The 101,061-nt window shown below is 34.1% G+C and carries 65 protein-coding genes and 1 tRNA gene; 23 read left to right on the forward strand and 43 right to left on the reverse strand.

Going from position 1 to position 101,061, the window contains the following annotated elements; all coding sequences use genetic code 11:
* Positions 1-3,527: choice-of-anchor L domain-containing protein (locus HNS38_RS02470; RefSeq protein WP_172345930.1), on the reverse strand; the 3,527-nt coding region annotated here is incomplete at its 3' end.
* 447 nt (positions 3,528-3,974) lie between these two features.
* Here HNS38_RS02470 and HNS38_RS02475 point away from each other — a divergent pair.
* Positions 3,975-4,056, forward strand: a tRNA-Leu gene (locus HNS38_RS02475).
* Positions 4,057-4,746: 690 nt separating this feature from the next.
* Here HNS38_RS02475 and HNS38_RS02480 read toward each other — a convergent pair.
* Positions 4,747-5,637, reverse strand: a complete 891-nt coding sequence (locus tag HNS38_RS02480) for a hypothetical protein (RefSeq protein ID WP_172283671.1) — start codon at positions 5,635-5,637, stop codon at positions 4,747-4,749.
* Positions 5,638-5,816: 179 nt separating this feature from the next.
* Here HNS38_RS02480 and HNS38_RS02485 point away from each other — a divergent pair, with 179 nt between their 5' ends.
* Positions 5,817-7,001 carry a glycosyltransferase family 4 protein gene (locus HNS38_RS02485; RefSeq protein ID WP_172283669.1) on the forward strand — a complete coding sequence of 395 codons (1,185 nt, stop codon included), beginning with the start codon at positions 5,817-5,819 and terminating at the stop codon, positions 6,999-7,001.
* Positions 7,002-7,023: 22 nt separating this feature from the next.
* On the opposite strand, the gene HNS38_RS02490 is transcribed toward HNS38_RS02485, so the two are convergent.
* From HNS38_RS02490 to HNS38_RS02515, 6 genes are all read right to left on the reverse strand, one after another.
* Positions 7,024-7,662, reverse strand: coding sequence for a hypothetical protein (locus tag HNS38_RS02490; protein ID WP_216663618.1), 639 nt, complete (start codon positions 7,660-7,662; stop codon positions 7,024-7,026).
* A gap of 241 nt (positions 7,663-7,903) precedes the next feature.
* Positions 7,904-9,007 carry a DUF5050 domain-containing protein gene (locus tag HNS38_RS02495; RefSeq protein ID WP_172283667.1) on the reverse strand — a complete coding sequence of 368 codons (1,104 nt, stop codon included), beginning with the start codon at positions 9,005-9,007 and terminating at the stop codon, positions 7,904-7,906.
* Between the two features lie 77 nt (positions 9,008-9,084).
* Positions 9,085-12,015, reverse strand: a complete 2,931-nt coding sequence (locus HNS38_RS02500) for an FAD-binding and (Fe-S)-binding domain-containing protein (protein ID WP_172283665.1) — start codon at positions 12,013-12,015, stop codon at positions 9,085-9,087.
* Positions 12,016-12,146: 131 nt separating this feature from the next.
* Positions 12,147-13,691, reverse strand: coding sequence for a ribonuclease Y (gene rny / locus HNS38_RS02505; protein WP_172283663.1), 1,545 nt, complete (start codon positions 13,689-13,691; stop codon positions 12,147-12,149).
* A gap of 263 nt (positions 13,692-13,954) precedes the next feature.
* Complete coding sequence (locus tag HNS38_RS02510; RefSeq protein ID WP_172283661.1) at positions 13,955-14,245, reverse strand: cell division protein ZapA; 291 nt, start codon at positions 14,243-14,245, stop codon at positions 13,955-13,957.
* A gap of 4 nt (positions 14,246-14,249) precedes the next feature.
* A complete protein-coding gene (locus tag HNS38_RS02515) occupies positions 14,250-14,537 on the reverse strand; it encodes a hypothetical protein (RefSeq protein ID WP_172283659.1) in 288 nt (95 codons plus the stop codon).
* A gap of 461 nt (positions 14,538-14,998) precedes the next feature.
* On the opposite strand from HNS38_RS02515, the gene HNS38_RS02520 reads away from it, so the two are divergent.
* Positions 14,999-17,086 carry an Omp28-related outer membrane protein gene (locus HNS38_RS02520; RefSeq protein ID WP_216663619.1) on the forward strand — a complete coding sequence of 696 codons (2,088 nt, stop codon included), beginning with the start codon at positions 14,999-15,001 and terminating at the stop codon, positions 17,084-17,086.
* Positions 17,087-17,197: 111 nt separating this feature from the next.
* Here the strand turns inward: HNS38_RS02520 and HNS38_RS02525 are convergent, their stop codons facing one another.
* Both HNS38_RS02525 and glpT read right to left on the reverse strand, forming a co-directional pair.
* Positions 17,198-18,460 carry a glycerophosphodiester phosphodiesterase family protein gene (locus HNS38_RS02525; protein WP_172283657.1) on the reverse strand — a complete coding sequence of 421 codons (1,263 nt, stop codon included), beginning with the start codon at positions 18,458-18,460 and terminating at the stop codon, positions 17,198-17,200.
* Positions 18,460-19,776, reverse strand: a complete 1,317-nt coding sequence (gene glpT, locus HNS38_RS02530; protein ID WP_172283655.1) for a glycerol-3-phosphate transporter — start codon at positions 19,774-19,776, stop codon at positions 18,460-18,462. The genes HNS38_RS02525 and glpT overlap by 1 nt, the downstream gene beginning before the upstream one ends.
* A gap of 188 nt (positions 19,777-19,964) precedes the next feature.
* On the opposite strand from glpT, the gene HNS38_RS02535 reads away from it, so the two are divergent.
* Both HNS38_RS02535 and HNS38_RS02540 read left to right on the forward strand, forming a co-directional pair.
* Complete coding sequence (locus tag HNS38_RS02535) at positions 19,965-21,464, forward strand: T9SS type A sorting domain-containing protein (RefSeq protein WP_172283653.1); 1,500 nt, start codon at positions 19,965-19,967, stop codon at positions 21,462-21,464.
* Between the two features lie 152 nt (positions 21,465-21,616).
* Positions 21,617-23,113 (forward strand): T9SS type A sorting domain-containing protein, encoded by a 1,497-nt coding sequence (locus tag HNS38_RS02540; protein ID WP_172345931.1) that lies wholly within the window; start codon positions 21,617-21,619, stop codon positions 23,111-23,113.
* 8 nt (positions 23,114-23,121) lie between these two features.
* Here the strand turns inward: HNS38_RS02540 and HNS38_RS02545 are convergent, their stop codons facing one another.
* The 3 genes from HNS38_RS02545 to HNS38_RS02555 form a co-directional block, all read right to left on the reverse strand.
* On the reverse strand, positions 23,122-24,513 hold the full coding sequence (locus tag HNS38_RS02545) for an alpha/beta hydrolase-fold protein (RefSeq protein WP_172279554.1): 1,392 nt from the start codon (positions 24,511-24,513) through the stop codon (positions 23,122-23,124).
* 35 nt (positions 24,514-24,548) lie between these two features.
* The gene (locus tag HNS38_RS02550) at positions 24,549-25,334 is read right to left on the reverse strand and encodes a hypothetical protein (RefSeq protein ID WP_172279556.1); all 786 of its coding nucleotides are present in this window, start codon (positions 25,332-25,334) and stop codon (positions 24,549-24,551) included.
* A 233-nt stretch (positions 25,335-25,567) separates the two neighbouring features.
* Positions 25,568-26,521, reverse strand: coding sequence for a UbiA family prenyltransferase (locus HNS38_RS02555; protein ID WP_172345932.1), 954 nt, complete (start codon positions 26,519-26,521; stop codon positions 25,568-25,570).
* 153 nt (positions 26,522-26,674) lie between these two features.
* Between HNS38_RS02555 and HNS38_RS02560 the strand changes: the two genes are divergently transcribed.
* Positions 26,675-27,544, forward strand: a complete 870-nt coding sequence (locus HNS38_RS02560; protein WP_172279560.1) for a 3-keto-5-aminohexanoate cleavage protein — start codon at positions 26,675-26,677, stop codon at positions 27,542-27,544.
* Positions 27,545-27,565: 21 nt separating this feature from the next.
* A complete protein-coding gene (locus tag HNS38_RS02565) occupies positions 27,566-28,063 on the forward strand; it encodes an acyltransferase (RefSeq protein WP_172279562.1) in 498 nt (165 codons plus the stop codon).
* Positions 28,064-28,087: 24 nt separating this feature from the next.
* Here HNS38_RS02565 and HNS38_RS02570 read toward each other — a convergent pair whose 3' ends face one another.
* Entirely contained in the window at positions 28,088-29,338 is a 1,251-nt protein-coding gene (locus HNS38_RS02570) for a glycosyltransferase family 4 protein (protein ID WP_172279564.1), read from the reverse strand.
* A 339-nt stretch (positions 29,339-29,677) separates the two neighbouring features.
* Between HNS38_RS02570 and HNS38_RS02575 the strand changes: the two genes are divergently transcribed.
* From HNS38_RS02575 to HNS38_RS02585, 3 genes are read left to right on the forward strand one after another with little or no spacing between them, the layout of a single operon-like run.
* Positions 29,678-31,726 carry a tetratricopeptide repeat protein gene (locus HNS38_RS02575; RefSeq protein ID WP_172279566.1) on the forward strand — a complete coding sequence of 683 codons (2,049 nt, stop codon included), beginning with the start codon at positions 29,678-29,680 and terminating at the stop codon, positions 31,724-31,726.
* Between the two features lie 32 nt (positions 31,727-31,758).
* Complete coding sequence (locus HNS38_RS02580; protein ID WP_172279568.1) at positions 31,759-32,484, forward strand: glycosyltransferase family 2 protein; 726 nt, start codon at positions 31,759-31,761, stop codon at positions 32,482-32,484.
* Between the two features lie 10 nt (positions 32,485-32,494).
* The gene (locus HNS38_RS02585) at positions 32,495-32,884 is read left to right on the forward strand and encodes a DUF2304 domain-containing protein (protein ID WP_172279570.1); all 390 of its coding nucleotides are present in this window, start codon (positions 32,495-32,497) and stop codon (positions 32,882-32,884) included.
* A 5-nt stretch (positions 32,885-32,889) separates the two neighbouring features.
* On the opposite strand, the gene HNS38_RS02590 is transcribed toward HNS38_RS02585, so the two are convergent.
* The 4 genes from HNS38_RS02590 to HNS38_RS02605 are packed head-to-tail and all read right to left on the reverse strand — an operon-like array spanning position 32,890 to position 37,976.
* Complete coding sequence (locus HNS38_RS02590) at positions 32,890-33,972, reverse strand: glycosyltransferase family 4 protein (RefSeq protein WP_172279573.1); 1,083 nt, start codon at positions 33,970-33,972, stop codon at positions 32,890-32,892.
* On the reverse strand, positions 33,969-35,084 hold the full coding sequence (locus tag HNS38_RS02595) for a glycosyltransferase family 1 protein (protein WP_172279575.1): 1,116 nt from the start codon (positions 35,082-35,084) through the stop codon (positions 33,969-33,971). The genes HNS38_RS02590 and HNS38_RS02595 overlap by 4 nt, the downstream gene beginning before the upstream one ends.
* A 5-nt stretch (positions 35,085-35,089) precedes the next feature.
* Positions 35,090-36,121, reverse strand: a complete 1,032-nt coding sequence (locus HNS38_RS02600) for a glycosyltransferase (RefSeq protein WP_172279577.1) — start codon at positions 36,119-36,121, stop codon at positions 35,090-35,092.
* Positions 36,122-36,128: 7 nt separating this feature from the next.
* On the reverse strand, positions 36,129-37,976 hold the full coding sequence (locus HNS38_RS02605) for a glycosyltransferase (RefSeq protein ID WP_216663620.1): 1,848 nt from the start codon (positions 37,974-37,976) through the stop codon (positions 36,129-36,131).
* A gap of 280 nt (positions 37,977-38,256) precedes the next feature.
* Between HNS38_RS02605 and HNS38_RS02610 the strand changes: the two genes are divergently transcribed.
* The 4 genes from HNS38_RS02610 to HNS38_RS02625 all read left to right on the forward strand — a co-directional run bounded on the left by HNS38_RS02610 (position 38,257) and on the right by HNS38_RS02625 (position 43,218).
* The gene (locus tag HNS38_RS02610; RefSeq protein WP_172279579.1) at positions 38,257-39,663 is read left to right on the forward strand and encodes a DUF2142 domain-containing protein; all 1,407 of its coding nucleotides are present in this window, start codon (positions 38,257-38,259) and stop codon (positions 39,661-39,663) included.
* Between the two features lie 84 nt (positions 39,664-39,747).
* The gene (gene gmd, locus HNS38_RS02615; protein ID WP_172279581.1) at positions 39,748-40,767 is read left to right on the forward strand and encodes a GDP-mannose 4,6-dehydratase; all 1,020 of its coding nucleotides are present in this window, start codon (positions 39,748-39,750) and stop codon (positions 40,765-40,767) included.
* A 6-nt stretch (positions 40,768-40,773) separates the two neighbouring features.
* Positions 40,774-42,366, forward strand: coding sequence for a glycosyltransferase (locus HNS38_RS02620; RefSeq protein ID WP_172279583.1), 1,593 nt, complete (start codon positions 40,774-40,776; stop codon positions 42,364-42,366).
* A gap of 87 nt (positions 42,367-42,453) precedes the next feature.
* A complete protein-coding gene (locus HNS38_RS02625) occupies positions 42,454-43,218 on the forward strand; it encodes a bifunctional 2-polyprenyl-6-hydroxyphenol methylase/3-demethylubiquinol 3-O-methyltransferase UbiG (RefSeq protein WP_172279585.1) in 765 nt (254 codons plus the stop codon).
* Positions 43,219-43,231: 13 nt separating this feature from the next.
* Here HNS38_RS02625 and HNS38_RS02630 read toward each other — a convergent pair whose 3' ends face one another.
* The 12 genes from HNS38_RS02630 to HNS38_RS02685 are packed head-to-tail and all read right to left on the reverse strand — an operon-like array spanning position 43,232 to position 61,848.
* Positions 43,232-44,185, reverse strand: coding sequence for a glycosyltransferase family 2 protein (locus tag HNS38_RS02630; protein WP_172279587.1), 954 nt, complete (start codon positions 44,183-44,185; stop codon positions 43,232-43,234).
* An 18-nt stretch (positions 44,186-44,203) separates the two neighbouring features.
* On the reverse strand, positions 44,204-45,916 hold the full coding sequence (locus tag HNS38_RS02635) for a hypothetical protein (RefSeq protein ID WP_172279589.1): 1,713 nt from the start codon (positions 45,914-45,916) through the stop codon (positions 44,204-44,206).
* A gap of 5 nt (positions 45,917-45,921) precedes the next feature.
* Positions 45,922-48,168: a hypothetical protein gene (locus HNS38_RS02640; RefSeq protein WP_172279591.1), complete on the reverse strand. Its 2,247-nt coding sequence runs from the start codon at positions 48,166-48,168 to the stop codon at positions 45,922-45,924.
* Positions 48,169-48,171: 3 nt separating this feature from the next.
* Positions 48,172-49,620 (reverse strand): MBOAT family protein, encoded by a 1,449-nt coding sequence (locus HNS38_RS02645; protein WP_172345934.1) that lies wholly within the window; start codon positions 49,618-49,620, stop codon positions 48,172-48,174.
* A 3-nt stretch (positions 49,621-49,623) separates the two neighbouring features.
* Complete coding sequence (locus HNS38_RS02650) at positions 49,624-50,673, reverse strand: hypothetical protein (RefSeq protein WP_172279595.1); 1,050 nt, start codon at positions 50,671-50,673, stop codon at positions 49,624-49,626.
* Positions 50,674-50,727: 54 nt separating this feature from the next.
* On the reverse strand, positions 50,728-56,016 hold the full coding sequence (locus HNS38_RS02655) for a rhamnan synthesis F family protein (protein WP_172345935.1): 5,289 nt from the start codon (positions 56,014-56,016) through the stop codon (positions 50,728-50,730).
* A 31-nt stretch (positions 56,017-56,047) separates the two neighbouring features.
* Positions 56,048-56,896, reverse strand: a complete 849-nt coding sequence (locus HNS38_RS02660) for a sulfotransferase (RefSeq protein WP_172279599.1) — start codon at positions 56,894-56,896, stop codon at positions 56,048-56,050.
* Positions 56,897-56,930: 34 nt separating this feature from the next.
* Positions 56,931-57,752, reverse strand: a complete 822-nt coding sequence (locus HNS38_RS02665) for a TylF/MycF/NovP-related O-methyltransferase (protein WP_216663621.1) — start codon at positions 57,750-57,752, stop codon at positions 56,931-56,933.
* 22 nt (positions 57,753-57,774) lie between these two features.
* Positions 57,775-58,779: a GNAT family N-acetyltransferase gene (locus HNS38_RS02670; protein ID WP_172345936.1), complete on the reverse strand. Its 1,005-nt coding sequence runs from the start codon at positions 58,777-58,779 to the stop codon at positions 57,775-57,777.
* Positions 58,764-59,816 (reverse strand): glycosyltransferase family 2 protein, encoded by a 1,053-nt coding sequence (locus tag HNS38_RS02675; RefSeq protein ID WP_172279605.1) that lies wholly within the window; start codon positions 59,814-59,816, stop codon positions 58,764-58,766. The genes HNS38_RS02670 and HNS38_RS02675 overlap by 16 nt, the downstream gene beginning before the upstream one ends.
* Positions 59,813-60,961 (reverse strand): bifunctional 2-polyprenyl-6-hydroxyphenol methylase/3-demethylubiquinol 3-O-methyltransferase UbiG, encoded by a 1,149-nt coding sequence (locus tag HNS38_RS02680; RefSeq protein ID WP_172345937.1) that lies wholly within the window; start codon positions 60,959-60,961, stop codon positions 59,813-59,815. The genes HNS38_RS02675 and HNS38_RS02680 overlap by 4 nt, the downstream gene beginning before the upstream one ends.
* Before the next feature lie 53 nt (positions 60,962-61,014).
* Entirely contained in the window at positions 61,015-61,848 is an 834-nt protein-coding gene (locus HNS38_RS02685; RefSeq protein ID WP_172279609.1) for a bifunctional 2-polyprenyl-6-hydroxyphenol methylase/3-demethylubiquinol 3-O-methyltransferase UbiG, read from the reverse strand.
* 141 nt (positions 61,849-61,989) lie between these two features.
* Here HNS38_RS02685 and HNS38_RS02690 point away from each other — a divergent pair, with 141 nt between their 5' ends.
* On the forward strand, positions 61,990-62,619 hold the full coding sequence (locus HNS38_RS02690; protein ID WP_172279611.1) for a hypothetical protein: 630 nt from the start codon (positions 61,990-61,992) through the stop codon (positions 62,617-62,619).
* Between the two features lie 7 nt (positions 62,620-62,626).
* On the opposite strand, the gene HNS38_RS02695 is transcribed toward HNS38_RS02690, so the two are convergent.
* From HNS38_RS02695 to HNS38_RS02710, 4 genes are all read right to left on the reverse strand, one after another.
* The gene (locus HNS38_RS02695; protein ID WP_172279613.1) at positions 62,627-63,364 is read right to left on the reverse strand and encodes an ABC transporter ATP-binding protein; all 738 of its coding nucleotides are present in this window, start codon (positions 63,362-63,364) and stop codon (positions 62,627-62,629) included.
* A 1-nt stretch (position 63,365) separates the two neighbouring features.
* Positions 63,366-64,160, reverse strand: a complete 795-nt coding sequence (locus HNS38_RS02700; RefSeq protein ID WP_172279615.1) for an ABC transporter permease — start codon at positions 64,158-64,160, stop codon at positions 63,366-63,368.
* A gap of 113 nt (positions 64,161-64,273) precedes the next feature.
* Positions 64,274-66,628 (reverse strand): PAS domain S-box protein, encoded by a 2,355-nt coding sequence (locus HNS38_RS02705; protein ID WP_172279617.1) that lies wholly within the window; start codon positions 66,626-66,628, stop codon positions 64,274-64,276.
* 123 nt (positions 66,629-66,751) lie between these two features.
* Positions 66,752-69,118: an ATP-binding protein gene (locus HNS38_RS02710; protein WP_172279619.1), complete on the reverse strand. Its 2,367-nt coding sequence runs from the start codon at positions 69,116-69,118 to the stop codon at positions 66,752-66,754.
* Between the two features lie 291 nt (positions 69,119-69,409).
* Between HNS38_RS02710 and HNS38_RS02715 the strand changes: the two genes are divergently transcribed.
* On the forward strand, positions 69,410-70,483 hold the full coding sequence (locus HNS38_RS02715) for a 3-oxoacyl-ACP synthase III family protein (RefSeq protein ID WP_172279621.1): 1,074 nt from the start codon (positions 69,410-69,412) through the stop codon (positions 70,481-70,483).
* Between the two features lie 125 nt (positions 70,484-70,608).
* On the opposite strand, the gene HNS38_RS02720 is transcribed toward HNS38_RS02715, so the two are convergent.
* Entirely contained in the window at positions 70,609-71,223 is a 615-nt protein-coding gene (locus tag HNS38_RS02720; RefSeq protein WP_172279623.1) for an L-threonylcarbamoyladenylate synthase, read from the reverse strand.
* A gap of 137 nt (positions 71,224-71,360) precedes the next feature.
* On the opposite strand from HNS38_RS02720, the gene HNS38_RS02725 reads away from it, so the two are divergent.
* From HNS38_RS02725 to HNS38_RS02735, 3 genes are read left to right on the forward strand one after another with little or no spacing between them, the layout of a single operon-like run.
* Entirely contained in the window at positions 71,361-71,759 is a 399-nt protein-coding gene (locus tag HNS38_RS02725) for a hypothetical protein (protein WP_172279625.1), read from the forward strand.
* 15 nt (positions 71,760-71,774) lie between these two features.
* Positions 71,775-73,193 carry an MFS transporter gene (locus tag HNS38_RS02730; protein ID WP_172345938.1) on the forward strand — a complete coding sequence of 473 codons (1,419 nt, stop codon included), beginning with the start codon at positions 71,775-71,777 and terminating at the stop codon, positions 73,191-73,193.
* Positions 73,194-73,197: 4 nt separating this feature from the next.
* Positions 73,198-74,736 (forward strand): TlpA disulfide reductase family protein, encoded by a 1,539-nt coding sequence (locus HNS38_RS02735; RefSeq protein ID WP_172345939.1) that lies wholly within the window; start codon positions 73,198-73,200, stop codon positions 74,734-74,736.
* Here the strand turns inward: HNS38_RS02735 and HNS38_RS02740 are convergent, their stop codons facing one another.
* The 4 genes from HNS38_RS02740 to HNS38_RS02755 form a co-directional block, all read right to left on the reverse strand.
* Complete coding sequence (locus tag HNS38_RS02740; RefSeq protein ID WP_172279631.1) at positions 74,737-75,462, reverse strand: rhomboid family intramembrane serine protease; 726 nt, start codon at positions 75,460-75,462, stop codon at positions 74,737-74,739.
* A gap of 90 nt (positions 75,463-75,552) precedes the next feature.
* Positions 75,553-76,419 carry an RNA polymerase sigma factor RpoD/SigA gene (locus HNS38_RS02745; RefSeq protein ID WP_172279633.1) on the reverse strand — a complete coding sequence of 289 codons (867 nt, stop codon included), beginning with the start codon at positions 76,417-76,419 and terminating at the stop codon, positions 75,553-75,555.
* Between the two features lie 305 nt (positions 76,420-76,724).
* Positions 76,725-77,807, reverse strand: a complete 1,083-nt coding sequence (locus HNS38_RS02750; RefSeq protein ID WP_172345940.1) for a S9 family peptidase — start codon at positions 77,805-77,807, stop codon at positions 76,725-76,727.
* A gap of 81 nt (positions 77,808-77,888) precedes the next feature.
* The gene (locus tag HNS38_RS02755; RefSeq protein ID WP_172345941.1) at positions 77,889-79,085 is read right to left on the reverse strand and encodes an ATP-binding protein; all 1,197 of its coding nucleotides are present in this window, start codon (positions 79,083-79,085) and stop codon (positions 77,889-77,891) included.
* Between the two features lie 353 nt (positions 79,086-79,438).
* Here HNS38_RS02755 and HNS38_RS02760 point away from each other — a divergent pair, with 353 nt between their 5' ends.
* The 4 genes from HNS38_RS02760 to HNS38_RS02775 all read left to right on the forward strand — a co-directional run bounded on the left by HNS38_RS02760 (position 79,439) and on the right by HNS38_RS02775 (position 85,348).
* A complete protein-coding gene (locus HNS38_RS02760; RefSeq protein ID WP_172345942.1) occupies positions 79,439-80,224 on the forward strand; it encodes an enoyl-CoA hydratase/isomerase family protein in 786 nt (261 codons plus the stop codon).
* Positions 80,225-80,274: 50 nt separating this feature from the next.
* Positions 80,275-81,612 (forward strand): 3-hydroxyacyl-CoA dehydrogenase family protein, encoded by a 1,338-nt coding sequence (locus tag HNS38_RS02765; protein WP_172345943.1) that lies wholly within the window; start codon positions 80,275-80,277, stop codon positions 81,610-81,612.
* A gap of 12 nt (positions 81,613-81,624) precedes the next feature.
* Positions 81,625-82,863 carry a hypothetical protein gene (locus HNS38_RS02770; RefSeq protein ID WP_216663622.1) on the forward strand — a complete coding sequence of 413 codons (1,239 nt, stop codon included), beginning with the start codon at positions 81,625-81,627 and terminating at the stop codon, positions 82,861-82,863.
* 166 nt (positions 82,864-83,029) lie between these two features.
* Positions 83,030-85,348, forward strand: coding sequence for a transglycosylase domain-containing protein (locus HNS38_RS02775; protein ID WP_172345945.1), 2,319 nt, complete (start codon positions 83,030-83,032; stop codon positions 85,346-85,348).
* Between the two features lie 348 nt (positions 85,349-85,696).
* On the opposite strand, the gene HNS38_RS02780 is transcribed toward HNS38_RS02775, so the two are convergent.
* The 4 genes from HNS38_RS02780 to HNS38_RS02795 form a co-directional block, all read right to left on the reverse strand.
* Entirely contained in the window at positions 85,697-89,353 is a 3,657-nt protein-coding gene (locus HNS38_RS02780) for a PQQ-like beta-propeller repeat protein (protein ID WP_172345946.1), read from the reverse strand.
* Positions 89,354-89,904: 551 nt separating this feature from the next.
* Positions 89,905-90,354 carry a hypothetical protein gene (locus tag HNS38_RS02785; protein ID WP_172279649.1) on the reverse strand — a complete coding sequence of 150 codons (450 nt, stop codon included), beginning with the start codon at positions 90,352-90,354 and terminating at the stop codon, positions 89,905-89,907.
* A gap of 2 nt (positions 90,355-90,356) precedes the next feature.
* A complete protein-coding gene (locus HNS38_RS02790; protein WP_172279651.1) occupies positions 90,357-91,340 on the reverse strand; it encodes a PKD domain-containing protein in 984 nt (327 codons plus the stop codon).
* 236 nt (positions 91,341-91,576) lie between these two features.
* Positions 91,577-101,008: an HYR domain-containing protein gene (locus tag HNS38_RS02795; protein WP_216663623.1), complete on the reverse strand. Its 9,432-nt coding sequence runs from the start codon at positions 101,006-101,008 to the stop codon at positions 91,577-91,579.
* Between the last annotated feature and the right edge of the window lie 53 nt (positions 101,009-101,061).

A 101,061-nucleotide genomic window follows, 5' to 3' on the forward strand; every position in this document is an offset into this window, starting at 1 on the left:
GCCACCTGTCCGTCAGCAAAGGTACCTCCAGGTAAAATCCAATCATACTCTAAAGGAAGATTTGATGGAATGGCAACACCATTAAAGTTTCCTTCTTCGCCAATGCAAAATTCATCATTGGTAATATCCACATCAAAATCTGGGTTTACAATAACATTATCATGGAAAAAGGTGTGAGAGCAGCCTTGTCCATTAGTAACAGTAAGATTTATTTGATAAAACCCATTGGAAGGATAAATATAGGTAAGTTCTTCTTCATCAGAATTATCTCCATTATCAAATTCCCAAAGATAGGAAACTATAGGATCATCAACAGAAGAGGCAGTAGAGGTATTGGTCAGTTCTACCACATTGGAAAGACAAGGGTTAATATAAGTAAAAGAAGATTCTGGAGAAGGAGAAATGGTGATTTCAAGATCCTGATTGTCATCACATCCAAACTCTGTTATGAGTTCTAGATTCACCGTATATGTACCAGCATTAGGGAAGGTATAACTTAGATCCTCAGTATTAAAGACATTCCCATCAATAGTCCAATTATAAGAAGTGATATCACTAATGGGTGCATTTGAATTATTAGTAAAAACAGTTTCAAGACCCAAACAATTATCATCTGCAGAAAAATCAGCCACTGGATTATCATAGACATTAAGCTCATGATTTTGAATACTAGAACAATTATCATCTGTGGTAACTGTAAGAATAACATTTTTGGTACCATAACTGGTGTAGGTATGGCTAGGATTCACCTCATTTGAAGTTCCTCCATCGCCAAATGACCATTCCCATTGACTAATACTTCCATTTATGGACTGATCGGTAAAATCTACTTGCTCTCCATCACAAATATTATACAAGCTAAATTCAGCTGTTGGGCTTTCAAATACCTCTACCGTAATACTCAAAGCATTTGACTCTCCACAACCAGGCGATTCACTACGTACAAAATACTCGGTGGTCACTAATGGAGGATCTATTAAAATTGATTTTCCAAGGGCAATTGATGTTCCATTTAAATCGTTAGCATACCAAGTATAAGAAAGGTCTGAACCTTCACAACTTAAGGTAATCTTATTTGGTATCTCTGCAGTACAAAACGACAGATAATCAGAAGAGATAGATGTGGGTGGACTAGGTGTAGTTTGAACAGAGATTTGTTGGTCGGCAGAACCATCACAACCTTCAGGGGTAGTGTAAAAATATTGAAGTTCATAGGTTCCATCACCACCGACCGCAGCAGGGTCAAAAACTCCGGCAGCATTAACTCCAGGCCCTGAATACTCACCTCCAGCAGGAGAGCCCTGAGTTAAAGTAATACTACCTAAACCTGCACAAACCAATGGGATTTCACCAAAAGTAACCTCTGGCATAGCCGCAACAGTAAAGTCCTCTATACTAGAGTTTTCACATCCCGCACCATCGGTATAATGGTATTCTAAATAATAGGTTCCTGGTCCTGTTTCTGGGGAATTCGGATCAAACATAGTACCATTTGAAATCACACCAGGGCCAGAATAATATCCGCCTGATGGTGAACCTCCATATAACATTTTGTGACCTTCGTTTACACAAAACACATTATTATTAGTGGAAAAAGTCACTATTGGAAGACCTGTTACAGTAATATCACTGGTTTCTGTATCTATGCATCCATTGTCACCAGAAACAGTGTAAGAGATTTCATGTATAGAGTTTACTGCAAATAGACTTGGATTGAAATAATAATTCCCTCCACTTTCGGTAACTCCAGGTCCGCTATATACACCTCCACTAGGGATGCCATGGTTTAGCAAAATGGAAGAAAGAGTAACACAGGCATTGGGAAAATCTGTTAGGGTAATACTAGGTAAAGGAAGCACTGGAACCGTAACTTCTGCTAAAGCTTGACATCCATCAGAACTTGTTACCAAACAGGTATATGTTGTTGTTACCGAAGGTGTAACCTCAAGAGTTTGTGCAGTGGAGTTATCGCCCCATAGATAGGCAGTACCTTCTGAAGCTTGCAGCTCAATTGTTTCGAGAGAACATATTTCTTGCTCGCCTGTGATGAAAGCTTCGGGTTGAATGACTTCAACATCAAAAGTATATTCATTATTATAACCACATTCATCGTTAACGCTTATGGTATAGCTTGTGTTAGCTGTTGGTGATACATCAATAGAGCTTACATTTCCGAAGCCACTTTCAGACCATGAGTATGTATAATCGGGATAACCATCGGATACCACAACGGAAAGCTCAGTACTTTCACCACAGGCAATTTCTAAATCCCCAAGCGCCTGGATAGCAACTGGTTCATGGTCTTCAATCTGAACAGTAACAGTATCTGTTGAGCTTCCTTCACAACCCAAGTAATGGGTATACTCTACCTGAAACAATTCAGGAGCCTCAGCAATCCCATCATCAATAGGAAGCACTTTCAATGTTTTAGAAGTTTCTCCGGCAGCATAGGTAAAACTCCCAATTGGGAAATTAGGAAGAGGAGGAACTGTAGTATAATCAATACCATATTGAGCTTGTCCACTTCCTTGTAAAACAGTAAAATCTACTGTTGTAGCTTCAGTTCTGGCATCGATACCAAATTTTAGAGTTACATCGTTACAACCTTCTACCGAGTTAGATATACTGGCATGGGCATATTCTGGTATAATTTCTACTTGTGCCGCAGTGAAACTATTTGATCTAAGAAATACTCCTGAATCAAATTGACCATCTTGAGCATCTGCAATAACAATTTTAATATGATATTCTGTACAAGGAACAACAGCAGCCCAAGCCGTTAACTCAACTGTAAAACCATCATATTCAACAGTTCCTTGTTGCTGAAAATTATTATTCACATAATACTGATTATTATCTTCAGAATTAACATTCATAATTGAAATAGCATCATCAGTATTAGGTATTAGAGCAATATTCTTTTTTACATAAACCCCTCCTGTAGGATCATCTCCAGATAAGAAAAAAGCAAACACATCATTAAAAGGTCCATTATTATATTCAGGATACTCATCTGATCCAAAAACATATTGGAATTTAATAGTATCTGTTTCTGGTATAAAATCGAACTCTATCCCAGATGCATCTTTAGTTTGTACTCCAGCAATAGCAGTTAAATCAGTATCTCCACTAGTTCCATTAATTACAGTAATACCCTGTGAACTATTGAACCCTTCGGCATCTTTTGCATCACCAGAGGTTAGAACTATTCCTGAGGGCATTCCAATATTAGAGGCGTATCCCACAAAAAAACCATTGGCGTTTGATGGGCCAATTAAATTTGCATTAAAAACATTAGTCCCATAAAAAAAACCTTCTCCTAATAACTCCTCAACTATTTGAATAGCCGTTTTATTTGGTGTTACATTCAAACCAAATTTTGAATTTTCATCTTTTGGAATGGAATTACTAGCTATTTTTTCTCTATCAATAAACTTCTGTTCATTAGAAGTACCTTGAGCATAGGATATACTAAATATAGAAATAGCCAGAAGTGTATATAATAGACGAATGTAAAATTTCCCCATGTTGGTAATTGTTGGTGTAGTTTGTGTGCACACAAAAATAACAAAATAATATCTTAATCTTAAAACCTGGTAGGGATATAAAATCTCTCCTCAGCTTTATACAATCTTCAGCATATATAATTGATAAATAGTATAACAAACTTGCGAAGATTGATTAAAAATTGTATAAATCCCAAGGAAAAACCATAAACGCATAAACTATGCATCTGAAATATCTTAAAATAGCTCGCTATTATTGCGATATTCCAAAAACAAATCTTACACATTTCTGATTTTCTGAGAATAACATTTTAAATCTTACTCAGGTTTAAACAAAATGAAAGACCCTAATTAATTGATTATGGTTGCCTAAGCAGCAAAGGAATGAAATAAAGAGCTAGAAGAATCAAAAAATATTTAAAATGATAATTGTATATTAAAAAATAATACTATTTTTGCACTCGAATTGCGGATGTGGCGTAATTGGTAGCCGCGCTAGACTTAGGATCTAGTGTCGAGAGACGTGGGGGTTCGAGTCCCTTCATCCGCACGAAACCAGAGTTTTTACTCTGGTTTTTTTGTATATAATAATTCCTGAATCGGAGATTCACATACTATTCAGAACATCTCGATAAATACAAACTAATTTTTCTTTCTGTCTCTTACCCTTTTTTTGAAAAAGGGTAGCAAAAACAACCGCTGTATCAAAAAGCCTACCCCACAAATAGCTTTCCGGAAAAACAATAAATGTTGACGATTGCATGTCAGCATAAACTCCTCCTTATAGCGACATTCTGCGAATTGTCACTAACGAGCGTCAAACAGTATTGTTTTTATTTCCTTCAAGCTATTTGCTCCGCTTAACGTCTTTCTGATAAGGCGGTCGTAAACTTCTTGCAGAAGTTTTTGTAAACTTTGCGTGGGTTTGTTTTTAGAATTTCTGATTTTAAACTTAATTCAATTCAATCAAAGCTAGCTTGCTATTTTGTCGGGCCACAACTATTCTTCCAGATGTTGATACTCTTCTTATTGTTAATGCTTTTCTCTGATTAAAAAGCTTAGAACTAAAAACTGCAGTATAGCACAATATTTTTAGCCCAGCGTGAAGAGCTGGGAAATAAGTTTAATATTTGTTTTATGCCACCAGATGAGAATTAGGAATATATTTACACTTCGGCAACATTATATAAGCTTGGAATTGAAATGGGGATATATTATTCCTTTTGATAGCAAAAACTTTCTATTCGGGCATATCAGAATAACGGTACCAAGTGTGACCTTTTATATTATTAATGATAGGTTTTAGATCGTCGTTATCTTCTAACATCTCTAGAAATATAGGCATCACTTCGTCGATATTATGATCTTGAAGCCATGGTTTCATATGCTTATCGCGTGCGGAAAATATGGGAAAAACTTCTACTTTCGATTTTCCATCAATAATAGCTTCTATACGACTAGATTTGTATTTCGCTATATTCTTGGTGTCTTTTCTATAATAGTGAACATGGATGGTATTTAGATATTGAATGAGTTTCTGCATTTCATCTTTAGTTACATTTCCCACATAAGATTCCAGCTTGATGTCAAATTCACTAGCGACCGTTCTAAGTACCTTTAGCTGCTCCATATAAAAATAAAAGGCTGCTGCCCTGCCACATGGATAACCTCGTTTTTCCAAATAAGTCTTACAATAATAACCCTCTGGCTTGGTCAACTTTGAATTCCAATACTCAAATTCTAAATTAAAACCATCCACCAATTCATTTTCATTATCGATATGATTTAAATTATACTGCAAAATGGGATCAAAAGATGTAGCCTGCTCCCCTACTACCGAAATCCTCTTTATACCATATTGTGTTTTTGCTTTGCTGATAAAATTTGCAAAAGGATCGTCAGTCATTTTGTTATTTAATGGAAATCGATTTCGATGAATCTTAGTGATATTATAGATAATTAAATAATTAAATCCATGACTTTGAGCATATTCTAAAAGCTTATTCTCTGACTTGGGGATATCGATGATGTCGGCAAAATCATTTACATAAAGGGCTTTTAGGGAATCCGTTTGAGAGGATGCCATGCCGATATAGGCAAAGCTAAGGATTAAGAATATGATGTTTTTCATAAGGTTTTCATTAGTCAATTAAGTTTCAAATGTACAAAAGCTTTTCTTATTATAAATACCTATTTATATGTAGAATTATCTTCAAAAAATCATTTTCCGAAAATTTTAAATATATTTCGATAAAGCTCTTAATTGATTTACTTTTGTACAATAATTAAGCCATTAAAATATTATTGAATATGAAAATAGGAATGATACTGGACAGCCATTTCCCACCCGACCCACGAGTGGAAAACGAAGCCTTATCTTTAATAGAAGCTGGACATGAGATTCATCTCTATTGTATTGATTATTCAAAAAAACAAAAAGCTGAAGAAAACATAAAAGGAATTCATGTTCACAGAGTATCTCCACCAACATTATTATATAAATTTTCGGCCCTAGCTTACGATCTTCCTATTTATCATTTATTCTTTAAACAAAGTTTGAAAAAGTTTATTGAGAATACTAAAATTGAAGCCATCCACATTCACGATCTCCCTATTGCTAAAAGCGTATTTGATATTAATAAGACTTTCAAGCTCCCCATCACTTTCGATTTACATGAGAACAGGCCTGAGATTATGAAATTTTATTCTCATACCCATTCCCTACTTGGTAAATTGTTAATCAGCCCTAAAAGGTGGAAGAGTGGCGAATATAAATATATAAAGAAAGCTGATAAAGTAATCGTAATAACCAACGCTGCTAAAGATTATTATTGTAAAGAAATGGATGTCGACCCCAGTAAATTTTATGTGGTTCCAAATTCTGTTCAATCGAGATTTTATACTGACTACACTATTGACGCAAATATTACCGAGAAATATAAAGGTCATTATACCTTATTATACTTAGGGGATACAGGATTAAGAAGAGGTCTGGAAACAGCCATAAAAGCCATGAATAATCTCATTTTAAAAATCCCCAATATTAAATTAGTCATTGTTGGAAAAAGCAGGACAGATCAGATTTTAAAGAATCTAATCAATGAGAACCACCTTGAGAATTATGTTGATTTTGTGGGTTGGCAAAATTTTGAATTATTCCCTTCTTATATTTTAGCAAGCAATATAGGAATATGTCCCCTCCATAGAAATATCCATCATGACACCACCTATGCCAATAAGATATTTCAATCTTTGTCTTTCGGAAAACCAATTATTGTGAGTGACTGTACTGCTCAAAAAGATATTGCAATAGATTATGAATGTGGCTTAGTATTTAAGGATAGAGATATTGACGATTATTCGGCTCAGGTTCTAAAATTATACGAGCAAAAAGACCTATATACAAAAATGTCGGAGAATGCCATGGTGGCCATAAAAGAACATCTAAATTGGGAGGTACTCTCTAGGGATCTAAAGAAAATATATCCAATATAATTGTAATTTCTGTCAAGAGAAATCAGTTCTTTTTAAATAGATGATGCTTTATATATTTAAACTCATGAATTAGTATCATCTTATATCTGGTTACGACTTCATTAAATCCACTTTGTTCGGTTGCATTATGCCGGGTTTTAATATCGATCATTGCTTTTTCAAAATCTCCCTCTGCTCCTATTTTATTCCAAAACACTTGAAAATCCTCTGCTAAGTTCTCGAGGCTCATTTCCATAGTTTTGGTTTTATTAGCCAAAAAAGCTTCTATGTTTATATTAACAGTATCAATATAATCGTAACAAGCCTGAAGTTTTTGAGCTTCATTAAGCTTAATGGTAGGAGTCAATCTTATTCCTTCACAAAAAGCCTCGATGATACTATATTTTTTATAAAATCTACTCATATGACTTTTAGCCACAGCATCACGATCTCTTTTTAAATGTACATAGAAAGCATTATCACCAAATAATAAATCCAATTGGCCTAGGTGCCAACTTAAACGATTATCAGACTCTATATGATTTTGGGGATATTGAAACCGTTCTTTGCCAAATTTCTTAGTCAAAGTCTCATGACCAGAACTGTAATTGGTAATATGGTGACAAGCTCTAGCGATGGTGGTAGAACCATTTCTACCTGTACTTAAAATAAAAACTCGCATTAAGGAATATGTTTTCTGTTTGTAATTCTTTTATGATGATATCCCAATCGAAAAACACCAACAAAAGGAAAACACAAATGTAAAAATTATTTTGTGCCTAGACCTATTAATAATTATAGCTTTAGAGTTCTCTCCAAAGCTATAATTATTTTTATTTATGAGAAAGTAGTATAGAAGCCCTCAAAGAATTGAGTATTTTTTTTTAGCCCCAATGTTTTCTTAGAACTTCTTAATAGAGCGGTTATTTCGCCAAAGGTCTAGCACATACTCTATCAGAAAAACTAGTCATTTGAAATAACTGAGTACCATCTAATGCCATTCGATATAAATGCCAAGGATTGCTATAATCTTGAGTTATTCCATTGACAAAGAAAACAGCTTTATTATCATCCGACAAACTAGCCCAAAGTGGATAATCATCAACTGGCAATCTTAATTCATGAATTATTCTTTTTCGCTTTATATCATAAAATACAATATAACCATTCCCATCAATATATTTGGGTGTGATTAAAAATTTTCCATCAGCACTTACATTAAAAGCATGTAGGTTAAATTCAGCATCTTCATAAACCACTTCCTCATTTGAACCATCATATTTTCTTCGATATATATCTTTTGTGCCATTTACTAGCTTACTAAAATAAATCCAATCATCAACTTTACTACAAGTTGGATTATCTTCATGAGCACCTGGAGGTGATAATTCTTTTACGGTCCCCAAATTATAGTTATAAGCCAATAATCTATATTTACCATTTTCTTTATATTGAAACAAAAAAGCACCTAAAACTTCATGATGTTTTAAAAAACTTACATTTCTATCAATTTCATAAACAAGCTCACCAGGGTCATTGTGGTTAATAGTACTTTTCTTGATCACCCCCGTCCTGTTATAATCAATATAATAGACATGCTCACCATCTTCTGACCATACTGGATAACAAACAATCCCCTGATCAATAACCTCATAGCCAATCTGATCACTGTTCATTTTACAAATCTCATAAGAAGACTTATTTGTGGGGAAGGTATAAAACAATACTTCATAAGTGTCCAACTCATAATGCTTAAAAAGGTATGCAAACTCATTGGTATCATTAATAATCACTGTGTCATGAATAATGATAGTATCTATTAATACGACGGTATCTTGAAAAATAATACTGTCGATTAAAAACAGAGTATCATTATTCGAAATAGTATCGTGCAAAAAAAGCGTGTCCTTTAAAAAAACAGTATCGTGAATAATTGTTTCTATGGTCTCTGTTTTCGTCTTTTCACATGATAAAAAACTGGTGGCAACCATCACAGATAACAAGATTAATGTAGGAATCTTTTTCATAATTATAAGTGGTAAAATTAATAATACCACAAACTTAGCAAAAATAACTATACAAACGTTATAGGGATAATATATTTTTATCTCACTAGTGCTGCATACAAAACTTCTACTGGATGCTCTGCTTCTTTTTGAGTTCCATCTTTTATCTGATGGCGGCAAGAGGTACCAGGAGCAGCGATAATTGTAGCCTGCTTGGCTTCTCTTACGGCTGGAAACAATACCAATTCTCCTACCTTCATAGATAAGTCATAATGCTCTTCTTCGTAGCCAAAACTACCTGCCATACCACAACAGCCACTAGGGATTTCTTCAGCAATATAATTCTCGGGAATACTCAACATGGTTTTTGTGGCACTCGTTCCACTCAACGCTTTTTGCTGGCAATGGCCATGAAACTTGATTTCTTTCGCATCTTTAGTAAACTGATTTTTACTAATTCTTCCTGCTCCAAACTCTTTTGTAATAAACTCCTCAATGGTAAAAGTAGACTTAGCTAATTTTTTGGCCTCCTCCATTAAAGATTCATCTACTAATTCAGGATATTCATCTCTAAAAGTTAATATGGTGGAAGGCTCCACACCTACTAAGGGAATCTGCTCTGTAATCACAGGAGATAGTAATTTTACATTTTTCTCTGCTATCTTTTTTGCCTTACGTATTAAACCCTTTGACAAAAATGTCCTTCCACTTTCATCATGCTTTGGAATAATGACCTGATAGCCCAATGAATTCAATAATAAAATGGTTTTTATTCCAATCTCCGTATCGTTAAATCTCGTAAACTCATCATTAAACAAATACACCTTCTTATCTAAATTAATATTAGAATTTCCATTCTTCTTAAACCACTTATCTAGGGTGGTTTTATATAATGATGGCAAGCTTCTTTTGGTAGAGAAACCCATTTTCTTCATAAAGAAGGCCGCAAGAGCAGATTTCATTAATGCATTATATAGAGATGGAAAAACAGAAACCAATTGATTTACAGTAGTGATATTGGCAATCATATTACTCCGTAATGGCACTCCATTGGCATCGTAATAATGCTGAAGGAATTCGGCTTTTAGTTTTGAAACATCCACATTTGAAGGACATTCCGACTTACAAGCCTTACAGCTTAAACACAAATCCATGATGTCATAAATCTCTTCATGATCGAAAGGATTTTTTTTATCAGAACGGCTTAAGAATTCTCTCAATACGTTGGCTCTTGCTCTTGTGGCATTTCTTTCATCACGAGTAGCCTGAAAACTGGGGCACATGGTTCCACCAATAGCAGCCGATTTTCTACAATCCCCTGAACCATTACAACGCTCGGCAGCTCTTAAAATTCCTGGGCCATTATCAAAACGGAAAATCGTCTCTATTTTTCTCTCCTGATTAATCCCCTCATAGCGCAAGGAGGTATTCATTGGAGGAGTCTTGATAATTTTATTTGGATTGAAAATGTGCTTCGGATCCCAAGTCTCTTTTAATTCCTCAAAAATTCTCATGAGCTTATCACCCATCATTAATGGAATAAAAGCTCCTCTCAATCTACCATCGCCATGCTCTCCTGATAAAGATCCTCTATATTTTTTTACAATTACTGCTGTATCATGAGCTATTTTATGAAAGAGGTCTACATCACCAGCATCCTTTAAATTTAATACCGGACGCAAATGCAATTCGCCAGTAGCAATGTGGGCATAATAAACACAGGACTTGCCATATTTCTCCAGCATCAAATTAATTTCAGCTATAAATTCTGGCAATACTTGAGGATTAACAGCAGTATCTTCAATTACTGGAGCTGGCTTACCATCACCCGGCATATTCGACAAAACACCTAATCCTGCTTTTCGGAGGTTCCACACTTTGGTCATGTCTTTACCAGTAACAATAGGAAAATGAAAACCATAATTAGCGGCCTTCATTTCTTTTTCCATATCAGCTGCTTTTTTGATAATCACATCCGGATTTTCATCGGCAAATTCCACAATGAGGATAGCACCGGGATCTCCCACCATAAAAAAGCGGTTTTTATCTTGCTCTTTATTGGTTTTAGTCATATCCATAATGGCCTTATCCATTAACTCTACAGAAAAAGGCTGATATTTCAGCGCTATCAAATTGGCTTTTAAAGACTCTTCCACACTATTCAAATGAACACAGACCAAAGCCTTATGTTTTGGAGGAAGAGGAACCACATTCAGTTTAATCTCTGTTGTAAAAGCTAAAGTCCCTTCAGAACCAGCGAGTAAACTGGAAAAATTAAAAGGTATTTGAGTATTTGAGTATTTTTGTGTTTCGAGTAATAAATCCAAAGCATATCCAGTATTCCTTCTTTCAATTTCAGGATCCGGATAATTGTCCTTTATTTCTTTTTGGTTTTCAGGGCTACTTAACACCTTGTGGACATTCTGATAAATTTTCGATTCTAAAGAATTACCTTTAAGTTTGTTAACAAATTCTTCATTGCTTAATTCCCCAAAAGCAACTTCGGACCCATCACTTAGAATCGTTTTTACTTCTAAGGTATGATCTCGAGTACTGCCATAAACCAAACTATGTGCACCACAGGCATTATTACCCAACATCCCTCCCATCATACAACGATTACTCGTACTCGTTTCTGGGCCAAAGAATAAGCCATAAGGTTCTAAAAACTGATTCAACTCATCCCGAACGACACCCGGCTGAACTCTCACCCACTTTTCTTTCTCGTTGAGCTCAATAATTTTAGTGAAGTATTTAGAAATATCGACTATAATCCCATTCCCAACTACTTGTCCAGCCAAACTCGTTCCAGCAGCTCTTGGAATCAATGAAAGCAGATTTTCATCAGCAAAACGAATTAGGAGTTTTAAATCCTCCTCTGTTTTTGGAATTGCAACAGCTAAAGGCTTTTCCCGGTAAGCAGAAGCATCAGTAGCATATAAAATCTTATAGGTTTCATCATAATGGAATTCACCAGAAAAATCCTTTTCTAGTTGCTTGAATAGTTGTATAAGGTGGGTTTCTTGCATTGAATTTTAATTAGATTGTAAAATTAGAAAAAATCGATGGCCCACTCTGGAATTAACGGACTTTTATGCAAATAAAAAAAGCCATTGATCTAAATGACCAATGGCTTCTATAAATTAAGGTAGAGATTTTTCTATTTTGCGTAACTAATCGCTCTAGTTTCTCTAATTACTGTAATTTTAATTTGTCCAGGATACTTCATTTCATCTTGGATTTTCTTAGAAAGGTCATAAGAAAGTTCAGCCGCTTTTGCATCGTCTATTTGCTCTGCACCTACTATTACTCTTAATTCACGACCAGCTTGAATAGCATAGGTTTTCACTACACCATCATACTCACGAGCCATGCTCTCTAATTTCTTCAATCGTTGAATATAAGCTTCTACTACTTCTCTACGCGCACCTGGGCGGGCTCCAGAAATAGCATCACAAACTTGAACTATTGGAGACAATAAACTTGTCATTTCAATTTCGTCGTGGTGAGCAGCAATAGCATTTACCACATCAGCACTTTCCTTGAATTTCTCAGCTAACTTACCACCTAATAATGCATGAGGTAATTCTGGCTCATTATCTGGCACTTTTCCAATATCGTGCAGTAAGCCAGCACGTTTTGCTTTCTTAGGATCTAAGCCAAGCTCACTAGCCATCGTTGCACAAAGATTGGCCACTTCGCGGCTATGTTGCAATAAATTCTGACCATAAGAAGAACGATATTTCATTCTACCCACCATACGCATCAATTCTGGATGCATATTATGAATACCAAGGTCGATTAGTGTACGCTTACCAGTTTCTAAAATATCTTTTTCAAGGTGCTTTTTGGTTTTATTTACTACCTCCTCAATACGAGCTGGGTGAATTCTACCATCAGTAACAAGTTTATGAAGAGCCAAGCGAGCCACTTCTCTTCTTACCGGATCGAAACCAGAAAGAATAATAGCATCTGGTGAATCATCGATGATGATTTCAATACCAGTTAAAGACTCTAATGCCCTAATATTTCTACCTTCTCGTCCAATGATTCGACCTTTCACCTCATCACTTTCCAATGGGAATACTGAAACACTATTTTCAATAGCATGTTCAGCAGCAGTACGCTGAATAGATTCTATTACAATTTTCTTGGCTTCAGCATCAGCAGAAAGCTTTGCTTCTTCAATGATATCATTAACATAAACCATGGCATTGGCCTTGGCTTCGTCCTTAACAGTTTCAATTAATATGTCTTTTGCTTCTTGTGCAGATAAACCAGAAAGTGCTTCCAATTGCTGAACCTGTTGGTTCACCATTTTATCTAGACTTTCTTCTTTATTCATTACAATTTCGAGCTGTTGACTTAAATTGGCACGAATGGCCTTTACTTCCGCATTTTTTTTATTTAAGTCTTCTAATTTTTGGTTTAGGGCGGTTTCTTTTTGTTTAATTCTAGATTCTGCTTTTCCGATAGCACTGTTTTTTCCTTGAATATACTTTTCGTGCTCAGATTTCAGTTGAAGAAATTTCTCTTTTGCTTGGAGCATTTTCTCCTTTTTGATTACTTCTCCTTTTTCTTCAGCTTCCGTAATTAGGTGAATGCTTTTCTTTTCAAGGGCTTTTCTAACTATAATAGTAGCTATAAAAAAGCCTAGACCAACACCTCCCAATAAGAAAACCGAGTAAAATATTATCTCAGTCATTTCAAATGTTTTAATAAGTTCAGAATATGCGTTGGGGAGAGGCAGAAAAAAAAACCGCACAATTCCCGGAGTTGTAAACCCCTTTATAGACACGTATAGGGCTGCCAAATTCCTCGAAAGTCCACTGACCGGTAAACCGATACCCGTGAGGGTTGAGGCCTTTTCTAAAAATTTATGAGCTTATCCCTAATTGTTGTAATGTTGAATTTACATACTGTTGAGAACTGCGCGGATTATATTTTCAAAGAACTATGTTTAAATATTTAGGAGACTTTTGAACTTAAAAATTCATCTATCTCTTGCAAATGACTAGTCATCTCATTATCTCTATAGTCGATTTGCTTTTGTAAAGATAAGGAATTATTTGCTAATTGTAAAGAAATCATGGCCAATAAATCTTGAAAATCATTATAATGGAAGGTTCCACTATAGTCATTTATCAGTTTTTCAATATGTTCTGCCGATTTCCTAATTATTTCTTCCTCTTCTTCAGATTGTATTTTTAGTCTGTAGGGGCGATTTGCTATATTCACTTTTATGGTATGATCGCTCATCAGACTATTTATTTAAAAGATTTAAACTATTATCAATTCTCCGCACCAACTCATCGATGACAATTTTTGTACTTTCCTTGTCATCTTCCGAACTCATGGTTTTAGTTATTTTTATCACATCTAAATCTTGCTGAAGCTTTACTAAATGCTCGTCTTGGCTAATTAGCTCGTCTTTCAGTTTAGAATTTTGATGCTTTAAACTCTCGATTTCTTCTGTCAATCGGGTATTTGATTCCACTAGCAATTTGATTTTGTAATAGATACCCGAAATCAATGTACTTGCGTCTTTCATATACTGTTTTTGACCAAATCTTCCCTGCAAATATAAATGACATTATTCATTAATGCAAGCCTATAATAAATGTTAAAAATCATCAAATTAAAAGAGTAAAATGTTTTATTCACTGTTAAAACTCTTTTCACTTTTATAATAATAAGCTCATTATTAAAGGGTATAAAACTCAATGGTAGAAACAATTGCACTGTAAAATCGATTACAACCTACAATGGTTCTATCAATAGTAAGATTAGGTTAATAATGTATCTAAAAACAAAAACGAAGATGCCTATGTCTATTTATTTCTAAAAAAAACCAATCTCAATGGGATTAATTATCACAAATAATAAATATTTTCTCCATCTTTTTTAATTCTGTAAATTTTTATGGAATCAAACACGACTTTGATAAATATTTATCTTAGTTTTACCTTTTGAAACAACACTCTATTTATTTAATACTAAAACATTCAAAACATGAGAAAATTTACTTTATTATTAGCTCTAAGTTTAATCACACTTGGAGGTATAATGGCGCAAACATTAGTCTCTACCAATGTGGAAACTAGAAATGCTATGCTAGAAGAATACACAGGAATCCATTGTGTTTATTGTCCTGAAGGTCATGCTATTGCCGCTCAGCTTCATCACGATTATCCTACTCAAATTTTTCCAATCGCTATTCACCAAGGAAGTTTTGCAAACCCAAGTGGTGGTGAACCAGATTTCAGAACAGAATTTGGTGACGCCTTAGCAAATCAAACTGGATTAACTGGATATCCATCTGGTACAGTAAACCGTCACGTTTTCACAGCGCCAAATACTGCTTTAGGTCGTTCTGGTTGGGCTCCTGCGGCTATGGAAATCATCGAGATGAATTCTGTTGTTAACGTTGGTGCCGAGACGAGCTATAATGAAGCTACTCGTGAATTAACAGTTAATGTAGAGTTATATTATACAGCAAATAGCCCAGAAGGAAGTAATTTCCTTAATGTAGCTATTTTACAAAATGAAATTCTAGGCCCTCAAACAGGTGGTGGAGCTGGTAATAATTACGAGCACAACCATATGCTTAGACATTTAATCACTGGTCAGTGGGGTGAAGAAATCACTACTACAACAGAAGGAACTTTTGTAGAGCGAACATACGTTTACACCATGCCTATGGATTATACAAGCATTCCTGTGATTGTAGAGAATTGTGATATAGCTGTTTTCGTTAGCGAGTCGCATCAAGAAATTTATTCTGGAGTTACTATTCCCGCCATTGATGGAACTACTCTAATAACAGCTTCTCTAACTGCTCCTAGCATCATAGTTGCTCAAGGAACTCCAAATACTACTACTTCTTTTACAATGGATTTCACTAATTTGCTTACTACTGATGAAGATTTTGAATTCACATTGACTAAAGAAAATGCTCCTGAAGCATGGACAAGCTCTTTCATTGTAAATGGAAACAATTACGAAACAACAGCTACAGAAACTATGACAGCAGGGACAGCTTCTACAATTAGCATTGATATAACTCCAGATTCTGAAACTGGATTTGCAAAATTCTTCTTAAGTATCCAGTCTGTTTCTCAACCTAATACTAATCCCATCACTCAAGAAGTATATGTGGTTTCAAATGTGGTTAACTTATTATTACACAACCAAGGAACATGGAATGGTGGAACTCCTGCCGATTTAGAGGAGGATTATTATGCAGCATTTGAAGTAGCTGGAGTTGAAAATTATACTTCTTGTTCTTATAAATCCTTCTTATTGGCTGCAAACGAGGCTGATGTGGTGAATAGCTTTTCAAATATCTTCTTTAATGTAGCATGGACTTTTCCTGGTCTTACTAATGGAAATGTTGAAATTTTAAGTGACTTTATCGACAATGGTGGTAACTTATTTATAGCTGGTCAAGATATGGGCTGGGACACATGGGAATCAGGTGGAAACGGAACCGACGAAACAAAAGCATTTTATACTAATTATTTGAATGCAGACTATAAAGGCGACGGAAGTACCTCTAATAATAGCATCAACCCTAATACTGAAGACGAATTCTTTGGTGACTTAGGCACTTCTTCTATCGTTGATATTTATGGTGGAAATATGTATCCAGATGAGATTGACCCCATTGGAACTGGTGAGCAAATCATCTATTATAACGGTGGAACAAGTAAAGGTGCTGGTGTAAGATCTATGACAGGCTCAGCAAAAGTGGTTTATTTAGGTTTTGACCCAAGCATGGTCACTGATGTTGATGTTAGAAACGATATCATTGTTAAAACTTTTGACTGGTTTATGAATGGTGTCGGATTTGAAGAAATGAATCAAACTGCTATCAATATTTATCCTAACCCATTCAAAGACCAATTGAATATCAATATGACTCTTGATGGAAAAACTCAAGTTGATTTGGTTAATGTATTAGGTGCTACTGTTTATTCTCAAGAATTCAATACCCCAAATATTAGCATGAATACTAAAAACTTAGAAAATGGTGTTTATATTCTAGTTGTTAAAAATGCTGGTCAACAATATACTCAACAAGTAATGATTCAGAGATAATACAGATGACTTATCAAAATGGCTTAAGGCACTTTTTGACTTACATTTGGTATCATTCTGAAAATATAGACTCTTAAGAGGAGGCCTAATTTGGAAACGCAGGGCAAGGAATTAATTTTTCTGCTTTGCGTTTTTTGTTTGCTCAAAATATTGGATAGTCAAATCGGTTCGATTGGTAAACATCCCATCTGAGTCAGCACCATACTGCAGCATTTGTAAACGAGTATCAAAAGAGTATGGGTGAATGAGAAAACCTTGACTTTTTATCCATTCTACATTTTGCTCGGTAAGCAAATCAGAATAATTATTTGGTGGACCTGCAATACTGGGCCCTATAATATGAGCTCCATTTTGCTTAGCAAAAGCCAAGTTTTCAAAATAGGTGATGCTATCATTTTTCATCATATTATCATCTCCTAGCCACAACAAGAAAGTCATTGGAACGCTTCCCTTAAATATATGATTCAGCTTCACCAAACTTTCTGGAGAAAAGGTTTGTAAGATGACTTTCGCACTCGTATTCCCCATATTTACTTTTCCTTCTCGACTAACTAAAGTATCAGAATCTGATTTCGTGCGCACATTCCAATTTAATCTAGACAGTTCTTGATATAAATCCTCCTCTATTCCCTGAAAAAGCTGGGGTTCTTTGATTTCTATATAAACCCCGGGTCTATGACCTGAATCTTCTTCATCCTTCACATAAAAGAAACGATAATGTATTACTCCTTCCTCTTCTATTATTTCATAGATTCTATTTCCCAATGAATCTTTAGCAATTCTATATCCTTCTGCAATTCTAATTGCATCCTCTAAAGTTGAAACTCCTTGACTTCCTCCAACATAAATGTTTTCACCTTCAAACAATACTTTCTCGCCTTCAGAATTGAAATAGAAAGCAGGTTTGTCCGTCTTCTTCAAATAAATCTCAGATGAATAATAATCTGTCCCTACTTGCGAAGCGCTCTCATAAAACCAAGCACCAGCATCCAAGCTCATCAATTCTTCAAAAGCGAAATATGAGGAGGGCCTTTCAGATAATTCTGGATAAATATTTTCAATATTGGTGGTTCGAGTTAGCAAGTCATCATGTAATGCAAGTAATACACCATCTTTTGTCCTTTGCACATCCACTTCTAAATAATCGGCCCCAATATCTCTAGCCCAGCGGTAAGCCATTTCTGTTTCTTCAGGGGCCCAATAGGTCGTTCCTCGGTGGGCAATCACTATATCTTTTGGAATAAATATTTTTTTCACTTCTTTCGAATCACTATTATATTTCTCTTCTACTAAACTTAAGACAAAGGACATAACGAATCCCACTATCAAAAACAATAGCAAAAGTGCAAGGTAAGAAAACCAATTTTTTCTCATTATTTCGATGGTTTTATGGTAAATAGTAAAAGAAAAATAGAAATGATGGCAGCAGCTATCAACACATAGAATCCACCGTCCCAACCATATAAATCAACAATATGACCCATGGCAATATTAGCAAATAGTGCACCACCTAAATATCCAAAAAGACCGGTAAATCCGGCGGCAGTTCCGGCGGCTTTTTTAGGCGCTAAATCTAAAGCATGAACTCCAATCAACATAACGGGGCCATAAACCAAAAATCCAATAGCGATTAAAGAAATATTGATAAGCATTAAGCTAGAAGAGAACCAATAAACGAAAACAAATATCAGCACAAAAAACATATAAATAATACTCACCTGAGCTCTTTGCCCTTTAAAAGCTTTATCACTTAACCAACCAGCTAACAATGTTCCTGGAATCCCTGCCCATTCGTATAAAAAATAAGCCCAACCACTTGTGGTGATATCCAAACCTTTGGTTTCCGAGAGGTAGGTTGGTGCCCAATCGAGCACGCCATAACGAATGAGATAAACAAAGGCATTAGCTATAGCGATAGCCCAAAGCATCCTGTTTTTTAAAACATAAGTGATAAAGATATCTTTGGCTTTTAATTCCTGCTCTGACTTCTCTTGATCATAATTTTCAGGATAATCATTTTTCCATTTCTCAATACTAGGCAAACCACAGCTTTGAGGGGTGTCTTCCATTAAATAGTAAACTAAAATCGCAATAACAAAAGCTATGATAGCCGGAAAATATAAAGCACTGTGCCAATCATTAAATATAGCCAAACCCAAAATAGCCAGAGGGCCAATGAGACCTCCACCCACATTATGAGCCACATTCCAAATAGACATTTTTGTTCCACGCTCTTTATTGGAAAACCAATGAACCATTATCCTTCCACAAGCCGGCCATCCCATTCCTTGAAACCATCCATTTAGAAATAGTAGAACAAACATAATAACAACTGAACTGGTAAAGAAAGGAATCAGCCCCATGACCATCATCGTCACAGCTGACAATATCAAACCTAAACTCAAAAATACTTTTGGATTACTCCTGTCACTCACACTTCCCATTACAAACTTACTGATTCCATAGGCAATACTAATAGCCGACAAGGCCCAACCCAATTGCGCTTTGGTATAGCCCTCCTCTATTAGATCGGGCATGATTAAAGAAAAGTTCTTTCTAACAAGATAATAGGCTGCATAGCCCAAGAATATTCCTAGAAATACTCGCAAGCGCATGATTTTATAATCTTCATCTGCTTGCTGGGCTTCTTTTAAAGGCTGGGCAGGTTTTGTCTTTAGAAATCCAATCATAATTATTATTTGATTTTTTCTAGCATGAATATCGATACGAATATTTAGTATCGCGAATTTAATTGAATTTCTAGAAATTAAAAGCAATGATATTCAACCAATATAGCATTAAAAACTTCCACATCAGATAACGTACATGTATATATTTATTTCACTACCTTAGCACATTATATCCTAAGCACATTATTATGAAAAAGTTATTCTTTTTATTTGGCATCCTATTTTTCTCTATTCCTTCATTCTCTCAAGATGCAGATTATACAATCATCAGAAGTGAGATGGAAAATTACTTTAGCGGAAACCTTAATAACAACAGCTATTACAGCCCTCGAAAAATGGAGATTGACCATGTGAAAAATCTTGAAGATGGTAAAATGATTTATTCTTATGCCTCGGCCTATCTATTTGATCAAGATGAATTTAATACCATATATCCCAATACTAATATTTTTGGGGATTCTGCTTTTGTTGATGCAGAAGGGAATACCACCTTTTATAATTGTAGAGACAAACAACTTACTTTCAACAAATATAATGGCGAAGCTGAAGAGTGGATAATCTATGAAGAAGATGGTATTAAATTAATGGGTAGCTACCAAAGTCCCTCCTATGAAGAAATCATGGAAGGCGTTTCTGATAGGGCAGCCATCATCCAGTTGCAGGTTATCGATAATGACGGATTAATAATAGACGACCATTATTATCATGGAAAAGAAGTAATCATCAGTAAAAATTATGGAATAGGTGATCATTTTCAAATCAATGAATTCGATGGCCTACTATCCTCTCATTACGCTTCTGATTTCCATTTGATAGGTATAGAGAAAGGTGATGAAATAATGGGAATGAATAATTATTATAGTGATTTAATTTCAGGCTTAGAGATTGGAAATGAAGTTCATTCTACCATTGAAAATTCTGACAACCAAATCATCAATAGAATTAAAAGAGTGATTCAGAAAGAAATAGGCTATTCCGATTTTATCTACACCTTCCAAATTTGTGATTATTATCCTCTTGAAGACACTATAATTTCCCATGAAACAACAGAAACCTATCTTTATCTGATGGATTTGAGAGAAAGTATTCCAGCACTAGATCCAGATGACAATAATTCCTATTGGGCCATTAATTATTTCTTCAAAAACAATTGGGAAAGTACCAATAATAGATATTTTGAATATCAAATTTGGGAAAGTGAAGAAACCGAAATGATAAACCAAAGAGTGGTCTGGTCTTTTGACACTTGGGGACCATTGGGCATGGGGGCTTTTGCAAAACATCAATTTATTGAGAATATTGGCAGCACTTGCTCCTACCAAGGTGAATATCTTATGGCGGATGAAATACAGTATTATAAAACCGAAACAGAAGAATGGGGAATACCATTCACCCTTGAATGCATCAATTCGACCGGTCTTATCGAAAATCAAGTGGAGCCAATTAATATCTACCCAAACCCAGCGGAGGATCGTATCGAAATTAATTGCGGCGAAACTCAAATTACTAAAGTCTCCCTATTTAATTTTCAAGGAAAAAAAGTAATGGAGCGAGTTATTAATAGTCAAGCTAGCGATTTGAGTTTTGATATTTCGAATCTAGAAAATGGCGTTTATTTAGTTGAGATAATGAGCCAAAATGGAACCATCAGTCAACATAAAATCATTAAAAGTAAACTATTCAAATAATTATTTACATTGAATCTACGAAATGAAAAATTACATCGAAAAACAATAAATGCTGTTTATTGACTAAGTAAATTAAAAATGTAATTACCAAAACTAACGTACAATATTATATTTTTAATTAATTTAGCATATAGTACCCTAAGCACATAATTATGAAAAAATTGGTTCTTCTAATCTTTATTATTGTAATCTCCTTACCGTCATTTTCACAAGTTTCAGACTATACCATCATCAGAAGTGATATAATAAGTTACTTTAGTGAATTTGTAATGGATTACAAAATCTACAACCCTAGAAAAATGGTCATTGAGAAGGAAAAAATGGTAGAGAACGGGAAAATGTTCTATTCTTATCCCTATGCATACCAATATGACCGAAATCCAAATATAACAATATACCCATATACTAATATTTTTGGAGATTCTGCATTCGTTGACTTGCAAGGTAATACTACTTTTTATAATTGTCGAGAAAAAGTAATTACACTAAACATGTATTCTCGTCAATCTGAAGAATGGATAATATATGAAAATGATGAGGATGAAGCTATACTAATCGGCAAATACCAAACTCCTATTTATATTGAAATTATGGATGGAGTTTGGGACAGTGTAGTTATTATCAGTTTAAAAGTAGAAGATTTCAATGGAAATATTCTAGAAGAGAGTTATTACCATAATAAAGAAATAATTATTAGTAAAAATTATGGCATTACTAAACACCTTCAGATTAATGAACTTGATGGTCTATCACAGCATGAAATCAATTACCCTTTTCATTTAATTGGAATTGAGAAAGGTGATGAAACTCATGGATTTTATAATTACTATAAAGATTTGATACGAGGATTAGAAATAGGAAATGAAGTACATTCCGAAATTGAAATCTCAAATAATAAAATTGTCAATAGAATAAAAAGGGTCATTCAAAAAGAAATAGGCTATTCTGACATTATCTACTCATTCCGAATATGTGACTATTATCCTGCTACAGACAGCAACATTCAATATGAAACAACAGAATCATATCCATATTTAATAGAATTACGAGAAAGCATCCCCACATTAAATCAAGATGAGACAAACTCTTATTGGGATTTTAATTATTTCTTTAAAATTGGTTGGAATCAAACAAATAAAAAGTATTTCCAGTATCAAATATGGGAAACTCAAAATGCAGATACCATTAGTGGACGAATAGTCTGGTTTTTCGAAACTATGGATAATTCAGGTTCAGCAACAACTCCTGCTGGCTATCATTTCATAGAGAATATAGGTAAGACATGTGTCTTTAAAGGAGGTTTTTTAATGGCTGATAAAATAAAATACTACAAAACTGAGACTGAAGAATGGGGAACACCATTCTCTCATGATTGCCTAAATGCATCTGGTGTTGATGATAAACAACTAAATCGAATTAATATCTACCCAAACCCCGCAGAGGATCGCATCGAAATTAGTTTTGGAGAAAGTCAAATGATTAGTGCTTCTATCATTAATATTCAAGGACAAAAAGTGGTAGAGCGAGTTTTTAATAGTCAAGCTAGCGATTTGAGTTTTGATATTTCGAATCTAGAAAATGGCGTTTATTTAGTTGAGATAATGAGCCAAAATGGAACCATCAGTCAACATAAAATCATTAAAAAATAGAGCTTAAACTATAGTTTGATAAACTTTTCTGAATAGATAAATTGATCAGAACTCAGCTTTATAAAATACAAGCCAATGGATAAATCGTGTATATCTATTCTACCATCTTCCATATCTTGAAATTCAAGAACCACTTCTCCTTTGATATTATAAATAGATATAGAATCGATTTGTTTGAGGTCGATAAATAGCAAATCTTTCGCTGGATTAGGAGATAGCAATAGTTTTTTTGAGGATGCTAATTCAGAAATATCATTTGCAAAATCGGAGAATAGCCAAAGGTAAGCCTCCTCAAATTCTGAGCGCCAAAAGGCCTCATTATGACCTTGATTTGACACCACTTTTGAGACTAATTTAGATTCACTAAAACCATAACTGATCAGATTATCGTGCATGGTCTCCATATCATTGACCATACTCGCTCCTTCTAACGCTCCAACCAATTGAAAAATCCTTTGGTTTTGAGGATTGGCATTTTCCGCAGTGAATGTCCAAACACTATCCGAATACCAATAGCTGGGACTAAACAAACCCGCTTTAGTGAAAACATCAGAATGCTCAAAAACTCCAAACTGAGAAATCAATCCTCCTAAGGAGCTTCCCATAATTCCTGTACTTTCTTTATTTGGTAGGGTCCGGTAATTTTCATCCACATAAGGCTTTAAGGTTTCTACAACGAACTCCATATATTCTCGTCCTTCCCCACCACCATATTGACTGTTTACCCAAGCAGAGTATTCATCTAATCGATGGCCTCCTCCATTATCTATTCCAATAACAATAGGCACTTGATAACCTTGACTCGCCAATTCATTTAAAGTCTCATCCACTTCCCATTCTCCGCTAAAAGAAGTAAAGCTATCGAATAGATTTTGTCCATCATGCATATATAATACTGGATATCTCATCTGACTTTCTTCATAACCTGGAGGAAGGTAAAGCCAAACTCTTCTGTTTCTATCTAGTTGGGGCATATAAAAATCCTCTGATAATATGCTTACATTTTCTGTAGCTGTAGAACCTCCTCCTCCACTTCCGCCATCGGCCCAAGTGGCAATTTGAAAGCTGATGGTTTCATTATTTCCATAGGTAAACTGACGATTTCCCATTTCTTGGCCATTTTCATCTTTCTCTACTGTTCCCCAATCGCCACGGGTAAATTTAAATTCTAGTAATGTTCCTTCTGATTGTTCTTCTAATATAATTTGAAATTTCCCATCAGCATTCTTCTCTAGTTTGAAGTTTTCATCTCCAGGGTTCCAGCCATTCATATTTCCAGCAATATAAATAAAATCCTGCTCTGGGGTATTATCAGGTATAGTCTCTATAACGAATGTGACTTGAGCTATGGAGACCAAGGAAATCCCAAGCAACCATAGAGTAAATATTTTTTTTTTCATACTTTAAGTCTATATTATATCAGTATTTAAAAAGCTTAATTAACATTATATTCATGATACAATCTCAACCACAAGGCATATGGTAAATCCCATGACCAAAATGTAGAATTCACTTCTGCAGTTATATCATTATGATGCATTAAGAGCGGGAACTCAGTAAAATATTTAAAATCTTCTTTAGCTAAAGCAATGAGCATTTCTAATGCCTTTTCTTTAGCCTTTTCGTTTTTTTCGTTTAAAGATAATTCCCGAATTAATTTTGCCATCTCAGAATAATAAACCTGAGATTTGATACTTTTGATTTTATCAGTAGATTTACTTTTAATCCCACAATCACAATTATCCATATCAATTTGTCCAATATAAAATAGCCATGGAGCCCTGTTGTTAAATACCCAATAATCAGAATTATTAACAATCTTATTCGATTTTATACTTAAACATAATTCTTTTGCCTCAGCAGGAGCAAATTTATATAAAAACAAATAAGCATGAATATTTGATATTAGATCCAACGGATTATTTTTCTCACCAACCTCTGGAAAGCCTTTTAGTCCATCTTTTCGAAACCAAGTATAATACAATCCATTCTCACTTTTATATTGTTTTAATGTGTCTAAGACTGATTGTATTAAAGAAGAATCGACATCAAAGCAAGTCCACCAAAACAAACTCGTAACATCCAAATCCTCAGGCAGATTCACATATCTTTTATAATACTTCAAAAGACCACTCTTACTATCCACCTGTGGCTTCACATATTGATACACATTTGAAATTAACGATGATACATCAAATTCATTAGAGAGAGGCTTAATCAAATTTGAAATTAGCATTCCAGTATATACCTCTAATTCATGACATAGGTTTCTGGGTATTGTATCAAAATTATAATCCTCCCTCCAGGTCCCGCATTTTAGCTGGCTTTATTGGAGTTTTTCAAATGCTTTATCGGCTAGATTTCCTAACTTATTTTGAGCATTCAATTTAGAACAGAATACAAATAACATACTAAATAGTAATGTTAAAAATGCGATTTTTCTTGCCAAATCTTTCATAATAAAGTTTTAAGTAATACTTCGAAAATCATATAAGAGCCGAAAATTAAATAAATGAATCGATATAAAGCTCTTAGTTTAGATACAACTTTAAAACCTAAATAATAACTCCTTATGTACACAATAATTGCAATAATAACAATTGCAGTGACTGTATTAGCCCAGATCAACATTGATAAATCAAGATTATCAATCAAGAAGTACAACATCGAATGTCCAAAGGTAAAAAATATTAATGCTGCATTTAAACTTGTTTTTTTTCCAAGTATTACAACATTAGTTCCAACACCGTTTATTCTATCTCCTTCATTATCCTGCAATTCCTGAATTAAATGCCCCCCTGCCAAAAAGAACCCTATGATAAACCCTATAAATATAGATAAACTTGAGATATCTCCAAAAATAGAAACGCCTAATTGAAAAGAAAACACACCTCCTAAAATATGTAGAAATGAAGAATATGTTGGTATTCCTTTTCCATGGTAACTCTGCCAAGAAGCAGAATATAAAAAACTTAATATTACCAAAACGATTCCAACAAACACAGAAGTGTAGGATAAGAAACTCAAAAAAACGAAAGCTCCAAAACCTGAAATGACGGATAATATCAATATGGCCTTTCGTGAAACCATATCAGCTCTAGACCTTTTGTTTTGATCTTTTAAATCTCTAGGATAATCAAACCAATCATTAATAGCGAACACGTGTACCGCAAGCAAGTATACGGCTACGATTGAAAACGCCAACTTAAATAGATTAACCTCCAAACCAACTTCTGATAAAAAAAACAATAAACCATCAATAGGAGAGGCTGCAAATACAGCGGAATCGATAAACCTTATTATTTTTATAACTTGAATAAACATAATTATCAAACATTCCTTATAAATTTGGTCAAGGGCCATCGATAGTTCATATGACTGTGTCAGCATTCCAGTTTTTCGAGCCACTCCAAAGTAAGCTTTCTAACCCAAATTCCAAACATTTTCAAGGGAATTTAATTGTTTATAATCACATACTAATGCTAAAAAATATTCTTTTTCCATTTACTATATCAAAAGCGTCAAACCTTTATTCATATATTTACCAAAATAATAATGCGAATGGACTATTTAGACCTCATCATAAATTTCACCCCCACTGGTATGATTCCTACCAAACAAAGCAATAGGAATGCCCCAATTTCAATTACGGAAATTATTGAAGATACACACCGAGCCTATGAGATTGGAATTAGCATGGTTCACATACATGCTCGCGAATACATATCAGGTGAACCTAGTTTTAAAAGTGAAATCTATGCTAAAATTATTGAAGGAATAAGAAAAATAAGTCCTGAACTAATTATATGCGCTTCTTTGAGTGGAAGAAATCATAAAGCTTTTGAACAAAGAGCTGAAGTTTTATCCTTAGATGGGAATTTAAAACCAGACATGGGAAGTTTAACATTAAGCTCCTTAAATTTTAGCCAAACAGAAAGCATGAATTCTCCGGAAATGATTCAAAATCTCGCGTTGGAAATGCAGAAAAAGAAAATACTTCCTGAACTTGAAGCCTTTGATTTGGGTATGGTTAACTACGCCAAATATTTAGAGCAAAAAGGACTTTTAGGGAATGCTCATTATTTTAATATCATATTAGGAAATATTGCAGGTGCGCAATCAGATTTATTGCATTCAGGCCTATTGATTAATAGCCTACCAAAGCATTCATTATGGAGTTTGGGAGGAATTGGGAATACACAATTACCCATGAATGCGCTTTCTATAGCTATGGGAGGAGGAGTTAGAGTTGGATTAGAGGATAACAATTGGTTTGATTGTGATAAGAAGACTTTAGCCACAAATATAGATTTATTGTCACGAATTCATTCTTTGGCAAAAATCCATCAAAGGAAGTTAATGACTTCTAAAAAACTTAGAGAATTATTAAATTTGGAAAGAGGATTTGGAGCTTACGGGCTTCAATCTTAAGAAAACAAAGAAGCAATGAGAATGATTAGAAATCTAATACTTAGGGCTAGACACAAAAAAGTCAAATTTTACAATATTAGTCTTACTGAAATACAAGATGATGTGGAGATTGGGGAAGGTAGTAGAATAGGATCCTTCACCTTAATTCAATCAGGGGCTAAAATTGGGAAAAACTGTACGATTGGTTCTTTTTGTAATATTTGTGGGGATGTGGAAATAGGTGATAATGTCTCTATTCAAACAGGATGCCATATTACTAGAGGAGTCAAAATAGATTCTGATACTTTCATAGGCCCTGGAGTGGTGACAATGAATGATAAGTATATGAATGATATTATTAGTCCACCAAGTATTGGTAGTCATACGAGAGTTGGAGGCGGAAGCTGTATCTTACCTGATTTACATATTGGAAAGAATGTTTTAATAGGCTCGGGATGTGTAGTTACCAAAAGCATTGCTGATGGTGAAAGAGTTTATGGCAATCCTGCTAAATCAGCCATTAAAAAAGCAAATAACTAGCACAAACAATACTGAAGTATTTTTTTACTTTACTTTCAGCAAATCATAAACAACACGAAACGGAAAAGTAAGGCCAAGCCCAATACGGTATGACCAGGATTTACTGATAGCCTCAATCCTGTCCTCTTTATTTTTTATTATTGCTAATCGATACTCCAGCAATTGGGCTTGTGTTCTAATTTCACTTCTAAGTTTCTTAAGTTCTGCGACCGAACTGATTCTTACTAATTCTTCTCTATGCAACTCCTTTAACTGATTAACCTTCTGTTCAAAAAGCGTAATTCTCAAACTTTTGTATTCTCTAATTACCCTAGCATCCTCCATTTTTTCAAAGTCAGATAGTGGTTCCGAAGATTCGATTACAGATTGATACATAGGAATCAAGGCATCCATAAACTGAGTAACTGATGCATCATTACGAATTTTCTCAGAAAGAACTTTATTCTCCTCTACATTATACTTTCTTATTTCCTCTCTAAGCAAATGAACATCATTCTGCTTCGTCATCGTTTTCATGCCAAAGTTCAGTCGCCTACATTGATCATAATTCTCACTAGTAACCATGCCGCCTAGTCCTCGGAAATCACTAATAATAACAGCAGCTCCACTTGACAAAGCTTCGATTGCTGCTTTTGCTTTTGCAAAAATAAGGTCATAATTATTCAATACCATCTCAGGATTAGAAAGAGATTCACCCAAGCCTGAGCCAATACCATCAAGCTCTATTCCTTCTGCTAAACATGCTTCTTGAATATTCCTGAAATGATTATCACTTGTAGCATAATTACTAAAAACCAGTGCTCTTAATGGTTTCTTCTTAAACTGGATCCTTCTTTTAAAACGATCAGTATCAACCCAATTATACAAAACTCCTGTCTTTTCCTTTTCAATTCTATTGTCAATCAATAGCCTATCTAGGCAATTATAATCTACGGCCATATATTTTCGTATTCCAAAATATCTAGGTGGGTGATCAACTAGGTGGATTCTATCGTGCTGGAAATAAACCACAGGAACATCTGGAAATCGACAAATGGCCTCCATTGTTGATATATAGTGATGAGCATGAATAAGATCTGGCTTAATCAACAATTTATCTATATCATCAACCACATTTATGCCCGCATTTCTAATGGCCTTAGACGTCTCACCTATAACTGGTGAAAAAACTTCAACATCAACCCCTCGATCCAATAAATTAATTGCTAAATCTCGAATATATACTTCTGTCCCAGTTAGATTTGCAAGCCAAATATTTACTAATAAGATATTCATATGCTGATTTTAAGGGAAATTTCCGATGTAAATACTGTATTGTGGATAATTAGGGTATGCAAAACTAAATCCAACACAAATTTACACTAATAAATCTAGGTAATTATAGAAGATTCATTTAAAAATTCTTGAAATAAATAGACTATAAGATTATCATTATTGAGTTTAGGCCGAACAGGTTTTTGTAAAATCTTTATTAAAAGGTATATTTTTATACAAATCTATAAAACAAAATAGTTATAGTATTTTTTCAAAAAAAGTATTAATATTGTTTATAAATAATGGAATACCATTCTATTTATACATAGCAAAAGAAACATGACTACCTAAACTCAATCAATGTCAAAAAGAAAAAAGCGAGCATCGAATATAGATTTTTTCAAAAAACACATTACACCATTAATGATTTCCATTATTGCTGTTTTAGGTTTTCTCATATATTCCAACACTTATCATGCTACGTTTCATTTCGACGACTTCTTTTTTATAAAAAATAATGATACCATTAAGAAACTATCTACCTTTTTAAGTTTAGATTATTGGTCAAACATCTATCAAAGGCCTCTTTCATCCTTTACTTTTGCCATAAATTATTGGCTCCATGACTTTTCCCTCTTTGGCTATCATTTCGTAAATATAGTAATGCATATATTAACTTCTATTTCAGTATATTTTCTTAGCATACTTCTTCTTCAAAATACAAAACAGTTTTCCAATCAAAACCAATCTATATCAAGGGCTATCGCTCTGTTTACCGCTCTTCTTTTCCTGAGCCATCCTATTCAAACACAGAGTGTCAATTACATTGTACAGAGAATGACTTTGATGGCTGGTCTGTTTTTCATTTTGGCATGCATCAGTTATTTCAAAGCCAGAATCCATTATTTCCACGGTGGAATTAAAAAGAGTTGGCCATACTATTTACTAACACTCATACTCTTTTATGCTTCTAGTTTTTCAAAGCAAAATGGTTTTGTTCTTCCTCTCTTATTATTATTAATGGAAATTGTTTTCATTAGAAAGCCCAACGGAGAGATGGCAAAAAAAACTATTTATAGTCTATCAGCACTCTATACCATTATTGGACTTGTAGTTTTAACTATAGATATTCTACCACAAGAAACCAATGATATTACAAGGTTTGAATATTTGGCCACACAAACCAAGGTGGTTTTTAATTACATCTACCTATTAATTCTACCTATCAATCAAAATTTCGACCCCTATATCATCGTTTCAAATAGTTTCTTGGGAACTTACGAATTAATTGCTACTATAGGACATTTAGGAATTATGACTTTAGGAATTCTTGTTTTCAAGAAAAACAAGCTCATCACTTTTGGTATATTTTGGTTTTACATTACACTTTTGGTGGAATCTTCTATTATTCCCATTAGGGATGTAATGTTTGAACACAGACTTTATCTACCTTCTTTTGGATATTATTTTATTTTCACCACCTTATTATTTCCATTATCTCTTCAGAAAACCTCTAAAACTAATACCATTTTAATATTTTCAACCATCATCTTAATCTTTAGTATGATGAGCTACAATAGGAACAAGGTTTGGCAAAACGAATTTTCTTTATGGTATGATGTCACAACCAATCCTCCCGTTAAGTCGAGGCCCTATAGATATTTGGGAGTAGAATACATTAGAATGCAAAAATATAATGAAGCTTTAAACGCACTTGATGAAGCTCTAAAAAGAGATCCAAGTCGTTGGCAAGAACACAATAATAAATCTACTATTTACCAAATCAAGAAAAACTACCCTGCTGCCATTAAGGAGTTGAATATTTGTATAGATATTGAACCCAATAAGGAAGAATTTTACATTGATCGTGCTTCATTATATCTTAAAATTAACAAATCAGACGAGTGTAAATCTGATTTACAGAGAGCAGTGTCAATCAACCCTAAAAATGTAAAAGCCCATTTTAATCTGGCCGTCTATTATCTGAATAAAGAAAAATACAGGAAAGCCTTTAAACATTTAAGTAAAGTGATAGCCCTTGACCCAAATCATATTGACGCTTATAACAATAGAGGAATCGCCATGCTAAATCTAGAAAAAAACACAAAAGCTATTTCTGATTTTTCAAAAGTAATTGAATTAGACCCTAGTAGAGTAAGTGCCTATAAAAACCGAGCAAAAGCTTACTTCATTCTTGAACAATATGGAAAAGCATCAAAGGATTACAGCAGTTTGATTTTCATTGACAGAAAAGATGGGAACGCATATATGAATAGAGCAACTTGTTATATTAAACTTAAAGACTTTAAATCGGCCTTTTTGGATCTTCAAAACGCAAAAAAACATGGTCAACAAATTTCGACAAAACTATATAACGAGGTAGAAGCATACAGTAAACAACAAAAATAATATATCGCAATCAAACAATAATCCATTCAATATTGAAGAATAAAAACAAGGTATTGATCATTATCCCAGCTTATAATGAAGCAGACAATATTGTTGGGGTTATCAATTCTATTTGGAATTTGGTTCCCGAATATGATATTGTGGTCATAGATGACGGCTCAAGTGATAATACTGCTTCTTTAGCTAAAGCTACTCAAAAAGCATTCGTAATATCTCTACCTTATAATATAGGAATTGGGGGGAGTGTACAAACAGGGTTTAAATTTGCTGAGAAACATGATTTTCAATATGCCATTCAATTCGATGGAGATGGACAACATCTAGTAGAAGAAATAGATAAAATACTGGATCCTGTAATAAATAGAGAATGCGACTGTGTCATTGGATCACGTTTTGTTCAAAACACCGAGAACTATAAGCCTGATTTTTTTCGAAAATTAGGAATATATATTTTGCGCTTTTTCAGTTATCTATATATGGGCCAAATAATTACCGATCAAACCTCAGGATTTAGAGCTTATAATGAAAAATGTATAGGATTATTAGCCGCCTATTATCCTAAAGATTATCCAGAACCTGAGCTTATTATTTTATTAGGAAGAAACAGATTAAAGATTAATGAAATACATACCCAAATGCGTGAACGACAAGGAGGAGTTTCCTCGATTCCAGTTTGGAAAGGCCCATATTATATCATTAAAGTTCTTGTGGCCATGTCGATGGCACGACTGAGAAAAAAAGAGATTGACCATAAGTAAAAACTAAGTCATGGATAAAATTCAAATCATTACAATAACAGGAAGTATTGCTTTAATTATTTTCATCATTTCGTTAATCAGAAATAGAAAACTCAAAGAAGAATATTCATTATTATGGTTGTTCTTTTCCTTTCTATTTTTAGCATTATCCATTTGGAAAGATGCATTGGATTGGTTTGCTGCAAAAATTGGAATATCTTATGCTCCTGCTGCACTATTCCTAATTTTGATCATGAGTATTTTTATTATGATGATAGAATTCTCTTTAATTATTTCGAAACAAAGCGAATGGATAAAGCAATCGGCACAAGATATTGGATTGATGAAGTCAGAAATTGAAAAACTGGAAGTAAAACAAAAAAAACTTGAAGAAGAGTTGAATAAAAAACCTAGAGCTTAATAACTCTACATTAATCTCTCATAAAACTCAAGATATTCTTGCACACTATTTTCCAATAAAAACAGACGTCGATCTTTATAAGTATATTTCTTCTGATAAGCTAGTTCTAAAGCCTCTAACAAACCTTGCTCGTTATGACTCCTCATCTCAATAAACCTTGTACTTACGGTCTCCTTTAAAGCTCCTTTTGCTGAAGTAATTACCGGTACATTAAGCATATTAGCCTCCACTGCAGCAAAACAAAAACCTTCACTATAGGAAGGAATCAATACACAACTGGAAGCAGAAACTTCCTTTTTAAGCTCCTCAAAACTTAAATGATGATATAGAGATAGCTGAGAACCTATATCTTTAAGCACATGGAGAATCTTAAGATAAAATGCTTTTGGTGTCTTAGGTATAATGAGTTTGAATTTAGCTTCTGGATGGTTATGAAGAAATTTCTGAGCTGATGGAATCATTAAATCTAATCCTTTAGATACGCCCAGTCGACCAAAGTAGGTAAAAGTAAAATCATTGGGTTCAATCTTCTCTTTCTGTTGATAATGTTCTGGACATATTCCATTATAAATCCTTATGATTTTTTCTGGAGATATATTTGCTTTGACCAATTCACCTTTTGTAAATTCAGAAACAGCAATATAATGATTGAATTTCAATTGCAGAATAAACCATTCATAAAAGGAAAAGAGTTTCTTTTGCAAAGCACTTAAGTAGGGTAATTCATTCCAAAGGTCTCCCCATACTTCATGAAAAGTAATAATGGACTTCTTTCTCTGGATTTTGGCTACCAACCAAGCTGGGAAAGCGGCATTATATGAAGTAGTATGAATGATATCATAGGACTTAGCAATGGCTAGAATTCTAAAAATACTAAAAAAAGTGAACAGGAAACGATTCGACAGGTTAAGCCTTGTGATCTTAACGCCATTTAGCATTTCGTCAATAGCAAGATTCTTATCAAATCGAGAGGTGACCACTTGAATATCATGACCCTCTTTGGCCAAGCTTTCACAAAGCTCCTTAAAAAGCTTTTCCACTCCACCAATATTGGGATAATAATACTCAAGGACAAATAGTATCTTCATGGATTCACTCCTTCTAATTTTTCTATGGCCAATAAAAAATCCTCAGCATACCTATCCCAAGAAAACTTCGCAGCCTGTATGATTCCCAATTGAATTAATTCTTCTCGCTTTGATTCATCATTATTTATCAAGCTCATTCTTTCTGCCAAGTCATTTGCATTTAAGCTGTTAAAATACAAAGCCCCTCTACCTCCCACTTCTGGTAAGCTGGAATTATTTGCTGCAATACATGCAGCTCCACATGACATAGCCTCTAATAATGGCAAACCAAAACCTTCATATAAGCTAGGATAAACAAATGCTCTGGATTGCGAATAAAGGGCAGGCATTTCTTCTCGTTCCACAAACCCTGTACAAATGATATCTCTTTTATTTGCGTGATTGGCTATAGCTTTGTCGAACTTTTCATTCATCCAACCTCCTCCGCCTATTATAACTAATTTATTATTAGAAGATTTGCTTTTCCTATATATGGCATAAGCTTCTAGTAAGGTCAACAAATTTTTTCGTGGCTCTAGAGTCCCAACATTTAGAATATAGGGAGCATCGATTTTGTACTTTTGTAAAACGTCTTGGTTTTGTGAAGGTTTGAAAAAAGTCTCTTTACCCAATAATATTGTCTTGGTTTTCCTTTTGCTATTCTCGCAATATCGGTTTACATCTCTAGTAGTATGCCTTGAATTGGTTATAATTAAATCTGCTCTTTTTAAAATACCTGGAAGAAATAATTTCTGGAGGAATCTGCTCAAGAAAGGGTGATAATGTGGAAATAGAATGGGTGTCAAATCATGAATAATTGTGATTCTTTTTATTCGTTTCTTTAGGTTAAACGGGCCAAAATGAGCTGGTTCAACAACCACATCAGGATTTAGCTTGTTTAAATATCGAGGTAAGGTGATAAACTGGCGAATGGGATCGTTGGACAAGAACCTAATGAAATTTGGGAAGGTAACTGCCGGAATATCTCCATCAATAAACTTAGAATGTATGGTTACAAAAGTAATCCTATATTTTGTATTGTGTTTATAAATATGACGTGCAACCTGCAGGGTATACTGAAATATTCCAGCAGTTTGCTTATCGATAGGATCACAAATAAATACAATATGCATAGGTTTTATTTTTCGAAATATGACTTTTGTCCCTTGATGATAAATTTATAAAAACTTTGAATATCTCGTTTTAAAAAGAATTCTTGTTTTCGTAGCAGTTTTCTCCAATTTATCCTCCTCAGCTTTTCCGATTCCTTTCTGGCCTTCATGACACGTTTCCAATCTTTAAATAAGATAATATATAGGGCATGATATTGAACTTTCAGATACTTAGGCCGCCAAAAAACAATATCAACAATAGTGATAAGAATAAACCTCAATATAAAAGGAAGGAAATATATAGCTATAATCTGCCAATGAACTAGTTTCAGATAAGTATAAAAAATATTGGTTTGTACTTTGAGGGTATAATTATAGTTAAATACTTTTTTTATGGATTGTCCCATTTTATGGAACACTATAAACTCTGGATTAAAAATACTTTTATAACCAGCAACAACTGCTCGTAATCCTAGTTCCGCATCCTCATAACCGGTCTCAAAATACTCATCAAAAACTCCAATATCTTGCAGCATTGTTACTGAATATAAAGTGGCACCAGCGCAAGCGCCCATATTTTCAAATAAACTTTCATAAGCTTCAATAGGTTCTTCATGACCGATTGGAATAATCTCTCCACTGGAGAGCATTTTATGTCCAGCATTGTCCATTTTTTCTCTATCCCAATAGCTCTGCATTTTAAATGCAATCATACCGACTTCAGTACCCAAATGATAATCCTTTACCTTTTCCAAACTATCTTTAGGTAAAAAAGTATCATTATTCAGAACAAAGATAAAAGGGTAACCTTCTGTTATCAGCTCTTTAAACATTCGATTATGGGCTCTTGCAAAACCAAGATTCTCCTCATAAAAAACACTTGTAATGATATTAATATTAGAAAACGCATTCTTCAACAGTGATAATTCCTCTTCTTTAGAATTATTATCCATCAAATAAATATGAAACCCACCATTATGATATGGTAAAATGGACTCAATACATTCTTTTGTATCTAAGAAACTATTCCAGTTTAATATGACGATAGGAATTTTCATTTACTTTTTATTCAGTATTAGGATTTTTTTGTTCTTGAATTTCCTCCAGCTCTTCTCTCCTTGAAGGCCAAACAATTGAGAAATCCTCAGAACCTAGAGTAAGGTTTGGTGAATATGCAGGATCTTTTTCAATCCAATTTCTCCATTTATTCTGCATATAAGCTATCTCCTTGTCAAAACGTTCTTTTCTCTCCCCTTCTAGATCTTCACCTCTCGATACACTTTCGTGATGATATAATTCAGCAAAAGGAGTCCAAACAATTCTATGACCCATTTCTCGTATTCTCAAGCACAAATCTACATCATTAAAAGCAACCACTAAGTCCTTCTCGTTAAATCCTCCAATTTCCTTAAAGAGCCTTTTAGACAAAAGCATGCAAGCCGCAGTAACAGCAGAAAACTCTTGCATTAAGGCAGCTCTGTTAAAATAGCCTCCATTGGCTCTATACACCCCTTTGTGGGAATGGACGGCTAAACCACCAGGACCCAAAATAACTCCCCCATGCTGAATAGTTTCATTAGAATAATAAAGTTTAGCACCAACAGCTCCTACTTTATCTTGAATGGCAATACTCAACATCTCGGCCAACCAATTTGAAGAAATAATCTCTGTATCATCATTAAGGAAACATATATAAGTTCCTCTACTCTGCACAACCGCTCTATTATTAATAGCGGAATAATTAAACTCACTATTATCTATTATAATTTTGATTTCCTTGTATTGTTTAATCTCTTCCAGATACTTAAGCGCATTAGTATCAGTAGAACCGTTGTCAACAATTAATATCTCAAAATCCACATGAGCTGTTTTTTCCAGAATACTGGGGATACATTTTCTCAAATACTTAAAATTATTCTTGGTTGGGATAATGATACTCACCAATATTGATGTTTCAGGCAAATGATATTTGACTCTATACATTTGGTTTTTGAGAATCTCTACCGAAGCATGCAACTTCATTCTTCCGATATGCTCCTCAAGAGCTGCTTTGGCTGAGGTAAGGGCATATGGTTTCTCATCAATTCCCGATGCAGTGCTGTCTTTATGAAGGCGCCAATGGTATAACACCCTTGGTATATGAGCAATTTGAGAAGCCTCAATTTTCTCAATAAATCGAAGCGCCAAATCATAATCCTGAGAACCTTCGAATCCCTTTCTGAAGCCTCCAATTTCTTTCATGATTCTAGTATCATATACACCTAAATGACTGACTAAATTTTGGGATAAGAATAGACTATAATTCCAATCACATTTAAAATATGGATCGGAATATTTGCTTTTTTCATCCATCTTGTCTTCATCAGAATAGATTATTTTAACACCAGGTTTATCATTTATTTCTTTTACCACCCAGAATAAAGCATCTGAAGCTAAAATATCATCATGGTCTAACAAAGCTACATATTCTCCCTTCACAATTTCTAAAGCACTATTCGAAGCTTCAGATATATGCCCATTTTCCTTACGAAAAACCACATTAATTTTCACATCCTCCTCTTGGTACTTTTTTAATAAGGAAATAATATTTTCATTAGTTGAAGCATCATCAGCTATACACAATTCCCAATTAGAATAGCTTTGATTTCTAATGGAATCAATGGCTTCAATCAACCATTCTTCTTTAGGATTATATGTGGGCATTAAAACAGAAATCAAAGGCTTATTGGAAAAACTATCAAGGTAGTTTTCCATAAGGTTCTTGCTAGTTTCAGTTTCTATATATTGCTTATAAATATAAGATGTAGCCTGTTTATGATTGGAATAAGCAATAGCACTCTCTTTCAAATGGAGTATTATAAATCTAGACTTGGACAATACTGCTTTTAAGCCGCCGACTTTATAGGTTTCCATAATACTTTTAAAAAACACCCGGGAACCAAAAGTATTACAAATAAAGGAGTAAATAAACCTATAGAATTTTATAATCATTGACCATTTTTAAGAAAATAAATTTGTTTATTGAGCCACTAAAGGAGGTAAAGGTAATATTTATATTTTTTTTCAAAGTAAAAAAAACATCAAAATATTATATTTTAAATTGAATACTACAAACTGCCAAATAACTACAAAGAACATTCGATTCTAATAAAAGAAAAATTATTTTTACCATTATTTATTAGCAAGCTCATTTATGACATTACAATCTCTACTAAATAACATATCAGCACAAAGGATATTTCTAATTGCTTCAATTATCTGGGGAAGTATCATGGTGTTTTTGCTCCCTCCATTTATGGTTCCTGATGAACCTGCACATTTCTACAGATCTTATCAAGTTTCAAATCTAGAGTTTGAAGCACAAGTAACTGACAACAGATTAGGAGGTGAAATACCCAAAGGTTTGATTGAATTTAGTCAATTAATACATGAAACATTATTAAATGGGCAAAAAGCTAATCAAGAATTTTATCAAAATGCATTAAATATACCTTTACAAAAAAATAAATTAGTATTCGTTTCTTTCCCAAACACCTCTCTTTATAGCCCTATTGCATATTTGCCACAAGTTATTGGGATTTCCATTGGCAAGATTTTCGATGCTTCTCCACTAGTTTTATTGTATTTAGGACGTATTTTCAATCTAACTTTCTGGATAGGGATTATTTATTTTGCTTTAAAAATTATCCCAATATATAGATGGCTATTTCTACTATTGGCTCTATTGCCTATGTCTGTTAACCAAGCAGCTTCACTGAGTGCTGATACTTTTGTGAATGGATTATCCTTTTTATTTATTGCCTATATTTTTCGATTAGCATTTGACTCTGAGAAATATTTTAAAAAAAAGGACTATTTTTCACTTTTAATCATCATTATACTCATAGCCTTTGCCAAAAATATATATTTTTTCTTGCTCCTTCTATTCTATATTATTCCCCGGGAGAGGTTCAATTCCAGAAGAGAACAAAACTTATTTTTCATTTACCTACTCATTCCGACGCTAATAACTCTAGCCGTCAATTCATTATGGGTCAACCATCTATTATCACTAATTCACCCTATTGAATCCTTCCATGGTTCTGCTCCTGAGTTTCCTCAAATAAATCCTGCTGAACAGACAAAAGGAATCCTTGCCAATATTCCAGGCTTTATACTTCTGGTTATCAAATCATTTTACCATTATTTCGACATGTGTTCAAAATCATATATTGGAATTTTAGGATGGATGAATATTTTGCTAATGAACCCATTTTATATATTCGCATATGTGTCGATAATTGTCTTGGCCATATTTGAATCATCAAAAGATGTAGTAATAAATATCCGACAGAAAACTATCATGTTCCTTACCTTCTTAGGAATCATATTCATCTTTTCATTTACCATGTATTTAAGCTGGTGTAATGTTGACGACCCTATGATAGGCAACCTTCAAGGCAGATATTTTATACCTATCATGCCATTGTTTTTCTTTTTGCTCTACAACAATAGAATTAGGATTAATCATGCAATAATCAAAATAGGTTCTATTTTTTTTATATGTGCCTCATTTACTGTTAGCTTTTTTGCTATCCTAAATTTTTACTATCAGTATTAAGCTCCATCAAACTTTATTATCAATAGTGAGATAAAAAGCTATCTTTGATTATCAAAATAGCAAAAACAACCCACAAGTAATTACATGAAGAAAAAAGCATTTATAACTGGAGTTACAGGTCAAGATGGTGCATATTTAGCCCAATTTCTATTAGAAAAGGGATATGATGTAGCTGGTGGATATAGAAGGCTGAGTAATATTAATTTTTCTCGACTCGATAAATTAAACATTACAAACGATATTAAACTAGTTGAGACCGACTTACAAGATACTAGCAATTTAGTAAGAGTTATTCAAGAAGAACAACCAGATGAGGTATATAATTTAGCAGCTCAAAGTTTTGTTGCGCATTCTTTTAAAAACCCTATTTTAACAGGAAATGTTACTGGAATAGGTGTTACAAATATTTTAGAAGCTATTAGAATTATCAATACTGATATAAAATTCTATCAAGCATCAACTTCTGAATTATTTGGGAATGCAAAAGAATCTCCACAAAATGAAAACACTCCATTTTTCCCCCGAAGCCCATATGGAGTATCAAAACAATATGGCCATTATGCCACTATAAACTACCGAGAATCATATGATATTTTTGCTGTGGCGGGAATATTATTCAATCATGAATCTCCTTTAAGAGGCTTAGAGTTTGTGACAAGAAAAATCACCAATGCTGTTGCTCGTATTCATTTGGGGAAACAAGACTATTTTGAAATTGGTAACCTTGATGTAAAAAGAGACTGGGGTTATGCCAAAGAATACGTGGAAGCTATGTGGCTAATGCTGCAAACAGAAAAACCCGAAAATTATGTATTGGCTACAGGAGAAAACCATTCTGTTAGAGAATGGATAATTAGGTGTTTTGAACTCTTAGGTAGAAAAATAGTTTGGCAAGGAGAAGGTGAAAACGAAGTGGGAAAGGATGCTAACACAGGGAAAATACTTGTAAAGGTAAACCCTGAATTTTATAGACCTGCTGAAATATACAATCTAGTTGGAGATTATTCTAAGGCAAAAAAAGAATTGGGTTGGGAGCCTGTAGTCAAGTATCAAAAACTGGTAGAAATAATGTTAAAAGCCGATATCGATAAAGAAAGTAAATAGACGAGCATGTCCATAATAACGTTTTTCAATAAGAAAATTCTTGCTCTAAAGCCAAATAAAGGAAATCCCTACAATTATCATTTAGATCGAGTTATTAGAACAAAATATCGGCACACAACCCATGATAGAATTTTAATAAATGGATGGTTTCATAATGGAGTATGTCCCAGTAAACCTTTCCTTGAATTATTCTATGATGAGAAACTTTCTGGTAAAATCCGACTGAATCAAGTCCGAATAGATGTTGAAGATATATTTGGCAAATGCAATTATGATACTGGCTTTTTAAGCATTTTTGATGTTCCTGCTGGAGCTAAAAATATTCAAATTATTGAGCCAAAATCTAAGCAAGTCTTATATGAGCAAAATATTGCAGATTTAATGCATGAAGAAATATCTGATTACGAGTATCGCAGTCAAAAAGCCATACAAGACATCCCCCTCAAATTAAGACAGGATATGGCCAAAAAGCTTGACGATTTTGAATTTGAGTCTGGTGGAGGAAGCTATCAGCAAACATATTTTTCCTTGCTAAAATACTTTTCCCAAACCAAAAGCACAGAGAAAGGATATAATATTTTTGGATATATTTCTGGAGTATTTGGTTTGAGTGAAGCAGCTAGAGCTTATATTGATTCATTATTTGAAGCAAAAGAGAATTTTATATTAGTGGATTATGCGGAACCTTCACATGCTAAGATATCACCAGAAGAAGAGGCCAAATATATAAGTCGATTTTATCAGCCTTTTAAATACGACACCAATATCTTCCTTCTAGATGCAGGAATCATAAGAATATTACTAGATAACTGTCCAGAGATATTTGAGAATAAAAAGAATATTCTCTCTTTTTGGTGGGAGTTTGAAACAGGCTTTGAAGATCGAGTTCCACTCCTGAATACATTTGATGAAATTCTAGTATTTAGTGACTTTATTAAAGAAGTGCTCAACAAGGTTCCGAATCGGAAATTTAAAGTCCGTAAAATAAAATACCCTTTTTATATAAAATGGCAAATTGAAGAAAATGCTTCTATAATCAAATCAAGATATGGCTTGGAAAACAAATTCTGTTTCTTTTTTAATTTTGACTATGCCAGTGGCTATAACAGGAAAAACCCAGAGGCATCTTTAAGAGCATTTTTTGAGGAGTTTAAGAACGAAGATGATGTTCTAATACTATATAAAACCAATAGTAATAATACACATCAGGAAAGGTTAGAAAAGTTCAACAAGCTGATTGAGCAATACCAATTAGAAGACAAGGTTCTTATTCTAGATAAATCATTTACTAAAAATGGTATAATGACCTTGCTAAATGCTATGGATTGTTATATATCACTTCACAGAGGCGAAGGGTTAGGGCTTGGTATTTTGGAAGCATTGCATTTAAATATTCCAGTAATAGCAACAGATTACGGTGGAAACGCTGAGTATATGAATCATCACTTGGCACATCCTGTTTCCTTTGAGTTAATACCCACCAAAGATGACTATGAGATATACAAAAATGTAAAGGAATGGGCAGAGCCCAGTCATGAAATGGCCAAAAAGCTGATGAGAGAGGTCTATGAGAACGCGAATACGCGGTTCAATAACTAATTTTTAACGCTATTGGCTGACAATAACCTATTCGCAAATCAATCTTTCATTAATCTATTCCTACATTTGGTGAACAAAATATAAGGTATGCCAAGAAAAAGAATTCTTTCAAAAAACAAAATGGTTTCCATGTCAGATGATTGGTATGAATTAACCGATATTGATCATTTTTGGCTTCAATGGAGATTTCGCATTTTCGCTCAACTGATTCATCCTTTTCTAAAAAACGATTCACAAGTTTTTGAAATCGGCTGTGGCAATGGAATTGTCATGAAACAATTTGAGAATACTTATCATCAAAGTATTGCTGGTTGTGATTTAAATCAATTTGCCATTGACCATATAATTGAAGATTTGAAAGGCACTGTTTATACTTATGACATTCACGATAGGCATAAAGATTTATTAGAAAAATTCGATATCATCATTCTTTTTGATGTGATAGAACATATTGAAGATGAAAAATACTTTATTGAAAGTGCATTAGCCCATTTAAAAAAAGGAGGGAAATTAATCATTAATGTTCCTGCACATCAGTGGCTCTATTCTAGGTATGATAAAATTGTTGGCCACCTAAAAAGATATAACAAGAAAGATATTAATGCCATAGTCAACCAAATAGATGGCAGTTCTGTAAATCATAAATACTGGGGATTCAGTCTTATACCACTTCTGTTAGTCAGAAAGCTCTACCTGGTTTTTCAGAAAGAAGAAAATGTGATTAGCAAAGGATTCAAACCTCCTCATCCATTAGTTAATAGTATAACAAAACTCATCATGAAACTAGAAACTGCTATTCCGCTAAATCTTCCAATTGGAGCATCTTTAATGTCAGTTATTGACAAAGAATAACAAAGTTTGATTTCTATTCACTTGTTACTTCTTTATTTTTAATTCTCTGCTGAACAATATAATGAGGCCTATTTTTCACCTGAAAGAAAATGCGTAATATATATTCTCCAATGACTCCAATGGCCATTAACTGAAGTCCACCGAAGAGAATAATAACAAATAATAGCGCTGTAAATCCAGACGGGACATCCCCAATAAATATTTTCCTAAACAAGGTGATTATAAAATATATCATAGAAATAGTAAAGGCCGAGGTACCTAAAACCATAGTAAAGCGTATGGGATATTTACTAAAATTAAATATTCCGTTCATAGCTAAACTGGTCAAATTCTTCAAGCTATACTTAGAATCTCCATTTTTCCGTTCTTCCCTATGATATGGAATACCAATTTGCTTAAAACCAACCCAAGCTCGTATTCCTCGCAGAAACCTACCCTCTTCAGGTAGCTTGTTAATTTCGTCTACAACTCGCCTACTTAAAAATGAAAAATCGCCGCTATCCAGAGGAATATGAATGTAGGCAAATCGTTTCATAATTTTATAAAACCATTGGTAGGCTATCCTCAACAACAATGCACCTTTTCTCTCTTCCCTAATAGCATAAACCACATCATTACCTTTTTTATATTCTGCATAAAAAGCATCTAACATTTCGGGTGGATCTTGAAGATCACCATCAATAATCATCACCCCCTTTGTTGCATTTACAGATTCTAAACCTGCAGTTAATGCCATTTGATGGCCAAAGTTTCTAGATAAAAATATCGATTGATATGTGGAGTTTTTAAATGAAAGCTCCTCCATCATTCTTGTGGTAGCATCTCTACTTCCATCATCTACAAGAATAACTTCTATTCGAAACTCGCTATTTTCTATCAAATCATCTATTCTTTTAATGAGTTTTTTAAAGCTATCCTCCTCATTATACAATGGAATTATTATATTTATCTCAGGTGTTGATATCATGATATTAAGTTTTCTCAGTTATTTAATTACCACACTACGTTCTGTTTCTTTAACCTCCAATATATTACCATCATCATTATACAGAACTATGGCAATCTTGTAATCTCCGGGTTTTAATTGCGACAAAAATTTGAAATAGGAAAAATCAAATCCACATTTTTCACTTACATGAGAATAGGTGTTTCTAAAATGCCCAACAACCCCTTTTCTAAGGACAAGATTTGTTTTAAAGTATTTCTGATTTTCATGGCCAATAAAAGCAATTCCTATTTGGGCTTTCTTCACATTGGAATCACTCGAAAATGCCCATCCATCTATCTGCAAATGCTGCTCTGAATCCTCATATCGATCAAATACCATTACCACATTAGAGCTTGCAGAATCAAAACCAAACAATTCAATCTCCCCTGTTACAAATTGAAGTTCTTCCATTTTTGGTGGATGATAATATCCATTTTTAATAGCATTACTGATAAGTTCTGATGCAAATTCATTATTTGGAGATTGTAAAATAGTGTTTGAAGGATCTTTATAGTAACTTATTAAACCATTAACCTGCTTGGTCTTATGTATATCAAGAGCAATCATATGATGTTGTAATCTCAAGAAATAAAAAGCACTACTTATTCCTAGAAGGAAAATGATTACAAACTTCTTAGGCCTCTTTAAATCACCAATAATAATTAAATATAAAACGATGATAAACATTACCGAACGTAATGCATACCTTGGTGCAGTTGCCCCATAAAACCCTCCTCCGGAACGTGAAATTGCAGCTGCCATAGCTGATAATGCTATAAAAAACAAAAATGCAAAAGCGACAGAATATTTATCCATCACTTTCCATTTCTTCCAAAACATTAGTGCAGAAATTGATATAACTACGGCTCCAATTAATGGTAAAAACCGCAAATGATATGGAATAATGGGGATGCTAATTCTAGCGAAAAAAGCCAAGAAATACTGTAGAGTTTGAAACGGGTGATTGAGAAATGCCAATTTTGAACCTGTGCCAGCAATAAAGTTATAATTGGAAAAATAGAATATCAAAGATAAAATCATGAACAGCGCCCAAATTAATAGCTTTTTATATGATTTATCTTTAGCAAACCCTAACACAACAAATCCAGCAAAAAACACAAACATTCCACTTCCGAAAGAAAACGTAGCTAGCATAGCAAAGAAAATAGAACCCATAAAATGTGTAGCCTTTGGCTTAGACAACAAGTATAAGGATGATATAGCAAATAAATATTGATTTATTCCACTTATGGTTAACATTGACCAATCTGATATTTCGTGTATAGGAATAAATAATAAGAATATAATAGGAAGAAATAAGAACAGATCACCATTATACATTTTGTTGATTCTATACAACACATATAATAGTCCAAACATTCCCAGATTCCCTATAATAGCCAGCTGCCTGTAGTCTAGTTCTCCGTTAATTAAAAATTGCAAGGCTATGGAGAAGAAATAGGAGAATATTCTATGTTCATTTGCTTGACTAAAAAGCAATTTAATTTTTTGTAAAAAGCTTTGGTTATCAAATTTCTCAATCCATGCTAAAGAACAATAGTACTCGTCGAAAAATGGTATATTAGTAGTATAATGAAACACTAAATAATAGTATACTATAATGGCAATTGAGGATAAAAACAGAGCCATTAGAAAAAAAGCATCTCTCTGTTTATACTTCATCTTCAAACTGGAGATTAATTGTTTCATCGCTTTCATTTCTCTATTTTTATTTTATAATTTGTATCATCCTTGTAATATGTGGTTTCATCTTTAGAAAGAATATACACCGATAATTCATACTCCCCCTCCTCCAATTCTTTTGTAGGAATAATAACATTCCATCCACTAAACTCAAACTCCTGATTGGTAAAAGCTTTAGCCACATCTGCCCGTGGTAGTCCATAATCACTAGGAAAATATTTCTCCCCAATTCTTATGACCATACCCAAAGCTGATGAGTTGTGCAGATCATCCACAGCCCAACCTCGAATCTCAATGCTTTCTCCTTTGATTTCAACGGCCTCCTCAAAATTATTAGCTCTGTTTATATTATCAATTACATATCTGGTCTTCATAGGAGATTCAATAAGGTCGGCTAATAATTCCTTAGAATGCGCCTCAATAAACCTTACAGTGTATTTGTTTTCCGGAACCCAAAAGCTTTTCTTGTCTTTATTCACCACCTTAAAATCAATATCATAACAGCCCCTATCAAAGTGTATTGGTATTTTTACCGACCAACCTGACATCATCAAACTATTATCTTCATACCTATCAACAACATCTTTTCTTGGATTGACAAACTGTATTGGATATTCTTTATCTGCAATACTCACAAATACATTATTCATAGGGTTTTGACCTGTTTCATTTTTCACCCAACCATTTATCTCCAAAAAGTTTTCTTTGTGATGCGGAAGTATATAATTCCCATTTTGTCCACCAATATTATCTACCACAAACTCTGCTGACTCACCCCCACTAGTCATTTCTAAATTATTAACACTCACTTGATTTGGCATAACATAAATTTCTTCGCTACCCTCCCCAAAAACAAACTTGTTATCAATCAATAGGGCTAGTTCAATATTCTGTATACCCCTTTGTAAAAGATTTGTTTTTATTTCAGCTTTCCAAATCAAACCTAAAGAATCGCATTCTTTCACCTTACATGCTTCAAAGTACTGTTCATTAATTTTAATAAATACCTTCTTGGGTTTATTTGAAAAATCTTTAACAATTGCTCTGCCAGCTATTTGAAGCAAAGGAATGGAATGAACAAATGGTTTTTGAACATGAGCATTACCTATTCCATTTAAAGCATCGACACTCCAAAAAACGCTATCTTTCGAGTTTAAATAATCTGATTTCTCATATATAGGTGAAATATAATCCTCAACTTCTATTTTATGAAAATATCTTTTCACTTGTGCTTTATGATGCTCAATATGATCGATAATATTTAATTTACTTACTTTCCTCCCAAAATCATTCGGTAATTGAGGATGGTACTGATTAAATATCCTAGCAATAACTAAATCACCTACTCCTTGAGTAAAATGTGAAGTTTCAAAGTAATTGAGGTTATTAGTTGTAATGGAGTTCAAGTCACTGAAATCGTAGAAATCAGTAAGCTCCGACAACATCTCCAATCCTCGATAATATCTTTCCAAATCTAGGTTTAGAATTGTAGTGGCATGAACTGGATTGATAAAAAATTGGATGTTAATTTCATGTTCTTTTGCAAGATTCACAATGTTTTCAATTTCCTTTATTGTGATATTTAAACGGCTTGGAAATTTCCTAGCACCCGAAGGTTTTAAAAATCGTGAACTAGAATTATGTGCTAACTTGCCTTTATTGCTAAGGCTTTCGAAAAAACTATTATAAGTAATTCCATTTTCAAATACTAAAGACCTATCTATTAATGGACTGCCCTTGGTATAAAAAAGGTTAATATAGTTCCAGGATGGCAGATAAAAAATATAGGACTGGAAAAATTTGATTTTTTCTATGAAGGTTGAAGGCGGTTTCTTTCTCAATAAATCATTTTCACTAGCTTCAACACCATAGAGTATGCCTTCAAAATCTAGCGATATCAATAAATTCTCAATCTTAACACCATGCGATATTAAATTACATATATCCTGATAATGAGCTTTTGGAATTCCTGCACTATAGGTCATATTGTAATATTTGGAATTATTAATTCTTGCTGGGTTCAAAGCATTAACACGTGATGATCCAAAGATAAAAGAATGATACCTATCAGGACTATTTAATACGTGTTTCATCTTCATGTATCGTTTATTTGGTTCCAATTTCGAATTTCTGTAATTACCAAAAAAGACTCCATAAGGATCAACAATGATATTGAAATATAGAATTGGCGCCGTGACGATAAAAAGAACGAGTACTACTTTAGCCAAACTGATATAAAAAGTTTTAAAATCAGGCATAGGCTAGAATTGAAAGTAAATAAACTGTTGAGAACTAGAAAACTGACCTAGATACACAAGACTTGCTATCGCTAAAAGATAAACTGTCCACCTCATAAAGAATGGAAGGTTTTCAATTTGAAGGAAATATTGTTTTCTTCTTTGAACCCATTCAACTATAATCAACAATATAACAAACACGAATGAGGGTGACAAAACCCAGTTAAAAATAAGCTCTGGTCTAACTCCAATATTCAACACCGATAATTTTAAATAGCTGAAAGCTTCAGATAAACTTGCCGACCTAAAGAACACCATCGAGAAGGTAAACAAAGCAAATGTTATTAAAATTTGCAGGGTCTCTTTTAGGCTTGGAAGTTTTCTATCATATGCCACAATATTAGTGTATTTTCTCTTTTTAGATGATAATAACAAGGGCAAATAATACAATCCATTAAGAAATCCCCAAATCACAAAAGTCCAATTTGCTCCATGCCAAAAACCACTGATGGTAAATGTGATTATTATATTTCTTACTTGCTTAGATTTAGAACAATAGCTCCCACCCAATGGAATAAATACATAATCGCGAAACCAAGTAGAAAGTGAAATATGCCAACGCTGCCAAAACTCATTTATATTTCTGGAGAAAAAGGGATAGGCGAAATTCCTCATCAAATCGAAGCCAAAAAGTCTTGCTGTACCTATTGCAATATCTGTATATCCAGAAAAATCACCATAAATTTGAAATACGAATAAAATAGCTCCAAATATCAAAACAAGCCCAGGTGTTGCAGCTAAATCTCCACCAAAAATTAAGTCAACTTGGATGGCTAAGGTATCGGCAATCACCACCTTCTTAATTAATCCTGCTAATATTTGTCTAAGGCCATCTTTGGCTTTTACAACATTAAAAACTCTCGCATTCTGAAATTGAGGTAAAAGTTTTGAAGCCCGTTCTATAGGTCCCGCTACCAATTGTGGAAAAAAGCTGACAAAAGCAAAAAATGAAATTATCTGTGTAGTGGGTTCTATTTTCTTTCTATATATATCTATGGTATAACTCAGAGTTTGAAAAGTATAGAAGCTAATTCCAACAGGTAAAATAATATTCAAACTCGATTCATGTAGATGAATTCCCACGTATCTAAACGCCTCAATAAGTGATTCTGAAAAGAAATTATAGTATTTAAAAAAGCCCAGAAAACCCAAGTTGATGGCTAAACTAAGCCATAGTAATAGTTTCCTACCTAGCTTCCCTTTTTGTTTTGCTAAAAAATATCCTATGGTATAGTCTGAAATTGAGCTGATAAAAATCAATGATAAAAAACGCCAATCCCACCAACCATAAAACACATAGCTTGCCACAACTAGTAAAAGGTTTTGTACTTTGAGGTTTTTATTGAAAACAAACCAATACAGCACAAAAACAATAGGCAAAAACAAGGCAAAGGTGAGTGAATTAAATATCATAATTTAGTTTTTTGCACTCTTTATAGATATTAATTCCCGCTTCAATTTCTTAATTTCATCAGATTGTAGTTTTAGTTTTTCCATCAACAAAGGAATTACTAGTTCTAAATTTAAACCTGAATATGGTTCCCAAGCATCTGTTTCCGAGGGTAAAGAATCGTTAAACAATGTGTTGCTATTATCTAAAAACAATTCTGCAATTCTATTATTCGACTGGGTATATTTATTGATTATAGCAATGCTTTCTAAAGGAGATAGAAAACCCTTAGTACTTGTATTATTTTTTCGCTGTTTTTCGTTTATTATATCATGCATGAGATCGAGGTAGCTATGATCGTGCTGATCTTTAACCAATTCCTTACTAAGTCTCAATAACTCTATGGTATCTCTATCGAAGCCAATATTGAAATTCTCATTGGAAAACGGAGGATTCTGAAATTCCGTATCCCTCTTAACACCTAAAACACCTAGAAAATGCTCAACAACATCTTCTCCAATTGTTGATTTTTCATAGGGAAAAACCTGAAATTCAGAAGGTTCAAATTTATCTAGCCACATATTCAAATTATCTAACCAGTCTAGGTTAAGGGTTTCATAATAATCTTGAATATTATTGCACTCAGGAAGCTTATGACCCCATTGCTTCCAGGCAGATTCTAAATATTTATCTTGTCGTCTTAGGTATAATATAATGCTCAGATCAAAACCCAATTTCTCGATTATATCTTTCATTAAACCAGACCACCAGTGCCAAAAGAAACCCTCGTTACTTATCACAATCTTTTTTATCCTATTTTTCTGACAATACCTTTTTATGTCGCTAAAAAGCTCAATACACTCTTTATCAGCATGCTTAACAAAGGTATTCATAAAATAGGGTGCATGATTATGCTGATTTCCATTTGAATAGTCATTAGAGTTAAGATTTGGATACAAAATGGAATGCTTATTAAATAAGTGTTTTCTATTGGTGTTTAAAAAACTTTGAATGGCACTACTCCCTGTTTTAGGTTGTCCAATATGTAAGTAAATCTTTATCCTCTTTTTAAACATGATCAATTTGTTTGATGATTGATTGTTTTTAAAAAACTAATTATTGTCTGGTTATTATATCCTGTTTTGTAAAATCATCTTGCTATCATATAGCTCTGCAAATTCCTTGTCATTTAAATCTGGCCATATATTTCTAAGATCACAAGTTACACTATTAATCATTAAATCTATAACCTTTGGCGAAAGTTTGTTTTCCTGAACCACCTTTAAATGGATTTTATAATAATCGGGAAGTGTATTTTTCGCTAAAATCTTATTTGTAACTACAACTGATGTGGAATGAACACGATGATAGTTGAGGTGAGCAGGATGATAATATATTTCCCCTGTTTTTAATATGGATAGGTATGAATACCAGTCTCCACCATTTTTAAACTCAGCTGCTTTTTCAAAATCAACAGATTTAATAGCTTGTGCTTCAAAAATAACTGCACTAACATTTGGAATGGTATTTCTAATGGCAAGAGCAGATTCTATTTCATTTTTACCCTCCTCATAATATTCTTTTTGCCACCTCTCTTTGGGAAACCCAAGGTTACTGTAATGACCAATATTGATATAATGTTCCTTTTCCACTTCGCCAATTTGATCAACTTGATGAGAAGCACTATAAGCCATCCGTACATTAGGATTGCTAAAAGCTACCAATAGACTCTCAATAAATTCGGGGGTTGCCACATCATCTCCTTCGGCAATCCATATATATTTCCCTTGTGCTTGTTCCACACCTTTTCCCCATTGCTTAAAAGGGGAACCAGTATTTACTTCATTAGTAATAATTCGAATACTGGAATTCGTTTCATACTTTCTAATTAATGATAAACTATTGTCAGTGGAACAATCATCAAGTATAATTATCTCAAAATCCTTAAATGTTTGATTTAAAATACTCTCAATCCTTTCTACCACAAAATCACCATGATTAAAAACAGGAACCACAACACTCACCAATGGTTGTGTTTTCATTTCCTTATGGCAAGCCTTCAATATTTGAGGAACAGCAATATCAGTAGTATATGATGAGAACACCTTCTCTCGGGCTTTGGCACCAAGTTTTTGCTTTAGCTTTTCATCAGAAATCAATTTAGAAATAACATCAGCAGCTTTCTCCACATCAAGAAAAGGAACGGAAAAACCAGCATCATCGCCAACTAAGGTAGGAATGCCACCAGCTTTTTCAAAACAAACTATTGGCAAGCCACACTCAGCTGCCTCTAAACACACTAATGGAAACGGATCCTCTCTAGAAGGTAAGAAAAATAAATCTCCAGCGGCAAAATATTCAGATGGATTATTTCGTGATGGAATAATGTTAATCAGCTTTTCTAACTTATACTTCTTGATATACTCTTCCCACTCGGTCCAGTCTCCCCAGTCTGCATGCTCAATATTCCAATAATTATCACCAATCCAATTAAACTCAAAATTCTCAACCCCTCTCTTTTTTAATTCATGAGCTACTTTAATAAAAACATCGGTGCCTTTCCTCCAGTTAATAGTTCCACAAGCCCAAATAATGGTTTTATGTTCTGGCAAAGCAAGCATTTCCCTTCGGTCCAACTTGTTTGGTTCTACTATATAATGAGGCTTAATAAATTCATGTATGCATAAAATATCCGTAGGTTTTATATTATGATTTTCTTGAAGGTTTATTTCTACAGGTTCTGAACAAGCAATATGTAAATTAGTTTTGTTTTTCCAGACTTCACGTGTTTTGTCGAGTGTGTACTTTTGTATTGATTTTTCGAGCTCGTGTATATGAGTGATAAATGGAGCATTAAAAGCTGAAAGGAAAGAATATATCTGAGTAGAAACTATGGTGTTTCCATATATTAAATCAACCGTTCCTACCTTATTCTCGAGCTGATGTATGGCCTCCTCTCCATATTCGTTTTCTAATTGATCCCACATATAAAGGTCAGCTACACTTTCAATAGCAAACTTTAACTTTCCACCATCATCTCCAAGTTTTAAGGCCACAACACTCATTTTAATACTGGTATTATGATACAACCAATTTAAAATATTCAATAAAATCTGTTGAGCTCCAGCTTGAAACAAATCGTGAGTTATGAATAAAATGCTTGGGCCTGTGGGAAGTTTTTTACGATGTTCAGATTGGTCAATTCTCATTTTATCGCTAAAATAAGATTTCTGAATACTGAATGAACTATCTTTCACAAACTGTGGCCAAAGTCTTTCTAAATAATGTGCCAAGGTGTAGTCCAACTGATTTTTCTCCTCTTCAAAATCTTCCATCTGAATATTTAACTGGAGTAGTTCCTTAAAGGATTGGGGGCGAAACCAAAACATTGATCCTGTTGGAAATTCAAAATTGAAATCACTTCTAGTTGATCGAATTTTAGGTAATTTACTGTGGGATTGGTAAAACTTCGCAGATGCATCATCATTAATCCAATCATTATCTTTATAAACAACTGATAGATAAGGGTATTCAATTGGCCAAACGACACCAAGTTTTTTATCACTTTTAAATGAATGTAAAATTTTCTTAATGGGAGCTTTTCCGCCAATCAATTGCTCTAGAAGGTATTTTCGCCACCCCTCTAAATGTAAGTTGTGTGGACTTTTCTTAGAGTGTATTTTACATACCAAATCATAGTTTTGTAAATGACTTTTATAATAACTCACAAAAGGAAATATATCTCGCCCTTTATTGGAGAATGATTTAACTAATACCTGGCTTCCTTTAAATTTTGAACTAAACAATACATTCACTTTTTCAATATAATTTGCTCTTGTACTAATAAAAATATCAAAAGAAATGGGTATATTTTTAAGATACTCTATTATTTCATCGGCCAAATCAAAATAGTATAAATGACATACTATTGCAACTTTCTGTTCTGTCCAAGAATCATCATCTATTTCTACATTGTTAATATCTGCAAGGCTCAAACTATGATTTTCATCTACCTTTATCGCTTTGGGTAAGCGATTCTCATTAATACCATATTTCAAATAATGTAATAATGGATTTATTCCGAAACTTACTACATCAGGATTTGTTTCTAAATAAAACTGATTATCAAAGTCTTTGCTTGGGTTTCTTTTTTCCTTATATCCCCAATATAAATAGTGTTCATGTGGCTCAATGCCTGCTTCTTTTACATCTTTATTCTTATGAATATAATATTCGGCATTGAATAAATCACTTTCTTTTATAAGCTTCAGTGTATCATTATCAGACATCTCTGTGATTACATTTGGAGTATCTGTTTGTCGTTCTAATATTCTTTGGTATTCTGTGTTGGTCAGCTCATTTCCCTCAACATCAATATTCACACATTTTCGAGTTTCTTTTTTGCCAAACAATAAATAATGATACAAGGGATTTATTCCAGCCTCCTTAACATCAGGATTTTGCTCTAAATAGAGTTTACTATTAAATATTTCAGAGGGATTTCTTCCCTCTATGCCTCCATGAAAAAGAAAATGTTTGATTGGGGAAACTCCAGACACCTCCACATCCTCATTATTTGAAAGATAATAATTTGCATCGAAAAGCTCAGTGTTTTTGAGCAGTTTATCAAAACGATATTTAAGAATAATATTTGTTATAGCCTCAAATATTGGCAACCTAAATACCTTTGTTATTCTCCACGATATAGAGTTTTTAATCATTTTGGCATTTATTTCTAAGTTTAATTTTTCACTGTGAAGGTTTTGAACCTGACTCTCTTTATCTTGAATTACTCGCTCCAACTCAACTACACTTTCCTCTGTACTGTTTATTATGGCACGATTATCCTGATTCTTACTTTCTAATATTTCTATTTGCTTTAAATATTTATTGATTGAGAGGTTCAACTTTTCATTTTTCTTCTTAAACCTGATATTATCATCCTTAAGCAGTTGCGAACCATAGTTCAAGAATTCAAAGTACATTTCTGGAGATATCTTGTTTTTCCATTTATTCTTTAGAGAAATATCCATCTCATGAATTTTTTTCGCATTACTCCTTACTCCAGATGAATTGGTATCAATATATTTTCCTGTAAGTTTATTCATATGAATAATAGAACCCAACATTGATACTTGTATTATAAAATTCCAATCCTCATATAATTCAAAATCCTCATCAAACTCACATTCTTTGAGAACAGAATTGCTAAACATTATTGCGTTTAATGGAATATAATTCCCCCATAAAAGCTTTATAAAATCGAAGTCATCATTGTAAACATTTAAGACATCATGATTAGCATCTACTCTTTCTATATTAGAATATGCAGCAACAGAATTGCTTCCTTGTAAAACATTAATTAAAGCCCCACAATGAAAGCTATACAACAGATCATCTTCATCAAGGAAACAGAAATAGGTGCCGTTTACATGTTTTAAACCAACATTTGCAGCTTGTGGCCTCGATAATGGTCTGTTCTCAGAAATTACTCTCAATGGAAAATTCCCACAAGAATCCCCTAAAACAATTGAATTCTTCCCCAATGCATCTATCACTAGAACTTCAATATTTGAATAGCTTTGTTCACTTATAGACTTTAAGGCTTGAGCTAAATCTCTCCTGTTCATTGTTCGAACAACAATAGAAATCAATGGATTATTATCATTTGGTAGATTTGAATCAATATTAATTGGACCCTTTTTTTGGTTTGTTTTTTGCCAAACTTCACTTCCAGAAAACAAATCTGTTGATGGCAAATAAAAATAAGCTTCGGCATATTTTATATTTTTCCCCAAAGTATAAGTTCTATAGGCATGAAGTGCATTTATATGATATTTATAATCCTGAGCTTCAAGTTGACTTTTGAAACAGTCCATGGCTTGGTTTAATTGAGCATAAAAACCTGATATATCGAGAAGTCTATTGGCTTTCTGCATTTGCCCAATTTCATAAAAATACAACTCTATTTGATGAGAACACCTTTTTACTGATTCAACAAGAACCTGAAAAACAGAAATATGGTCAGGGTGTATTTCTGAAGAAGAAGGGAGATATATTATAGCTGGATGATGAGTTTCTAGTAATTGTAAAATATGTAAAATACTACTTTCATTAAAAAGGAATCCTCTATCTGGATAATCTAGAAAGATAGGCTCTCCATATCCTAAAACACACGCTGCATTTATAGATTCTTGCTGCCTAATGGATTTATACAGACTTGACTTCTGACTCTCAATCACCGGTGAAGCACCATCGGTAATAATAATCACTTCTACCTGATCTCCTTGGGCCAAATGTTTTAGAATAGCACCTCCACAGCCGAATACTTCATCATCGGGATGTGGAGCAAATACCAGAACATTTCCTTTTTGCCAATCATTAGTTGTTTTATAAGGAATAAAGTCTTGCTCTTCCATTTTTTCAATAATTTTACAATGGTTTAATTCACTAAAGAAAACGTATACCGCACAATTCTTCGAGAAGTTCTTGATCCTTATGATACCTTTTAATTAGAGTATTATAAGTATCTTCTTGAATTTCGGGAATTTCAAATTTATTAAACCCCATTATTTGCTGAGAAATACTCTTGGAATATTTTTGGGTTTTGTACATTGCTTTCTGAAGATTCACATATTTAATTGCATAGCCCTGATTAATGATTTTTCCACTTTGGCTTGGTATAATATCGACTTTTAAGAAATTAAAAATTTTATTCATTACTCCTTGAAAGTCCATTTGTAATTCATTCATTGTTATAATATGAAATTGGCTTTTCTCAAAAAGACTAAAATATCTATTTAATTGTTCACCAAATAAGCCTGATCGAAAATAAAAATAATTATAAGGATATTGTTTGTTTTCTTTCCGAAACTTTACGGAATGATATCTTTCCTCTTCTAGGTGAATTGCTTTTTCGAAAGTCTTAGTTTCCTCCAAACCAACCCTTCTCATAAAATGAAATAAGGAATGTGCCCTTTCAACTGGGTTCCTCAAAATCAACAGGAATTTAGCTTTAGGGAAAAGGGCATGTATAATCCTAGGAGATTCTGGATCGGTAAAATAGGCATGCGAAGCTTCTCCAATTATAGTTTCTTTTTCAACTTGATCAAACAGTTTGAAATATTCAACAGTATTTTTTATCAATTGAAAATCCTCGCAAAAAAAAGTTGGTTCTTTTTCTTTGCTTAAAAATATTTGTGGATGTTGCATCAAATAATAATACAAAGTAGATGTTCCTGATTTTGCAGCCCCAAGTATAAAAAAGTTTGGCTTGTTTAGTTTGGTTTGTTTCTCCATCTTTTCAAGTTAACACAATACTAATTATTTCATTTTAAGATTTCCTCCAATACACTCCTGTCCAGTCTATCTTTACAACTGGATCAGTAATATTCATTTTGCTTCGATAATCTAGAACCGCTTTTTTACATGCTTTTACCGCTCCCCAATCGTCAATAATAACAAAACCACCAATCGATAATTTGGGATATAAATTTACAAGAGCATCCATGGTAGACTCATACATATCTCCATCTAACCTTAATATAGAAAGTTTATTAATTGGTGCAAAAACTAAGGATTCACTAAACCATCCTTCAATAAACCCCACTTGTTTATCAAGAAGTCTATAATTTTCAAAGTTCTTTTTCACTTGTTCTTTAGATACAATTAACTCTTTAAAACCATGATGTATATCATTAATATCTTCTTTATATTTACCTGATGGCTTTGGTAAACCAGCAAATGAATCAGCAACCCATACTTTCCTATTTTTAATGTCTGCTTCTTTTAATAAAGCCCTCATAAATATAGTTGCTCCTCCTCTCCAAACACCAGTTTCAATAAAGTCACCAGGAATATCATCCTCTATTATTTTTTCGAAACAGTATTCAATATTCTCAAGCCGCTTTAATCCTATCATTGTTTCAGCATAAAGAGGCCAATCCCCTCCTTGTAAGCGATGTTCTTTAGATGCTATTTTTTCCCTGCAAATCACATATCCTTTTTTTTCTAAATACCTGGCTATATACCTAATAAAAAAAGGTTGTTTTGCCTTGTGTTCATAGCTCCAATCCAAGGGTTCATAAACAGTTTTATCCATCCTGTTCATCCCTGTCAGTACATCTTTCAACAAGTTTATATATAATTTTCCCATTTCCTTTTGAAGTCTATCATGTTTAAAAAAGATCCCCATCTGCCATTGTAAAAAACATGTTTTTTGATGCATGGTCTAATGGAATTTCTTTATGGAAAGTTCTACCAACAATAGTTAGACCTAATGGCTCCTTTTTGGCAATAAAACCGATTTGTATGAGTTTTTGGGTTACTCCATGATTTGGAGGTAACCAAGATTGAATTTGTGTTACTCCTCTCTTCTTTAATTCTTTAGTTATTTCAGAAACTAAACAGGCAATATCATCAACTCTAGGTTTAACCAAAATATCTACCAATGTTGCAATTTTATTATTGATCTGAATGATACCATAGGCCTTCGGTTGATGCAAAATATTTCTTGATACAAAAACAAGATATTTTTTGGTTGGATGATCAAAATACCTCCATTTGATAAAATCAGCATTTCGGCTAATAGAAAAAGGATAGTACCAATTTAGTGAATTCCAAATACGATTGAATATAGTTGTATCAAATGAATGGACTAATCTAGTTTTTTTAAAATACCCACTTCTATTTTTTACTTGTTCTATATCGGCAGAAACAAATTGAACACCTTGAGAAATCTCATTGTATTGTAAAAACAATTTCCCCAACCGATAAGCCCTAATCCCTGGATAGCCATAATAAAAAACAGACTCTGGAGGAACGGCAAAAACATCAAAAAAATGCTCCGCTGTTTGTATAAATAATCCTTTGCGCCCTTGAGTTGTACTTCTATAGGCAGGGTGAGACATACTATCAGTCATATGCACCATTCGTATAGCTTGTCCTTTATAAAATGATTTATACGGAAGCCCTCCATACATAACAACTGGCTCCTCCTTTTCATTTAAACAAAGCATAATCTGATATCCAAAAGGATTTTTATGATATTTCCATCGCCATACTTTCTGATCCATTTCATGGTTAAAAGCAAGCTCCCAAAGTTCCATTACTTTTTCTTGGTCATCAGAAGTATATGGCCTCAATTTAAACTTTCCCTGATCTGTTTTTAGAATTTTTTCCATCTCCATAAAGCTTTTGTTTTTCCAAATCTATCTTTTACACGTGAAAAATAATAACCATTAGCAAGAAGTTTCCAAACTGAGGAGGATATTTTAAAGCTACCCTCCTCAACCTTAACCTTTATAGCTGGAATCAACACTCGATTAACTCCGATTTCGAAATCTAATTTCTCATTACTTGAATTTTCGAAATAAAAGCTTGGAGGAGCTTCGAATTCACCTAGGTCGTTAATTGATATTGGGAAATCTTCAATGACTAAATTAGAATATTCGAGCTGTTCATAATATTTATTCCAATACAATTGATGAGATTGCATCATTAGTTCTCCTTTTTTACTCGAGGGTGATTGGTTCCAATAATGCACCACCTCTGCATCTGGAACACAAACTATTCTGTAATCATTTTCAGCTGCTAAAACACACAAATCGGTGTCTTCATAATACAGGAAAAACCTTTCATCAAAGATTTTTCCTGTAGGAAATATGCTTTTATCATTTCTCACTAACAAACATGCTCCTGACAGAAATGGCTCATAAAAAGGCTCTTTTTCCATCCAAAATTTTTCAAATCTTATATCCCAATAATAGCATAATAGTTTAGCATCCAATTCTGATTTAGTAGATAAATCGAGTGCTGTTTGCATCCACCAATTTGCTCCAAGTGCTGGTGGTATTTTATATTGTCTTTCTTCATCAAGATAAAACCTAGGCCCTGCTATTATCGCATTTGAACTAATAGCTCCATTCAACAACTTCTTTAAAAAACCAGGCACTGGCATGGTATCTGGGTTGAGTATTAAATACCATTCAGATTCACTCGATTTACTCGCTTGATTTACGGCTTTCCCAAAACCAACATTTTCATTATTAGAAATGAGCTTTGTGTTCCGAAACTTTGACACCATTTCATCTAAACCCTCCTCCATACTATTATCAACAATAATAATCTCCTTCAGTTCCTCTTCACTTTCTAACAATCTTAAAAGAGAAGGAAGAAACTTAGATGTATAATAATTAACTATAATAACACTTATCTTCATCTTTTCTTTGCTTTGATAAGAAACTCATTTGTCATTAATGATTTTTTGTTCCCTAATTTAAGCTCTACTATTTTTTCGATAAACTGTTGGCCTTTTGGTGAGGGTGGAATTTGCTCATAGCTTATATTTTCTATTTCAAAACCAGCCGATTCTATAGCTTCTTTTATTGACTTCTCAGTAAACCATCTAATATGTGTTACACAACTTAATCCCCAAGGTAGATATTCAAACTTCCCATTGAGTTGATCGGAAACTAAAGTCCAATGTCCTGCATTAGGTATACTCAAAATTAAACAACCATCTGTTCGTATAAAATTGGAAATCCTTTTAAGTTGAAACCAAGGATCATTCAGATGTTCCAAAATATCTCCGCATACAATTGCATCATACTTTTTTTCTGTCTTGAAATCTTCAAGGTATCCATTAAACACATCATTATAATATTTAGATGCTACTTTTGCGGAGGTTTCGCAAGGCTCTATTCCATCAATTTTTATGTTGTCACTTTTACTTAATAGAAACTTCCCCATATTTCCATCAAAACAACCAACATCTAAAATATTCTGGGCATCATTTGGTATGTTCTGAACCAAGTCTGTTCTAACCCTATTATAGAATGATTTAAAAGTAAATACAAAGGAATTTAATAATAGTCCAGCATTTGATTTATAGAAAGAAGAATGATTATTTTTTCTCTTTAAAAAAGACTTACTTGAATATAGAATGCATCTATCGTCAAGCTTGTCTACTTTTTGAATTTTCAAGGCTTGACTTTGATATAACTCTTGTAATTCTTCATAGGTAGTTGTGTTTAAGGGAGCAAACAAGGGTGATGAAACTTGATAAGAAAAATCGCTAAAATTAAACATAGGCCCACATTCATCATATCCTTTATCAATGAGAGTTACCATCCTTTTCATCATTTGCCAATTAATAATCAAAAGAGGGTCCTTAATAGTTATTACGTATTGCGATTCTTTAATTTTATGAAAATTATCCTCACTTAAATCTTCTGGCAACCAATAAAACTGAACATTATTTTGTTCTAACGATTTTCTAAGATAAGATTCACAAAATTGATAAGCATAGTTCAACTCAAAATTGTTTATCGCTAAAAACGTTGCCCTAACTATTGCTATCACCATTTATTTCTTTCTACATTCAACAATTTATTTACCACTTCATAAGAACACTAATGCTATCTTACAGCATAAATAACAGATTTAACCTCTTCAACTCCATTAGGTATATAGGCATCAGAAAACTCATTAACAACTTCCACTTTAGAGAACCCCAATTTCTTTAAAACTTGAAAAAACCAAGATGCATTTGGTCTCCACCAAACAGACATATCGTCTTCCATACTATCGCCTCCAACATAATTCATTATTGCTCTATTTTCGTTTGAGTTCGGCATATATTGGGCTATGACAAGGGTACCAGAACAAAATTCTACAATTGATGCCAATGCTTGTAAAGGATTAATAGTATGCAACAACACATCACCAATAAAAACAAAGTCGAAGGAGGCTTTTCCCAATTTTTCAAATGAAAAATCATAAACATTTACAAAACGTCTTTTTATTGGAATGTTTAATCTTTGCGAACAAAACTCAAATGGCTCTTTGAGCATTAAATTATAAAATAGTTCGTGGTTTAATGCTTTTGGTTCTTCATAGGAGTAACCCTTGGAATACTTAATGCCTTTATTAACAACATCCTTAATATCTTGGCCGGGAAAAACATCTAACTCTAAGAGCGAAGGTAGTTCTGTAGCTGTAACATCTGCACCTCTTTTTGCAAATTCAAATGAAAAAAAACCTGTAGCTGCTCCTACATCTAAAACTGTGAGCCCCTCCATGGAATTGGGGAAATTATAAAAAGGCAATTTATTTCGCAAATCGAAAACACCTGGAGTGAGAAGTCCATTTCCCAAATCGATTGTATGATACCAGTAATAATCTTTTGGTACTTCAATATTGAGTCGTTCACTTAATCTATAAAATTCCTGCTGTCTATTTAATTGTATCATGGAAAATACTTAATTGGTTATCCTTTTATAAAATAAAATCCTCAAGTTTATTCCTTCAAAAATAGTTTTTTTAATTTTCTCAACCTAATTAGAAACTTCTTTCATTTTGTTAACTTAGCCTCACCTAATAAAACACAATTTATGAAATGTAACACTTATCATGAAGTTTATTCAGAATACCAAGAAATTGCCTCACAAACGCTAGAGGGTAAATCCGATTTAGAAATCCTTAGAACAGATTGTTATAATGAATCAGGAATCTCTTCCATTCCAAAAACTATAGTCCCATTTATTTTGCCACATTGTTCATTGCTTCAAATATTTGAGATAGATCCCAATGTTATAAAAGAAGCTAAGAAGAAAGATTACATGAATAATAAAAAGGTTTTCATTAAAGAGCAAAACATTATTACTTTTAATGAAAATGAGAGGAAATATGATGTTATTTTCGATTTTAGCACCATAGATCATATGGAATTTGAGGAGGCTATTATTGTTTTGAAGAAATACAAGTATGCGCTTAAAGAAAAGGGAATCTTATCATTAGTAGTTTGGTTGAACGAGTTTGAACATAAACACATGCCTATTGATAAGCAATACTATTTCAAGAGGGATCTGTTTGACAAGGCCATTAAGAAAAATTTTCATATTAGCAAACAAGAACATTTGTTTAGCGACCACAATTCGGAACTATGGTATTATAAACTTAGTCTCAAGAAAATGACTCTTTGGAAAAAACTTCTATTGTTTCTAAAACTAATGAAAACTTAAACAAAAACTACTGAATTTCATGATATTTTTGAATCACCTCCTCAGGTTTCCCTACCATTATAGGTTTTCCTCCTGATAATAATAAAACACGATCACAATATGCTTGAATGGTATTTAAATCGTGACTCACATGAATAATGGTTTTCCCTTTAATGATTGACTCTTTAAATGAATTCTCAGATTTAGTTTTAAAGCTTTCATCCCCAACCCCTCCAAACTCATCAAGAAATAGGATATCGGCATCTACATTAATGGCAATTGCAAAAGCCAAACGACTCACCATTCCCGAAGAAAAGTATTTTACTTTAGTATCTACAAAACTCTCAAGTTCGGCATATTCTATAATTTGATTAAAGATACTGCCTATTTTTTTAAAAGTTAATCCAAACAAGGAACCATTCAGATAAATATTCTCTCTTACTGTTAACTCCAAATCGAATCCTGTACCAAGCGCTAATCGTTGGAAACTTCCTTGAATATCAATCACTCCTCCTTTATCAGGCTGATAAACAGAAGTCATTACTTTCAGCAATGTAGATTTCCCACTTCCATTGTGTCCAATGACTCCAAAAAACTCTCCCTTCCGAATTTCTAGGTTTATATTTTCCAAAGCCTTGATAACACGGTTCTGATTGGGATTAAATATACCTGTTACTTTAGACCGAATAGAATTTGTATTTCTGTCTTTTATTTTAAAAGTCTTGCCAATATCCTTTAGCTTTATTATTGTTTCACTTGATTTCATATTATAATACCTCAATTACTTTTTTAGAATAATGCTTAAACAAAAAATAACCAATGATAAAAACCAGAAGAGCGTAGGCAAAATTCCATGCCAACAATTGAAAATCTGGAGCTTGGCCATATAATAGTACATTATGTAAATTCATAATGATTCCAGCTACTGGATTTAGCCATAAGACAATTTTATATTCTAATAACACAGATTCAGGATAAACTATCGGGTTTGCCCAAAAAGCTGCAATTAGAAAAATATCCCAAAAATGATCGAAATCGCGCAAATAGATATAAATAATGGAAAGAATATAGCTTAGACCAAATATAAGTATGATAATATTGATTAAAATAAGCGGCAGGTAGAGTACATTCAAAGTATATTCTATTTTAAAAAATAGAGATATAATAAAGTATACCAAGAAGTTAAATGATAGTGCAAATGAATTGCTCAACAATCCTGCTGATATTATATTTGATTTATCAATTTGTACCTGTTCTAGAAGATACCGATTAGAGTGCATTGAATACATTCCTTTTTTCGTTGACTCTGCAAAAAACATCCAAAATATCAGGCCTGAAAAAAGATAAAGACTAAAATTGGGAATATCTGTTTTAAAGAAAATTGTGAATACAAAATAGTAAATAAACAACTGAACAAGAGGATTAATAAGAGCCCAAACAATACCTAGACTTGTACCGTAGTATCGCTTTTTAAAATCTGTTTTTGCTAATATCCAAATCCGCTCAAGCTTATTGTTCTCTGGTAGCTTCTCTAATATCGGTTTAAATAATCTATTAATCATAAATGGAATTTGTATGGCTAAAGTAACAAAAAGCAATGATAAATAATGACAATAGAGAAATTATAATGATGAAACCAAATTAGATTCTCCAAAAATAAGAATCAAGAGATATGTTACAATGGTAACTTAAAGGAGAACTCAGAACCTTTGCCAAGAACAGACTTCACTTTAATATCGCCGCCTAATATTTCAACAAGCCTTTTTGAGATTGACAAGCCTATACCAACTCCACTGTATAATTCGCCTGTACTATGATTCACTTTTTTAAAACTTTTAAAGATAAGACTTTGGTTTTCTTCTGAAATACCAATTCCTGTATCTAAAATAGAAAACTTAACAAATTCTATCCCATCCTCTATTAGTAACTTACACATAAGTTTAATTTCCCCTTTAATAGTGAACTTAAAAGCATTATGAACCATATGCAAAATCACTTCACCAAGTAAATATGAATCTGTATGTATTTTTCGCCCATCACAATCAGAACTAAATTCGGTCTTTAAAGTTATTTGATTTAACTTTTCAAGACTTTGCTCTCCTATAGCTTTATCATATACATTAGTAAACAACCGTTGCAAATCTACATCAGCCAAATTCACCTTAATCTCATCAGTCTGCAACAGGCTGATATCGAATATATTTGTAACAATCTTCTGAAGTTCTTTTCCACTATTATTGATAATATTCATATAGGATAATATTTCTTCTTTAGATAAATCATGATCGATAAGATCAGAAAACCCAATAATAGCATTGAGAGGAGTTCGAAGTTCATGAGACATATTAGCTAAGAAGGCGGATTTTATCTTGTCCGACTCCATTGCTTTCTCTTTTGCCACTACTAATTCCCTCCAAAGCTTTTTTCTCTCAGTAACATCCTCTTTTACTGCAATATAATTGCTTATAAGTCCATTTTTATCTTGTATTGGTGAAATCACTGCCATTTCCCAAAAAAGCTCTCCATTCTTTTTTCTATTATGAAATTCGCCAGTCCAAGTATTTCCTGAGGATATAATATCCCACATATTCTTATAATATTCCTTTCTCTGGGTTCCTGCATTTAAAATACGTGGGTTCCTACCTAATGCCTCCCTAAAACTATATCCTGTCAAAAGTTCAAACTGTTTATTCGCAAATTCAATATTTCCTTTCGGGTCTGTCATTACCACGCAAACAGGACTCTGTTCAATAGCTTCTTTGAATTTTTTAAGCTCTGTATCATTTTTTACTTGACGACTTACATTCTGGAATACACAATAGGTTTTAAACTTTCCGTCAATAGGGTCTTTAGACACTTTTCCATTTAAAAGGATATCGATAAACCTACCATTTCTATGACGAATTTTCAAATAAGCATTTTTTACATATTTTCGTTCAAAAATGGAAGAAAAGTTATTTCGAAATCCCTCTTTTGATTCCTCATCCAAAAAATCACCAAACCATTTCCCAATGACCTCCTCGCGCTGATAACCCAAAGATTTTAGCCACTCTGAATTTACTTCATCAATTCTTCCTTCTACAGTTAGTGACTGATAGGGCAATGGGGAATTGACATACCACTCCTTTTGCTTTCCTAGTGAACATATCAGCTCCTCCTCCAAAACCTTATTGTCTTTTACTTGAAGTTGGAGTTCCAAGGTTTTCTCCCTTATTTTCCGTTTTAGAAAATAATTTAAAAACAAAATAGCTAAACCAAATAATAATAGGACTATCACCAAAAACACAACGATAACATTATATCTATACTCAGGATTTGGGCCATTAAGGTGTATCCATTTTTCCTTAATCTGCATTTTTCTATCTAGGGAAATATTTTGAATGGCTTTATTAAGGAGTTGATTTATTATTGGTTTGCTTTTTACGGAAGCCATGCACAAATCGTATGTAAAATCAACTTCCCCTGAAACAAACAAATTAGTAATCCCATTTTTGTCGGTCAAAAAACTCGCACTAGCCAAATCCATGATGACTGCATCAAGCTGACCAAGTGATAGTTTTTTCAAACCATCTAAATCATCTTTCTGTGTTTGAATGCTTAAGTCCGGATAATTTGTTCTCAGGAATTCATGCACTGCATAATTCTCTCCAACCCCAACATTGCAGCCTTCTAAATCATTAAGATTAAGATGTTTTTTATCGATTTTTCTGGTTATTATTATTGTTGGAATCTCTATATAAGGGATGGAGAAATCCATATATTCCCTTCTTTCTTTTGTAGATTTAATAGAAGTAATAATATCTATTTCCTCCTGTCTAATGAGCTCTAAGTTTTTAGATAAATGAAATGGCGGAGCTATAATAAAGTTGAGACCTAATTGTTCTTCAATTTCAGCTAAAAAATCGGCTGAAATACCTTTGAAAAATCCTTTATCATCGATAAAAGCAAATGGTGGGAAATTCTTTTCTGGTGCAACAATAATAGAATGATTGTGTTTCAACCACTCCTTTTCTTCGGCTGACAGCTTCACCTTTCGATTTTGCCTTCCACAAGCCGAAACCAATAATATCATGACCAATAAGACTATGTAATTTCTTATAAAATGATAACAGTATTTTTTATTGTTGATATTCATCTATCTAAGATAACCAAATTAATCCTGATGTCCTAAATTTTGAGGTAAAATAAATCTAAATTCGCTGCCTTTACCTTGCTCAGAATTAAACCATATATTTCCTTCCATTAACTCCACATAGGCTTTGGTAATTGACAAACCTAAACCCGAACCTTCATTAAACTCATCAATGGTTGTATGTAGTTGAGCAAACCTCCTAAACACATCTTTTTTCTTCTCTTCGGGAATACCTATTCCAGTATCCTTAACAAAAAATTCTACTTCTTTATGTTTTATTATACAACCAAACTCGATGGTTCCTTGCTGGGAATACTTTATGGAATTCTTGATCAAGTTAGTGATGATGGCATAGAGTTTTTCTCTATCTGTTTCTATAAAATAGGCCTCATTAATATCCTCTAGATTTAAAACAAGCTCCATCCCCTTTTTCTCTACTTCAGGTAAAAAGAAAGAATGCAGGTAAGTACAAACTCCAACAATATCAACCTTAGAAATATAAAGTTCAACGATGCCAGCATCTACTTTAGAAACATCGATTACATCATTAATGATACTAAGCATACGATTGCCGCTTTTCTCTATAATCCCCAAAAACTTATCTCGTTCTTCTTCTGATATCTCCTCATGTCTTAACAAGGCTGCAAACCCAAGAATACCATTCATTGGCGTTCGTATTTCATGACTCATATTGGCTAAAAAGGCTGATTTTAATTTGTCACTTTCCTCAGCTTTTATGAGAGCAACCTTTAGCTCTTCTTCGGCGTGTTTGCGATAAAGTGTTGTGCTAATTTGATCGGCAACAAATTCTAACATCTTCACATCAGACTTGTTAAATGCATTCTCATCTTCATAACTTTGAACCGCAATTACTCCAGTAATAACACCTTCAACAGACAAGGGAACACCTAACCAGAGTTTAGATAGACTTCCCTTTATTTCCAACTTTCCTTGCTTGACCAACTGTTTTTTTGTTGCAATATTGGCCAATAATGATTTTTGAGTATCTACGACATATTTAGTCATTGTTTTACCTGCCGGCAAATCAGTCAAAGAATCTTTTTCATCAGCAAAAAATGGCAAATCAAAAGTATCATCTTTAGCATTATAAAAAGCAACATAGAAATTTGTGGTATCAATAATTTTACCCAACTCATTTTTGACATGAAATATTGATTTCCCCAAATTATCACTAATACTCACTGCGGTAGAAATATTAAAGATGACTTTCTGTATCAATTCTGTCCTTTTTATATCGCTGATATCCGTTATAAAACCTTCTAAATGGTCCAGTTTTCCTTCTTTATCATAAATACCGCATCCCCTTTCCCTCACCCACTTAACTTGATTAGATTTTGTAACAATCTGATAATCTTTAATAATATTTCGTTTCTCATTAATAGCCAATTGCCATTCATCCCAAACAAACTTCCTCCAGTCTTCGTGAATAATTTGATTAAAGGTTACAACTTTATTATTAATAAAATCTGAAGGTTGATATTCTGTCAAATCTATACATCCCTCGCTAATATATCTCATGGTCCAATCCCTATCATTATCACAATAATATATAAAGCCAGGCAAGTTCTTTATCAGTGTTTTATGAACTCGTTCCTGCTCTTGAAGCTGTTCTTGAACTTTGGTTAATTCTGAAATATCGATAGAAACCCCAATAGTTCCTTTTAGCTCTCCTATCTCGTTAACTAGAGGATGTATGGTAAATAGAGCATCAAAATACTCACCTGATTTTCTTTTTAATCGTGAGGTTCCAGTATACCCTTTTAATCCATTCCTAAGTCTAAGCTGCATTTCTTCAAAACCATCAACATCGCTTTGTTCATGCAGAACAGCCACATCTTGGCCAATAATATCCTCTGCTTTATATTGAAATATTTTTTCAGCGCCGCGACTAAAGCCTTTTATTTTTGTGTTCTCTCCTCCAATATCAGTAAATACAAAAGCTACATTATCTGCAGTGTTTAAAAAAGTGTTTAAGTACAAATCTCTATTCAAAACTTCAAAAAAAGAATCCTGCTCAATAATTCCTTCATTATTATTAAATGTAAAATCAGATTTATTATTAATCAATAAATCCACTTGTGTCAAAATCTCAATACTATCGAAAGGAAACTTCAAAAACGATTTGCTAGAATTTAATGATAAAATATATTGTGGTATTTCTTGTTCATCCTTATAGATAAACACCTTTGGTTGTGCATATTGCAGAAGAAGGAGATCATCTTGACTATTTATATTCCTTCGAATATCATAAATGATAATATCAATTAATTCTCGATCCTCAGACAACTGATACTGTCCTTGACTAAATAGAACCTGCAATTGTTCTAAGAGTTCATTGTTTTCTCCAACAAGCCAAATATAATTCATTTCTAATAGTTATTAAAACATCATCAATAAATCTGATAAAACCAAAAACATCTAATTTGGCTGGCGTTATCATTTGATAACAATAATTGATGTTATTTGATAAAGATACACAAATTTACAAATCCTCAATACAATTTACAACTTATAAGGATTTGAAAATAATATAAAAAACATAGCCTGTAAAAACAACTTATAAGTAGCTAAAACTCTTTTGTTATGCAACTTATAAATAAAGTTGCCTTTTTAAAAAAAAGATTACTTTTACCGCCTGAAAAACCAAAAATATAATACATGAAGTACTTAAATACTTTAATCACAGGAATGGGAAGCTATATTCCCAGTGAAGTTGTGAAGAATGAGACTTTTGTTAAACAAGATTTTTACTCAGAGAAACAAGAAAGACTAGACGGACCAGGGGAGGAAATCATTAGCAAATTCAATGAAATTACGGGTATTAGAGAACGTCGGTATTTAAAAAAAGATCAATTGGTTTCTGATATGGCCGCTGAAGCTGCAAAGAAAGCTATTGAAGATGCAAATATAGATCCCGAAACTATTGACCAAATCATTTGCGCACATAATTTCGGTGATATTCATCATGGAAGCACACAAACCGACATATTACCTAGTTTAGCCTCTAGAGTTAAATATATTCTAAATATTAAAAACCCTTCTTGCACTGCATACGATATCCTTTTTGGATGTCCTGGTTGGGTTCAAGGCATGATACAAGCAGATGCCTTTGGAAAAGCAGGTTTGGGAAAACGATTTCTAGTGATTGGCGCTGAAGCCTTAAGTAGAGTGACCGATCCTTATGACAGAGATTCTATGATTTATTCTGATGGAGCTGGTGCAGCTATTGTGGAAACAGTTGAAGAGGATGAGAAAAGAGGAATGTTAAGTTCTTCCATGCAAACAGACACGGCCGATGAGGCATATTTCCTATTTATGGGAAAATCCAATAAACCAGGTTACAAACCAGATACCAAGTATATAAAGATGTTTGGTAGAAAGATATATGAATATGCTATCTCTAATGTTCCTGCCGCCATGAAACTGGCTTTAGATAGAGCTGATTTAGGTATATCAGATGTGAAAAAAGTCTTGATACATCAAGCCAATGAAAAAATGGATGAAGCCATAGTAAAAAGGTTCTATAGACTATATAAAGAAAAAATGCCTGAAAAAATCATGCCTATGAGCATCGGTTTGTTAGGGAATAGCTCTGTGGCTACAGTACCAACTCTTTATGATAAAATCCTAAGAAACGACTGCCCTGAACATGAGATTAATAAAGACGATATTTTAATATTTGCTTCTGTTGGTGCGGGAATGAATATTAACTCCTTTGTTTACAAAAAGTAGAAAAATTGCTTGAAGCAAGAAGTGCGAAGCTGGAAGTTTTCACACTCCACCTTCGCTTTTCTTGTTTATATTCTATAGTGTTTTATACCCCAGTAGATTTCTGATAAAAATCAAAAAAAAGAAAACTAAAACTGTAAAATTCCTTTGCCTTCTCTTATGATTTCAAAATCGCCATTCACACAATCCACCACAGTACTCACTTGATTATCTCCATAGCCTCCATCGATAATAATATCCACTTTATCTGAAAAATCATCATAGAGAATTTCAGGATCAGTATTGTATTCTATAATATTGTCTTGCGCATGGATAGAGGATGATATCAAAGGATAATCGAGCTGATTTACAATAGCCAAAGCAACTTGATGATCAGGAATCCTGATTCCAATGGTTTTCTTCTTATTATTGAAGATTTTTGGAATACTATTACTGGCTTCCAAAATAAAGGTGAATGGGCCAGGTAAGTTTCTCTTCATCACCTTGAAAATTGATTTATCAAAGCTTTTAGTAAAGGCGGACAGCTGACTCAGATCACTAAAAACGAAAGAAAAATCAGCTTCTTTTTTCTTAATGCCTTTGAGTTGGGCGATTCTTTCTATGGCCTTTCCTTTGCAAGGATGACATCCAAAAGCATAAACCGTATCTGTTGGATAAATAATGACTCCTCCATCCATCAGACATTCATAAACTGTATCAAGATGACGTTGTGCGGGATTTTCAGGGTATATTTTTATAATCATCTTTGAAATTTTGGACACAAATGTATTGATTTCAAGAATACTAAACCTTTAGAACGATTACAAATTGCTTTAGTAGAAACTATATTTGCTCAAATCACTATCATATACTATCTTTGCTTATCACATAATATTTACAAATGAAAAAAGCAATCAGTATTTTTTTTGTATTAGCATTAGGTCTCCTATTTTTTTATTCTTGTAGCAAAGAAGACAAACCTCAAAACTATACCAGCTATGATGTAGCCTACCTTTTGAAAAATAATATGCCAGAAGGAAAAAGGTTTATTATCACCTATCAAAACCCAGCTTTCGCTAACAAAACAACTGAGCAATATGAAAGTATTGCAGATACTTTTTGGGTAAGGTTTGAAGCTAAAAGTTTAGACAACTTATATCTAGCCGGAAGAACACGCTTAGACTCAGCAAATTACACCATGAGTATTTATGTGGATTCAAAATTGGTTGCTATTGATTCTACCTTATGTACATGGCTTTGTGACAGTACTTTAGTAGAAGTAGAATACCCACTCCCATAAACTAAATTCTAAATCATGAGTAATATTTTTAAAAGGTTCCCACGCACTTTTTGGGTGGCGAACACTATTGAGCTATTCGAAAGATTTGCTTGGTATGGATTCTTTATGCTCTTTGCTAACTACCTTACCAAGTCAAGTGATTTTGGCGGATTAGAATTTAGCCAAAACCAAAAAGCACTCATCATGAGTGTTGGGACCGGAATACTCTATTTCCTTCCTGTTATAACTGGAGCTATTGCCGATAAATGGGGCTATAAAAAAGTATTAATCCTCTCCTTTTTCATATACGCATCTGCATTTATTTTAATGCCCATGTTCGACACCTTCACTGGTGTTTTCCTCATATACTTGTACTTAGCTGTAGGTGCAGCTTTATTTAAACCTGTTATCTCTGCTACTGTAGCTAAAACCACTACTGACAGAACAGCCTCCATTGGATTTGGAATATTTTATATGATGGTGAATATTGGTTCCTTCCTTGGCCCCTTACTCACCTTGGCTTTTAAAGATACTTCTTATGAATTGGTATTTTATATTTCTGCAGCCATTATTTCAGTGAATTTCATTCTCATTCTTTTTTATAAAGAGCCTGAAAGAATGGAAACAAAAGAACCTCTTGGAGAGACTATTAAACAAGTTTTTAGAAACATATTTACTGTCCTCATTGATTTTAAGTTTGTATTATTTCTAGTGATTGCTGCAGGCTTCTGGACTATGTATCTACAATTATTCTACACACTTCCTGTTTTCATTGAGCAATGGGTAGATACCTCCTCTTGGTTTAATTATTTCTCAGCAAATATTCCATTTATAGCAGAGACTTATAGCATAGGCGATCAAATGGACCCAGAATTCATCACCAATTTCGACGCTATGTTTATTATCTTGTTTCAGGTTTTAATCAGTAGTATTATCATGCGCTGGAAAGCTTTAAATGTAATGATGACTGGTTTTATAATTTCTACTGTTGGATTAAGTCTCACTCTAATCACCCAAAATCCCATATTTATTGTTTCTTCACTATTTATTTTTGCCATTGGTGAAATGACAGCTTCGCCAAAAATCACGGAATATATCGGAAAAATCGCCCCCGCCGATAAAAAAGCTTTATATATGGGCTATTCTTTTATCCCCATGTTTTTAGGTAATTTATTTACAGGCTTGGTATCTGGACCTGTTTACCAAAAAACTAGTGATTTAGTAAGTATTGTGAGAGAGGAGGCTGCGAAGATCAAGCTTGACTTGCCTGAACAATTAAGTCAAACAGAGGAATTAAACGCCTTAGCCAATGAGCTGAACATGAGTCATAGGGAATTGGTGAATTATCTTTGGACCAGCTATAATCCTTCACAAATCTGGATGGTAGTTGCAGGAATTGGGGCTATGGCAGCTGTGTGTTTATTCTTTTATAATCGCTATTTAATTAAGGATTAATAATATGAAACGCATCAACTTCAATTTACTTTATTACTTATTATTCTTATTTCTTTTATTCAGTTGCACTTCCAAAACATCAAAAAACGAAAGCATATTCGAGAAACCCCAAAAGGTGATTATAACAGGTGAAATCATCAATTACAATCCTCATAGTGACGATTATTTTATCAAATTTGGATTTGATGATTTATTCGATAATCAAAAAACATTTGATATCGAAATAACTGAAAATGGGTATTTCAAAACCTCATTTGAAAGTTTTTTCCCTTCCAATTATTTTTTCTATTATCAGAATACCATTCCTTTTTATGCTTTCCCAGGTGATAGCATCCATTTTGTTTTTCATAATGACTCTTTAAAAAAGGCCTTTAACAAATACACTCATATGAGTTCCATTCAATATTCAGGAAATTATAGTCAAATGACAACTGAATATTTCGAGTATCAGCAATATTTTTATCAAGAAGTCTATGATTGGGATAACGAAGGCTATTTACCTCAAAGACTAGATTCTAGTGAATATTTAAGTTACATAAATGTAGAACGAAAAAAATATTATCAAGAAAAATCAAATGAGTTCCTAAATAATAAAACTCGAAGTTCTTTTTTTAAAGAATGGCTCAAGCATGAGCTAAAATACTTAGCTCTAAAAGACTTAATTCGCTACAAAACCAATAAACTCAATAGAGGTAGCTATTCTTATAAAGATAACTTCCTTCCTGAAAATTATAGTTTCATACTAGAGCAGACTAATTTTGACCATATAAATGCAGTATGTAATTGGAACTACAGATCATTTATTAGAGCCAGTCAAAGGTACTTAGCAAGCCATAACCTACCTTCAGATTCTCTTGAAATCCTATTCCAACATTACAAAAACAAAGAAAGAATCACTGCATTTAAGATTCAGGAAAAAATGATTCAGAAATCATCTTCTGGATTTGGGAAAGATTTACTGATGGGAGGTCTATACTACCAACTATTGGAATTGAGAGACCTAGAGACATTTTCATATTTTGAAGATGATTTATTAATTTCTAACTCATTTGTAAAGAATTATCTTTTATCTAAATACAATGAGTTAGTTGGGTTCTCTAATTCAAAATCAACAACGGGGATAAATACTCACTCAAAAAAAACACTCAATAATCAAATATTTGATAGTATTATTGAATTATACCCTAACAAAGTTTTATACATAGATATTTGGGCGCCATGGTGCGGGCCCTGTATGGGAGGCATAGAAGATTCTAGAAGACTCAAGCGCAAGTTTGAAGATAAAGACATTGTATTCATATATTTAGGATATAACTGCTCTAAAATCTCATGGGAAACTACAATCAACGAGAAAAAGATAAAGGGTGAACACTTTCACCTATCTAATAATCAGAGTTCCGTTTTGAGTAATCGATTTAAAATAACAGGAATACCAAGATATATAATCGTCAATAAAAAAGGAGAAATTACCAACACAGATGCATCTTCTCCTTATGAATTTGAAACTCTAAAAGAAGAATTTGAACGGCTCTTAAAAGAATAATCAATTCTTTTTTTCCTTCTTATAATGATAATGAATTCGAGTAGGTCGAGCCTTTTCGTCTAAAGCCGTTTTATCTGCTGGAGTAGTGGAACGCCAATAAGCATTTTCATCATCTGGCACATCACTATCATCCCATACAAAAACCTCCTCTTCTGGTCCTTCCTTTCTAAAATAGAAGGCCATTAAAGCTCCAGAGACAAATCCAAATAAGTGGCCTTCCCAACTGATGTTCTTATCAGGGAAAAATTCTGGAAAGAATCCCCAAATCATACTTCCATATAAAAAGGCGACTATCATGGTTAAGGTAAGTAATCTTCTATTATTTCTTATGATTCCCGAAACAAAAAGAAAAGAAGCCAAACCATAAACTACCCCACTGGCACCAATATGATAAGCATCGCGAGCTCCTAACCAAAGCCATATTCCACTTAAAACCCAAATGAGGAGGAGGATTTTCCAAGCCACATCTCTATAAAAATAGAAAAGCAAAGTTCCTAAAAACATAAAGGGTGTAGAATTGGATATCAAATGACCCCAATCGCTATGTAAAAATGGCATGAGAATGATTCCTGGAATTCCTTTCAACTCGAGCGGATAAACGCCTAAAAATGAAAAGCGGATTTCAAATAAATACTCCACCAACTTCACCACCCACATAATAAGTAGTAAGACAAGGGGATAAAACCCGGCTTTTAATAATTCTATTTTTTCTTTTTGTGAAGACATAAGACTTTTGTTATCAATAATGATACTAGAAATCATTATAGCCAATATGGCATAAAAAAAGAGGCCTCAGCCTCTTTATATTATTAGAATTTATTGTCCTAAATAGGACTTTAGTAGTTTGGAGCGTGAAGGATGTTTGAGCCTTCGAATGGCTTTTTCTTTAATCTGACGAACGCGTTCACGAGTCAAATCAAATTTATCACCAATTTCATCAAGGGTCAATCCATGATTCATTCCTATTCCATAATATAGATTGACTACTTCTCTTTCCTTGTCGGTAAGAGTAGATAGCGAACGTTGTATTTCCTGAGTTAAACTCTCTCTAATGAGATGTTCATCAGATTTTGGTGTATCATCACTTACAATAAAATCAACCATACTGGTATCATCATCTGTTGACAATGGAGCATCAATAGAAACAGAGCGACTTGAAATACGCATGGCGGCATTTACCTTAACTTCAGAAGTTTCTAAGTGCTTAGCAATTTCCTCCTCCGATGGTGGACGATTTAGTTGTTGTTCTAGTAATGAAATGGTTTTCTTTATCTTATTAATGGATCCTACTTGATTAAGTGGCAAGCGAACAATACGAGATTGCTCAGCAAGGGCCTGCAAAATAGACTGGCGAATCCACCATACGGCGTATGAAATAAATTTGAATCCTCTAGTTTCATCAAATCTACGAGCGGCTTTTATTAAACCCACATTACCTTCATTAATAAGGTCAGGTAGGCTGAGCCCCTGGTTCTGATATTGTTTAGATACAGAAACTACAAAACGCAGGTTTGCCTTCACTAGTTTGTTAAGCGCTATTTCGTCTCCTTCTTTTATTCGCTGGGCAAGTCTTACTTCTTCCTCAGCTGTGATCAAATCTTCCCGACCAATATCCGTAAGATATTTATCCAAAGAAGCATTTTCACGGTTGGTGATCGATTTATTTATTTTTAGCTGGCGCATTTTCTTTAATTTAAATTATTGAGATAGATGATGCTAACTAAGCAAATATAAGACTAAATTGGAGATATTCCAAATAAGCTAAATAGTCATATTGTTAAAAAAGCAAAAAGCTCTATTGCATCATTTATTAATCAAAAACATAGCTAAAGAGTTATTATTGCCTGAATATGAATACTTAACTCTTTTTAACATGAACAATATCCTTTCAAATTCATCTTTAAATTACGGAAATGATATAGCAATATTGGGAAGCTTAAGAATGGTTTAATCTAACCCTTGGATCTAAAAAAAGAGTAAAATGCCAATTAAAAACGATAAGCTGCCTTACGCAGAGCAACCATATTTTTAATTGGATTTGGGGGATTAAGTTCTTTGGCCAGAAATTTATAGATTTTAATTCTGATTTCATTGGCTTTTCTTGTATCAATTCTATCGAAAGAATGTCCTCCTGGAATTTCTTTATATATTTCATATTCAAATGCTTTACCATCTGCTTTAAGAGATTTGATAAGATGCTCTACCTCCAAAACATTTACATCATCATCGTTGGTGTTGGTATGAATCAGAAGTGGTGTATTTTTCATTTTATAGGTATTCCATGCTGGCGACCTCCTACGGTATTCTGCGATGTTTTCCTGCGCTGTAGCTCCAATATGGTAATCTGCCGAATATAAGGCTCTGTATCCATCATCCATATATCCCATACGGGCTACTAAATCGCTCACAGGAACTCCCGCAAAAGCCACTTGGTAATCCTGAGGATGGTCGAATATACTCATCAGACTAATCATCCCTCCATGACTCCAGCCCATTATCCCTACTCTACTTCCATCCACAATATCATAATTCTCTACCATGTGATTTCTAGCTGCAAAAACATCCTCATTCTCTAATCCTCCATAGTCTATACTCTCGTAATACGATTTTCCATAACCCGTGCTTCCACGATATTCAGGGGCAATGACTATATATCCCTGAGCCATTAATTCACGGACAATATGAGTGTAATAGGTAGTTAAATCTCCATGGACTCCTCCGTGTGGCAATACTATTAAAGGATATTTTTTACTGGCATCCACTGATTTTGGAATAAACACATAAGACCAAAATTTCAAGGGGTTTCCATAACTCATATGGGTTTCACTTTTGATATTGGAAGCTGGAGGGCCTGGAATAAAAATCTTGTCTATAAAAGCTATGTCTCCTACTTTTTCAAACCAGAGGAGGTCTTCGTTTTGCTTATTTACCTTATTAAATTGATGTTGTAAGTTATCGAGTTGAGATTCTAGGATTTCCAGTTTTTCGAGTAATTGAGTATTTGAGTCTTGAGCAATTAAAGATATTGAGAAAATTGAGAGAAACAATAACGAAACAATTGATTTGAACATGTTCATGAGTATTTGTTTGATTATGAAATTCAAAAATAGGGAATTATCTATTTAACTAGACAATTCCCTAGGCTTTTGGGTTTAATACATAAACCCAAAAAGCCAAAGCGGAATTTTATTATGATATCCTACTTCCAAATCATCAGCTGCTATAAAAGAATCGGGTAAATCAGCAATTTGTTCAAAGGTCTTTTTTCGTCCTCCAATTTCAAACACATACCTATTATCAATTTTAAAATCTCCTTCTTTCGCAGATTTCACCACATGAGATTTACACATTTGATTCATAAAAAACGTTTCTCGCATGGTTTCTTTTATAGATACATTACCTGAATGCAATGATGATAAAAGTGAAGTATTATTCATATAGATTTTATCTGGCTTGGTTAAATATCCATCAGACGAACCTACTAAACGGATATTCTTTATCAGATTTGCCCTATCCAAAGCACCTAATAAACGAAGTAATACATCTCGACTCAAACCGGTTTTAGAGCTCAAGGCTGTTATATTTACTTGATAAGGAACATTATCAGCCAAAAGCGCGACAAGCATTTTAAGTTTATATACTGTGGCATACGATATCTTTTCCAAGACTTGTAAATCTCGCTCGATAATAATATTAATCACACTATTTAAGCGCTCATGATATTGCCCTTTTGCTTCCTTAAAAAAAGGATAAATGCCCTCACTCAAATACTCGTTGAACCATGGAATAATAGACTTCCCCTTGGTAATTTCTAAAGATATCTCAGTATGATTTTTTAAGACCTCCTCAAAAGAATACACTTTACCTTCATACTTGCCCGAAAGCATTAAATATTCTCTAAATGACAGTTCATGAAGATTATAAATTGCAGCCCGTCTACTTAAATCAGCTTCTGCTTTATGAATTTGTAAAGCTGAAGAACCAGAAAAAACGATTTTCAGATCATGATAAATATCATGGAGGTTTTTAATGTCCATAGACCAATGAGGATAATGATGAACCTCATCTATAAACAAATGCCTCCCTCCTTTCAAATAGAATTCCTCGGCAAAATCGAACAATCTATTTTTCAGAAAGTAGAAATTATCGAGACTCACATATATCCATGATCTAGATGATTTGGAATGTTTCTTCAAATATTGCAACATTAATGTGGTTTTACCCACGCCTCTGGCACCAGTTAATCCAATCAACCTGTCCTCCCACTCAATTTCATATAACAAATACCTTTCAAAATCACTATTTGTATTTGAAACTATCCTATCCGAAATTCTAATTAATTCATCCATCATTTTTGTATTAAAAACCAAATATACATATTTTGTTGTTTATATACAACGTTTTATGTATTTTAATGTATTTCAAACACAACACATAATACATTTCAGGAATTTGCATAAGCAGCTTTCGTTGTTTAATAACAACACTTTGAGTCCGGTATTAGCTTTTAAATAAAACACTTAACCATCAATCAGCATCTCCCAATTCTTAAACTTTTCTAAAATTCTTGTCCATAAAATTTATTATGCATACATTTGAATTTACAAAAAACAAATGAACTAAATTCACTGAACAACAAGATGTTAATCTGCATTTTTAAGATTATCATTTTTCGTTTTTTAGCTGTTTTAAAACCAAATAGATGACATACGAAATTTTACAAATCAATCAAAAAGATGGAATTGCACTTGTAACCATCAGCCGACCAAAAGCAATGAATGCACTCAATACCCGTTTTTTTGAAGAAATGGATTATGCTGTTTCTCAATTTAAAACTGACGAAAACCTAAGGGCGGTTATCATCACTGGAGAAGGAAAAGCATTTGTAGCTGGAGCAGACATTGCAGAGATGAAAAACAAAACGCCAGAGGAAGGTAGCATATTCGCCACTCGTGGACAAGCTACTTTTTCGAGTTTTGCAGAATTGCATATTCCTGTTATAGCTGCCATTAATGGATTTGCTTTAGGTGGCGGTTTAGAATTGGCCATGGGAGCAGATTTCAGAATTGCGAGTACCAAAGCAAAATTTGGTCAGCCAGAAGTTAATCTTGGTCTTATTCCTGGTTTTGCAGGAACCCAAAGACTCAGTAGGCTTGTAGGACTAGCCGACGCCCTATTTTTACTCACCACAGCCGAAATGATTGGAGCAGAGGATGCTTTAAGAATAGGTTTGGTGCAAAAAGTGGTAGAACCTGAAGCATTAATAGATACTTGTATGCAAATTGCTAAAACCATAGCAGGGAAAGGGCCTCAAGCAGTTTCTAAAGTAAAATCAGTTACTCATAAAGGCTTTGATATGTCTTTAGAGGAGGGTAATAAACTAGAAGCTGAGCAATTTGGAAGCCTATTTGGTAAAGGCTCAGAAGGTACTGAAGGCATGGCTGCATTTTTAGAAAAAAGAAAGCCCAACTGGCAAACTGGATATTAGAGGCTAAATACTAGTTAAATAAAAACATTGAAAGAAAACAAATCAACAATATGACTTACGAAGAAAGATTGCAAAATGTAACAGTTTTAGGAGCTGCCGGAAAAATGGGTAGCGGAATACTACTGTTAACCGCGGTTGAAATGACCAATTTGAGTCTTAAGCCGGAAAACAAAGGAAAAACATTTGTGCTGAATGCCATGGATTTATCTGACGAGGGACTTCATGGCCTCATGAAATATGTAAAATCTCAGGTTTTGAAAATTGCCGAAAAGCAAACAGTATGGCTTCGTTCGGTATATGCTGACAGAGCAGATTTAATAGAAAATGGCGAAATTATTGAGCAATATATCTTTGATGTTCTGAATATGATTCGCCCAACCACCGCTATGGAAGTAGCTTATCGTTCTCATTTGGTTTTTGAGGCCGTTAGTGAAAATCCAGATTTAAAAGTAAAGATATTATCACAAATAGATAGCAACAACCCTAAGAAACCTTGGTTCTTCACCAATACCAGTTCGGTTCCTATCAGCCTAATAGACGAAGGCGCAAAATTAGGAGGACGAGTTTTAGGTTTCCATTTCTACAATCCTCCAGCTATTCAAAAGTTGGTTGAATTAATCACAACCTCTTCTACGCTCCCAGAGATGAAAGAGTTTGCTCTTGCCTATGCCAAAGGATTAAAGAAAATTGTAGTTCCGGCAAATGACATAGCTGGTTTTATTGGCAATGGCCATTTTATGCGCGATGGTCTTCATGGCTTAAGCGAAGTTAAAAACCTATGCGTTAAATATACTTTCCCTGAGGCTGTTTATATCATGAATAAAGTGAGTCAAGATTTCTTAGTTCGCCCCATGGGGATATTTCAGCTGATTGATTATGTAGGAATTGACGTAATGCAATTTATCATGAAAGTGATGAACCCATATATGGAAAATGAAAATCTTCATAGTGATATTATAGACCAATTTATTGAACTTGGAATAAAAGGAGGTCAGATGAGTAGTGGCGCTCAAAAAGATGGCTTCTTGAAATACGAAAAAGGGCAACCTGTAGCCGCTTTTGATCCTCAAACCAAAGAATATGTTTCATTTGAAACTTTCGCTGAAAAATGTGATGCACAAATTGGAGCATTACCCGAAGGTGCCATTCCTTGGAAAAAAGCCGTAAGATTAAAAAATAAAGAAGAAGTATTTGGTAATTTCTTTGGACAAATGAAATCCATGGATTCACTTGGAGCTCAATTGGCTACAAAATACGGCTCTCGTTCCAACGAAATCGGAACTGCTTTAATTAATGATGGTGTGGCAGCAAACAAAGAAGCGGTTAATACTGTAATGCTGACTGGATTTTTCCATGCCTACGGTCCTATCAATGATTTTTTCAATTAAAAAATGAAGACAATGCGTAAAAAAGTATATATGACGGCCGGTTATAATACCATTTCATTAGGTACCGGAAGAAAAGAGTTTAATCCAAAAAAGCCTCGTCCAGGTATAGAAGACTATTTAAAAGAAGCCGGACAAGGCGTTTTAAAACAAATAAAAGGTGGTGCCGATAGTGTAGACGAAAGCATCATGGGAAATTTCATGGCGGCCCGATTCAATAAGCAAGCTAACCTACCTGGATTTTTCCCAATGATTGACAAAGGTTTAGAATATAAACCAGCGACTTCTGTAGAAGGGGCTTGTGGTTCTGGTGGCTTATCGCTTATGGGTGGTATTCGGTCTGTACTGGGCGAAACTGCAGATGTGGTCTTGAGTATGGGCGTTGAAGTTCAAAATACCGTAAAAGCTATTTATGGAGCTGATATTTTAGCTGGTGCGGGTTGGTACAAAGAACGTAAGAAAGGTCATGCCTATTTCTTCCCTGGCCAGTTTAGCGACAGAGCTGGAGCTTATTATGAAAAATACGATAGAGATAGAGCTAGAAAAGGGATGGCCCAATGGTATGCCAATGCCATAGAAAATGCCCGTTTGGATCCTACGGCTCAAGAATTCCACAATACTCATCCTGACCCTTATGCTCAGTCATTAAAAATGGAACCCAATGGAAAAATATTTGTGGATCATTTAAACTTTATGGACTGTTCCAAAGTATCAGATGGTTCAAGTGGAATTATCATTGCATCGGAGGAGGGTTTAAAAAGAATTGGTGTGGATAAGAAAGATGCTGTAGAAGTGATTGCTTTTGCACAAACCATTAGAAATATCACAGAACAACCAGCAGACAGAACAGAGCTTACTGCTATTAAAAAGGCCATTGAGAAAGCTCTAGCAAACGCAAGTATCACAGTGGAACAAGTGGGGACTATTGAACTTCATGACTGTTTCTCAATTGCTGGAATCCTCACCATTGAGGCATTGGGATTAGCAAAACCTGGTGAAGGTTGCGATTATGTTGCTGCTGGAAAAACTAAGAGAGATGGCGAAATGCCAATTAACACAACTGGAGGATTAGTAGGTTGGGGACATCCAACAGGAGCCACAGGTGTACACCAAGCTGTAACCATTTGGCAACAACTCACGGGAAATGCTGGAGATTCTCAAATAGAAATGAAAGCCGATCGTCCTTATGGAATGACCATCAATATGGGTGGTGATGATGTCACAGTTAGTTGCATTATTTATAAGCAGGGATAGGTAAAAAATCACAAAAAAGTAAAAGCAAGAAACTCATTAGTTTCTTGCTTTTTTTATCCTTCCTACAGTTTATGAGTCATATACAAAGCTTTTCAGAGATTATTTAATGAATAGTTTAAAAAATCATAAATAAAATACGATTTTTGGGGATAAATCGTTTATTAGCATGATGCATACCAAAATTAAAAAAGGACTTATTATAAGTGGGGTATCTATACTCAGCTTTATACTCCTATTGGCCCTATTTTTCTCGTTCATCTATATTGGCATTTTTGGCCCATTACCTTCTCAAGAAGAGTTAAAAGATATTCATAAGGAAGAAGCTTCCTTAGTACTCTCCTCCGATGGCAAATTATTAGGTAAATTTTTTGCTGAGAATAGAACTAATATCTCATTTAAAGAAATCCCTCCACACTTATTACAAGCTCTTATTGCAACTGAAGACAAACGTTTTTACGAGCATGAAGGCTATGATGTGAGAAGCTATTTCAGAGTCTTCTTTAAATCTATTCTTTTGGGCGACAAAAGCTCTGGAGGCGGAAGCACTATTACTCAACAATTGGTAAAAAATCTATATGGGAGAAACTACCACAGTTTTCTCTCCATGCCCATCAATAAGGTAAAAGAAGCCATTATTGCAGCCCGAATGGAAGAAGTGTATTCCAAAGAGGAAATTCTACTTTTATACTTAAACTCTGTTCCCTTTGGCGAGGAGGTTTTTGGTATTGAAGCTGCTGCTATTAGATATTTCGACAAACATGCTTTTGAACTAAATATTCAAGAATCAGCAGTACTTGTTGGCGTTTTAAAAGCCAATACTTTTTATAATCCACGATTGAATCCGAATAATGCAACTGGGAGAAGAAATCAAGTGATTCAGTTAATGGCAAAAGAAGAGTTTATTAGTACAGAGGAGTCTGATAGTATCCAGCAAATGGCTTTAGATTTATCTTATGCTAATTATCAAATAGCATCTCCTGCTGCTTACTTCGTAAGACAAGTAAAAAAGAGAGTTACGAGTATTTTGGAGGACATCAAATCACCTAATGGTCAAGCTTATAACCTGGAAAAGGATGGTTTGGTCATACATACATCACTCAATAGTAAAATACAAGAATTTGCAAGTCAGGCCAGTCAAAAGCAACTCAGTAAAATGCAATTGCTCCTTGATAAAGAGTTGAACAGACGAAACTACAGAAGGAATTGGGAGAAAAGCTTACTTCAGGATTATTCAAAAACTGAACTCACAGATCGAAAAAATAGAGAAGTATTTGATTGGGATGGTATTAAAGTAGAAGAAATGAGTTTGGCTGATAGTTTATGGCATTATCATAAGATGCTAAATTCGGCTGTTTTGATTACTGAGCCCTCCACAGCTCGAGTATTATCATGGTTAGGCGGAAATAATTATAGATACCTCCCCTATGATATGATTTTTGCTCAAAGACAAATTGCAAGCACCATTAAGCCATTTATTTATGCTGCTGGTATAGAATCAGGATTATCCTCTTGTGATTATTTGGAGAACGAAGTAAAAGAATACGAAGCATATAAAGGCTGGAAACCGGAGAATTACAATCATCAGCAAACAAAAGATTCCTCAGTGGCCATGTGGTATGCCTTGATCAAATCCATGAACTTACCCACTGTGGATTTGTATTTCAAAACAGGACATGATGCCGTAGCCGATTTATTAAGAAGATTAAATATTCACGTTCCAAAGAACGAAACTCCAGCACTAGCTTTAGGTGCTTTAGATGCATCTCTCTATGAAATGACATTAGCATACGGTACACTTGCCAATGGAGGAAATATACATAAAGATCTATCCATGATTGATAGCATTACAGACGCCAATGGATATTTAATCTATAAAAATCCAATATCAAAACCCTCCACAGCAATTGACGAACAAGTATGTGCGCAAATATCGTCCATCCTCCAAAAAGCTATAAACGAAGGAACCGGCAGACAAATAAGGTATCGTTTTGGAATCAGAAGTGATTTAGCTGGAAAAACTGGAACAGCACAAAATTATAGCAATGCTTGGTTTATGAGTTTCACTCCAAATCTAGTCATTGGGACATGGGTAGGTGCTCGCTCTCCAGAAGTTCATTTTAAGGGTGGATTGGGTAGTGGTTCTGCTTTGGCTTTACCCATCAGCGGTGATATTCTACAAAATATTGAAAAGAACAAAATTCTAAAAAATGAATATCTAAACAGCTTTTCTACCGATACGACTCTGTTATCAATACTTGATTGCCCAGCCTATAAAGAAAAAGGAGTAGATGGGTTCTTCCATCGCCTATTTAATGGAAAAGGTGAGGATAAAAACATAAAAGTGGATAGCGGGAGAACAATTTCCAAAAAAGACAAAAGACAAGCCAAAAAAGACACAAGAAGAAAGAAAAAAGAAGACAAAGAAAAGACCAAAGTTGGAAAGTTTTTTGACCGTTTATTTAAGGGGAAGAAGGGTGATAAATAAAAAGGAACCACTTAAACCAAGGTGACTTTAAATGAAATTCAAATTACTAAGTAATTAGTGTTGTATTAAAAGGGGAATTAAAACCATGCTATTTAATTTTCCATATGCAAGTTGAATTGCTTAATCTTTTATAATCTGATATGAAGCTTTCTTTTTCCCTAGTCCCTAGACCAAAGCCAATCTAATTAATATGATTACTCCACCTCCAATTCTAGCTCCACTGCCAACGGAGGACCATCATTTCCATTGTTAGGAGCTGGTGACACCTAGGAAAAACCATTTGAGAATACTAACATAAACTACAATTCCAATAAGTTTTTTACTCTTTATAAATCTAAATTTTATGATTTATAAAATGATTTTTTTAGTTCTAAGTTTTTCATTCCCTTTGAGCTGGACAAGCATAGCACCACTTATATGATTTAGATTAAAACTTTGTGTTTTTTCATGCGATAGCTCTTTTTCAAAAACAACTCTTCCAGTTAAATCGTAGAACGTAATTTGCTGATAGTCTTCAGACTTGTCCATGCTTACATATACTATTCCGTTTGAAGCATAAACTTGCATATCTTGTGCTTCATTCTCATCTATACCAGTTGCCATCAAATGAAGAATAAATCGCTCTTCTGAATCAGTAATTTCCCAGTCGAAATAATAAATTCCTTTTGTAAGGTCATGGAATTTATCTATCTTAGTATCCTCTAGTTCTACAGAAGCAATATCATGAATTTGATCAAGTCTAATTGAATAATAGCCATTTATATCATTTCTAAATCCAAGAGGAATCATTTCACTTTCTGGTCTAACATCTATAGAGAATTGATTTTCATCTTTAATAGAATAAATCTGAGAAATGCCTTCTACATTTGTAAAAAATTTAATAGCATCATATGTAAAATCGTAACCTGAAACGGTTTGGGGATTGAATTTAATCCATAATTCATCTTCGTAATCACCATTTGATGCCGCGATGACGACACCGTTGCTTATCGTATTTTTTGACTTATAATAGCTTGTTGCATTGCTATGTGTTCTATCACTATTTTCAACAGTAAATGTACCAGAGGAGGCTGGAAGAATAAAGAAGCCTTGCATGGGAGGAATATTGGGGGATCCCGTTCCTATACCATCATTATAACTTTCATATGCTGTTCCGTTATGATAATTTACGGCCCCATAAGTATCATCTAATCCTGTCCAATCAATAGAAGATGGATAGGGATTGCCAATAAGATTTGCCTTGTTATAGAGTCCTCCAGTACCATCAGTTGTTAGAGCTATACTCTGGCTTCCAGAATTAGGTGTTCCAGTAAAAGTGTGTATATCCGATCCACTACCAGTGGACCAAAATCCAAATCCTTTTGCTGGTACTAAACTTACATTGGTTTCGATTATTTCATACCACAATGCATCTTCTTCACTCCAGGTCTGTAAATAGTCACCAATAAACATCCCACTAAAAGCATCAGCAACTGGAGATGAAATATAGTGCCATTGACCATTTGAAATACTTCTTTGTACATGAAAAGTTCCGTTATTTGTTATGGTTCCCTCAGTAATTAGACTCCCCCCTGATTCTACAGTAAGCGTAACGCCAGAATTAACAATCAAATTGTCACTTTCAGCTTGAACCCCACTGGCAATAACCGGAGCTATCCCTACATCTGTAATAGTTACATTATCAGAACTTGTTGGAACAGAATTCCCATACCAGTTAGTGGCTTTACTCCAATCGCTATCCTCTGCTCCCGTCCAAGTATAGGCATCATATAAAACTTCAATAAGAGTTCCATATGCTCCAGATCCATTACTAAAATCAAATTTCTTTGTGTAACTATTATTTACAGGGTTGATCTCAAATAAGACACCTTTTCCATTAACTCCACCACTACCTGTCATCCCAAATAACTTTCCATTAGAAGCTTGAAATAAAGATCCTCTGGGAGACTGCCCCTTAGTGGTACCATCAAAGTCTAGTATTTTTGAAAAAGTATTGAGGCTAGGCTTGTATTCAAATAACACACCTTTATTATCTGTTCCACCATAAAAGGTCATTCCATACAGTTTTCCATTAGAAGCTTGCATTAAGGAGCCTTGAGGAGAACTCCCATTGTCACCATCAAAGTCTAATCTTTTGATATAATCACCAGTGACTGGATCGAATTCAAATAATACACCTAAGTCATCTGTTCCACCATTGGAGGTCATCCCGTACAGCTTTCCATTAGAAGCCTGAATTAAAGAACCCAAGGGATTTGCCCCCTTAATAGAACCATCAAAATCTATTTTTTTACTGAAAGTTGAACTTCCTAAATCATATTCAAATAAGACACCTAAACCATCTGTTCCACCATTGGAGGTCATCCCGTACAACTTATCATTAGAAGCCTGAATTAAAGAGCCTTGAGAATACCGTCCTGTGAGAATATTATCAAAATCTATTTTATTAGTATACACATCGTTTACCGGGTCATATTCAAATAATACACCACCCAAATTTGCTCCACCGGTTTGGTTCATTCCATATAGCATTCCATTAGAAGCTTGTATTAAGGAACCAACGGGACTTCTCCCTTTATCAGTTTCAAAATCTACTTTTATAGTATAGATTCCGTTTGCCTGGTCATATTCAAATAATACACCATAATTACTTGCTCCACCGCCATTAGCCAGCCCATAAAACTTTCCGTTAGAGGCTTGGAGTAAGGCTCCCCAAGAACCATACCCATTATAAGCAAACATAAAGTCTATCTTTTTGGAATAAGTATCGCTATTCAAGTCAAATTCAAACAATACACCCTCATTAATCAACCCTCCAAATTGGGTCATTCCATATAGTTTTCCATTAGAAGCCTGAATTAAAGAACCTAAGGGATTTGCCCCCATACTAGAACCATCAAAATCTATTTTTTTGGTGATTGTTCCGCTTCCTGGATTGTATTCAAACAACACACCCTTAGAAGATATACCTCCTGATTCATTCATACCATAAAGCATTCCATCAGAAGCTTGAATCAAGGAACCATATGGGTTTTGGCCCATATTAGTACCATCAAATTCTATTTTCTTTATAAAACTGTTATCCGAAGGATCGTATTCAAATAGTACACCTTTACTATTCGTACCCCCTAATTGAGTCATCCCATAAAGCTGACCATTAGAAGCCAAGAATAAAGAGCCTGTGGGATACTTCCCGTTGTTGGTATTATCAAAATCTATTTTCTTTGTAAAACTGTTATCTGAGGGATCATATTCAAATAGTACACCTATATTATTCGTACCCCCTAATTTGGTCATCCCATATAGCTTATTATTAGTTGCCTCGACTAAGGATCCGTAGGGCATACTCCCTTTGCTAGTACCATCAAACTCTATTTTCTTCGAAAAACTGTTATCTGAAGGATCATATTCAAATAGTACACCTTTACTATTCGTACCCCCTAATCGAGTCATCCCATATAGCTTTCCATTATCGGCTTGTAGTAAGCTACCATGAGGTGAGCCGCCCTTGTTTACATTATCAAAATCTATTTTCTTGACAAAAATATCGATTGTAGGGTCGTATTCAAATATGATACCCTGATTAAATGTCCCTCCAATTTCGGTCATCCCATATAATTTTCCATTAGATGCTTCGATTAAAGACCCAGTCATTTTGCCCCCTTTGGATGTTATATCAAAGTGTATTTTTTCGGTATAACTTCCATTGCTTGGGTCATACTCAAATAATACACCCACACCATTTACTCCTCCATTTTGGGTCACCCCATATAGTTTTCCATTGGATGCTTCGCATAGTTCTGAATAGCTGGGGTTTGTCCCATCATACCTTTCAAAACTAAAAGAAAGAGAATGGTTTTCCCCGTTAACATCTGTTTTGAAAATTGTACCACTATTACCGTCGCCACCTGCGGAAGTAAGTCCCCAGAGTTCTGGAACTTGTGCTTTAAGCTTGGGTATAAAAAGAATTATAATGGTAATTATAAAAAGTAGGATTTTATTCATTTGATTGTTTTAGCGTTAATTTAATTGTTAAGATCTCATATAGCAGATACCTATCATATGATTTATAAGAGATACAAGAATATTGGTCATTACAAAGGTAGCGTTAATACCTCCCAAAAATACTTACAAATATCTTAGAAAACAACTGTAATGCAGGTCAATACAAGACTACAGACATATTTTATTCGAATCCCTTTATTAATAGGTATTACAATGCCTATTAATTTTGAAAAACTTATATGTTAATTATTTAACACTAAAAATTGAAATTAAAATTATCTTTTAGAAATAATATTATTCTTCAATAATTAGAATCAAATAAGTAATTAAATACCAATCTTTAGTCTATTGCTGAATGAGATGGCTCAATAAGACTTTTTAATAAAGAATTTGATTGTTGAACTGATAAGATTTTAATTAGAAAAAAGAAGACAAAGAAAAAAACCAAAGTTGGAAAGTTTTTTGACCGTTTATTAAAAGGGGAAGAAGGATGATAAATAAAAAGCAGAATTTATTATTAAATTCTGCTTTTTATCATCAATTCTAATTTTCTAGAATACATCCTTATGGGGAAGGTTAATAATATTAATAGTTGCATTCACTATAGAATCAGGATTATTATAATACCTTAACTGCATCTCTAAATCTATGATTTCATAAACATCGGTTCTTGCGCTTTTTTTCATAAAACCACTGGAGGTTCCACCAAAAAATGTTTCAAAGCCTCTAAATTTTAAATAAAATCCAATATAAGATCCTTGCGGGTCGGGAATAATGGACCCCGATTGTTGAAAAAGATTATATATATCTGGTTCTGAGGACAAATTCAAAATAATATCTTGGCTTGAAAATTGCGAATAATAATCGGTCAGGCTAAGCTTCAACCATTCTGTTTGATTTACTTGAGCCCAGGTGAAATAGTTAGACAAAGCATTTCCTTCCCCTAATCCAAACTCATAAACTTCGCCATTCATGATTAGCTTTCCTACGGGTCTTAGCATAGTTAGCTCAATAGTTTCTGTGTGTGTGTATCTTCATTTCCTTGAGCATCAAAAACGTGTAAAGTGACATCAAAACTCATGTTAGTATACAAATTATACAAGCCATATAAGTTTTCTGGGTTTTCCGCCTCTGAAGTATTACCATCATCAAAATCCCAATAATAACTCACCACATCACCAGTGGATTGATTCTCGAACTTCACTCTGCAAGTATCTAAATACATATCAGGATAACCAGGTGTGATAAAAGATGATTGTGTTCCATATACAAAATGAGCATTTATATTAGGGCCACCACCGCCTGAGCCGCCACCTGAACCACCGCCTGAGCCACCGCCACCGCCATAAGGCCATGTGGATATGCTTTGAGAATATTGATCTAAACCCGATTGAAAATTACTCACCTGACTAATTTTAAATGAACCAGAGGTAAAAGTAATATAATCCCCTACTCCACCTTGATCACTCATGATGATGGTTCCTTTAAAACTACCTTCAATATTCTGTTCATCTATCTTAGTGATGGTCACAGTTGGTACCTCATATTTATCAATACTCTCATCCTCCTCAAACTCCGGGTAGCTTTGATACCAATCATAAGAATCGGCAGTTTCCTGATATACAAGCATATCTACAATTCCGGCATAAGCTAAACCATTATCATACTCAGTCCCCATTTTATAAGTCCCTAGAGCGTATGGAACTGTAAAAGCAATACCTTCTTGGGTATACATATGGCCTATTCTAATTCGCTTGATATTCTCTCCAATGCTTTCTATGTACTCGGTGCTCATTTCTGCACCGAAGTATTCTCCTTCATATTCGTATGTAGTTCCATCTAAATCTATTGCTGTAATTCTATTATTGGAGCTTTCTTCTATCTCTACCTGAGTATTATCAAGAATTTCATCTTCTGATTCTGGTGAACAGGCGAACATAATTCCTATTAAAAACACTACTTTAATGATCCAATAAAAAGTTTTCATTTGCTTATTTATTTTCATTTCTAAATCAATTTATTGTTTGTGAAACAAAAAAAATAAAACCCCTAAATAAAGCCAAGTATTTTCCTGTTATCATTTTGTTAATCAAGTATTGTATTACCTGATCAGCCCCATCTATTTTTTCCATGTTAAAAAAGAGAAAGTTGTCTAATATTTAGATATATATCAAAAAAAAGGCAACCAAATGGCTGCCTTTTCAAATGATATTTGATTATAAGTTATTGAACCACCACACGTTTAACACTATGCTGTTCTCCTTGCTGGACCATTATCATATAAACCCCTCTTTCATACTTTTCTAAGTCGAAGTCTATTTTAATAATCGTTGCAGAATTATCAACAATCTTACGTTCTATTACTCTACGTCCACGGAAGTCATAAATTTGAATATTAACTTCATCCTCTGCTCCAATGAGCTCAAGAATAAATTTACCATCAGTTGGGTTTGGGTAAAGTCCGATATTCATTTCTGAATTACTCACTCCACATTCTTTAAATTCTAATTCAATAGATTTCTCATTCCTACAACCATACTCATCGAAAACACTAACAGTGTATTCAACTTGTCCAGCCATATGAGCTTGAACTTCATTAAAAGGACCATCTTCTAGTTCCATATTCCACTGATAACTTACTGCACCTGGAGCATAAGCCTCGAGTATAACTTCTTGGTTAACACAATAGGCTTCTTGCTCATTCTCCACATCGATACTCACATCTGGAAGACCTTTGAAGTCAACAACAACTGTATCGGCTGTAGAACAGGCATCTTCTCTAATCACCAAACAAGTGAACTCTTTCTCACCAGCTTCTTCCTCACTAACGATGATACTACGACCTACCTGACCACTACTCCAGTTATAACTCATACCATCCTCTACAATTGCTGTAAGCTCAATTTCAGAACCCACACATGCTGGATTACCATCATTAACTTCGAATGCTATATCAAACTGATTCATATCGCCAATAGAAACTGGGTTAAATTCGTAATCGATACTACAAACAGAGCCATTAGAAACAACCACATTATAATTCCCAGGGAATAAACCTTCAAAGACTGGACTTGCTTGGAATGTGATTCCATTATCAATAGAATATTCCATGAATTCAGCACCTTTATCTGCTACCACTTCAATTCTACCAAATACTCCAGTACAATTTACATCTGACTTATAAACTTGAGCTATATGCATTTCGGAAGGCTCTGCTATCACTATATTGTGATTATCGTAACTAGCAGAACAACCATTGGCATTTTTAACTTTAATATAATATTCATCTGCTGCTAAGTCTTCAAATACCGGACTTGGTTGATATGTTACACCATTATCGATAGAGAACGAAACAGCATCCTCAGACTCAACAACTATTCGTCCATCATCAGAACCATAACAGCTTAAATTAAATGATGTTACCATCTCTATTTCTAGGGGTTCAGGAGCTGTAATCACTATAGGATTCAATTCATGTTCTTTTATACATCCTATTTCATCCATCACTAAGACTTCATAACTACCTGCGGATAATTCATCAAATTCTGCATATTGATTCCAAGTATCTCCACCATCAATAGAATATTCAAATTCTCCAACACCACCACTAACAGCGACTTTGATAGAACCATCATTTCCATCATAACAATTAGTGACATTTTGAATGCTTGCTGACAATAAGATTTCTTCAGCTTGCTCTATTTGAATTGGAGCATCATCACTAGCAATACATCCATTGGCATCTTTAGCAAATATCTCATATTCACCAGCAGGAAGGTTTTCAAAGATTCCATCACTTTCAAAATAAGAGTCACCCCCGTCAATTGAATAGAGAATTTCACCTGTTCCACCAGTAGTTGTAATATGAATTTCACCATCTGTATGTCCATAACAACCTAAATACTTATTAGGACTACTAGCAAACACCTTAAGCTCATCAGGTTGTGTAATACTAACAGTTTCCTGATACTCGAATTCACAATTATATGAGTCTCTTAATATTACTTGATAATCACCTGCTGGTAGCTCTGTATAATCAGATTGATATGGCGCCCAGGTAAGCCCACCATCAATAGATATACTCAATTCACCATGTCCACCAAATGCTTGAATATGTAGTTCTCCACTTATGTCTCCAAAACATCCTTCAACATTGGTCTGGCTCACATATAATTGTAGTTCATCATATGCTTCAACAACTACAGGGTTTTCTGGACAATAAACCTCACACCCATTTTCATCTTTAACTTTAACAATGTAGGTTTCAGCCATAAGGTCAATAAAGGTTGGACTAGTTTGATATGTTTGACCATTATCAATAGAGTAATATAGTTGTCCTGTTCCACCCAATGCAGCTACCTGAATGGAGCCTAGCTGATTATCACAAGCTTCATCTAATTTCTCTAATCCTAAGATTAAGATTTCATCAGGTTCTGATATAACAACAGGTGTTTCATATACTGTGACGCATCCATTTTCATCTTGAACTGCCACTATATATTCTCCATCGACTACTTCATTAAAGTTAGGTGCATTTTGGTAAGTGGTTCCACCATCAATGCTATAACTATACATTCCTGTACCACCCTCTGATAGAATAGTAATACTTCCAAATCCGCCAAAACAAATTGGATTGATTGATTCAATATTACTAATTACTAATTCTATTGGCTCTGTAATTACTATAGGGTTATTCTCGTAAGGCATAACACAATTATTACCATCCATTACCCAAACTTCATATACGCCAGCACCTAAGTTCTCAAATACAGGATTTGAAGACCAATTGCCACCAGCTTGAATTAAATAAGAATAATTACCAGCTCCACCATAAGCATTTATTGTAATAGATGCATTTGCATCCCCATTGCAGCTTTCAACATGAGTATTAAAAACAGACATATTAATCTTACTTGGCTGTTGAATATATACTGGGTTCTGAGAATAATAATATTCACAACCACTTTCATCTTTTAATATCAACTCATAAGAGCCAGAGGAGACACCTTCAAAAATCCCACCATTTTGCTCATAGCTTTCACCACCATTGATAGAATAAGAAATCGTACCAATCCCTCCTTGGGCTAACATTTGAATACTACCATTACTTTGTCCATAACAACCTGTTACGTTACTTGTTGTCACATCCGTAATCATTAGTACTTCTGGATCTGAAATTACTATTTCTTGCTCATAATCAATTCTGCAACCATGACCATCTTTTACTTTAACATCATATATACCAGCGGTAAGGTTATTGAATATACCGTTATTACTAAAGTAATTTAAACCCCCATCTATTGAATACCGAATCATATTACTTCCGCCAATTGCTGATATATGTATAGATCCCGAAGCAGAACCAGTACAGCCAAATACATTAGAATGTGATACCCCGGTGATTAATAACTCTTCTGGCTGAGTTAAAGTTATAGTTTCATTCCAAACAGTAATACATGAATTGGTATCAATAACTAGTATATCATATTCTCCAGCTGGAAGATCCTCTATTACATTATTCACATGATATGATACACCACCATCCACAGAATATAGATATCTTGGAGTCCCTCCATGAGTATAAATCTCAATAATACCATTTTCATCACCAAAACAAGTCGTGATATTGGTTGGAATGACCGCATCGATAGTTAATGGCTCATCAGGTTGAGTGATGGTATAAACTTCTGAAACCATTTCACATCCATTAATATCAGTTACTGTAAGAACATAATCACCAATTAACAACTGGTTAATATTTTTAGTATCCGCAGTAAATCCATTAGGACCTGCCCATACATATTGATATGGAGGAGTTCCACCACTTACATTTGTTTTAATTTTACCGGTGGCATCTCCATAACAGAATACTGGTTTTAACTGCATCAATGTAATAGTTAATAGAGGAGGCTCAACAATAATAATAGGCTCGTTCCATTCAGCAATACAATCGTGAGCATCTTTTACAATGAGATTGTATTCACCTGCTGTTAGGTCATCGAAACCGTACTGAGGCTGCCAATCTATACCACCATTGATAGAGAACTGATAAGGTTTAGTTCCACCGAAAGCATAAGCATAAATACTACCTGTTGCTTCACCGTAACATCCTTCCACATCTTCTTTAATGATATCATTGATATATAGTAAATCTGGTTCAGTAATCGTTATGTATTCAGACCAGATTGTCATACAATCATTAGTATTCTTCACATAGACTGCATAATTCCCAGGAGCAATTCCAGTAAAATATCCAGAGGTATTAGTAAAGTCAATGCCATCGATACTGTAGAACAAGCCAGAAGGAGCTCCATCTGTTGCAACAGTTATTGTTCCATCAGCAGTACCAAAACACATCACATTAGTAGAAGTCACATCAAGTATTGTGAAAGCTTCTAAGTCGATTACTTCAAGTTCGAAGTTACAAGAAGTCTCATTTCCGTTAACATCAACCACTGTAAACTCAATATTATGAAGACCAGCTGTTTCTTGAGTATATATAGTTCCTGGAGCTGGAATCTGAGTAATACTACCCACTCCACAAGCCTCAATTATACTTAACTCAAAAGAATAATCAGGAAGCAATACTTTACAACCTACACCAATATATAAGTCTTGGTTTTCAGGACAAGTAATAACAGGTGCAGTTACATCATATACTGTTACAATGGCATTTACACTTGTTACATTTCCACTTGCATCTGTTCCAATTAAGGCTACTGTATTGTCACCAACATGACTACAATCGAACTCGCTTTGTCCAAGGCTTAATTCAAAAGTACAATTATCATAAGAACCATTATCAATATCCATTGGAGTTATGCTTGCAAAACCTGTTTCATCAAGGTCAATACTAATGTTTTGAGTAATAACCACAGGTGTAATATTATCTTCAACTGTAACTATTGATTCACATGTTGAAACATTATTATGAATATCTATTACTGTTAAAATCACTGTATTATCACCAACATGAGTACAATCAAAATCAGACTGAGATATTGCTAGACTTGCAATTCCACAAGCATCATTAGAACCATTATCTAGTTCCTCTGGGATAATAGAAGCTAAACCATTCTCATCTAATTCAATTACTATATTCTGACATATGGCTTCAGGAGCTATGTTATCTTCTATAGTCACTATGGATTCACATGTGGTAAAGTTTCCATTAACATCAGTTACTGTAAGTGTAACTGTATTTGGCCCAACATGACTACAATCGAAATCACTTTGAGAAATTGATAAGCTAGCAATACCACAAGCATCATTAGAACCATTATCTATTTGTTCTGGGGTGATACTAGCTAAGCCATCAACATCTAGTTGAACTGTGATATTTTGACAAATTGCGATTGGTGCTACTAAGTCTTCCACTGTTACGGTGGCTTCAACAGTAGTCACATTCGCATTATTATCAGTTACAGTAAGAACTACAGTGTTTGGTCCAATATGACTACAGTCAAATGCATTTGGAAGAACTGATAAACTAGCAATTCCACAGGCATCGTTAGAACCATTATCTATTTGTTCTGGAGTAATACTCAAATTTCCACTGGCATCAAGCTGAATAGTGATATCTTGACTGATAGCAATAGGAGCAATATTATCTTCAACAATTACTGCTGATTCACATGTTGAAATATTTCCGTTAACATCAGTTACGGTGAGTGTGATGGTATTAGAACCTACATGAGAACAATCGAAATCATATTGCGATAAAGAAAGACTTGCAATTCCACAAGCATCATTTGAACCATTATCTATTTGCTCATTTGTGATACTTCCATTACCAAATTCATCAAGTTGAACTGTTAGCCCTTGACATAAAGCTTCAGGGGCCACATTATCTTCAACATTTACCGTAGCATCACATGTAGATACATTACCATTATTATCAGTTACAGTCAATGTGACCATATTAGCTCCTACATGACTACAATCGAATGTATTTGGAAGAACTGTCATGCTTGCAATACCACAAGCGTCATTTGAACCATTATCAACCTGATTGGCAACTATACTAACTTGTCCGTTTACATCCAACTGAACAGTGATGTCTTGACAAATAGCTATTGGAGCTACTAAATCTTCAACAGTTACAATGGCTTCAATTGTTGAAACATTTGAATTATTATCAGTTACTGTAAGAACTACCGTATTATCTCCAATATGACTACAATCAAATGCATTTGGAAGAACTGATAAACTAGCTATCCCACAAGCATCGTTAGAACCATTATCTATTTGTTCTGGAGTAATACCCATATTTCCACTGGCATCAAGTTGAATAGTAATATTCTGACTTATTGCTATAGGAGCAATTAAATCCTGAACAGTTACTGTTGACTCACATGTTGAAATATTTCCGTTGTTATCAATTACTGTTAACGTTATCGTATTTGCTCCAACATGGCTACAATCAAAGTCTGTTTGGTTAATACTAATACTAGCAATACCACTGGCATCATTTGAACCATTATCAACTTGTTCTGCTGTTATACTTGTGTTTCCTAAATCATCTAACTGAATGACTATGTCTTGACAAATCGCATTCGGAGGTGTTATATCCTGAATAGTAACTATTGCTTCACAAGTGCTAATATTACCATTAACATCAGTTACTGTAAGCGTAATGGTATTATCACCAACATTTGCTGGAGTAAATACATTAGGACTGGCAACTAAACTAGCAATATCACAGGCATCATTTGAACCATTATCAATATCACTTCCTGTTATTGAAGCATTACCTAATGCATCTAGAGGAATAGTAATATCTTGACAAATAGCTACTGGTGGTGTGATGTCTTCAACCGTAACTTGTGCTTGACAAGAACTTACATTTCCATTTACATCTTCTACTGTAAGAGTTACTGTATTCCCTCCAACATTAGAACAGTCAAATGTATTTGGAGAAACATCTAAACTAGCTATTCCACAAGCATCATTTGAGCCATTATCAACCTGAGCTGCTGTAATACTTGTATTTCCTGTAGCATCTAATTGAATAGTGATATCTTGACAAATAGCTATTGGTGCCACTTCATCTATAATTGTTACTATCGCAGATTCTGTATTCTGGTTTCCATTAACATCAGTTACAAGTAACTCTACTGTATTAGGTCCAACATTTGAACAATCGAAATCGAATGGTGTTACTTGCATATTTGCAATTCCACAGGCATCATTTGAACCATTATCAACATCTGCAGGAATAATTGAAGCTAAACCTAAATCATCAAGTGATACTGTTATATCCTTTGTAATGGCTATAGGATTCACATTATCTTCAACTGTTACTTGAGCAGTAGTGCTTGTTGCATTACCACTTGGGTCAGTTCCTGTTAATGTGATTGTATGTACTCCTACTTCACTACAAACAAAGTCAGATTGACTGATTGTCAAGGCAGCAGAACAATTATCATAACTTCCATTGTCAATATCCGAAGGTGTAATACTTACCGTTCCCATATCATCTAATTGAACAGTGATATCTTTAGATAACATAACAGGAGAAATATTATCTTCCACTGTTACTTGAGCAATACAAGTAGCTGTTAAGCCTGCATTATCCTTAACGAGGAGGGTAACATTATTAATTCCCGTATTTGAACAATCAAATGAGTTTGGAATAGCTTCTAAACTAGCTACCATTCCGTTATCATAAGAACCATTGTCAATATCAGAGCCAACAATACTTGCTTGCCCGGCATTATCTAATTGAATAGTGATGTCTTGACAAATAGCAGTAGGAGGTGTTAAGTCAGCAATAGTCACTATAGAAGTACAAGTCGATGTATTTCCAGCCGCATCTGTTAATGTTAGAATTACAGTATTTTCACCTAAATCAACAACAGTAAATGCATTTGGAGAAACATCCATGCTTACAATTCCACAGTTATCTGTGCTGCCATTATTCACATCTGCACCAACTATACTTGCTGTTCCTGTCATACCATCAAGGTTCACTGTAATATCTTGACAACTTGCAATTGGAGCTTCATCATCAGTAATGATAACATCCTGATTATCAGTACTAATATTACCATGGATATCTTCTACAGTCCAGGTGATGGTGGTTGTTCCTACATTATAGAAGCCACTAGCATCGGAGGTTCCATTGAAGTTATTTGTAATACTCGCTACTGAACAGTTATCTGCTGTTGTTGGGGCTACTACTGTTACCGCTGCGCCACATAATCCTGCATCGGCTGTTTGTGTTTGGGCTGCTGCAGCTGTGATACTTGGGTTCTCAGTATCTGTAATAACGATATCTTGAGTACAAGTTGCTGCATTGCCATGGATATCTTCTACTGTCCATAAGATAGTTGTTGTTCCTACTGGATAAGTATCTGTGGCATCGGCTGTATTATTATAGTCATTAGTGATACTAGCTACGCCTGTATTATCTGAAGTTGTTGGAGCAATTACTGCTACGGACGCATCACAGCTATTTAAATCTGCTGTTTGTGTCATTGCGCCTTCACATGCTATACTTGGAGATTCATCATCTGTGATGACTATTTCTTGAGTACAAGTATTGGTATTACCACTTTGGTCTGTTACCGTCCAAGTGATAGTTGTTGTTCCTACTGGATAAGTATCTGTTGCTTCGGCTGTATTATTGAAATCATTTGTGATACTTGATACGGTACAATTATCTCCTGTTACTGGTGCTACTACTGTTACTAAAGCATTGGCTTGTCCTGCATCTGCGGTTTGGCTTATTGCTGCTCCACAAGTAATACTTGGGTCAATAACATCCTCTACTGTGACATCGGCAGTAATTGTTGATACATTATTACTGGCATCTGTTCCGGTTAAGGTAATTGTATTTAAGCCTAGGTCTGTACAAGCAAAGTCTGTTTGACTTGCTGTTAAGGTGAAATCACAGTTATCATAACTTCCATTATCAATATTGGCGGCTGTAATACTGGCTGCTCCTGAGGCATCTAATTGAATAGTTACATTCTGTGAGGCCATTACTGGGGCAATATTGTCTTCTACTGTTACTATAGACTCACATGTTGTGGTTAAACCTGCATCATCAGTTACTGTTAGCGTTACTGTGTTCACTCCTACATTTGTACAATCGAATGTGTTTGGATTGGCATCTAAAGAAACCACTACGCCATTATCGTATGAACCATTGTCAATATCGGTTCCTACTATGCTTGCTGTTCCAGTTGCATCTAGTTCTACTGTAATGTCTTGACATACTGCTACTGGAGGCGTTAAATCAGTTACTGTTACCGTCGCTGTACAAGTGCTGATATGACCTGCCGCATCTTCTATACTTAAGGTCACTGTATTAGCGCCCAAGTTAGCGGAGGTAAACGCATTTGGTGTCACACTCATAGTGGTGATTCCACAGTTATCGGTACTTCCATTGTCAATATCGGTGGCCGCGATACTCGCTGCTCCTGTTCCTGGATCTAGATTTACTGTAAAGTCTTGACAGCTTGCTATCGGTGATTCATCATCTGTTACTGTTATATCTTGGGTATCTGTACTGATATTTCCATGGATATCTTCTACAGTCCAGATAATAGTAGTTGTTCCTACATTATAGAAACCACTGGCATCGGAGGTTCCATTGATATCATTGGTAATAGTCGCTACTGCACAGTTATCTGCTGTTGATGGTGCCACTACTGTTACCGCTGCGCCACATAATCCTGCATCGGCTGTTTGTGTTTGGGCTG

Origin of the sequence: Lentimicrobium sp. L6, assembly GCF_013166655.1 — a bacterium.
In the GTDB taxonomy this organism is placed as follows: Bacteria; Bacteroidota; Bacteroidia; order Bacteroidales; family UBA12170; genus UBA12170.

Coding starts and splice junctions, on each gene's coding strand:
- HNS38_RS02480 (WP_172283671.1), bottom strand. CDS start 5,637: ATGAAAAACATCATATTCTTAATCCTTAGCTTTGCCTATATCGGCATG.
- HNS38_RS02485 (WP_172283669.1), top strand. CDS start 5,817: ATGAAAATAGGAATGATACTGGACAGCCATTTCCCACCCGACCCACGA.
- HNS38_RS02490 (WP_216663618.1), bottom strand. CDS start 7,662: ATGCGAGTTTTTATTTTAAGTACAGGTAGAAATGGTTCTACCACCATC.
- HNS38_RS02495 (WP_172283667.1), bottom strand. CDS start 9,007: ATGAAAAAGATTCCTACATTAATCTTGTTATCTGTGATGGTTGCCACC.
- HNS38_RS02500 (WP_172283665.1), bottom strand. CDS start 12,015: ATGCAAGAAACCCACCTTATACAACTATTCAAGCAACTAGAAAAGGAT.
- rny (WP_172283663.1), bottom strand. CDS start 13,691: ATGACTGAGATAATATTTTACTCGGTTTTCTTATTGGGAGGTGTTGGT.
- HNS38_RS02510 (WP_172283661.1), bottom strand. CDS start 14,245: ATGAGCGATCATACCATAAAAGTGAATATAGCAAATCGCCCCTACAGA.
- HNS38_RS02515 (WP_172283659.1), bottom strand. CDS start 14,537: ATGAAAGACGCAAGTACATTGATTTCGGGTATCTATTACAAAATCAAA.
- HNS38_RS02520 (WP_216663619.1), top strand. CDS start 14,999: ATGAGAAAATTTACTTTATTATTAGCTCTAAGTTTAATCACACTTGGA.
- HNS38_RS02525 (WP_172283657.1), bottom strand. CDS start 18,460: ATGAGAAAAAATTGGTTTTCTTACCTTGCACTTTTGCTATTGTTTTTG.
- glpT (WP_172283655.1), bottom strand. CDS start 19,776: ATGATTGGATTTCTAAAGACAAAACCTGCCCAGCCTTTAAAAGAAGCC.
- HNS38_RS02535 (WP_172283653.1), top strand. CDS start 19,965: ATGAAAAAGTTATTCTTTTTATTTGGCATCCTATTTTTCTCTATTCCT.
- HNS38_RS02540 (WP_172345931.1), top strand. CDS start 21,617: ATGAAAAAATTGGTTCTTCTAATCTTTATTATTGTAATCTCCTTACCG.
- HNS38_RS02545 (WP_172279554.1), bottom strand. CDS start 24,513: ATGAAAAAAAAAATATTTACTCTATGGTTGCTTGGGATTTCCTTGGTC.
- HNS38_RS02560 (WP_172279560.1), top strand. CDS start 26,675: ATGGACTATTTAGACCTCATCATAAATTTCACCCCCACTGGTATGATT.
- HNS38_RS02565 (WP_172279562.1), top strand. CDS start 27,566: ATGATTAGAAATCTAATACTTAGGGCTAGACACAAAAAAGTCAAATTT.
- HNS38_RS02570 (WP_172279564.1), bottom strand. CDS start 29,338: ATGAATATCTTATTAGTAAATATTTGGCTTGCAAATCTAACTGGGACA.
- HNS38_RS02575 (WP_172279566.1), top strand. CDS start 29,678: ATGTCAAAAAGAAAAAAGCGAGCATCGAATATAGATTTTTTCAAAAAA.
- HNS38_RS02585 (WP_172279570.1), top strand. CDS start 32,495: ATGGATAAAATTCAAATCATTACAATAACAGGAAGTATTGCTTTAATT.
- HNS38_RS02590 (WP_172279573.1), bottom strand. CDS start 33,972: ATGAAGATACTATTTGTCCTTGAGTATTATTATCCCAATATTGGTGGA.
- HNS38_RS02595 (WP_172279575.1), bottom strand. CDS start 35,084: ATGCATATTGTATTTATTTGTGATCCTATCGATAAGCAAACTGCTGGA.
- HNS38_RS02600 (WP_172279577.1), bottom strand. CDS start 36,121: ATGAAAATTCCTATCGTCATATTAAACTGGAATAGTTTCTTAGATACA.
- HNS38_RS02605 (WP_216663620.1), bottom strand. CDS start 37,976: ATGGAAACCTATAAAGTCGGCGGCTTAAAAGCAGTATTGTCCAAGTCT.
- HNS38_RS02610 (WP_172279579.1), top strand. CDS start 38,257: ATGACATTACAATCTCTACTAAATAACATATCAGCACAAAGGATATTT.
- gmd (WP_172279581.1), top strand. CDS start 39,748: ATGAAGAAAAAAGCATTTATAACTGGAGTTACAGGTCAAGATGGTGCA.
- HNS38_RS02620 (WP_172279583.1), top strand. CDS start 40,774: ATGTCCATAATAACGTTTTTCAATAAGAAAATTCTTGCTCTAAAGCCA.
- HNS38_RS02625 (WP_172279585.1), top strand. CDS start 42,454: ATGCCAAGAAAAAGAATTCTTTCAAAAAACAAAATGGTTTCCATGTCA.
- HNS38_RS02630 (WP_172279587.1), bottom strand. CDS start 44,185: ATGATATCAACACCTGAGATAAATATAATAATTCCATTGTATAATGAG.
- HNS38_RS02635 (WP_172279589.1), bottom strand. CDS start 45,916: ATGAAACAATTAATCTCCAGTTTGAAGATGAAGTATAAACAGAGAGAT.
- HNS38_RS02640 (WP_172279591.1), bottom strand. CDS start 48,168: ATGCCTGATTTTAAAACTTTTTATATCAGTTTGGCTAAAGTAGTACTC.
- HNS38_RS02645 (WP_172345934.1), bottom strand. CDS start 49,620: ATGATATTTAATTCACTCACCTTTGCCTTGTTTTTGCCTATTGTTTTT.
- HNS38_RS02650 (WP_172279595.1), bottom strand. CDS start 50,673: ATGTTTAAAAAGAGGATAAAGATTTACTTACATATTGGACAACCTAAA.
- HNS38_RS02655 (WP_172345935.1), bottom strand. CDS start 56,016: ATGGAAGAGCAAGACTTTATTCCTTATAAAACAACTAATGATTGGCAA.
- HNS38_RS02660 (WP_172279599.1), bottom strand. CDS start 56,896: ATGGAGAAACAAACCAAACTAAACAAGCCAAACTTTTTTATACTTGGG.
- HNS38_RS02665 (WP_216663621.1), bottom strand. CDS start 57,752: ATGGGAAAATTATATATAAACTTGTTGAAAGATGTACTGACAGGGATG.
- HNS38_RS02670 (WP_172345936.1), bottom strand. CDS start 58,779: ATGGAAAAAATTCTAAAAACAGATCAGGGAAAGTTTAAATTGAGGCCA.
- HNS38_RS02675 (WP_172279605.1), bottom strand. CDS start 59,816: ATGAAGATAAGTGTTATTATAGTTAATTATTATACATCTAAGTTTCTT.
- HNS38_RS02680 (WP_172345937.1), bottom strand. CDS start 60,961: ATGGTGATAGCAATAGTTAGGGCAACGTTTTTAGCGATAAACAATTTT.
- HNS38_RS02685 (WP_172279609.1), bottom strand. CDS start 61,848: ATGATACAATTAAATAGACAGCAGGAATTTTATAGATTAAGTGAACGA.
- HNS38_RS02690 (WP_172279611.1), top strand. CDS start 61,990: ATGAAATGTAACACTTATCATGAAGTTTATTCAGAATACCAAGAAATT.
- HNS38_RS02695 (WP_172279613.1), bottom strand. CDS start 63,364: ATGAAATCAAGTGAAACAATAATAAAGCTAAAGGATATTGGCAAGACT.
- HNS38_RS02700 (WP_172279615.1), bottom strand. CDS start 64,160: ATGATTAATAGATTATTTAAACCGATATTAGAGAAGCTACCAGAGAAC.
- HNS38_RS02710 (WP_172279619.1), bottom strand. CDS start 69,118: ATGAATTATATTTGGCTTGTTGGAGAAAACAATGAACTCTTAGAACAA.
- HNS38_RS02715 (WP_172279621.1), top strand. CDS start 69,410: ATGAAGTACTTAAATACTTTAATCACAGGAATGGGAAGCTATATTCCC.
- HNS38_RS02720 (WP_172279623.1), bottom strand. CDS start 71,223: ATGATTATAAAAATATACCCTGAAAATCCCGCACAACGTCATCTTGAT.
- HNS38_RS02725 (WP_172279625.1), top strand. CDS start 71,361: ATGAAAAAAGCAATCAGTATTTTTTTTGTATTAGCATTAGGTCTCCTA.
- HNS38_RS02730 (WP_172345938.1), top strand. CDS start 71,775: ATGAGTAATATTTTTAAAAGGTTCCCACGCACTTTTTGGGTGGCGAAC.
- HNS38_RS02735 (WP_172345939.1), top strand. CDS start 73,198: ATGAAACGCATCAACTTCAATTTACTTTATTACTTATTATTCTTATTT.
- HNS38_RS02740 (WP_172279631.1), bottom strand. CDS start 75,462: ATGTCTTCACAAAAAGAAAAAATAGAATTATTAAAAGCCGGGTTTTAT.
- HNS38_RS02745 (WP_172279633.1), bottom strand. CDS start 76,419: ATGCGCCAGCTAAAAATAAATAAATCGATCACCAACCGTGAAAATGCT.
- HNS38_RS02750 (WP_172345940.1), bottom strand. CDS start 77,807: ATGTTCAAATCAATTGTTTCGTTATTGTTTCTCTCAATTTTCTCAATA.
- HNS38_RS02755 (WP_172345941.1), bottom strand. CDS start 79,085: ATGGATGAATTAATTAGAATTTCGGATAGGATAGTTTCAAATACAAAT.
- HNS38_RS02760 (WP_172345942.1), top strand. CDS start 79,439: ATGACATACGAAATTTTACAAATCAATCAAAAAGATGGAATTGCACTT.
- HNS38_RS02765 (WP_172345943.1), top strand. CDS start 80,275: ATGACTTACGAAGAAAGATTGCAAAATGTAACAGTTTTAGGAGCTGCC.
- HNS38_RS02770 (WP_216663622.1), top strand. CDS start 81,625: ATGCGTAAAAAAGTATATATGACGGCCGGTTATAATACCATTTCATTA.
- HNS38_RS02775 (WP_172345945.1), top strand. CDS start 83,030: ATGATGCATACCAAAATTAAAAAAGGACTTATTATAAGTGGGGTATCT.
- HNS38_RS02780 (WP_172345946.1), bottom strand. CDS start 89,353: ATGAATAAAATCCTACTTTTTATAATTACCATTATAATTCTTTTTATA.
- HNS38_RS02785 (WP_172279649.1), bottom strand. CDS start 90,354: ATGCTAAGACCCGTAGGAAAGCTAATCATGAATGGCGAAGTTTATGAG.
- HNS38_RS02790 (WP_172279651.1), bottom strand. CDS start 91,340: ATGAAAACTTTTTATTGGATCATTAAAGTAGTGTTTTTAATAGGAATT.